This is a genomic window from Exiguobacterium sp. s5 (assembly GCF_018618075.1).
In the GTDB taxonomy this organism is placed as follows: Bacteria; Bacillota; Bacilli; order Exiguobacteriales; family Exiguobacteriaceae; genus Exiguobacterium; species Exiguobacterium mexicanum_A.
Map to the genome: position 1 here is coordinate 1 of NZ_JACSLK010000004.1, position 115,343 is coordinate 115,343.

The 115,343-nt window shown below is 52.1% G+C and carries 108 protein-coding genes (1 of these 108 running past the window's edge); 65 read left to right on the forward strand and 43 right to left on the reverse strand.

Going from position 1 to position 115,343, the window contains the following annotated elements:
* Positions 1 to 256: 256 nt before the first annotated feature.
* From KNP60_RS09100 to dnaA, 7 genes are all read right to left on the reverse strand, one after another.
* A complete protein-coding gene (locus KNP60_RS09100) occupies positions 257 to 1,246 on the reverse strand; it encodes an HD-GYP domain-containing protein (protein ID WP_034780291.1) in 990 nt (329 codons plus the stop codon).
* 62 nt (positions 1,247 to 1,308) lie between these two features.
* Positions 1,309 to 3,879, reverse strand: a complete 2,571-nt coding sequence (gene gyrA / locus KNP60_RS09105; RefSeq protein ID WP_034780292.1) for a DNA gyrase subunit A — start codon at positions 3,877 to 3,879, stop codon at positions 1,309 to 1,311.
* 22 nt (positions 3,880 to 3,901) lie between these two features.
* Positions 3,902 to 5,830, reverse strand: a complete 1,929-nt coding sequence (gene gyrB, locus KNP60_RS09110) for a DNA topoisomerase (ATP-hydrolyzing) subunit B (RefSeq protein ID WP_034780293.1) — start codon at positions 5,828 to 5,830, stop codon at positions 3,902 to 3,904.
* Positions 5,831 to 5,884: 54 nt separating this feature from the next.
* On the reverse strand, positions 5,885 to 7,003 hold the full coding sequence (gene recF, locus KNP60_RS09115) for a DNA replication/repair protein RecF (protein ID WP_034780294.1): 1,119 nt from the start codon (positions 7,001 to 7,003) through the stop codon (positions 5,885 to 5,887).
* A 1-nt stretch (position 7,004) separates the two neighbouring features.
* Positions 7,005 to 7,220: a S4 domain-containing protein YaaA gene (gene yaaA, locus KNP60_RS09120; RefSeq protein WP_034780295.1), complete on the reverse strand. Its 216-nt coding sequence runs from the start codon at positions 7,218 to 7,220 to the stop codon at positions 7,005 to 7,007.
* Positions 7,221 to 7,355: 135 nt separating this feature from the next.
* Positions 7,356 to 8,495, reverse strand: coding sequence for a DNA polymerase III subunit beta (gene dnaN, locus KNP60_RS09125; protein WP_034780296.1), 1,140 nt, complete (start codon positions 8,493 to 8,495; stop codon positions 7,356 to 7,358).
* Positions 8,496 to 8,692: 197 nt separating this feature from the next.
* Positions 8,693 to 10,066 (reverse strand): chromosomal replication initiator protein DnaA, encoded by a 1,374-nt coding sequence (dnaA, locus tag KNP60_RS09130; RefSeq protein WP_021067847.1) that lies wholly within the window; start codon positions 10,064 to 10,066, stop codon positions 8,693 to 8,695.
* Between the two features lie 771 nt (positions 10,067 to 10,837).
* On the opposite strand from dnaA, the gene rpmH reads away from it, so the two are divergent.
* The 4 genes from rpmH to KNP60_RS09150 all read left to right on the forward strand — a co-directional run bounded on the left by rpmH (position 10,838) and on the right by KNP60_RS09150 (position 13,120).
* Positions 10,838 to 10,972, forward strand: coding sequence for a 50S ribosomal protein L34 (rpmH, locus tag KNP60_RS09135; protein ID WP_015880216.1), 135 nt, complete (start codon positions 10,838 to 10,840; stop codon positions 10,970 to 10,972).
* A 167-nt stretch (positions 10,973 to 11,139) separates the two neighbouring features.
* Positions 11,140 to 11,493: a ribonuclease P protein component gene (rnpA, locus tag KNP60_RS09140; protein ID WP_034780297.1), complete on the forward strand. Its 354-nt coding sequence runs from the start codon at positions 11,140 to 11,142 to the stop codon at positions 11,491 to 11,493.
* 102 nt (positions 11,494 to 11,595) lie between these two features.
* The gene (yidC, locus tag KNP60_RS09145; RefSeq protein WP_034780298.1) at positions 11,596 to 12,456 is read left to right on the forward strand and encodes a membrane protein insertase YidC; all 861 of its coding nucleotides are present in this window, start codon (positions 11,596 to 11,598) and stop codon (positions 12,454 to 12,456) included.
* Between the two features lie 121 nt (positions 12,457 to 12,577).
* Positions 12,578 to 13,120: an HdeD family acid-resistance protein gene (locus KNP60_RS09150; protein ID WP_138860250.1), complete on the forward strand. Its 543-nt coding sequence runs from the start codon at positions 12,578 to 12,580 to the stop codon at positions 13,118 to 13,120.
* A 16-nt stretch (positions 13,121 to 13,136) separates the two neighbouring features.
* Here KNP60_RS09150 and KNP60_RS09155 read toward each other — a convergent pair whose 3' ends face one another.
* Entirely contained in the window at positions 13,137 to 13,889 is a 753-nt protein-coding gene (locus KNP60_RS09155; protein ID WP_214797327.1) for a nucleotidyltransferase domain-containing protein, read from the reverse strand.
* Between the two features lie 170 nt (positions 13,890 to 14,059).
* Here KNP60_RS09155 and mnmE point away from each other — a divergent pair, with 170 nt between their 5' ends.
* The 5 genes from mnmE to KNP60_RS09180 all read left to right on the forward strand — a co-directional run bounded on the left by mnmE (position 14,060) and on the right by KNP60_RS09180 (position 19,852).
* Positions 14,060 to 15,439 (forward strand): tRNA uridine-5-carboxymethylaminomethyl(34) synthesis GTPase MnmE, encoded by a 1,380-nt coding sequence (mnmE, locus tag KNP60_RS09160; protein WP_034780303.1) that lies wholly within the window; start codon positions 14,060 to 14,062, stop codon positions 15,437 to 15,439.
* Between the two features lie 15 nt (positions 15,440 to 15,454).
* Positions 15,455 to 17,341 carry a tRNA uridine-5-carboxymethylaminomethyl(34) synthesis enzyme MnmG gene (mnmG, locus tag KNP60_RS09165; protein WP_034780305.1) on the forward strand — a complete coding sequence of 629 codons (1,887 nt, stop codon included), beginning with the start codon at positions 15,455 to 15,457 and terminating at the stop codon, positions 17,339 to 17,341.
* Positions 17,342 to 17,345: 4 nt separating this feature from the next.
* A complete protein-coding gene (gene rsmG / locus KNP60_RS09170; RefSeq protein WP_034780307.1) occupies positions 17,346 to 18,062 on the forward strand; it encodes a 16S rRNA (guanine(527)-N(7))-methyltransferase RsmG in 717 nt (238 codons plus the stop codon).
* A gap of 79 nt (positions 18,063 to 18,141) precedes the next feature.
* Positions 18,142 to 19,020, forward strand: a complete 879-nt coding sequence (noc, locus tag KNP60_RS09175; protein ID WP_034780308.1) for a nucleoid occlusion protein — start codon at positions 18,142 to 18,144, stop codon at positions 19,018 to 19,020.
* A 49-nt stretch (positions 19,021 to 19,069) separates the two neighbouring features.
* A complete protein-coding gene (locus tag KNP60_RS09180; protein WP_034780310.1) occupies positions 19,070 to 19,852 on the forward strand; it encodes a ParB/RepB/Spo0J family partition protein in 783 nt (260 codons plus the stop codon).
* Here the strand turns inward: KNP60_RS09180 and yyaC are convergent.
* A complete protein-coding gene (gene yyaC, locus KNP60_RS09185) occupies positions 19,825 to 20,451 on the reverse strand; it encodes a spore protease YyaC (RefSeq protein WP_034780311.1) in 627 nt (208 codons plus the stop codon). The genes KNP60_RS09180 and yyaC overlap by 28 nt on opposite strands.
* 169 nt (positions 20,452 to 20,620) lie before the next feature.
* Between yyaC and KNP60_RS09190 the strand changes: the two genes are divergently transcribed.
* The 18 genes from KNP60_RS09190 to rlmH all read left to right on the forward strand — a co-directional run bounded on the left by KNP60_RS09190 (position 20,621) and on the right by rlmH (position 37,478).
* Positions 20,621 to 21,559: a mechanosensitive ion channel family protein gene (locus tag KNP60_RS09190; protein ID WP_138860244.1), complete on the forward strand. Its 939-nt coding sequence runs from the start codon at positions 20,621 to 20,623 to the stop codon at positions 21,557 to 21,559.
* On the forward strand, positions 21,549 to 21,752 hold the full coding sequence (locus KNP60_RS09195) for a DUF951 domain-containing protein (protein WP_034780313.1): 204 nt from the start codon (positions 21,549 to 21,551) through the stop codon (positions 21,750 to 21,752). The genes KNP60_RS09190 and KNP60_RS09195 overlap by 11 nt, the downstream gene beginning before the upstream one ends.
* A 152-nt stretch (positions 21,753 to 21,904) precedes the next feature.
* A complete protein-coding gene (gene ychF / locus KNP60_RS09200) occupies positions 21,905 to 23,005 on the forward strand; it encodes a redox-regulated ATPase YchF (RefSeq protein WP_214797328.1) in 1,101 nt (366 codons plus the stop codon).
* Positions 23,006 to 23,135: 130 nt separating this feature from the next.
* A complete protein-coding gene (gene rpsF, locus KNP60_RS09205; RefSeq protein ID WP_021067861.1) occupies positions 23,136 to 23,423 on the forward strand; it encodes a 30S ribosomal protein S6 in 288 nt (95 codons plus the stop codon).
* Between the two features lie 37 nt (positions 23,424 to 23,460).
* Complete coding sequence (gene ssb / locus KNP60_RS09210; protein WP_024371077.1) at positions 23,461 to 23,970, forward strand: single-stranded DNA-binding protein; 510 nt, start codon at positions 23,461 to 23,463, stop codon at positions 23,968 to 23,970.
* Positions 23,971 to 24,010: 40 nt separating this feature from the next.
* Positions 24,011 to 24,241: a 30S ribosomal protein S18 gene (gene rpsR, locus KNP60_RS09215; RefSeq protein WP_015880232.1), complete on the forward strand. Its 231-nt coding sequence runs from the start codon at positions 24,011 to 24,013 to the stop codon at positions 24,239 to 24,241.
* Positions 24,242 to 24,391: 150 nt separating this feature from the next.
* A complete protein-coding gene (locus tag KNP60_RS09220; protein WP_214755111.1) occupies positions 24,392 to 26,383 on the forward strand; it encodes a DHH family phosphoesterase in 1,992 nt (663 codons plus the stop codon).
* Positions 26,380 to 26,823, forward strand: coding sequence for a 50S ribosomal protein L9 (rplI, locus tag KNP60_RS09225; RefSeq protein WP_034780320.1), 444 nt, complete (start codon positions 26,380 to 26,382; stop codon positions 26,821 to 26,823). The genes KNP60_RS09220 and rplI overlap by 4 nt, the downstream gene beginning before the upstream one ends.
* Before the next feature lie 17 nt (positions 26,824 to 26,840).
* Complete coding sequence (gene dnaB, locus KNP60_RS09230) at positions 26,841 to 28,193, forward strand: replicative DNA helicase (protein WP_021067865.1); 1,353 nt, start codon at positions 26,841 to 26,843, stop codon at positions 28,191 to 28,193.
* 236 nt (positions 28,194 to 28,429) lie between these two features.
* Positions 28,430 to 29,719, forward strand: a complete 1,290-nt coding sequence (locus tag KNP60_RS09235) for an adenylosuccinate synthase (protein WP_214755109.1) — start codon at positions 28,430 to 28,432, stop codon at positions 29,717 to 29,719.
* Between the two features lie 120 nt (positions 29,720 to 29,839).
* Positions 29,840 to 30,550, forward strand: coding sequence for a response regulator YycF (yycF, locus tag KNP60_RS09240; protein WP_034780323.1), 711 nt, complete (start codon positions 29,840 to 29,842; stop codon positions 30,548 to 30,550).
* A gap of 3 nt (positions 30,551 to 30,553) precedes the next feature.
* The gene (walK, locus tag KNP60_RS09245; RefSeq protein ID WP_034780325.1) at positions 30,554 to 32,395 is read left to right on the forward strand and encodes a cell wall metabolism sensor histidine kinase WalK; all 1,842 of its coding nucleotides are present in this window, start codon (positions 30,554 to 30,556) and stop codon (positions 32,393 to 32,395) included.
* Entirely contained in the window at positions 32,395 to 33,780 is a 1,386-nt protein-coding gene (yycH, locus tag KNP60_RS09250) for a two-component system activity regulator YycH (RefSeq protein ID WP_034780327.1), read from the forward strand. Before walK ends, yycH begins: the two co-directional genes overlap by 1 nt.
* Positions 33,767 to 34,591, forward strand: coding sequence for a two-component system regulatory protein YycI (locus KNP60_RS09255; protein WP_034780329.1), 825 nt, complete (start codon positions 33,767 to 33,769; stop codon positions 34,589 to 34,591). The genes yycH and KNP60_RS09255 overlap by 14 nt, the downstream gene beginning before the upstream one ends.
* A 13-nt stretch (positions 34,592 to 34,604) precedes the next feature.
* Complete coding sequence (locus KNP60_RS09260) at positions 34,605 to 35,396, forward strand: MBL fold metallo-hydrolase (protein ID WP_214797329.1); 792 nt, start codon at positions 34,605 to 34,607, stop codon at positions 35,394 to 35,396.
* Between the two features lie 51 nt (positions 35,397 to 35,447).
* The gene (locus KNP60_RS09265; RefSeq protein ID WP_214797330.1) at positions 35,448 to 36,716 is read left to right on the forward strand and encodes a S1C family serine protease; all 1,269 of its coding nucleotides are present in this window, start codon (positions 35,448 to 35,450) and stop codon (positions 36,714 to 36,716) included.
* 37 nt (positions 36,717 to 36,753) lie between these two features.
* Complete coding sequence (locus KNP60_RS09270) at positions 36,754 to 36,915, forward strand: CxxH/CxxC protein (protein ID WP_214797331.1); 162 nt, start codon at positions 36,754 to 36,756, stop codon at positions 36,913 to 36,915.
* Positions 36,916 to 36,998: 83 nt separating this feature from the next.
* Positions 36,999 to 37,478, forward strand: a complete 480-nt coding sequence (rlmH, locus tag KNP60_RS09275) for a 23S rRNA (pseudouridine(1915)-N(3))-methyltransferase RlmH (protein ID WP_214797332.1) — start codon at positions 36,999 to 37,001, stop codon at positions 37,476 to 37,478.
* A 44-nt stretch (positions 37,479 to 37,522) separates the two neighbouring features.
* On the opposite strand, the gene KNP60_RS09280 is transcribed toward rlmH, so the two are convergent.
* Positions 37,523 to 37,837 (reverse strand): hypothetical protein, encoded by a 315-nt coding sequence (locus tag KNP60_RS09280; protein WP_214754516.1) that lies wholly within the window; start codon positions 37,835 to 37,837, stop codon positions 37,523 to 37,525.
* A gap of 267 nt (positions 37,838 to 38,104) precedes the next feature.
* Here KNP60_RS09280 and KNP60_RS09285 point away from each other — a divergent pair, with 267 nt between their 5' ends.
* Positions 38,105 to 38,767 carry a DUF4230 domain-containing protein gene (locus KNP60_RS09285; RefSeq protein WP_214797333.1) on the forward strand — a complete coding sequence of 221 codons (663 nt, stop codon included), beginning with the start codon at positions 38,105 to 38,107 and terminating at the stop codon, positions 38,765 to 38,767.
* Positions 38,768 to 38,825: 58 nt separating this feature from the next.
* Here KNP60_RS09285 and KNP60_RS09290 read toward each other — a convergent pair whose 3' ends face one another.
* Entirely contained in the window at positions 38,826 to 39,197 is a 372-nt protein-coding gene (locus KNP60_RS09290) for a VOC family protein (RefSeq protein ID WP_214797334.1), read from the reverse strand.
* Between the two features lie 66 nt (positions 39,198 to 39,263).
* Positions 39,264 to 39,527, reverse strand: coding sequence for a hypothetical protein (locus KNP60_RS09295; protein ID WP_214797335.1), 264 nt, complete (start codon positions 39,525 to 39,527; stop codon positions 39,264 to 39,266).
* An 84-nt stretch (positions 39,528 to 39,611) separates the two neighbouring features.
* Between KNP60_RS09295 and KNP60_RS09300 the strand changes: the two genes are divergently transcribed.
* Entirely contained in the window at positions 39,612 to 40,085 is a 474-nt protein-coding gene (locus tag KNP60_RS09300) for a peptide-methionine (S)-S-oxide reductase (protein ID WP_214797455.1), read from the forward strand.
* Between the two features lie 29 nt (positions 40,086 to 40,114).
* On the opposite strand, the gene KNP60_RS09305 is transcribed toward KNP60_RS09300, so the two are convergent.
* Positions 40,115 to 40,357 (reverse strand): hypothetical protein, encoded by a 243-nt coding sequence (locus tag KNP60_RS09305; protein WP_214754506.1) that lies wholly within the window; start codon positions 40,355 to 40,357, stop codon positions 40,115 to 40,117.
* A gap of 19 nt (positions 40,358 to 40,376) precedes the next feature.
* Positions 40,377 to 41,009 carry an HNH endonuclease family protein gene (locus tag KNP60_RS09310; protein WP_214754504.1) on the reverse strand — a complete coding sequence of 211 codons (633 nt, stop codon included), beginning with the start codon at positions 41,007 to 41,009 and terminating at the stop codon, positions 40,377 to 40,379.
* A 255-nt stretch (positions 41,010 to 41,264) separates the two neighbouring features.
* On the opposite strand from KNP60_RS09310, the gene KNP60_RS09315 reads away from it, so the two are divergent.
* Both KNP60_RS09315 and KNP60_RS09320 read left to right on the forward strand, forming a co-directional pair.
* Entirely contained in the window at positions 41,265 to 42,458 is a 1,194-nt protein-coding gene (locus KNP60_RS09315) for a DUF4317 domain-containing protein (protein WP_214797336.1), read from the forward strand.
* Between the two features lie 24 nt (positions 42,459 to 42,482).
* Positions 42,483 to 42,911, forward strand: coding sequence for a hypothetical protein (locus KNP60_RS09320; protein WP_034780350.1), 429 nt, complete (start codon positions 42,483 to 42,485; stop codon positions 42,909 to 42,911).
* Positions 42,912 to 43,118: 207 nt separating this feature from the next.
* Here the strand turns inward: KNP60_RS09320 and KNP60_RS09325 are convergent, their stop codons facing one another.
* Together KNP60_RS09325 and KNP60_RS09330 are read right to left on the reverse strand one after the other, a co-directional pair.
* Positions 43,119 to 44,564: a DEAD/DEAH box helicase gene (locus KNP60_RS09325; protein WP_214797337.1), complete on the reverse strand. Its 1,446-nt coding sequence runs from the start codon at positions 44,562 to 44,564 to the stop codon at positions 43,119 to 43,121.
* Between the two features lie 109 nt (positions 44,565 to 44,673).
* Entirely contained in the window at positions 44,674 to 45,036 is a 363-nt protein-coding gene (locus KNP60_RS09330) for a hypothetical protein (RefSeq protein WP_214797338.1), read from the reverse strand.
* Between the two features lie 114 nt (positions 45,037 to 45,150).
* Here KNP60_RS09330 and KNP60_RS09335 point away from each other — a divergent pair, with 114 nt between their 5' ends.
* From KNP60_RS09335 to KNP60_RS09355, 5 genes are all read left to right on the forward strand, one after another.
* A complete protein-coding gene (locus KNP60_RS09335; protein WP_214797339.1) occupies positions 45,151 to 46,221 on the forward strand; it encodes an alpha/beta hydrolase in 1,071 nt (356 codons plus the stop codon).
* Entirely contained in the window at positions 46,218 to 48,992 is a 2,775-nt protein-coding gene (locus KNP60_RS09340; RefSeq protein ID WP_214797340.1) for a glycoside hydrolase family 3 protein, read from the forward strand. The genes KNP60_RS09335 and KNP60_RS09340 overlap by 4 nt, the downstream gene beginning before the upstream one ends.
* 275 nt (positions 48,993 to 49,267) lie before the next feature.
* Positions 49,268 to 49,534, forward strand: coding sequence for a CD3324 family protein (locus tag KNP60_RS09345; protein WP_214797341.1), 267 nt, complete (start codon positions 49,268 to 49,270; stop codon positions 49,532 to 49,534).
* Between the two features lie 132 nt (positions 49,535 to 49,666).
* The gene (locus KNP60_RS09350) at positions 49,667 to 50,317 is read left to right on the forward strand and encodes a FusB/FusC family EF-G-binding protein (RefSeq protein WP_214797342.1); all 651 of its coding nucleotides are present in this window, start codon (positions 49,667 to 49,669) and stop codon (positions 50,315 to 50,317) included.
* 174 nt (positions 50,318 to 50,491) lie between these two features.
* The gene (locus KNP60_RS09355) at positions 50,492 to 51,859 is read left to right on the forward strand and encodes an alkaline phosphatase (RefSeq protein WP_214797343.1); all 1,368 of its coding nucleotides are present in this window, start codon (positions 50,492 to 50,494) and stop codon (positions 51,857 to 51,859) included.
* Between the two features lie 56 nt (positions 51,860 to 51,915).
* On the opposite strand, the gene KNP60_RS09360 is transcribed toward KNP60_RS09355, so the two are convergent.
* Positions 51,916 to 52,359 (reverse strand): hypothetical protein, encoded by a 444-nt coding sequence (locus KNP60_RS09360; protein WP_029596418.1) that lies wholly within the window; start codon positions 52,357 to 52,359, stop codon positions 51,916 to 51,918.
* 102 nt (positions 52,360 to 52,461) lie between these two features.
* Here KNP60_RS09360 and KNP60_RS09365 point away from each other — a divergent pair, with 102 nt between their 5' ends.
* From KNP60_RS09365 to KNP60_RS09385, 5 genes are all read left to right on the forward strand, one after another.
* Positions 52,462 to 52,956, forward strand: a complete 495-nt coding sequence (locus KNP60_RS09365) for an LURP-one-related/scramblase family protein (protein ID WP_214797344.1) — start codon at positions 52,462 to 52,464, stop codon at positions 52,954 to 52,956.
* 13 nt (positions 52,957 to 52,969) lie between these two features.
* Positions 52,970 to 53,512, forward strand: coding sequence for an NUDIX hydrolase (locus KNP60_RS09370; protein WP_214754478.1), 543 nt, complete (start codon positions 52,970 to 52,972; stop codon positions 53,510 to 53,512).
* Positions 53,484 to 54,056, forward strand: coding sequence for a DUF1349 domain-containing protein (locus KNP60_RS09375; RefSeq protein WP_214754476.1), 573 nt, complete (start codon positions 53,484 to 53,486; stop codon positions 54,054 to 54,056). The genes KNP60_RS09370 and KNP60_RS09375 overlap by 29 nt, the downstream gene beginning before the upstream one ends.
* A 138-nt stretch (positions 54,057 to 54,194) precedes the next feature.
* Entirely contained in the window at positions 54,195 to 55,367 is a 1,173-nt protein-coding gene (gene tnpB / locus KNP60_RS09380) for an IS200/IS605 family element RNA-guided endonuclease TnpB (protein ID WP_214797345.1), read from the forward strand.
* A 243-nt stretch (positions 55,368 to 55,610) separates the two neighbouring features.
* On the forward strand, positions 55,611 to 58,001 hold the full coding sequence (locus tag KNP60_RS09385) for a carbohydrate binding domain-containing protein (RefSeq protein WP_214797346.1): 2,391 nt from the start codon (positions 55,611 to 55,613) through the stop codon (positions 57,999 to 58,001).
* A 45-nt stretch (positions 58,002 to 58,046) separates the two neighbouring features.
* On the opposite strand, the gene KNP60_RS15505 is transcribed toward KNP60_RS09385, so the two are convergent.
* Both KNP60_RS15505 and KNP60_RS15510 read right to left on the reverse strand, forming a co-directional pair.
* A complete protein-coding gene (locus KNP60_RS15505) occupies positions 58,047 to 59,519 on the reverse strand; it encodes a phosphatidylglycerol lysyltransferase domain-containing protein (RefSeq protein WP_251131377.1) in 1,473 nt (490 codons plus the stop codon).
* Entirely contained in the window at positions 59,417 to 60,544 is a 1,128-nt protein-coding gene (locus KNP60_RS15510) for a lysylphosphatidylglycerol synthase domain-containing protein (RefSeq protein WP_251131378.1), read from the reverse strand. Before KNP60_RS15510 ends, KNP60_RS15505 begins: the two co-directional genes overlap by 103 nt.
* A 195-nt stretch (positions 60,545 to 60,739) precedes the next feature.
* Between KNP60_RS15510 and KNP60_RS09395 the strand changes: the two genes are divergently transcribed.
* From KNP60_RS09395 to KNP60_RS09410, 4 genes are all read left to right on the forward strand, one after another.
* Complete coding sequence (locus tag KNP60_RS09395) at positions 60,740 to 61,327, forward strand: bifunctional transcriptional activator/DNA repair enzyme AdaA (protein ID WP_214797347.1); 588 nt, start codon at positions 60,740 to 60,742, stop codon at positions 61,325 to 61,327.
* Positions 61,284 to 62,183, forward strand: coding sequence for a DNA-3-methyladenine glycosylase family protein (locus KNP60_RS09400; protein ID WP_214797348.1), 900 nt, complete (start codon positions 61,284 to 61,286; stop codon positions 62,181 to 62,183). The genes KNP60_RS09395 and KNP60_RS09400 overlap by 44 nt, the downstream gene beginning before the upstream one ends.
* Positions 62,170 to 62,682 (forward strand): methylated-DNA--[protein]-cysteine S-methyltransferase, encoded by a 513-nt coding sequence (locus KNP60_RS09405; RefSeq protein ID WP_214754464.1) that lies wholly within the window; start codon positions 62,170 to 62,172, stop codon positions 62,680 to 62,682. The genes KNP60_RS09400 and KNP60_RS09405 overlap by 14 nt, the downstream gene beginning before the upstream one ends.
* Before the next feature lie 89 nt (positions 62,683 to 62,771).
* On the forward strand, positions 62,772 to 63,635 hold the full coding sequence (locus tag KNP60_RS09410) for a DegV family protein (protein ID WP_214797349.1): 864 nt from the start codon (positions 62,772 to 62,774) through the stop codon (positions 63,633 to 63,635).
* A 70-nt stretch (positions 63,636 to 63,705) separates the two neighbouring features.
* Here KNP60_RS09410 and KNP60_RS09415 read toward each other — a convergent pair whose 3' ends face one another.
* Both KNP60_RS09415 and KNP60_RS09420 read right to left on the reverse strand, forming a co-directional pair.
* A complete protein-coding gene (locus KNP60_RS09415; protein WP_214797350.1) occupies positions 63,706 to 64,236 on the reverse strand; it encodes a histidine phosphatase family protein in 531 nt (176 codons plus the stop codon).
* A 32-nt stretch (positions 64,237 to 64,268) separates the two neighbouring features.
* Positions 64,269 to 64,739: a DUF2691 family protein gene (locus KNP60_RS09420; RefSeq protein WP_251131379.1), complete on the reverse strand. Its 471-nt coding sequence runs from the start codon at positions 64,737 to 64,739 to the stop codon at positions 64,269 to 64,271.
* Positions 64,740 to 64,901: 162 nt separating this feature from the next.
* Between KNP60_RS09420 and mqo the strand changes: the two genes are divergently transcribed.
* Positions 64,902 to 66,401, forward strand: a complete 1,500-nt coding sequence (gene mqo, locus KNP60_RS09425) for a malate dehydrogenase (quinone) (RefSeq protein ID WP_214797351.1) — start codon at positions 64,902 to 64,904, stop codon at positions 66,399 to 66,401.
* An 89-nt stretch (positions 66,402 to 66,490) separates the two neighbouring features.
* On the opposite strand, the gene KNP60_RS09430 is transcribed toward mqo, so the two are convergent.
* On the reverse strand, positions 66,491 to 67,015 hold the full coding sequence (locus tag KNP60_RS09430; RefSeq protein WP_131472030.1) for a CarD family transcriptional regulator: 525 nt from the start codon (positions 67,013 to 67,015) through the stop codon (positions 66,491 to 66,493).
* Positions 67,016 to 67,121: 106 nt separating this feature from the next.
* The gene (locus KNP60_RS09435) at positions 67,122 to 67,550 is read right to left on the reverse strand and encodes a MarR family winged helix-turn-helix transcriptional regulator (RefSeq protein WP_214797352.1); all 429 of its coding nucleotides are present in this window, start codon (positions 67,548 to 67,550) and stop codon (positions 67,122 to 67,124) included.
* 135 nt (positions 67,551 to 67,685) lie between these two features.
* Between KNP60_RS09435 and KNP60_RS09440 the strand changes: the two genes are divergently transcribed.
* The 4 genes from KNP60_RS09440 to KNP60_RS09455 all read left to right on the forward strand — a co-directional run bounded on the left by KNP60_RS09440 (position 67,686) and on the right by KNP60_RS09455 (position 70,793).
* Positions 67,686 to 68,432: a hypothetical protein gene (locus KNP60_RS09440; protein ID WP_214797353.1), complete on the forward strand. Its 747-nt coding sequence runs from the start codon at positions 67,686 to 67,688 to the stop codon at positions 68,430 to 68,432.
* 115 nt (positions 68,433 to 68,547) lie between these two features.
* Positions 68,548 to 69,294 carry a methionine ABC transporter ATP-binding protein gene (locus tag KNP60_RS09445; protein WP_214797354.1) on the forward strand — a complete coding sequence of 249 codons (747 nt, stop codon included), beginning with the start codon at positions 68,548 to 68,550 and terminating at the stop codon, positions 69,292 to 69,294.
* Positions 69,287 to 69,949, forward strand: a complete 663-nt coding sequence (locus KNP60_RS09450) for a methionine ABC transporter permease (RefSeq protein ID WP_214797355.1) — start codon at positions 69,287 to 69,289, stop codon at positions 69,947 to 69,949. The genes KNP60_RS09445 and KNP60_RS09450 overlap by 8 nt, the downstream gene beginning before the upstream one ends.
* 25 nt (positions 69,950 to 69,974) lie before the next feature.
* Complete coding sequence (locus KNP60_RS09455; RefSeq protein ID WP_138860202.1) at positions 69,975 to 70,793, forward strand: MetQ/NlpA family ABC transporter substrate-binding protein; 819 nt, start codon at positions 69,975 to 69,977, stop codon at positions 70,791 to 70,793.
* Positions 70,794 to 70,830: 37 nt separating this feature from the next.
* Here the strand turns inward: KNP60_RS09455 and KNP60_RS09460 are convergent, their stop codons facing one another.
* Positions 70,831 to 71,667 carry an aldo/keto reductase gene (locus tag KNP60_RS09460; protein ID WP_034780397.1) on the reverse strand — a complete coding sequence of 279 codons (837 nt, stop codon included), beginning with the start codon at positions 71,665 to 71,667 and terminating at the stop codon, positions 70,831 to 70,833.
* 142 nt (positions 71,668 to 71,809) lie between these two features.
* Between KNP60_RS09460 and KNP60_RS09465 the strand changes: the two genes are divergently transcribed.
* Positions 71,810 to 72,223 carry a hypothetical protein gene (locus KNP60_RS09465; protein ID WP_034780399.1) on the forward strand — a complete coding sequence of 138 codons (414 nt, stop codon included), beginning with the start codon at positions 71,810 to 71,812 and terminating at the stop codon, positions 72,221 to 72,223.
* Positions 72,224 to 72,237: 14 nt separating this feature from the next.
* Here KNP60_RS09465 and ahpF read toward each other — a convergent pair whose 3' ends face one another.
* Both ahpF and ahpC read right to left on the reverse strand, forming a co-directional pair.
* Positions 72,238 to 73,761, reverse strand: coding sequence for an alkyl hydroperoxide reductase subunit F (gene ahpF / locus KNP60_RS09470; protein WP_214797356.1), 1,524 nt, complete (start codon positions 73,759 to 73,761; stop codon positions 72,238 to 72,240).
* A 12-nt stretch (positions 73,762 to 73,773) separates the two neighbouring features.
* Positions 73,774 to 74,337, reverse strand: a complete 564-nt coding sequence (ahpC, locus tag KNP60_RS09475; protein WP_021067918.1) for an alkyl hydroperoxide reductase subunit C — start codon at positions 74,335 to 74,337, stop codon at positions 73,774 to 73,776.
* 322 nt (positions 74,338 to 74,659) lie between these two features.
* On the opposite strand from ahpC, the gene KNP60_RS09480 reads away from it, so the two are divergent.
* Positions 74,660 to 75,346 carry a BglII/BstYI family type II restriction endonuclease gene (locus KNP60_RS09480; protein ID WP_214718729.1) on the forward strand — a complete coding sequence of 229 codons (687 nt, stop codon included), beginning with the start codon at positions 74,660 to 74,662 and terminating at the stop codon, positions 75,344 to 75,346.
* 13 nt (positions 75,347 to 75,359) lie between these two features.
* Here KNP60_RS09480 and KNP60_RS09485 read toward each other — a convergent pair whose 3' ends face one another.
* Positions 75,360 to 75,806 carry a very short patch repair endonuclease gene (locus tag KNP60_RS09485; protein ID WP_214797357.1) on the reverse strand — a complete coding sequence of 149 codons (447 nt, stop codon included), beginning with the start codon at positions 75,804 to 75,806 and terminating at the stop codon, positions 75,360 to 75,362.
* Between the two features lie 54 nt (positions 75,807 to 75,860).
* Positions 75,861 to 77,231: a Sau3AI family type II restriction endonuclease gene (locus KNP60_RS09490; RefSeq protein ID WP_214797358.1), complete on the reverse strand. Its 1,371-nt coding sequence runs from the start codon at positions 77,229 to 77,231 to the stop codon at positions 75,861 to 75,863.
* Between the two features lie 142 nt (positions 77,232 to 77,373).
* On the opposite strand from KNP60_RS09490, the gene dcm reads away from it, so the two are divergent.
* A complete protein-coding gene (dcm, locus tag KNP60_RS09495; RefSeq protein ID WP_214797359.1) occupies positions 77,374 to 78,708 on the forward strand; it encodes a DNA (cytosine-5-)-methyltransferase in 1,335 nt (444 codons plus the stop codon).
* A gap of 97 nt (positions 78,709 to 78,805) precedes the next feature.
* Here the strand turns inward: dcm and htpG are convergent, their stop codons facing one another.
* Positions 78,806 to 80,674: a molecular chaperone HtpG gene (gene htpG / locus KNP60_RS09500; RefSeq protein ID WP_214797360.1), complete on the reverse strand. Its 1,869-nt coding sequence runs from the start codon at positions 80,672 to 80,674 to the stop codon at positions 78,806 to 78,808.
* A gap of 279 nt (positions 80,675 to 80,953) precedes the next feature.
* On the opposite strand from htpG, the gene gloA2 reads away from it, so the two are divergent.
* Positions 80,954 to 81,334, forward strand: a complete 381-nt coding sequence (gloA2, locus tag KNP60_RS09505; RefSeq protein WP_034780421.1) for an SMU1112c/YaeR family gloxylase I-like metalloprotein — start codon at positions 80,954 to 80,956, stop codon at positions 81,332 to 81,334.
* A gap of 26 nt (positions 81,335 to 81,360) precedes the next feature.
* Here the strand turns inward: gloA2 and KNP60_RS09510 are convergent, their stop codons facing one another.
* Entirely contained in the window at positions 81,361 to 81,987 is a 627-nt protein-coding gene (locus KNP60_RS09510) for a TetR/AcrR family transcriptional regulator (RefSeq protein WP_214797361.1), read from the reverse strand.
* A 122-nt stretch (positions 81,988 to 82,109) separates the two neighbouring features.
* Here KNP60_RS09510 and KNP60_RS09515 point away from each other — a divergent pair, with 122 nt between their 5' ends.
* Both KNP60_RS09515 and KNP60_RS09520 read left to right on the forward strand, forming a co-directional pair.
* The gene (locus KNP60_RS09515) at positions 82,110 to 82,859 is read left to right on the forward strand and encodes an SDR family NAD(P)-dependent oxidoreductase (RefSeq protein ID WP_034780427.1); all 750 of its coding nucleotides are present in this window, start codon (positions 82,110 to 82,112) and stop codon (positions 82,857 to 82,859) included.
* A gap of 221 nt (positions 82,860 to 83,080) precedes the next feature.
* Complete coding sequence (locus tag KNP60_RS09520) at positions 83,081 to 85,705, forward strand: S8 family peptidase (protein ID WP_214797362.1); 2,625 nt, start codon at positions 83,081 to 83,083, stop codon at positions 85,703 to 85,705.
* 49 nt (positions 85,706 to 85,754) lie between these two features.
* On the opposite strand, the gene KNP60_RS09525 is transcribed toward KNP60_RS09520, so the two are convergent.
* The gene (locus KNP60_RS09525) at positions 85,755 to 86,081 is read right to left on the reverse strand and encodes a hypothetical protein (RefSeq protein WP_034780432.1); all 327 of its coding nucleotides are present in this window, start codon (positions 86,079 to 86,081) and stop codon (positions 85,755 to 85,757) included.
* Positions 86,082 to 86,820: 739 nt separating this feature from the next.
* On the opposite strand from KNP60_RS09525, the gene KNP60_RS09530 reads away from it, so the two are divergent.
* The 3 genes from KNP60_RS09530 (at position 86,821) to KNP60_RS09540 (ending at position 93,155) form a co-directional block, all read left to right on the forward strand.
* Positions 86,821 to 89,058 carry an SNF2-related protein gene (locus tag KNP60_RS09530; protein ID WP_483299261.1) on the forward strand — a complete coding sequence of 746 codons (2,238 nt, stop codon included), beginning with the start codon at positions 86,821 to 86,823 and terminating at the stop codon, positions 89,056 to 89,058.
* A gap of 266 nt (positions 89,059 to 89,324) precedes the next feature.
* Positions 89,325 to 91,904, forward strand: coding sequence for a hypothetical protein (locus KNP60_RS09535; protein ID WP_034780436.1), 2,580 nt, complete (start codon positions 89,325 to 89,327; stop codon positions 91,902 to 91,904).
* 21 nt (positions 91,905 to 91,925) lie between these two features.
* Complete coding sequence (locus KNP60_RS09540) at positions 91,926 to 93,155, forward strand: hypothetical protein (protein WP_052090252.1); 1,230 nt, start codon at positions 91,926 to 91,928, stop codon at positions 93,153 to 93,155.
* 288 nt (positions 93,156 to 93,443) lie between these two features.
* Here KNP60_RS09540 and rluF read toward each other — a convergent pair whose 3' ends face one another.
* Entirely contained in the window at positions 93,444 to 94,154 is a 711-nt protein-coding gene (rluF, locus tag KNP60_RS09545; protein ID WP_034780438.1) for a 23S rRNA pseudouridine(2604) synthase RluF, read from the reverse strand.
* A gap of 95 nt (positions 94,155 to 94,249) precedes the next feature.
* Here rluF and KNP60_RS09550 point away from each other — a divergent pair, with 95 nt between their 5' ends.
* Positions 94,250 to 95,059, forward strand: coding sequence for a hypothetical protein (locus KNP60_RS09550; protein ID WP_034780440.1), 810 nt, complete (start codon positions 94,250 to 94,252; stop codon positions 95,057 to 95,059).
* On the opposite strand, the gene KNP60_RS09555 is transcribed toward KNP60_RS09550, so the two are convergent.
* Positions 95,047 to 95,706 carry a C39 family peptidase gene (locus KNP60_RS09555; protein ID WP_034780443.1) on the reverse strand — a complete coding sequence of 220 codons (660 nt, stop codon included), beginning with the start codon at positions 95,704 to 95,706 and terminating at the stop codon, positions 95,047 to 95,049. The two genes, KNP60_RS09550 and KNP60_RS09555, sit on opposite strands and share 13 nt — an antisense overlap.
* A gap of 73 nt (positions 95,707 to 95,779) precedes the next feature.
* A complete protein-coding gene (locus KNP60_RS09560) occupies positions 95,780 to 97,156 on the reverse strand; it encodes a YjiH family protein (RefSeq protein ID WP_214797364.1) in 1,377 nt (458 codons plus the stop codon).
* A 275-nt stretch (positions 97,157 to 97,431) separates the two neighbouring features.
* On the opposite strand from KNP60_RS09560, the gene KNP60_RS09565 reads away from it, so the two are divergent.
* On the forward strand, positions 97,432 to 98,424 hold the full coding sequence (locus tag KNP60_RS09565) for an LLM class flavin-dependent oxidoreductase (RefSeq protein ID WP_214754419.1): 993 nt from the start codon (positions 97,432 to 97,434) through the stop codon (positions 98,422 to 98,424).
* Positions 98,425 to 98,463: 39 nt separating this feature from the next.
* On the opposite strand, the gene KNP60_RS09570 is transcribed toward KNP60_RS09565, so the two are convergent.
* Positions 98,464 to 98,775 (reverse strand): hypothetical protein, encoded by a 312-nt coding sequence (locus KNP60_RS09570; RefSeq protein ID WP_214754417.1) that lies wholly within the window; start codon positions 98,773 to 98,775, stop codon positions 98,464 to 98,466.
* Positions 98,776 to 98,927: 152 nt separating this feature from the next.
* Here KNP60_RS09570 and KNP60_RS09575 point away from each other — a divergent pair, with 152 nt between their 5' ends.
* The 4 genes from KNP60_RS09575 to KNP60_RS09590 are packed head-to-tail and all read left to right on the forward strand — an operon-like array spanning position 98,928 to position 104,170.
* Complete coding sequence (locus KNP60_RS09575) at positions 98,928 to 102,110, forward strand: EAL domain-containing protein (protein WP_214797365.1); 3,183 nt, start codon at positions 98,928 to 98,930, stop codon at positions 102,108 to 102,110.
* Positions 102,111 to 102,124: 14 nt separating this feature from the next.
* Positions 102,125 to 102,886 (forward strand): P-loop NTPase family protein, encoded by a 762-nt coding sequence (locus KNP60_RS09580; protein ID WP_214797366.1) that lies wholly within the window; start codon positions 102,125 to 102,127, stop codon positions 102,884 to 102,886.
* A complete protein-coding gene (locus tag KNP60_RS09585) occupies positions 102,873 to 103,733 on the forward strand; it encodes an MBL fold metallo-hydrolase (RefSeq protein ID WP_214708295.1) in 861 nt (286 codons plus the stop codon). Before KNP60_RS09580 ends, KNP60_RS09585 begins: the two co-directional genes overlap by 14 nt.
* Positions 103,733 to 104,170: a GNAT family N-acetyltransferase gene (locus tag KNP60_RS09590; protein ID WP_214754409.1), complete on the forward strand. Its 438-nt coding sequence runs from the start codon at positions 103,733 to 103,735 to the stop codon at positions 104,168 to 104,170. The genes KNP60_RS09585 and KNP60_RS09590 overlap by 1 nt, the downstream gene beginning before the upstream one ends.
* A 28-nt stretch (positions 104,171 to 104,198) precedes the next feature.
* Here the strand turns inward: KNP60_RS09590 and guaC are convergent, their stop codons facing one another.
* The 8 genes from guaC to KNP60_RS09630 all read right to left on the reverse strand — a co-directional run.
* Positions 104,199 to 105,182, reverse strand: coding sequence for a GMP reductase (gene guaC / locus KNP60_RS09595; protein WP_214708298.1), 984 nt, complete (start codon positions 105,180 to 105,182; stop codon positions 104,199 to 104,201).
* Between the two features lie 199 nt (positions 105,183 to 105,381).
* Positions 105,382 to 107,439 carry a PAS domain S-box protein gene (locus KNP60_RS09600; protein ID WP_214797367.1) on the reverse strand — a complete coding sequence of 686 codons (2,058 nt, stop codon included), beginning with the start codon at positions 107,437 to 107,439 and terminating at the stop codon, positions 105,382 to 105,384.
* A 110-nt stretch (positions 107,440 to 107,549) separates the two neighbouring features.
* Entirely contained in the window at positions 107,550 to 108,734 is a 1,185-nt protein-coding gene (locus KNP60_RS09605; RefSeq protein ID WP_034780462.1) for an MFS transporter, read from the reverse strand.
* Between the two features lie 139 nt (positions 108,735 to 108,873).
* Entirely contained in the window at positions 108,874 to 110,130 is a 1,257-nt protein-coding gene (locus tag KNP60_RS09610) for an MFS transporter (RefSeq protein WP_214797368.1), read from the reverse strand.
* 120 nt (positions 110,131 to 110,250) lie between these two features.
* Positions 110,251 to 112,260: a catalase gene (locus KNP60_RS09615; RefSeq protein ID WP_214754403.1), complete on the reverse strand. Its 2,010-nt coding sequence runs from the start codon at positions 112,258 to 112,260 to the stop codon at positions 110,251 to 110,253.
* Positions 112,261 to 112,369: 109 nt separating this feature from the next.
* Positions 112,370 to 114,454 carry an alginate lyase family protein gene (locus KNP60_RS09620; protein ID WP_214797369.1) on the reverse strand — a complete coding sequence of 695 codons (2,085 nt, stop codon included), beginning with the start codon at positions 114,452 to 114,454 and terminating at the stop codon, positions 112,370 to 112,372.
* A 111-nt stretch (positions 114,455 to 114,565) separates the two neighbouring features.
* Positions 114,566 to 115,228, reverse strand: a complete 663-nt coding sequence (locus tag KNP60_RS09625) for a hypothetical protein (RefSeq protein WP_034780467.1) — start codon at positions 115,226 to 115,228, stop codon at positions 114,566 to 114,568.
* Between the two features lie 50 nt (positions 115,229 to 115,278).
* Positions 115,279 to 115,343: the 3' end of an NAD(P)/FAD-dependent oxidoreductase gene (locus KNP60_RS09630; RefSeq protein ID WP_034780469.1), read on the reverse strand. It continues 1,141 nt past the right edge of the window; only the last 65 of its 1,206 coding nucleotides appear in the window; the start codon falls outside the window, past its right edge — the gene reads right to left on this strand; its stop codon occupies positions 115,279 to 115,281.

The following is a 115,343-nucleotide window of genomic DNA, read 5'->3' on the forward strand; positions in this document are numbered from 1 at the left end:
TCGTCCTGAGCCAGGATCAAACTCTCCAAAGAATTTGATATAGCTCTTTAAAAATGACGAAGCTTGCGCTTCATTCAAAAATTGTAAAAAATTTTTGCCTCATCGTTCAGTTTTCAAAGTTCGTCTGCCGCTCTTAGCGACTCATTAATAATAGCACCTGCTCTACTATTCGTCAACTATAAAAATAAAATATTTTAAAAGAATAAAAACGTGGTGTGTTTTCGGTCGCCACTATATAGAAGAAACACACCACAGATCATTGGAATGCAATGATTCGAACTTCATCTAAACGAGTCAAATCGTACATTTCTTGCGTCGGTTCAGATATGACAATCGGTTGTTCGACGTTCGGTGTATAGTTACGGATTGTACCTCGAACCCCACTACTCAACAACACGGTTCGACCGACTTCATAAAATCCAAGCAATGTCGCCAAAAGGGTAAGTGCTTCCCCATCGTAAGCTTCATTTTGCCACATATAGAAATATGCCTCTTCCGGTGTCAAAGCGTCTCGAAACGTGCGTGGGGCTGTCAACTGACAAAATCGATCTGCCACAATGAACAGCGGCGAGGCCGGATGGAGCGACCGCTCCTCGAGACGATTCGGAAAGCCAGAACCATCAAGACGCTCATGGTGTTCCGCAACCAACTTACTGACGCGCTGGCGCAGCGTCTGATCTTGAGGCAACATCGCCATCGATACGAGTGGATGTTGATACAATAACTCTCGTTCCATTTTTGTGAAATAACGCATATGCGACCATTTTCGAATTTTTGCGTAGCTGGCGTCTGCAAAATACGAGGCGATGCCGTAGTCGAACTGGAGTCGATGTTCATCCCCCCGATACTTGGACAAGGTCCTTGCAACGAGTGCGCGATAAATCGCATGATGAATGACGTGATTTTTTCGAAGTGGTTGTTTCGTGAAAAATGTAACGATAGCTGATAATGGATAATCACGACGAAACAATTGATGGATAAACTCTAAGGCTTCATAGGGATTCGGAGCAATCCGTTCCTCCCATTGATTATAGTGACGTTCATATTGGAGGATCTTCTCACACAAATCGCGTTCTTCTTCTTGCGTGAAGCGACGACGTTCCACAGGAGCAACTTCAATCGTCTCCACTTTTAAAAACCGAAGCAAGCGTAAATGTTCATTCGTCAGTCTAATGCCAGCCTCTAATGAAGAGACCGATGTTTTTAGGACCATCCCTACGTGAACGTTTGAAATTGCGAGTCGCATGCTCATCCCTCCTGATCGTATGAAAACAGGTCGAACGGAAGCTCCGTTCGACCTGTTTCGCCTTATTCGGTCACTTCAGACGATAGGTCGGTTTCTGGTGCTTCACCATCAAATCCATTCTCCATCTCATCTGCTGATTCCTCTTCTAGCTCATCCTTTTTCAATTTTGCGATGGTCGCTAAGCGATCGCCGTCCTCGATGTTCATGACTTTCACACCGCGCGTACTGCGACCCATTTGTGAAATCGTCTGTGCGTCAATTCGAATGGCGACACCGAGCTCGGTCATGAGCATGATATCGTCGTCCTCATCCACGACTCGCATACCGACGACGGTACCGCGGTCGGTCTTGATTCCGATGATTCCAGAACCACCTCGACCTTGCGTACGGAATTGCTCCATTGCGGTACGTTTTCCGTAACCTTTTTCCGTGATGATCAATACGTCTTGTGTCGGTCGTACGATTTCCATCGAGACAACTTGATCATCGTCCTTTTTCAATCGGATGGCACGAACGCCGCGAGCTGTACGGCCCATCGAACGCACTTCCCCTTCAAGTGGGAAACGAATCGACATCCCTTCACGCGTCACAATCAACATTTCGTCGTCGCTCTTCGCGAGACGAACGGTGACGAGTTCATCGGTGTCATTCAAACTGATGGCACGAAGTCCATTTTTATTGATGCGGGCATACGCCGAGAGCGGTGAACGTTTAACGAGTCCTTGTTTCGTAATGAATACGAGCGACAATTGCTCATCCGCCACTTCCGCTTCCGAGTCTTCAGTGCCATCCTCGACGATGGCCTTGTCCGCCAAGTAACTCTGGAAATCGACCGGAATCATCGTTTCGACTTTCTCGCCTTTATCGACTTGGAGCAAGTTGATAATCGGCATCCCTTTCGCAGTCCGACTCATCTCAGGAATCTCATAGCCTTTCAAGCGGAAGACACGGCCGAAATTCGTAAAGAAGAGAATCGTATCATGCGTAGATGCAGACAAAAGACGTAACACGAAGTCTTCATCGTTCGTGCCCATTCCTTGTTTCCCTCGTCCACCACGGCGTTGCGTACGATATGAGTCACTCGGGATCGACTTGATGTATCCTTCACTCGTAAGTGTGATCATCATGTCACGGACCGGAATCAAATCTTCATCTTCGAGTTCGATGATGTCCGTACGGATTACCGTCCGACGTGGATCGCCGTAACGCTCTTTGATTTCTGTCAACTCGTTGCGGATGATTTGGAGCAAGAGCTCTTCGTCCCCTAAAATGGCACGAAGTTCTTCGATCAAGGCACGAATCTCACGATACTCGCCTTCGATTTTCTCACGCTCAAGTCCAGTCAAACGTTGAAGACGCATGTCGAGAATGGCTTGTGTCTGTTCAGTCGACAATCCAAAACGAGCGATCAACTTCTCGCGAGCCTCGTCACCGGTCCGTGTACTACGGATGATGGCGATGACTTCGTCCAAATGATCGAGTGCCACGCGCAATCCTTCAAGGATGTGAGCACGTGCCTCAGCCTTGTCGAGGTCGAATTGTGTCCGACGACGAACGACTTCTTTTTGGTGCTCGATATAGTAATAAATCGCCTGCTTCAAGTTGAGTGTCTTCGGTCGACCGCCGACGAGGGCGAGCATGTTGACCCCAAACGTCGTTTGCATCGGCGTCTGTTTGTACAAGTTGTTCAAAATGACGCTGGCATTCGCATCGCGGCGTACTTCGATGACGACACGCATCCCGTTACGGTCTGATTCGTCACGAAGGTCGGTGATGCCTTCGATTTTCTTGTCGCGTACCAAATCGGCAATCTTTTCGACGAGGCGCGCTTTGTTCACTTGATACGGGATTTCATGAACGAGAATGCGCTCACGGCCATTTTTCAACACTTCGATCTCAGCTTTGGCACGCATCGTGATCGATCCACGACCCGTCTCATAGGCGCGACGAATTCCGCTACGTCCTAAAATCTCACCAGCTGTCGGGAAATCAGGACCAGGAATATGCTGCATCAACTCAGAAATCGTGATATCCGGATTATGCGTCAATGCAAGCACCCCATCAATCACTTCGTTCAAGTTATGCGGCGGTACGTTCGTGGCCATCCCGACTGCAATCCCGCTCGTCCCGTTGACCAAGAAGTTCGGGAACCGGGCAGGCATGACGACCGGTTCTTTTTCTTCCCCGTCAAAGTTCGGTTGGTAATCGATTGTATTCTTCCCGATATCACGGACGAGTTCCATCGCGATTTTCGACATCCGCGCTTCTGTGTAACGCATCGCTGCCGCCGAGTCACCGTCGACAGAACCAAAGTTTCCGTGGCCATCTACGAGTTCGTAACGGTAACTAAAGTCTTGCGCCATCCGAACCATCGTCTCGTAAACGGCTGAGTCACCGTGTGGGTGATACTTACCGATAACGTCACCGACAACACGCGCCGATTTCTTATGGGGCTTGTCAGCACGAATTCCAAGTTCGTTCATCGCATAAAGAATGCGGCGGTGAACCGGCTTCAAACCGTCTCGTACATCTGGGAGGGCACGTGACACGATTACGCTCATCGCATAGTCCATGAACGAGGTGCGCATCTCTTGGCTAATATTTATATCCTTGATATTTTCTTGTTCTGCCATTCGTTATTGCCTACCCTTCTTTTTAAATATCGAGGTTTTTCACGTAATGCGCATGTGATTGGATGAAGTCACGTCGCGGCTCGACATTGTCACCCATGAGTGTTTCAAAGATCTCATCCGCCTCAATGGCGTCTTGAAGGTCGACACGAAGCATCGAGCGTGTCTCTGGATTCATCGTCGTGCTCCACAGTTGTTCAGGGTCCATCTCACCGAGACCTTTGTAACGCTGTACACTGTAACGAGCATTTTCTGGAAGCTGTTTAATCGCTTCTTGCAGTTCCCGTTCATTTTGGACGTAGGTGACGTCTTTTCCGTGCTTCAAGCCATAAAGTGGCGGTTGCGCGATATACACATAGCCGCTTTCAACGAGCGGACGCATGTAACGGTAGAAGAACGTCAAGAGCAGTGTCCGAATGTGGGCTCCATCGACGTCGGCATCGGTCATGATAATCAATTTATGGTACCGCGCCTTCGCGAGATCGAACTCTTCCGCGATCCCAGTCCCGAGCGCCGTAATAATTGTACGAACTTCTTGGTTGGCTAAAATCTTATCGAGTCTCGCTTTTTCGACGTTGATGATTTTACCTCGAATCGGCAAGATCGCTTGGAAGTGACGATCGCGACCTGATTTTGCAGAGCCACCGGCCGAGTCACCCTCAACGATGTACAATTCAGACTTCGATGCATCTTTCGATGAACAGTCTGCTAGTTTCCCGGGCAATGAACTGACTTCAAGGATTCCTTTTCGGCGAGTCATTTCACGAGCACGTTTCGCTGCAAGACGAGCACGTGCCGCCATTAAACCTTTGTCGACAATCAATCGCCCGACAGACGGGTTCTCAAGCAAGAACTGCTCAAACGTGTCTGTGAAGAGCGAGTCTGTCGCTGTACGAGCGTCAGCGTTGCCGAGCTTTGTCTTCGTTTGACCCTCGAACTGTGGCGATGGGTGTTTGACCGAGACAATCGCCGTCAATCCTTCACGTACGTCATCCCCTGACAAGCTACCATCGGCTTCTTTCATGAGACCGAAGCGTTTTGCATAGTCGTTGATCGAACGAGTGAGTGCCGTTTTGAACCCTGTCTCGTGCGTTCCGCCCTCGTGGGTCGGAATGTTGTTCGTGAATGAATAGATGTTGCTCGCAAATCCTTCGTTGTACTGAAGCGCGATCTCAACTTCAATCCCATCCTTCGTGCCATGTACATAGACAGGCTCATCGTGGATTGAGGCTTTTGAGCGGTTCAAGTGTTCAACGTATGACTTGATTCCGCCCTCGTAATGATAGTTGCGTTCAATCGTCTCATCACTGCGCTCGTCTTTTGCGACGATGCGAAGCCCTTTGTTCAGGAAGGCAAGTTCGCGCAGACGTGTGGCGAGTAAATCAAAGTCGTATTCGAGCGTCTCCTCAAAGATATCGCCGTCCGGGAAGAAACGGACAGTCGTACCCGTCGTATCAGTCGTACCAACGATTTCGAGTTCTCCTTGTGGAACACCGCGTTTGAATGATTGGTAGTAGACGTTGCCGTTACGGCGAACGAACACTTCAAGTTTCGTCGACAAGGCGTTAACGACCGAGGCTCCGACGCCGTGCAGACCGCCTGAGACTTTATATCCGCCACCACCGAATTTACCTCCGGCGTGAAGGACCGTGAAAATGACTTCAACGGCTGGACGTCCCGTTTTCTTTTGAACATCGACCGGGATGCCTCGCCCGTTGTCTTCAACGACGACTGAGTTACCCGGCTCGACCGTGACCGTAATCGTGTCACAGTGTCCCGCGAGTGCTTCGTCAATCGAGTTATCGACGATTTCCCATACTAAGTGATGGAGTCCTCGTGAGCTCGTCGAACCGATATACATCCCCGGGCGTTTGCGAACAGCTTCTAACCCTTCAAGTACTTGAATCTGATCGGCACCATAATCTTGCATTTGTTTTTCGTTTTCGTTACTCATCGGTTTCATTCACCTACTATACATGAATTGGTGTTCATATGGATTGGTCTTACTTCATACAGATTCTGTTTCAACTTCGCCCTGTTTCACGTGAAACACCTTTGCTTGTTGAATCGTTTCGTGAGCGATCCCATCAATATTGGTTGTCGTGATAATCGTTTGGACTTTTTGGCCCATCGTATCGAGCAGATGGGTTTGGCGATGGTCGTCTAATTCAGATAACACGTCATCTAACAAGAGCAGCGGATATTCCCCGACCTCTTCGTGAATCAGTTCAATCTCCGCTAGCTTTAAAGACAAAGCCGCTGTGCGCTGCTGACCTTGCGAACCGAACGTTTGGACATTGCGATTGTTGACGTACAACTCAAAATCATCTCGATGCGGACCAAATAACGTCACACCTCGTCTTCGTTCGTTCTCTCTTATTTTATCAAACTTTCGACGATACGTTTCAAACATCGCATCTTTTGGGTAACGTTCTTTTTGGAATGTATCCGATACGTACTGAATCGTCAGTGTCTCCAAGTTTCGCGTGATGCCGGCGTGAATCGGCCCGGCCCATTTTTCGAGTTGATCGATGAAATGATGGCGCCGTGAAACGATTTTCACCGCAAGTTCAATCATTTGATCGGTGAGTACCTCGAGCAGTGTCTCATCCCCGCCTTTGATTGAGAGCTGTTTCAACAGGGCGTTTCGTTGCTTTAGCGTCTTCAAGTACTGGTTTAATTCATGTAGATAAACAGGACTCACTTGCCCGATCTCCATATCTAAAAACCGACGTCGTCCTTGCGGGCTGCCTTTGACGATGGCGAGGTCTTCTGGTGCGAACAGCACGACGTTGAAGGCCCCGACGTAGTCGCTGAGACGACGTTGTTCGAGATGGTTCAATTTCGCTTTTTTCCCTTTCGGTGAAAACGTGAGCGATTGGACCGTCTCACCGGTCCGTTTATGAATCCGCCCTTCGACCATCGCAGCATCCGCTTCCCAGCCGATCAGTTCACGGTCTTGCGTCGTCCGATGTGACTTCGCGAGCGCAAGTACGTAAATCGATTCGAGTAGATTCGTTTTCCCTTGGGCATTTTCCCCGATGAGAACGTTCGTCTGTTCTGAAAAATCTAGCTCGAGGGTTTCGTAGTTGCGGTAGTTTTGCAATCGGATCGACTTTAAGTGCACGTTAGTTCCCCTCGATTTGGAAGTCTCCGAAGCCTTCGACTTCGATCGTATCCCCATCCCGTAGTTTCCGTCCGCGACGTTGATCGACCTCGCCGTTCACTTTGATCTGAACGTCCTCTAAAAAGAACTTCGCTTGGCCTCCGCTTGAAATAATATCAGCCAACTTCAAAAATTGTCCGAGTGTTACATACTCGGTTGTAATCGACACTTTTTGCATGTCGTCACTTCCTTTCTTTCATACTTAGTACAAAAAATCGCCATACTTATTAGTTTATCGAAAAACGTCGAATAAGGCAAAAACGGGGATGATAAGGTGAAACACCTCATCATCCCCGAATCCGCTCCGTCAGATTTAAGACGTACGGACTGGCAAGATCAACTGAAGGACGCTATCCTGTTCGACCGGACGCAAGATGAACGGTCGCATCGAACCCGTAAACTGGATTTCGATTTCTGAAGCATCAAGCGCACGGAGTGCATCCATCACAAATTTAGAGTTGAATGAAATTTTTAACTCTTCTCCTTCAAGCGACAGGATGCTGACGCGTTCTGACACTTTCCCGACTTCTGGAGAGTGGGACGAAACTTCAACCGTCGTCGCTTCTTCCGCGACAAATTTAATGACGTTGTTGCGATCGGCCCGGGCGAGCAGCGAGGCTCGGTCAATTGCCTGCAAGAAATCTTTAGCGTTCAAACGGACCGCTGTCCGGTATTCTTCCGGAATCAAACGTGATGTGTCCGGGTACGCCCCGTCTAAGAGACGTGAGAAGAACGAGATGTTTTTCATTCGGAATAAAATTTGTTGATCCGTCAAAACAATCTCGACTGGCAATTCTTCGCGGTCGAGCAATTTAGCGAGCTCGTTCAATGAGCGGCCCGGTACGACAACGTTTTGGAACGTCAAATCGTTGTCGGTCTCGAACCGTGCCCGACGGAGGGCTAAACGGTGGCTATCCGTGGCGACACAAGTCAAAAATCCTTTTTCAGCTGAGAAGTTAACCCCTGTAAGAACGGGACGTGTCTCTTGTGCTGATACAGCGAAGCTCGTCTGGCGGATGATTGTCTTCAACAAATCAGCCGGCAAGTAAAAACGACGCTCGCTTGAAAGCTCAGGAAGACGTGGATATTCATCTGGGTCGAGTCCGTTCAAGTGGAATTCGGCTTGTCCTGACTCAATCCGCGTCATAAAGTTTGGAGACACTTCAAGTGTCACTTCATTCGTCGGCAACTTTTTAACAATTTCGCCAAGGAAGCGTGCATTGAGCACGACGCTGCCTGCTCGTTGGATTTGAATGAGTTCGATTCCGCCTTCTTCAATCGGGATTAAGCGTTCGATTGAAATCTCGGTATCACTTCCTGTGAGTGTCAACCCATCGGCATGAGCCTCAAGCTTTAAACCTGTGAGGATTGGAATCGTCGTTCTAGAAGCAACGGCCTTCGATACGTCTTGTACGGCTTGCATGAATACATCTCGCTGAATCGTTAAGTGCATGTGGATAATTCCTCCTAAGTGAACTGAGTCATATAGTTTAATAATAATAGTATTATTTAAGTCATAATAGTAATAAGGGCTGTGGATACTGGGGATAAGTCACTTGAACCACTCGTACTAAGCCATTCTGCCTGTGAATAACATGTGGATAACTATGTGGGTTTATCCACAGGATATCCACAGCGAAACATAAGACGTTAGGACAAAGCCTTCTTTAGTGTCTGAATCGTCTCTTGCATCTCTGGATCATGCTTGAGTAACGTACTAATTTTCTCATGAGCGTGGATAACTGTCGTGTGATCACGTCCGCCGAACTCTTCTCCTATCTTAGGAAGCGAGCTTTCCGTCATCTCACGGGACAAGTACATCGCGATTTGACGAGGGAATGCGAGCGTCTTCGTCCGTTTCTTCGCTTTCAGCTCATCGACTTCAATATTAAAGTGACGACCGACGATCTCTTGAATGTCACGAATGACGATCTTCTTCGCTTCTTGGACCGGCATGATATTGTGCAACGCTTCGGCAGCGACATCCGGATCAATCGGACGACCGACGAGTTTGGCGTAGGCGACGACGCGCGTCAACGCCCCTTCGAGTTCACGAATGTTCGTGTCGATTTGATTGGCGATGTACAGCATGACGTCGTTCGCGATATCAAGCCCTTCTGCTGTCGCCTTCTTACGTAAGATGGCAATCCGCGTTTCGAGGTCAGGCGGTGTGATATCTGTGATAAGACCCCATTCGAACCGCGAACGAAGACGATCTTCGAGCGTCGGGATCTCTTTAGGCGGTCGGTCGCTAGAAATCACAATCTGTTTTTGGTCGTTATGAAGCGCATTGAACGTATGGAAGAACTCTTCCTGCGTCTGCTCTTTACCGGCCAAGAACTGAATGTCATCAATCAAGAGGACATCGATGTTCCGATAACGGTTACGGAACTCTTCGGTCTTATTGTCACGAATCGAGTTGATAAACTCATTTGTGAACTTTTCAGATGATACGTAAGCAATTCGTGCGCCAGGCTTTTGCCCTTTCACGTAATGCCCAATCGCATGCATCAAATGTGTCTTGCCGAGTCCGACTCCCCCATAAATGAAGAGCGGGTTATAGGCGCGGGCCGGAGCTTCTGCCACGGCGAGCGAGGCGGCATGGGCAAACCGGTTTCCGGAGCCGATGACAAATGTCTCGAAAATGTATTTGTCATTCAGTTGTCCGAGGTTCCCTTCCTCTTTTGGCAGTACTGGAAGCGGCTGTTCTTTCATTTCTGTGGCAGCAATCGTTTCTTTCGATCCATCCGCAGGTGCATACTTGTGTGCTTGCGACTCCTCGATAAAATGAATCTCAAGCTTGTTGTTTGTCACTTCTTCAATCGTATCTTGTAACAATGACAAGTACTGACGTTCAAGCCAAGTCACAATGAAACTGGCTGGCGCGGATACGACGAGCGTCGTCCCCATCAACGAAATTCCTTCTGTTGATTTCAACCACATATCAAAGCTGGCTTTTGGCGTTCGTTCCTCTTCTTCAATCAGAGATAAAACATTTCTCCAAATCTCGCGAGCATTCTTCAATGAAAGACCTCCTTTACTCACATGTTGGCGAAACTTATTCACATGATATACACATTCACTATTCTATAGTAGATACTAGGGTTATCCCCAGAGAACAAAAACTGTGGATAACGTTATCCACATGGTGTTGATGTTGGGGATAACAGTTATCCACAGCCTGTGTATATCTTGGAATTGCTAAAAGTTCATCCACAAGTTTGTGCACATTCAGTTTATCAAAATAAAATAGACGTGGCAACGGTTTTTGATATTTATCCACAGACGACCAAAAGAATCCACAGGCAGTTATCCACATGCTGTGTACAGTGTGGATAAACTGTGGATATGTTGTGGATAATTGTTAGTGAGCAAAGTTGTGGTCAGAAAAGTTATACACAAAAGAGGAAGAAGGAATGGAGAAGAATATTTTTTTAAGAGAAGAAAATGAAAAATTAAAAAACGGCATGCTTAATTTGTTGAAAAAGAAGGAGTTATTCACATATAAGTGTGGATAACTCTTGGGATATGTGGATAAAATGGCTTAAGACAGCTGTTTGTAAAAAAGTCACTGTAAGATTGTTAATTCTCGATGTTACTTAACGCTTCCGTTTCTTCTAAATCGTGCCATCCAGAGATCGTCTCCCCCTCCCCTGGCAATTGATTTCGCCCTAATGGAAAACCTAACGAAAATTCATTGACAATCTGGGGAACTGTTTATATAATCTTAAAGACTGCCTTAAATGAAACTATAACTTGCTAATAGAGCGTTAACCTTGAGGAGGTGCTTTAACCATGAAACCAACTTTCAATCCTAACAACCGTAAGCGTAAGAAAGTCCACGGATTCCGTGCTCGCATGGCGACTAAAAACGGCCGCAACATTCTTGCAGCTCGCCGTCGTAAAGGCCGCAAAGCCTTGACTGTCTAATAAAGATCATGAGATTGCCCGAGGATTTTTCCTTGGGCAATCTTTTTTTATATCGTCACAGAAGTCACACAAACGGACGGAAAAAGCTGATTCGCCCTCGTTGAAACGAATGGGATATGGTATGATGTTAGTTGACGATTTTTGAAGTGAAGGATGGAGTGAGAATTTTGAAAAAAGAATACCGCCTGCAAAAGAATGAAGAGTTCCAAGCGGTGTTTCGTGAAGGACGCTCCGTGGCCAATCGTCAGTTTGTCGTCTACACGCAAAAAGCGGATCAAGCGCACTTCCGGGTCGGACTTTCGGTCAGTAAAAAGCTTGGAAATGCCGTGGAACGAAACCGGATGAAACGATTGATGCGTGAATCACTTCGCTTGCTCGAACCAAACGTGGCTCCGCACAATTACGTCATCATTGCGCGCAAACCTGCGACGTCCCTTACACAAGATGAAGTGACGGAAAGCTTGAAACACGTCTTTAAACGGGCTAAAGTTTGGAAGCAGAGACAAGTCGATCGATCGTAACAATCCGAGCTCGTTCTTTCATATATAACGCGAACTAATTAGGATTGACCGATAGACGTGTGATGAAACAAAAGAATCGATAAAGAAAGCGTAGGAGGAACTATGAGCAAAAAGCTAAAATTAGGATTGTTGGCCGTCATGACCGGCGTCATCATGTTGATGGCTGGTTGTGTCGACCCATCGACGATCCAAGGAGAGCCGATCACGGCTGAGACGGAAGGCTTCTGGTCGAAATACTTTGTTTGGCCATTGGCATGGTTGTTGAAAGAAGCGGCTTACTTAATCGGTGGGACGTGGCAGTACGGATACTCGATCATCGTTGCGACGATTATCGTTCGTCTCTTGATTTTACCGCTTATGATCAAGCAGACGAAGAGCATGGGTGCGATGCAAGTGTTGCAACCGGAAATGCTCAAGCTTCGTGAGAAGTACAGCTCGAAAGACCAAGAGACGCAACGCAAGCTTCAAGAAGAAATGATGAAGATGTATCAAGAGTATCAAATCAACCCGCTCGCGGGCTGCTTGCCAATCTTGATTCAAATGCCGATCCTCTTCGCGTTCTACGATGCGATCCGTCGGACACCTGAAATCTTTGAAGCGCAGTTCCTTTGGTTCGACCTCGGGGCACCAGATCCGACGTTCATCTTGCCGATTCTCGCGGCAATCTTGACGTTTGCACAGCAAAAAATTTCAATGGCGGGCCAAGAACAAAACCCACAATTGAAAATGATGCTCTACATCTTCCCTGTGATGATCTTCGTCATGTCGATTACCCTTCCGGCTGCCCTCTCGATGTACTGGGTCGTCGGTTACATCATCTCGATCATCGTGACGATGGCAATCATGCTCCCGATGCGTGAGAAGATGAAAGTCCAAGCTGAAGCGAAGATTGCGGCGAAAGAAGCAGAACGTGCCGCGCTTGCTGAAGAAGAGAAGAAGACGAAAAAGAAAAAACGTAAATAAATCCTAAGGCTGTGGATAACCAATCCACAGCCTTTTTTTGTCGCTTCGGATGGATAAGGGCCGAATACGGGAATAAAGGAAGAAGTGGTCTACTTCGTTACATCAGAAAGGGGTCTTTCAAATGGAGACGCTTATCAAGCGGTTGGAACGGTCGACATTCATTCAGGCAGCACTTTATGTCATCATCGGCTTACTCATCATCTTGTATCCACGTTTCTTTTTTGATGCGATCGTCTATGTGGTCGCTGCTTATTTTGCCATCATCGGTCTAATCGCCATCGTTCAAGGGTTGCGCCACAAACGAAACGGCCTCCCACCCGGATTTTTTATGGGAATCATCTATCTATTGATCGCCTTGATCGTCTTTTTCTTCGCCGAGACGTTAGCGAGCCTGCTTCCAATCTTCATCGGTGCCCTCTTCTTGTTCGGAGGGATCATCCGGTTGATTCAAGCCGTCGGATTTCGCCGGACGATCGCCAATCGGTGGATGTACTTCATGCTGAGCAGTCTATTGTGGATTGGGATTGGCCTACTCATGTTGGCGAACCCGTTTGACAGCCTGCTCGTCTTGTTCCAATTGTTCGGTGGTTTTCTCATCGCCGTCGGGGTGATCGAATGGGTGCTCTATTTCACGCTCCGCTCGTCGAGACGTCAGCAAGCATAAACGAAAGCCGCTCACATCAGGAGCGGCTTTTTTCACGGGTGACGAGTTGGTCGAAAAACGGACGAATCACTTCGAACGCAACGGTCGTCTCGAAGAAGGGACGCTCGGCTTCGAGACGGGAGATATACCAGCGAGCGGCTGTCGCATGATGGTCGGGTGTCAACGCTTCATAAAAGGTCCGGATTTCAATCCGCTGCCGGGCGGCCACGTCTTTCAACCCGAGTGCGGCCCGTTCAGGTTCATAGTGAGCGGCGAGCACGTAGGCGAAATGACTCATGCCTTGCCGGAGCATCTCGACGGCCCAGACGTCGTTGCCGCGGTCACGGGCTTTCGTATATTGGAAAAAGAACCAAATCGCATCAAACACGTGTCCGCTCAAATCTTCAACCGATAAAGTGAGCGAACTCGAGTGATATTGCAATCGGTGTTCCGGATCGTACAGCACCGTGATTGTGTCTTGATGGTTCAAGGTGTCCGCCGTCACCGTGAAGAAGTCGAGATGCAAGAAATCATCATAGACGACAATCAGTTGCGGGGCCACGATATCGATTTCGTCCTCGAGCAGAATCGAGCGATATGTGGCTAGATGGTCGCGGCGGCGCGACAAGAACTCATTCAGGCTGTCAGGGGCGACCATGACGTACAAGTCGACATCGGAATGTTCGTCCGCTTCACCACGTCCGAACGATCCTTTCAAGAAAATGGCCTGCACATCCGTGTCGGAGATGAGGCTGTCGGTCAATGTGGCGATGGCATCTTGCTGTCGCATTTCATCACGTCCTCCATGGAAATATATTCCTTTATTGTACTAAAGTAATTCCTTGAAATGCAACCGTTGCTCGAGAGGTCGGACTCTTTCGTTCGAGACAAATATCGTGTATAGTAGGTGCGTTATGCATAAGATAGAGGAAGTAGTAAGAAGTATGGGAGGGAAAGATGATGCTAGAGTTTGACACGATTACGGCGATTTCGACGCCGATGGGTGAAGGGGCAATCGGAATCGTCCGCTTGTCCGGTGACCGCGCCGTCGAGACGGTGGGCCGTGTGTTTTCTGGAAAAGATTTGACGAAAGTGGAGTCACATACGATCCATTACGGAAAATTGAAACGTCCTGGCACGGACGAGGTCGTCGATGAAGTCATGGTGAGCATCATGCGCGCACCGAAGACGTTCACGCGAGAAGACGTCGTCGAAATCAATTGCCACGGAGGAATCGTCGCGGTCAATCGTGTCCTCGAACTGATTCTTGAACAACCGGACATCCGCTTGGCAGAACCGGGCGAGTTCACGAAACGCGCCTTTTTAAATGGACGCATCGATTTGTCGCAAGCCGAGGCCGTCATGGATTTGATTCGTGCCAAAACGGATCGGGCCATGAACGTCGCCATGTCACAAATGGAAGGACGTTTGTCACGGCTTGTCCGCGAGTTGCGTCAATTGTTGCTTGAGACGATTGCGGCGGTCGAGGTCAATATCGACTACCCGGAATACGACGCCGAAGAGATGACCCAGGCCATCGTCGAAGACAAGGCGGGCGAAGTGAAGCGTGTGCTCGAGCAACTGCTTGAGACGGCGCGACAAGGGAAAATCTTGCGGGAAGGTCTCGCGACAGCGATTATCGGTCGGCCGAACGTCGGCAAGTCATCGCTCATGAACACGCTCGTTCAAGAGACGAAAGCGATTGTCACGGAAATCGCCGGCACGACGCGCGATACGATTGAAGAGTATGTGAACGTCAAAGGCGTTCCGCTCAAATTGATTGATACGGCAGGGATTCGGGAGACGGAAGACATCGTCGAGCGGATCGGTGTCGAGAAATCGCGCAAGGCGCTCACGGGCGCGGACTTGATTTTACTCGTCTTGAACGGGCACGAAGGTCTGACTGTCGAGGATGAGGCCTTGTTTGAGGCGATTGCTGGTATGAATGCGATCATCATCATCAATAAGACGGACTTGCCACAAAGTATGGATTCTTCTAAGCTGGAGAAACTAGCGGCAGGTCGCCCGATCGTGGCGACGTCTCTCTTATTAGAAGAGGGAATCGACGCATTGGAGAAGGCGATCTCGAACTTGTTCTTCGCTAAAGGCGTCGAATCACAGGATATGACATATATCTCGAACGCACGACACATTCAACTCATCAAACGGACGATCGAACAAATCGATGAGGCGCTCGGAAGTGCCGTCATGAATTTGCCGATCGATATGGTCCAAATCGATTTACGACGGGCGTGGGACACGCTCGGCGAGATCAACGGGGACACCGTTCAAGAAAGTTTGATTGATCAACTCTTTTCACAGTTTTGTCTTGGGAAATAATAAGGAGGAACAACTATGGCTTACACGGCAGGCGAGTTTGATGTCATCGTCATCGGAGCCGGTCATGCAGGGATCGAGGCCGCACTGGCGTCGGCACGCATGGGCGCGAAAACGGCGATGCTCACGATGAATCCGGATATGGTCGGATTCATGTACTGCAACCCATCGATCGGTGGTCCCGCGAAAGGGATCGTCGTTCGCGAAATCGATGCCCTCGGCGGCGAGATGGCGAAGGCGATCGATGCGACATACATTCAAATGAAGATGCTCAACACATCAAAAGGTCCAGCAGTGCGCGCATTACGGGCGCAAGCGGACAAATTCCAATACCAAAATCATATGAAGAAAGTGCTTGAAGACGAACCGAACCTATTGCTTCGTCAAGCGCTCGTCGAACGACTTCTCATCGAAGACGGGAAAGTCGCCGGTGTCGTCACGAATACCGGTTCGGAGTACCGCTCGAAAGCGGTCATCGTCACGACGGGTACGTTCATGCGCGGTCAAATCATCATCGGCGAATTGTCGTATGAGAGCGGTCCGAACAACCAGATGCCTTCGGTCGAATTGTCGAAGCATTTAGAAGAGCTCGGGCTCGAACTCGTCCGTTTCAAAACGGGGACACCACCACGAATCGACGGCAAGACGATCGATTACTCGAAGACGGAGATTCAACCAGGGGACGACAATCCGTCGCTCTTCTCTTACACGTCGCAAGACCTCGACCCGATCGAGCAAATCCCGTGCTGGCTCACCTACACGAGCGAGCGGACACACCAATTGATCGACGAGAACTTGCACCGTTCGCCGATGTACTCGGGTGCCATTAAAGGGACGGGCCCGCGTTACTGCCCATCGATTGAAGATAAAGTCGTCCGGTTTAACGATAAACCGCGTCACCAAATCTTCCTCGAGCCAGAAGGTCGCGACACGGAAGAGATTTACGTTCAAGGCTTCTCGACGAGTATGCCGGAAGACGTTCAGCATCAAATGCTCCGGACGATTCCTGGACTTGAGAACTCAGAGATGATGCGCCCTGGATATGCGATTGAGTACGATGCGGTCGTGCCAACGCAACTTTGGCCGACACTCGAGACGAAGACGGTCGGCGGATTGTTCACGGCAGGTCAAATCAACGGGACGAGCGGCTATGAAGAAGCGGCCGGACAAGGAATCATGGCCGGAATCAACGCCGCATGCCAAGTGCTCGGCAAAGATCCGGTCATCTTGGACCGCTCACAGGCGTATATCGGCGTCTTGATTGACGACCTCGTGACGAAAGGGACGAACGAGCCGTATCGCTTGCTCACATCCCGTGCCGAGTATCGGTTGCTCCTGCGTCACGACAATGCGGACCTTCGCTTGAGCGACATCGGTCATGAAGTCGGTCTATTGTCACCAGAGCGTCATGCCCATCTTGAAGACAAACGAGTCGCGATTGCGGCAGAAGTAAAACGTCTCAACGGACTCGTCATCAAACCGTCGGCTGACGTGAACGCCGTGCTCGAAGAAGTTGGCGCGAACCCGCTCAAAGAAGCGACACATGCCAGTATTCTTTTGAAGCGGCCAGAAGTGACGTACGCGACGCTCATGCGCTTTGCACCGGCCCCGATCGAAGTGCCGTTTGAAGTGGCGGAGCAAGTCGAGATTCAAGTGAAATACGAAGGCTACATCTCGAAGCAGCTCGAGCAAGTCGAGAAGATGCGTCGGATGGAAGAAAAACGGATTCCGGAGAAACTCGATTACGATGCAATCGGTGGTCTTGCGACGGAAGCGAAACAAAAACTAAAACAAGTTCGTCCGCTCTCGATTGGACAAGCGTCACGTATTTCCGGGGTAAACCCGGCGGACGTTTCGATCCTTCTTGTCTATATCGAGCAAGGACAATACGCGACAGTGGAGTGAAACGATGAACCAATCCCAATTTATTGAGGCGCTGCAGGCAGAAGGGTTTGAATTGAGCGAGAAACAACTCGCTCAGTTCGAACTGTATTTCGAGATGCTCGTCGAGTGGAATGAGAAGATGAATTTGACGGCGATCACAGATAAGGAAGAAGTGTATTTGAAGCATTTCTATGACTCGCTCAGTGCGGCGTTCCATTTCGACTTCGCAAACGTGGATACCGTCTGTGATGTCGGTGCCGGGGCTGGATTCCCGAGTTTGCCGCTCAAAATTCTATTCCCGCACCTTCACGTGACGATTATCGACTCGCTTAACAAGCGGATCACGTTCTTAAACGAACTCGCGCTCGCGCTCGGGTTAGAAGGTGTGGCGTTCCATCATGGACGCGCCGAAGAGTTTGGAAAAAATAAAAAATTTCGTGAGCAATTTGATGTCGTAACCGCCCGTGCAGTTGCCCGGATGACGGTGCTCGCCGAGTACTGTTTACCGCTCGCAAAAGTCGGCGGAACGTTCGTAGCGCTCAAAGCAGCGAAGGTTTCTGACGAGCTTATCGATGCGAAAAACGCCTTGGCCGTGCTCGGTGGGAAAGTAAAAACGACACACCAGTTCCTATTGCCAGGAGAGATGAGTGAGCGTAATATCGTAATTGTAGATAAATTACGAAAAACGCCTGGGAAATATCCACGTAAAGCGGGTACCCCAGCGAAAGAGCCGCTAATCTGAGCAATAGTGTTTCACGTGAAACTAAAAGCAGATTCCGGTAGTGGAATCTGCTTATTTTTTACATAGAGGGGTGCCGACGTTGAAGAAAACATTTGCTAAACTGTTCGGAAGTCGTCCGGAAGTAGCCGTCGCGGAACTGGCAGAAGTCAAATCGAATGATGCTGTCCAAGAAATTGCCTTATCGTTGCTTTTACCGAACCGTTATCAACCGCGTAAAGTATTCGAGCCGGCTAAAATTGACGAATTGGCCGTCACGATTGACGAACATGGTCTTTTGCAGCCAATCGTCGTCCGAAAAGCAGAAGAGGGACGCTACGAGATTATCGCTGGGGAACGCCGCTTCCGCGCCGTTAAATCGCTCGGCTGGTCGGTCATTCCGGCCATCGTCCGGGAGATGGATGACGATACGACAGCTGCCTTGGCGCTGATTGAGAACTTGCAACGCGAACAGCTCAGTCCAATCGAGGAAGCGGAAGCATATGATCGTCTGCTCGCCATGAAAGGTCTGACACAAGACGCGCTCGCGAAGAGTCTCGGCAAGAGTCAGTCGACGATTGCCAATAAACTACGCCTGTTGAAATTGCCGAACGACGTCAAGCAATGTTTGCGCGACCGCCAAATCAATGAACGTCACGCTCGGGCGCTTTTGCCGCTCAAAGAGGAAGGACTCCAGCTCCAAGTGCTCATGGAGATTATAGAACAGGACTTTAACGTCAAAGAGACGGAAGAACGCGTCGCCTTCTTGACGACACCGATTGAAGAAGAGAAGCGGAAACCGAAAAAGCAACGCCGTCGGACGAAAAGTTTCGCACGTGACACGCGAATCGCCCTCAATACGATCCGGGACTCGGTCAGTTTGATCGGCAAAACCGGAATCGAAGTCCAAACCGAGGAAGTCGAAGAAGACGAATTTGTTGAAATTCGAATTCGAATCCCGAAAGCACGGCCACAAAAGTGAGCCCGTGCTTTTTTTATAGCTATCAGTCAGAAGGAATGGAGGAATCAGGATGGAACGGTTACCGATTAAACACATTCGTCCCAACCCGAACCAGCCCCGTAAGCAGTTCGAACCAGAAAAGCTAGACGAGCTCAGGCAATCGATTGAACGTTATGGTGTGTTGCAACCAATCGTCGTCCGTAAAGCGAGTGGGTTTTATGAAATCATCGCCGGCGAGCGCCGGTTTCAAGCTGCGAAGTTAGCCGGCAAGACGGATATCCCGGCATTGATTGTCACGGCCGACTCGGACCGCGTCATGGAACTCGCCTTGATTGAGAATATTCAACGTGCCGACTTGAACGCGATCGAAGAGGCGCTCGCCTACGAACAGTTGATGCAAACGCTCGGATTGACCCAGCAACAACTGGCCGAACGCGTCGGCAAGAGTCGGAGCCATGTGACGAACAGCCTCAGACTGCTTCGGTTACCGAGTGCGGTCCAGCATGCGGTCATGGTCGGTGAGTTGACGATGGGCCACGCCCGGGCCATCACCGGCATGAAATCGGTTCAGGCGATGGAACAGATTGCCCGTCGCGTCATCGCCGAGCAATGGACGGTCCGCCGACTCGAGCGCTATTTACAAAAAGAGCGCATTGAAAAAAAGACGCTCAAACGCTCGGACGCCGACGTGGAAGCCGTCGAGGCGGTGCTAGCGGAACGTCTTCAAATGGATGTATCGATTCGCCCGCGTCGAAAAGGGGGCGTCCTCGAGCTGAAGTATTTCTCGCAAGACGATTTGGAGCATTTGTTGACGCTTTTATCGCCTCAAGATTTCGATTCGTCGCGAGATTGACGAAGCCGGGTAATGGCTGCCTCTTCTTGATGGAGCCGTCCGATTCGTAAGTCGAATTCGGCAAAGCCATCGGTGATGAAACGGGCCAACTCGTAGACGAGATGTAAGCGTGTGTTCTGCAAAATCATCATCTCCATAAAGCCGCTCACGTTGACGACAGCTTTGATGTTGTATTCACCGACCGAAGGGAGCTCTTTTTGGACGCCGGCGCCAGGAGCGAGCGGCCCTTCCGAAAAGAAGATATACCCGACACTCGACAATCGGCCGAGACAGGCGTCGATTGCAATGATGAGGGGGCGGTGAAATCGTGTCTGAATCTCGTGGAGCGTCTCGACGAGGTTCAAGGCATGGACCGGTTTCGTCAGCGTTCCGTAAACATGGATATTGCGAACGGACCGTTCTTCGAGGAAGGTACCGACGAGCGGTCCGAGTGAATCCCCCGTGGAACGGTCGGAGCCGATACACACGAGGACGATGGGACGATGCGTCTCTTTCGCCAACTGGTCGTGCAGTTGATCGGCAAAGAGCTTGGATCCACTCCGTTCGGTATGTTCGATGAAGAAAGAGTATGGTTTATGAGGTTTTAGGCGAAACGGCATGAATCTCATCCTCTCTTCTAAGCTGCCTGCGTCTAGTTGCAATTGCGGAATGACACCGTATTATCCCATTCCCGGAACACCGAAACTTATAACGTCCGGATGTAGGGTTTGAGAAAAGTCGTCAATTATGGTTTGATGAGTTAGAATCTATAACTTTAGAGGTGACAACATGGCTTCACAAAATACAGATACAGATTTGAGCACAGTGGCCGATGAGACGATTGATAACGTCAATCGGTTCGTCGCTTATTTCCAAGACACGGAGATGTGGATTGGGCTCGGCATTAAATTGACAGGTGTCGCGCTCATCATCTTGGCGCTTTATGTGGCGTCACGCATTTTGACGTCGATGGTGCAGCGCGTGTTCGCCTTACGCAAAATCAAAGAAGATAATATCGTCGCTCAGCGCCAAAATGAGACGCTGTCAAAACTGGCTCAAAACACGATTCGGTACGTCCTTGGCTTGATTATGATCTTGACGGTGCTCGGCCAGTTCGGCGTCAACATCGCTGGTTTGATCGCATCGGCCGGGGTCGCCGGTCTCGCCATCTCGTTCGGGGCGCAGAACTTGGTGAAAGATGTCATCACGGGCGCCTTCATCATCTTTGAGAATCAATACAAGAACGGGGATTACGTCAATTTGAATCAACAAGTCGACGGGACCGTCATCGAAGTCGGGATTCGGACGACGAAGTTGAAAGGATTGAACGGGCAAGTGACGATCATCCCGAACGGACAGATCATGCAAGTGACGAACTACTCGCTCGAGAACAGCGTCGCGGTCGTCGATATCGGTGTCGCCTATGAAGAAGACATGGGCAAAGTCGAGAAGGCGTTGAAAGAGATCGCGAAGACGGTCGAAGAGAAGTATCACGACTTGTTCATCGAGCCGATCACGCTCGCCGGGGTCCAGTCGCTCGGACCGTCGGAAGTCGTCTATCGTCTCATGGCCGAAGTGCCACCGACGCAACATTTCGCGGCCGGACGGATTTTGCATAAAGAGTTGAAAACCGGACTTGATGAGCGCGGAATCGAGATCCCGTATCCGCGGACCGTCATGATGCCGCCAACCACATCGACCAAAGGAGCGCCCGAAAATGCAGGCTAAATCGTATGAGTTGAACGATTTTGTAGAAATGAAGAAACCACACGCCTGTCAGACGAACCGTTGGCAGGTGACTCGGGTCGGGATGGACATTCGTATCAAGTGTCAAGGCTGCGGGGCGAGTGTACTCATGCCGCGCCGAGACTTTGATAAGCGATTGAAAAAAGTGCTTCCACAAGAGAACGCCGCTGAATAAGTGGCGTTCTTCTCTATGTTACAACCGTGAGTTGCGGTTTAATCGAGGACTAACTATAATTGTGAAGGATGTGACGGTGTGGTGTACTGAACGTACCCACTCCACAGACGGATCAACATTTCCCGGGAAAGCCGGATGAGGAGGAAATACAAGTGGGATTAACAGCAGGAATCGTCGGATTACCGAACGTCGGGAAATCGACATTATTTAACGCCATCACGCAAGCAGGTGTAGAGGCAGCCAACTATCCGTTCGCCACGATCGACCCGAACGTTGGGGTCGTCGAAGTACCGGACGCGCGTCTTGACCGGTTGACGGAACTCGTCAAACCGAAGAAGACCGTACCGACCGCATTTGAGTTTACAGACATCGCCGGAATAGTAAAAGGTGCGTCAAAAGGGGAAGGGCTCGGAAACAAATTCCTGGCTAACATCCGTGAAGTCGACGCGATTTGCCAAGTCGTCCGTTGCTTTGAAGATGACAACATCACACACGTCGCGGGTAAAGTCTCACCGATTGATGACATCACGACCATCAACCTCGAATTGATTTTGGCCGACCTTGAATTGGTCGAGAAACGCATCACACGCGTTCAAAAAATGGTCAAGTCGAAAGACAAAGGCGCAGCTCAAGAGCTCGAAGCACTTGAAATCGTTCAAGCAGTCCTCGAATCGGAGCGCCCGGCTCGTGTTGCTGAATTGACAGAGGATCAACTCGCTATCGTCAAACATTTCCAGTTGCTCACGATGAAGCCGATGCTTTACGTCGCGAACGTGAGTGAGGACGAAGTGGCTGACGCGGACCAAAATCCTTACGTCCAAGCAGTTCGTGAACACGCCGCGACAGAAGAGGCGAAAGTAATCGTCATCTGTGCTCGCATCGAGGAAGAAATCTCAGAACTCGAGCCAGAAGAGCGCCTTGAGTTCTTGCAAGACCTCGGCATCGAAGAGTTGGGGCTCGATCAATTGATTCGTGCCGCCTACTCGACGCTCGGTCTCGCCACATACTTCACAGCTGGTGAGAAAGAAGTGCGCGCCTGGACGTTCAAGCAAGGCATGAAAGCTCCACAATGCGCGGGCGTCATCCACTCTGACTTTGAACGTGGGTTCATCCGTGCCGAAGTCGTATCGTATGAAGACTTGTCAGCTGCCGGCAACATGACGGCAGTTAAAGAACAAGGAAAACTTCGCTCAGAAGGAAAAGAGTACGTCTTCCAAGACGGCGATGTTGTCACGTTCCGCTTCAACGTTTAAGGCATTTTCCGCAAACGTATTGTAAAATGAACAGAAGTTTGATAGTATATTATGACGTGAGTAAAACAATTGTTTGCTCCTTGCTCCTACAACCGGTAGGAGCCGTTAGTCCAAGAGGAGGTGAAAGATAATGCGTAAATACGAACTTCTTTACATTATCCGTCCATCAGTTGATGAGGAAGCGAAGAAAGCTTTAATCGAACGCTTCAACAACGTCATCACTGAAAACGGTGGTACTGTTGATAAAACAACAGACATGGGTAAACGTCGTCTCGCTTACGAAATCAACAAGATGCGCGAAGGACACTACGTTCTTCTCAACATCACTGCTGAGCCTAAAGCGATTCAAGAAACAGAGCGTCTCATGAAGATCTCTGATGACGTTGTCCGTCAAATGACAACTAAAGACGAGCGTTAATTCTTAACGCTTCATATTGCGAAAGGGGAGCTTTGAGATGATTAACCGAGTTGTGTTAGTTGGTCGATTGACACGCGATCCAGAAATGCGTTATACGCAGAGCGGGATTGCCGTAACTCGCTTCACTCTCGCTTGCGATCGTCCATTCACTGGACAAGATGGGAAGCGCGAGGCGGACTTTATTGATTGTGTCGTTTGGCGCAAACAAGCAGAGAACGTAGCACAATATTTGAAAAAAGGCAGCATGGCCGGCGTAGACGGTCGCCTTCAAATCAGTAGTTACGAAGGTCAAGATGGCCAACGTCGTTACCGGGCAGAAGTCGTAGCCGATAGCGTACGCTTCCTTGAACCACGCGGTGCTTCAACGCAACGTGATACAGCACCGGCTGGAGATGTCTTCGGTGGTGGTGAGTCAAGTGGATCAGGATGGGGCGCAGCCGCTTCTTCGACTTCATCTCAGTCCTCGAACTCAAACAAAGGTTTTGAAGCTGACCCGTTCTCGGGTGGCGGAAAAATCGACTTATCGGATGACGATCTACCATTTTGATCGCGTCGATTCGAAACTAAACTAAAAAGGAGGTCTTCACATGGCACGTCGTCCAGGAGGTCGTCGTCGTCGTAAAGTATGTTTCTTTACGTCGAACAACATCACTCATATCGATTATAAAGACGTAGAATTGCTCAAACGCTTCGTTTCGGAGCGTGGTAAAATTCTTCCACGTCGTGTGACTGGTACTTCAGCGAAATACCAACGTCCACTTACTGTCGCTATCAAGCGCTCACGTCAAATGGCTTTGCTTCCATACGTTGCAGAGTAATTTTTGACACACGGCTTATCCCTCGGGATAGGTCGTTTTTTGTTTTCCGAGCCGATGTAGGAGTGTAAGTGAAACGGCCGGATATGGTATGATAGAGCAGAAACCATTTAGATATCATGGGTGGAACACCACTCATTTTAGGAGGCACACATGCACAGTGGTGAAGCAATAACATCAGTGAAGAACCAGTACGCGCGTCACGCCGTTCCATATGTGATTGGACTGCTTGTCGCGTTAGGATTGGCGTTCTACAGCATTGTGGCGGCAATCACCCTGTTCGTGGGCACGCTGATTTTTTTCATCTATCAGCAAGTGACGATTCGACGAGAACGCAAGGCTTGGGAACAATACGTCCACTCCTTGTCGCATCGAATCGAAGACGTCGGGAAAGAAGCGCTCACCGGCATGCCGATTGGGATTCTCGTCTTTGACGAAACTCGTCGCATCAGCTGGTTCAATGAACAGTCTCGACTCATCTTTGAGCTCGAGATGGAACTCGGGATCTCGATCGATTCGATTCACTCGGCGTTCACCGAGTTGATTGAGGAAGAAGAGGACGAGGCGACCATCGAAGTCGGAGACCGCGTTTATCGGGTCCTCTACAATAAGGAGTATCAGACCCTTTACTTGTTCGACATGACGGATGAGGCAGAGATTGAACAAAAATACTCGGAAACACAGACGGTGATCGGCGTCTTATACTTAGACAACTATGATGAGATGTCAACCGCTGTGGATGAACAGGTCCGGAGTGAAATCAATCGACGCGTGACCGTCCTCTTGAACCAATGGGCTCAAAAATACCACATCTATATGCGTCGAACGGCAGCCGATCGTTTCTTTCTCGTTATGAACGAACGGACGCTCTCCGAACTCGAGAACAATCGCTTCTCGATTCTCGATGAGGTCCGCGAGGCGACGAAAGAGCATAAAATTCCGCTCACACTCTCCATCGGGATTGGTTGTGGGGAGACGACGCTGACGGAACTGGGGAACTTGTCGCAATCGAGTCTTGATTTAGGTCTCGGACGCGGCGGGGACCAAGTCGTCGTCAAACGTCATAACGGGAAAGTCCGCTTTTTCGGTGGCAAGACGAACCCGACCGAAAAACGGACCCGGGTTCGAGCCCGCGTCATCTCGAACTCGATGCGTGATTTGATTCGCGAGTCGAGCCGTGTCCTGATCATGGGGCATAAAAACCCGGATATGGACTCGCTTGGAGCATCCATCGGCATCATGAAACTGGCTGAATTTGTCGGACGTGAGGCGTACGTCGTCATCCCGGCCGGCGAGACGAGCGTTGGGATTCAACGTCTCGTCAATGAAGTCGAAAACGACGAAGAGCTGTATAGCCGTTTTTTGACCGAGTTCGAGGCTCAACCCCTCATCGACGAACAGACGCTCCTCGTCGTCGTCGATACGCACCGGCCGTCGCTCGTCATCTCGCGGGATATTCTAGACCGTGCGGAACGGGTCGTCGTCATCGACCACCATCGTCGTGGTGAAGAGTTCATTGAAGATCCGGTCCTCGTCTATATGGAGCCGTACGCATCCTCGACGTGCGAACTCGTAACGGAGTTGATCGAGTATCAGGCCGGGACGCGCAAGCTATCGATTTTAGAAGCGACGTCGCTCCTCGCAGGTATGGTGGTCGACACGAAAGGATTCACCTTGCGGACCGGGTCGCGGACGTTCGATGCTGCTTCCTTCCTTCGGATTCAAGGGGCAGACACCGTGCTCGTCCAGCACTTCATGCGGCAAGACCTCGATTCGTATATCGAACAGTCTCATATTCTCGAAAACACGGACATCTATTCCGATGGCATGGCGATCGCCGTCGCCTCGGACGATGAAGTGCACCATCAAGTGTTGATCGCCCAATCCGCTGACCAGCTCCTTAATATGGAGGGCGTCAAAGCATCGTTCGTCATCGCCGTCTTACCCGACGGCCGAACCGGCATCAGTGCCCGTTCGCTCGGTGATGTCAACGTCCAAGTCATCATGGAGATGCTGGACGGGGGCGGTCATTTGACGAATGCGGCGACACAATTGAACGTGAGCCGGGAACAGGCGAAAACGTTATTACAAGAAGCGATTGATCATTATATGACAGATGAAACAGAGGGAGAGGATTCTGAATGAAAGTCATTTTAAAAGTAGATGTTAAAGGTCAAGGTAAAGCTGGTGACGTCAAAGACGTCGCGGACGCTTACGCGAAGAACGTACTCTTTAAAAAGAACTTGGCGGTCGAAGCGACACCGGGTAACTTGAAGGCGTTCGCCGCAAAAGAGCGACGCGCCGAAGAAGCGGCCGAAGCAGAATTGAAACAAGCCCAGCAGTTGAAGGACAAGCTTGAAAAAGAGACGATCGTCGTCAAGACGAAGTCAGGTGAGGGCGGTCGCGTCTTCGGATCGGTCACGAGCAAACAAATCGGTGAAGCGTTGAAAGGGATGGGCTACAAGATCGACAAGCGTAAAATCGAGCTCGAACATCCAATCAAAGCGCTCGGGTTCACGAAAGTGCCGGTGAAGTTGCATCATGACGTCACGGCTTCGTTAAACGTTCATGTTCAAGAAGCGTGAAGGTGAGGTAGACACGTATGAGTGATGCGATTCAAGTCAACACCCCGCCACATAGCGTCGAAGCGGAACAAGCTGTCCTCGGGGCCGTCATTCTCGATTCCGATCGGCTGATCACGGCCTCGGAACGGGTCGACCCGGACGACTTTTATCGTGTCAGCCATCAACGGATCTTTGAGGCGATGCTGAAGATCAATGACCGGGGCGAACTCGTCGATTTGGTCACGCTCAGTTCGGAGCTTCAAGCCCAAGGTATTCTCGATGAGATCGGTGGATTGAACTATTTGGCGGAAATCGCCGAGGCGGTTCCAGCCATCGGGAACATCGGGTATTATTTGAACGTCGTCGATCAAAAGGCGGCACTCCGCCGCTTGATTCGGACTGCGACGAATATCGTCTCGGACGGCTATGAACGCCAAGATGAGGTCGATGCCGTCCTATCAGACGCCGAGCGGAACATTTTAAAAGTCTCGCAACGTAAAGGGCAGTCAAGCTTCCATCCGATTGGCTCCGTCTTATCGGACGCCTACTCGACGATTGAAAAACTGCACCAATCGAGTGGCGAAATCACCGGTATCGCGACCGGGTTCAGCGATCTCGACAAGATGACGGCCGGTTTCCAACGCAACGACCTCATTATCGTCGCGGCCCGTCCTTCCGTCGGGAAGACGGCTTTCGCCCTCAACATCTCGCAAAACGTGGCCGTCCGTACCGGCGAGAACGTCGCCATCTTCAGTTTGGAGATGGGCGCCGAGCAGCTCGTCATGCGGATGCTCTGTGCGGAAGGCAATATCGACGCCCAGCGTCTGCGGACGGGTCGGCTCGAGGCCGAGGACTGGGGGCGACTCTCGCTCGCCATGTCGTCGCTGTCACAAGCCGGTATCTATATCGATGACACGCCGGGTCTTCGCGTCAACGAGATCCGGGCCAAGTGCCGCCGCTTGAAACAAGAGCACGGCCTCGGCATGATCATGATTGACTACTTGCAGCTCATCGTCGGGAACGGTAAGCCGGGCGAGAACCGGCAACAAGAAGTCTCGGAGATTTCACGTACGCTCAAAGCGATCGCGCGTGAGCTTCAAGTGCCGGTCATCGCCTTGTCACAGCTCTCACGTGGTGTTGAGAGCCGTCAAGACAAGCGGCCGATGATGTCGGATATCCGGGAATCCGGGGCGATTGAGCAAGATGCCGATATCGTCGCGTTCCTCTACCGGGACGACTATTACGATAAAGAGAGTGAAGACGCCAACACGATCGAGATCATCATCGCCAAACAGCGTAATGGTCCGACCGGCACGGTCAAGCTCTCGTTCCGAAAAGAATATAACAAGTTCGTCAACATGGAGACGCAAGCTTTTGCGCCACCGATGTAGGACGAGTCATTCCGCCAAAGGCGACGTCACGAGACGTCGCCTTTTTTGTCGGTCTTTGGACCTAAACGTATTCAATTTTTGAAGAATTCATTCGTTGGATGAGAAATGATGCGTCAATAACGAACGAAAGGTTACAACATAAAAATATCGTTCGGTATTAGGTTGACTTTCGCGAGAAGCAAGTGTACACTTACGGATGGTTTGAATAGAACGTTTATCTACAAGGAGGATTCATTATGTCATCAGTAGTCGTAGTGGGAACGCAGTGGGGCGATGAAGGTAAAGGGAAAATCACGGACTTCTTATCAAAGCAGGCCGAGGTCGTCGCGCGTTATCAAGGGGGAGACAACGCTGGTCATACGATCGTCTTCAACGATACGAAGTATAAACTTCACTTGATTCCATCGGGGATCTTCTACTCGGACAAAACATGTGTCATCGGGAACGGGATGGTCGTCAATCCGAAATCGCTCGTCACGGAGCTCGCGTATTTGCACGAGCGTGGCGTGAGTACGGATAACCTCCGCATCTCGAACCGGGCCCACGTCATCTTGCCGTACCACCAGTTGCAAGACAAGCTCGAAGAGGACGCGAAAGGCGACGCCAAAGTCGGGACGACGCTCAAAGGGATCGGTCCTTGCTACATGGACAAAGCGGCGCGTATCGGGATTCGCATCGCCGACCTTCTCGACAAAGAAGTGTTCGCCGAGAAGCTCAAGACCGTCCTCGCGATTAAAAACCGCATGTTCGTGAAGATGTATGAAGTCGATGCGATTGAATTCGATGACATCTTCGAAGAATACTACGCGTACGGCCAACAGTTCGCCAAGTACGTATGTGATACATCGGTCGTGTTGAACAACGCGCTCGACGAAGAACAGAAAGTGTTATTTGAAGGCGCACAAGGTGTCTTGCTCGACATCGACCATGGAACGTACCCGTTCGTCACATCATCGAACGCAGCTTCAGGCGGCGTATCGAGCGGTGCCGGAATCGGACCATCGAAGATCCATCACGTCGTCGGCGTCTGTAAGGCGTACACGTCACGTGTCGGAGACGGCCCGTTCCCGACCCAGCTTGACGATGAGATCGGTCACACGATCCGTGAAGTCGGAAAAGAGTACGGTACGACGACAGGACGTCCGCGTCGCGTCGGTTGGTTCGACTCGGTCGTCGTCCGTCACTCACGTCGCGTCAGTGGGATCACAGACCTTTGCCTCAACTCGATTGACGTGTTGACAGGTCTTGAGACGCTCAAGATCTGTACAGCCTACGAGTTCGAAGGCAAGCTCCTCGACGAGTACCCGCCGAACTTCCGCGTGCTCGAACAGTGCAAGCCGGTGTTTGAAGAGCTTCCAGGCTGGACAGAAGACATCACAGGCGTTCGCAAGTTCGAAGACTTGCCGGTGAACGCGCAGAACTATGTCAAGCGCATCGAAGCGTTGACAGGTATCGAATTGTTGACGTTCTCGGTCGGACCGGCACGTGAGCAAACGGTCATCTTGCGTGATATTTACAAAGCATAAGACAGAGAGCCCTCGTGGCTCTCTTTTCATTTCCACGGAAATGGACCACGCTTTCTAACCTATAGAAAAAGAGTTACAATGTAGACATGTACGTTTAACGATAAGAGGAGGACTCACTGAATGGATCGTACGATTTTAGTGGTAGATGACGAACAACCAATCGCAGATATATTGAAGTTTAAGCTTGAAAAAGAAGGTTACCAAGTCCACGTCGCCTATGACGGGGAAGAAGCGCTCGTGAAAGTCGAAGAAGTCAAACCAGATTTGATTTTGCTCGACATCATGTTGCCGCTCAAAGACGGTATGGAAGTATGCCGTGAAGTCCGGAAGAAGTACGATATGCCGATCATCATGTTGACGGCGAAAGACTCTGAGATCGATAAAGTGCTCGGACTCGAGCTCGGTGCTGACGATTACGTCACGAAGCCGTTCAGCTCGCGCGAGCTCTTGGCCCGCGTCAAGGCGAACATGCGCCGTCATGCAACGGCCCCGGCCCCAGAAACGAAAGGTGCCAACGCCAATGATATCGTCATCGGTGACTTGACGATTCATCCGGATTCATACATGGTCACGAAACGGGAAGAGAAAATCGAACTGACACACCGTGAGTTCGAGCTCATCCATTATCTTGCCCAAAACATCGGGCAAGTCATGACGCGCGAGCATTTGCTCCAGACGGTATGGGGCTATGACTACTTCGGCGATGTCCGCACGGTCGATGTGACGGTCCGACGTTTGCGCGAAAAAGTCGAAGACAACCCATCGACGCCGACGTATATCATCACGCGCCGTGGTGTCGGTTACTATTTAAAAGCAGGAGAAGAAGACTAAACGATGAAACGGACGAACTTCTTTAAATCTATCCAGTGGAAGCTCGTCGTCATCTATGCGCTGCTCATTCTTGTTGCGATGCAAGTCATTGGAGTGTACTTTGTGCGCTCCCTCGAACGACAATACATCAACAACTTCTCGCAGTCGCTCGTCGATCGCGCCAACCTTCTGAGCTATAACGTCAGTGAAGGGATCGCATCGAACGGCGGTGACTCGACCTCGGACCAGCAGTTGAACCAGGTACTGGATCAACTGCTGTCTGAGTTTACGGAGAGCACGACGCTAGCTGATGACATTCGCGAAGTCCAGATTATCGACACGAACAGTGTCGTCCGGGCGACGTCGAATCCGAATAACCAAAGTCTCGTCGGACAACGGACGGCGAACTCGTTTATTCAAAAATCGTTTGCGACGAGCGGAGCGCAAGAGACGCTCGTCTATGAAGACTCGAACGAACGCATGCGTGTCGTCGCCGTCCCGGTGAAATCCGAGGTCGATGGGACGACGACCGGTATGATCTATATCGAGGCCTCGATGCAGTCCATCTATAACCAAATGGAACAAGTGACGAGGATTCTCGCGACCGGGACACTCATCGCTCTCATCATCACATCGATCCTTGGGGTGTTGCTGTCACGGACGATTACGCGACCGATTGCGGATATGCGTCGTCAAGCCGTCGAGATGCGAAAAGGGAATTTCTCGCGGAAAGTTAAAGTCTATTCCGACGACGAGGTCGGCCAACTTGCTTACGCCTTCAACGAATTGACCGATGAACTGATGGAGGCGAACGCAACGACGGAAGCCGAACGGCGCCGCTTGACGAGCGTCCTCGAGAACATGTCGGACGGGGTCGTCGCGACGGATCGTTCCTTGCGCGTCATCTTGATGAACGACCAAGCCCGCGATATGATCGGACTCGCTGAAGAAGAAGCGATGGGGACGAACCTACAGAACTTACTCGAATTCGATGACGAGATCGTCATTCCGGAAGACGGGACGATGCCGCCAAAACTGATCGACCTCAGTACGGACGAAGAACTATTCCTCGTCCGCGCCTACTTCTCACCGATTCAAAAGCATAGCGGACCAATCACCGGTCTCATCGTCGTTCTGCACGATGTGACCGAGCAAGAACAAGTCGAGCAAGACCGCCGCGAGTTCGTCGCGAACGTCAGCCACGAGCTGCGGACGCCGCTCACGACGATGCGGAGTTACCTCGAAGTGCTCGCGGAAGGCGCATACAAGGACGATGAGCTCGCCCCGCGCTTCCTCGAGACGACCCAGAATGAGACGGAGCGGATGATTCGCCTCGTCAACGATCTGTTGCAGCTATCGAAGATGGACAGTAAAGAGTATACGATGCAAAAAGTGAAGTTCGACTTTATCCAGTTCTTCAACGACATCATCGACCGGCATGAGATGACGAAAGGCGAGACGATCCAGTTCCGCCGGAAGCTCATGAAACGCCGGGTGTACGTCCACGCCGATCAAGATAAGATGACGCAGGTCATCGACAACATCATCACGAACGCCATCAAGTTCTCGCCAGAAGGCGGGACAATCACGTTCCGGACGATGCTCCGTGCCAAGCGACTCGTCATCGGTATTAAAGATGAAGGAGTCGGCATTCCGAAATCGAATTTGAAGAAAATCTTTGAACGGTTCTACCGGGTCGATAAGGCTCGGGCCCGCAATATCGGCGGGACCGGACTTGGTTTGTCGATTGCCAAAGAAGTCGTTTCCGCCCATGGCGGCGACATTTGGGCCGAGAGTGAGTTCGGACGCGGGACGACGATTTACTTCACCATCCCATTCGATACGATCGTGGAGGTGAATGACTGATGGAACGACCACGCTTCTTGGCGAAGCCAGAACTAGTGAAATCGCTCGTCTTGCTCACCTTGATCGTCACGTCCATCGTCCAAACGGTCATCCTCTGGGACTACCATCCGAAGTATCAGTCGGTCCAGTCAGAGACGCAAGTCGCGACGGTGGATGAGTCGCTGCAGCGACAACCGCGCCAAGTCATCGTGCCGGCCCAGACGGTCGTCCACGAGAACAACGCCGTCTTCGCCACGAAAAACTCACCGAAACAGATTATGCGTGTCATCCGGGAGTCGTTCGAGGCGAGCGAATTTAAACCGCTCGCCGTCAAGAACGTCCCGAGTTTGTATGCGGGTGTCGATGAGGCCGTCGAATTGATTTTACCGGAGCCGTATTATGCGGATACGCTCAGCTACATGCTTCCGGGCTCATACAGCTTGTCGGGGAAAGTGCCACAGCGGGCCCTCATCTTCATGGAGGACGACACGTGGCGCATCCGCACGATCATGAGCGACCAATCACTTTGGGAAGGGCGTTTGTCGAAAGTCGGCCAAGGGGACGTCAACAGTCTGTTCTTGAAAGACTCAGACCGATCGATGCGTCGTGTCACGTACACGGATGAACGCGTCAACTACATTCCCGTCGTCGGACCGGAGATGAACGAGCTGTTCGCTTACGACGTGTCTCAGATTCAAATCTCGGCCCGTCTTGATTGGATGCGCGATACGTTCTTCCCGGGCGACCCGAATGTACAAGAAGTCGATCCGGCCAGCTCCGTGGGCGCACTCACGAACGGGATTAGCGTCGCCGAATATGATGCGAACCTGAACGCGAGCCGTTATCGAAACTTATCACGCAACAGTTCGGAACAGGAGTCGGTCATCGGACTCGACACGATCGTCGAGTTCGTCAACTTCCACGGAGGTTGGGTCGATGAGACGTCGGAGAGCCAAGGTTTGTCGCTTCGGTTTGATGCGATCACCCCGGCCAACAAAGGTTTTGAAACGACCGTGTTCCGGTTTCACGTGAAGGGTTTCCCGGTGTTCAGTCAACGGGAGGCGTTTATCAATAACGATGCCGTCGACTTATCGACGCTGCGTGTCGAGAACGACGGGACACAAGTCCGGTCGATCACTCGGCACCATCTCGAGATCGATCGCTTGATCTCGGTCGGGACGACACAGCTCGCGGACGGACAAGATGTGGTCGATACGCTCGTCAATGCCGGACGATTTGAAAACGTGACCGAGATTCGACTCGGTTATGAGATCGAATACAATGAAGACACGAGCCGTTACGTCACGTTCTCCCCGAACTGGTTCGTTCGGGAAGCCGGAAGATGGATCCCATTCGATCAACCGGATGACTGGACAGAAAGGATGATGTATCGTGGATTGGAGTAAAGCGAAAACGATTCTTCTCTTCGCCTTCCTCGCGCTGAACATCTACCTGTTGTTCCAGCTTTTGACGGAAACGTGGGCGACAGAGGTCGTGACGAACGACAATACGTCGATCGCGCAAATCTTGGACCAACGAAACGTCGATGCGTCGAAGTTGCCGCGGATGGGTCGGGATATCGGTTATTTGACGGGGTCGTCGGAACAGATGTCGGCCTCGATGATCACGAAGAACCGGGAAGCCCAGCTGGCGACGACGCTCGACAATATGCAACTCGAAGTCGAGCTCAAACAGCCGGTCCCGCTCGATCAAGACGATTTACGGACGACTGCGTCGACGTTCGTCTCGGAGTACGTCCCGTTCGGTTCCGAGTATGCGTATTGGCGCTATGACGCCGAGACGCGTCAAGTCGCCTTCGTGCAGACGTATGAGAACAATAAGATTTTCTCGAACCCCGAGATCGATGGGGAGACCGAGCAGTACATCGGTCCGTCGCTCCTGTTGCTTCAACTGAACGAAGCGTTCGAAGTGACCGACTATAAACAACGTCATTTGACGAACTTGTCCTCGAAGTCGCAAGACGATCTCGTCTTGACGGCGAGCGAGGCGATCTCGCAACTTGCGGCCCGGAAGTACTTCCAGCCGAACCAAGAGATGCGGGCCATCAATACGGGCTTCTATAGCCTGCCGCTCGACAGTTCCGGCAGCTTGATCATCATGCCGCCGCTCTGGTCGATCACGATTGACGAGGACGTTTACTTCGTCAATGCGATCGATGGGACGGTCGAACGGGTCGAATTTGATTCAGAAGAATGAAAGGAGTGATCGAGTGACTTTACGCTATAGTGTGCTTGCGAGCGGTTCGACCGGGAACGCCCTCTACATTGAGACGGAACGGGCGAAATTGCTCGTCGATGCCGGATTGACCGGGAAAGCGATGCAACAACGCATCACTGAGATTGGACGATCGTTTGATGGGATCGATGCACTGCTTGTCACGCATGAGCACTCCGACCATATTAAAGGTGTCGGGATTCTCGCTCGAAAATATAACTTACCGATTTATGCGAACGCGAAGACGTGGGACGCGATGGAATCGTTGATTGGAAAAGTCGACCCGGCCTTGAAGTTTCACTTCGAGGTAGGGGAGATTAAACAGTTCGGGGATATCGAAATCGAGTCGTTCAACGTCAGCCATGACGCGGCCGACCCGATGTTCTACCAGTTCGCGCATGACAGCAGACGCCTCGCCCACATCACCGATACGGGCTATGTGTCCGATCGGATGAAAGGCGTCATCCGCGGGGCCGATGATTTTATTTTCGAATCGAACCATGACGTCTCGATGCTTCAAATGGGACGGTACCCGTGGAGCGTCAAGCGACGGATTCTTGGGGACTACGGTCACGTCTCGAACGAAGACGCGGCCATCGCGATGAGCGAGGTCATCGGAGACCAGACGAAACGGATTTATTTGGCTCACCTCAGTAAAGACAACAATATGAAAGAACTCGCTCAAATGAGCGTGTCCCAAACACTCGGGATGCGCGATGTCGACCTCGGTCGCATCAAATTGTGCGATACCGACCCATCGACCCCCACTTCGCTCGTTTCTTTATAAGCGAACTTGGGAAAAGACAGATAACACACTGTCTTGAAGGGGGGACGCGTCGTGAATGAAGAGAGACACCATGAGTATGAACCTCAAGACGTCGAACCTTTAGAGCACGAAGCAGATACAATGAACGATGTAAAACCGACGTACCCATCTCGCAGCGAGTGGCGCCCGAAACAAGAAGAACATGTGCGCCATAAGCCGCGAATGAACTTAAAACCGTTGTTACTCGGAGGGGTTGGCGGATTCTTAGGAGCGGCTTTGTTCTTTTTGGCGATGATGCTCTGGGATTCCCCAACCTCTCGTTTTGTGACAAATGAACTGATTCGGACGGAACAAGCCGTCACTGTCACGGAATCTGACATCACGAGCGCTGTGACGGGCGCTAAGACGTCCGTCGTCAGCATCACGAACATCCAGCGGGCGTTCACCTCGGACTCGCAGTGGGAGGCCGGAGCGGGCTCTGGTGTCATCTATAAGGTCGACGGCGACACGGCGTATATCGTCACGAACTTCCACGTCATCGAAGAAGCGGACGAGATCAACGTAGCGTTTTCTGACGGACAAGTCGCTTCGGCGACGATTCTCGGCGAGGACCCGCTCAACGATTTAGCTGTCGCATCGGTCGAACTGCCGGCCAATATCGATGTCGCTCCGATCACGCTCGGTGACTCGACCGTGCTTCAAGCAGGCGAGACCGTCATGGCGATCGGCAATCCGCTCGGCGTCTTTTCAAACTCGGTCACCCGTGGTATCGTCAGTGGTGTCGAACGCACCGTGCCGGTCGATACGAACAGTGACGGACTCATGGATTATAACGCCGAGGTCATCCAGACCGACGCCGCCATCAACCCGGGGAACTCCGGCGGGGCACTCATCAACATCCGCGGCGAACTCGTCGGCATCAACTCGATGAAAATCGCCGAGGCGAGCGTCGAAGGGGTCGGCTTCTCGATTCCCGTCAACGTCGCGCTGCCGGTCATCGATATGCTCGAGCGTGATGGAAAAGTGACGCGGGCCCAGCTCGGCGTCACGATTCAAGAAGTCATCGCCGTACCGGGTAACGTCCGGGAAGAGTATGGGATTAGTTTTGATAACGAAGACGGGGTGTTCGTCGAGGCGATCACGCCCGGCAGTCCCGCCGAAGAGGCGGGCCTCCGCGTCGGTGACGTCATCGTCAAAATCGGCGACCGCGACATCAAACGTTACGTCGATTTGCGGGACGCGCTGTATCGTGATGCCACGGTTGGGGATAAGGTCACGATTGAATATACGCGACGCGGCAAGGCAGGCAAGACCGAGGCAACATTAACTGAAGCAACCTAAAGGAGCGGCGACGCTTCTTTTTTAAGGAGGAAACATTGTGGAAAAAAAAGTATGCAAGGAACATGTTGAAATCGCTTTAGATATCATTGTCGATGAGACGGGGGAATACCCGTTGCTCGAAGAACTATCCACAATTGGACAAGTGACATGTGAGTTCTGCGATGCCGACGCAACATATGTTGTGTCAAGCAAAAAATGATTATCAACATGTGGATTTGTGGATAACTCTGTGGATAACCCTATGGATAACTCCAAAAAAACTGTGGAAAAAGGAAGAATTGGATGAATATTTCAATTATCACGGTCGGCAAACTAAAAGAGAAGTATTTGAAACTAGGGATTGCCGAGTACACAAAACGCTTGTCGGCCTATGCGAAAGTGCAGGAAATCGAGGTCGCGGACGAGAAAGCGCCCGAGCATTTGAGTGAGGCGGACATGATTCTAGTAAAACAAAAAGAAGGCGAGCGGATTTTAGCGAAAATCAGTCCGGACACGCATGTGATTGCTTTGGCCATCGACGCCAAGCAACGGACGAGCGAAGAGTTCGCCCGTGAGCTCGACCACTTGGCGACATACGGCAAGAGCAAAATCGCGTTCGTCATCGGCGGCTCGCTCGGCTTGTCGGACGACGTCATGAAACGCTCGGATGATACAATCTCATTCTCGAAGATGACGTTCCCGCATCAGTTGATGAAGCTCGTCTTGTGTGAGCAGATTTATCGGGCATATCGGATCAACCGGAATGAGCCTTACCATAAATAAATGAGGTCTAATAAAAGGTTGATGAGCCAACGCTCATCAACCTTTTATTTTGCCTTGAAAAGACGAATATTTTTCAGTTGTTCAATCAAGTGTTCTTTCATTACTGCGCCATCGGACTGGAATTGTTGCGGATAATATTTAGGCATGAAGATCGGGGCCCCTTTTGCAATCCATGCTTGGCGATACATCGCGTGAGTCTCTTCTCGTTTCATAAACAAGCCATTTTCAAGTTCGACGTCATCGTCGTCTCCGAATTGAAATTGGCAACATAGACAAATCTCAAATGAAGGATCATGAAATTCGTTGTAAGCAGGTTCGTCTAATCCATCAAACCCGCATATGGGACAGATATATGTCATTGGCTATTCCTCTTTTGCTGATAAAATCAATCTTTGGTCAGTATTTAAAGTAAGAGAAGAAGAAAAATGTCAGATACTAAATTTTTCCTCCTTTTTTTATATTAAAAATAGTATGATTTATCCATAGATATTTAAATGTTTACATACAAAATCTAGTATCAAATTTTCAAATTACTGTATGACAAATCATTGATGATTTCAAAGAAGAAAAGTTGAATCCGTGAGTGGCCAAAACGAAAACCACTAATAGTGCAGGAGGAAAATCGAATGGACAAAAGAAGTGAAGAGTCATCACAATTTGCACGTACATCAAAACAACAAGAGCCTAATAAAAGAAAATGGTACGGAACAATTATAGGTAGTGCATTTCTTATCGTACTTCTCGCTTCAATGGCAACTTGGTTTTTCGTTGGAAATGCATCTAAGGATAAAAGCTCTGTGACAGTTAATCAAATTCGTGAAATCGCGACGCTTGCAACGGCTGAAGCGCATATCGAGACAACTATTGAAGAAGAGAATAATGAGTTGTTAGGCATAAAATTGCCATTTAATTTAGCCGGAACAAAACAAAAAATTTTACTCGTTGTTCCTGGTACAGTCATAGCAGGAGTTGATTTGAAAGAAATAACGTCTGAAGACATTGACGTTAATGAAGAGGAAAAGAAATTAGATATCGTCTTACCCAAGGCAAGTTTTCTTCAAGAACCGGCAATCGTAATGAATGACGTATCTTATGTTTCAGATGAAGGATTCCTTCGTGGAGAAGTTACATTTGACGAGGGGACCGATTTAATGAAAAAGGCACAAAAAAATATTAAAGATGAGGCTGTTGAGATTGGTTTATTAGTTACAGCGGAACAAAATGCCGAAAAATTTTTGACTGGCTTCTTCGATAATCTTGGTTATGAGGTAAGTGTAACCTTTGAATAATAAAGAAAAGGAGATCTAAACAGTGATGCTATAGATCTCCTTTTTGCTTGGTGTCAAATCACGAAACAATCTCACTCATCAACGCATGCGTGTTACCCTCAGAGTCCTTGAAAAAAGCCATCCACGTCTCGAGATTCTCCATTTTCGCGACGAGGTGCGGCTCGTCGATAAACTGAACATCTTTCGCCAAAAGCTGTTCATACGCCTCAGTGAGATGGTTCACTTGGAGATATAGCACAGAGCTCGCTTTCGCAAAATCTTCATTTTCGGGACGCGACAGCATGAGCCGCACACCGCTACATTCTAAAAAGGCGAGGTTGTCTGCCTGGAATAAGAGCGGAAGCTGAAGCGTGTCCCGATAAAAACGTACCGCGCGATCCAAGTCGTGCACCGGCACATAGATTTGTCTGATTTGCTGAATGAGATTCAAACGACATCCCTCCTGAATTAGGTTCTATCACGAGTGTAGCGAATTTATCCTGGATTCCCTTCCTGTTTAACGAGTTTGGCGGATCCGTTGAACTATGAATAGTCCGAGCGCCAAAATGACGGTTAGGACAATGAACGTGAATCCCAAATAGAAGGGTGAACCGGTCGTCCCAATGGCCACCTCGTTTTGAAACATGGTGACGTTATCCGCCTCGGCGATGATATCGGGTTCGTAGTTCAGCGTGCGGATGAAGCCAATCCCGAACGTGGCGATAATGTACATCACATGGAGTGCTGCGGATAGGAGAAGAGCGAGTCTGATTGTTTTCAAAATGGTACTCCTTTTTGGATATAATCATGTATAACGATAGTATAGCGAGGATTTCCTAAACCTGACAGACAAGGAGTGAGACTCATCGAAACCGTTTATTTAGCAGGGGGCTGCCTTTGGGGCGTCCAAGCGTTCATCAAGACGTTACCGGGCGTCGTCGAGACAGAAGCAGGGCGAGCGAATGGGACGACGGATTCACTCGATGGAAAATATGACGGCTACGCCGAATGCGTCAAAACGACGTTCGATTCGAGCATCGTCACGATGAAGGATTTAATGAAGTACTTGTTTGAAATCATCGACCCATACAGCGTCAATCGTCAAGGCGAAGATGTCGGCGAAAAGTATCGGGCCGGCGTCTATAGTACCGACCCGCGCCACTTGGAAGTCTCGCGCACGTTTATCAATAGTCGGAGCGATGCGAAGCAAATCGCGGTCGAGGTATTACCGCTCACGAACTACATCCGAAGCGCGGACGAGCATCAAGACAGGCTTGAGCGATGTCCGGACGATTACTGCCATATCCCGAAGACATTATTAGAGAAGTACAAACAATGAGCCGACACGATGCCGTGTCGGCTCATTTGTTATGCGCGCTCGAGGACGTTCACGAGCAAGCGATGCACGACCTCGTGGTCACGCACGTCATGCAGTTTGTAATCTTTCCCCGGTAACGTATACCACTCGGCCGCCCCGACGTACGTGATGGCGAGCTCGAGCGTGCCGTCTTCCTGACATGTCGTCCGTAATTCAAGTTCTCCACTGATGACGCCGACTTCCTCGGTCATGACGCCGTGGGAGGCTTTAAATACTGAAGAGTGCTGGTTCATAGCGAACTCCTTTCAAAACTCAATAGATGCAAGCATTGATGGCCGTTTGCAAGGCCGTCTTTTCTGTGGATTGGAGGCTGAGGCCCCAACGGCTCTTCGTCTCGACCCACATCTTCGCGTAGGCACAGCGCGCACCGGTACGTGGCGGCTGCCATGTCGACGGGTCTTGGTCCCCTTTCGAACGGTTCGAGCTGGCCGAGACGGCGATGAGCTGCGGCCCATTCAAATCATTGGCGAAGCTTTGACGCTTCGTCGTCGTCCAGCTGCTTGCGCCTGAGCGCCACGCTTCGGCCAAAGGTACGACATGATCGATGTCGATGTCAGACGCTGATGTGAATGTGATGCCGTCATAGTAACTGTACCACTTACCGGTGGTGACCGGACACTCATCGATGACCGAGTCGGCGTCGCGTTTCAAGACGATGTGCCGCGTGTTACACCCGTTCCCTTGGCTGCTCCAATGGGGGAACAAGTCACGACTATAGCCGGTCATCGACCCTTCATTTTTCACCGTCAAGGCGTTTAATTTAGATAACGCCATTGACTTAGATGGGATACCTGGTGGGAGCGCCGAAGCGGTTGGCGTCGTGAAGTGAAGCGTTGTGATGACCAAGATGATGGCGAATAACGAACTGATGCATTTTTTAAGCATGTTTGTGCCTCCTATTATGTATGACGACTGGACGAGGTGCATCGTAAACGCACGATGCACCTCGAATATACATGGCAAGGAAGTGAGAAATACGCAAATTTACGAAAAATGAATCTAACGATTATAAAACTTGAGGTCAGGGACATGATACATGACATCAGACGTCCCGGCTTTAGCACTACTGACATACGCGTAGGCACCAACTATTGGTATAATGAAGGCGGTTTGTAGTAAAGGACGAAGGAGTTGGGATGAATGAATCAAAAAGACATCGCGGCGATTCGCAAGCATTTCAAGTTGAATGCGGAAGCGGTCAAAATCGCTGACATTTATAATATTTATATTCGCCAAGACAGCAACGAGATTTTCCATGAGGAGTTGCGCTCGTTCCCGTTCGTCGAGCAGGAGCATCAAGAGCTGTTCCTCGCCAACTTCAAGAAAGTGCTCGGCGGCAAGATTGACGAGAAGTTGTTCGAAGTGAAGTTTCAGCATCCAGAAGCAGGTCAGACCGATCATACGCAAACGTTATTGTATGAGGCACTCCGGACAGACGACATCGAAGAATGGGCCGGCATGATGCAGCGGGTCGCACTCAAGATGGTGCAGGACGCACCGTTCGAGAAAGACATGGTCATCACGTTCATCCGCTTCAAATACAATAAGCCGACGCGTCGCCATTCGGAGGAGACGGAAATCGATATGCGTGACGAGGTATGGACATCGCGGTTCATTCTCGGCAGCATCAACCAGACCGAGCTCCCGAAACAGTCACTCGTGTTCGACTATATCGAGCGAGAGTTCAAATCGAACATCTTTATCAACCCGGTCATCAAGCTCGACGCCCCGGTCGGCGGCTTCTTGTTCCCGTGCTTCACGGACAATGCGGCCGACGTCAACCATATCCTGTATGCGGCGCAGAAGGCACACCAACCGGACTTCGGTTTCATCGAGAACGTGTTGAACGGGACCGAGATCGTGACGGCCGTCGAGGAAAAGGCGATGTTCGAGGAGGTCGTCAAAACTGTCATCGGCGAAGAAGTGAACGTCGGGACGCTCGCCACTGTCTATGATGAAATCAATCAGATGATTCTCGCCGAAGAGGAACGCGAGGACGAGGACGAGAGCGTGCCGATGATTGACGCCCGTACCGTCGAAATCGTGTTGAAGGCGAGCGGAGTCGAGGATGTGACGACGGAGAAGGTCGAGCAGGCGTTCCAACAAGTCGTCGACGACCGGCAATATGAGATGAAGGCGAGCAGCGTCGTCCCGAAATACACGTCGAAGTCGATTAAAATCAATACGAAAGTCGCCAATATCTCGATCAGTCCGCAAGACCTGAAGTACGTGAAGCAAGTGAACGTGAAAGGGAAACGATGCCTGTTGATCGAATTAGAAGAGGATACAGAAATCGAAGGGTTCAAATTGATTTCGGAAGAACTGTTGGACTGACTTTAAACGGACGGAGGCGAGCGGGTGCACCCTTTAGACATCTTTGAATGGATGACGGCAATCGGCATCCTCTTGTTGATTGTCGCCACTTCCTTTTTATTTCGTGGGAAATGGCGGCGTGCAATGCGAGTGCTCGCCGTTGCGTACGTTATCACCTATGGGGTGTTCTACCTCGTCCGCCCATATTGGATGAATCATCAGATTGATCGAGACGTCGTAGCGCTTGAGTCGTATCTTGAGTCGCGCTATCCGGACGAGACGGTCACGATTGAAAGCATCCCCTACGGAACGGACGGCTTTGAGAGCATGAACCCATACACGCTGTTCGTCACGTTCTCAACAGAACCGGACGCGGAATACACGTATGTTGTCGAGGATGGGACGCACATCCGTCAGACGAGTCATAGTTCAATCCAAGAAAATAAGTTTGATTTTCTTCATTTGGAAGACTAAGGTTCAGACATTCGTCTGAGCCTTTTTTTGTCAATCACGTGAGGATAGTTGAATTTCGGAACGGTTATCGGTATGATGCTCTTGAAAGCGTTCTCTCGGTAAGTCTTATTTTTTTAAAATTTATCGAAAGCGCTTTCGGTACGAGTGAGGACAACAAAAAACCTCAATCCTTCTCCATGTGGAGAGGCGTTGAGGTCTGATGGATGATTATTTTTTCGCCTTGCTCACTTTCAACTTCTTCCCTTTGATTGGCGTTGATTCCATCGCCTGAAGGACGAGTGAGCCTTTGCCGTTCAAAATGTCGACGTACGTCATTTGGTCGTTGATTGTGATGATACCGATATCGTCTGCCGTCACACCAGGAATTTTGGCGATTGTACCGACGAAGTCGATGGCGCGGAGTTTTTTCTTCTTCCCGCCGCTGAAGTGAAGCTTCATGATGTCTTGGTTGATGCGGGCCGTCTTGTTGTTGCGAACGACGCGTCGTCCGCTCAACTTCTCTTCGAAAGCGGCTTGGTTGCGCGCGACTTCTCTTTCAGTCGGTGCATCCATTTCCGGGATGTCGAACTTGATGAACGCTTCGATGGCGCGAACGAACTTGCCTTCATGCGGCGTCGCGAGCGTGATCGCTTTTCCGGCGTTGCCGGCACGGCCTGTGCGTCCGGTCCGGTGCACGTAGCTCTCTTTTTCCATCGGCACGTCATAGTTGATGACGAGGTTGACGTTATCGACATCGATTCCGCGCGCTGCGACGTCGGTCGCGACGAGATAACGGAAGTTACCCATCTTGAAGCCTTCCATGACGGCGAAGCGGTCTTCTTGCTCGAGGCCACCGTGGAGGCGTTCACACGAGTAACCGGCTTGATCGAGTTCGCTGTACACCGTGTCGACGTGTTCTTTCGTCCGGCAGAAGATGAGGCAGCTGTCTGGATTTTCGACGACCGTCAAATCTTTCAGTACGGCGAGCTTGTCTTCACGGCGCACTTCAATCAAGCCATGTTCGATCGTCGAAGCGGTGACACCGCTCGATTCGATAGCCACACGGATTGGTTCGTTCATGTGCTTTTGGCATAAACGCTCGATGTCGTTCGGGAACGTCGCTGAGAACACCATCGTCACGCGGTCGCGCGGCAATTCTTGAAGAATCGCCTCGACGTCAGCGAGGAAACCGCGGTTCAACATCTCGTCGGCCTCATCGATGATCAAGTAATCGATTTTATCGAGGACGAGCGTCTCCCGTTCGATGTGGTCCATGACGCGTCCCGGTGTCCCGACGACGACGTGCGTCTTCTGTTTCAATTCATCACGTTGCTTCGAGAACGGTTCTTTGCCGTAAACGGCAGTCGCCTTGATGCGTTTGAAACGACCGATGTTCGTCATATCCTCACGGACTTGGACGGCGAGTTCGCGCGTCGGTGTGAGAATCAGCACTTGCGGCTTGTTTTCTTCCCATTCGATGAGTTCCGTGACTGGAATCCCGAACGCCGCTGTCTTACCACTCCCGGTTTGGGCTTTGACGACCAAGTCTTGACGCTCGAGTGCGAGCGGGATGACTTTCTGTTGGACCTCGGTCGGTGATTCGTATTTCATGATGCCTAGTGCACGTTGGATATCTTCGCTTAGGCGATAGTCAGAAAATTGTTGTTTACTCATAATTAACCTCATTCTTTAGTGAAAACTTCTGCTTCAGAAAATTTCAATAGCATATTTGAATACAGTCCATTATAGACCGAATCCATGAAGGAAAGCGAATCGCAGTGGTTCAGCCAAAGTCTGGTTCCATCGGGTCAGGCTGGATGATATACAAAATGAGTTCATCATGCGAATCCCACAATCGCTCAATATCCACCTCATTTTGTTGGAGGAAAGCTGCCTTTAGCTCCGGACAGACATAGTGTACCAAGCCTTCGTCTTGGGCAAGCGAAAACGTTTCTTCATCATCATATTGTAGGACAAGAGGTTGTTGGCAGACCGTACAGTCACCAATCTCGTACCGGTGAAAACCGGATTTCACCTCATGGACGAAACATTCGGCACAATACGACTTCAGCGGATCACCAAAGTGACCAAATTCATCGGTTTGAACACATTCACGATTTTTTTGACAACGTACACATCGAGACATTATAGAACACGCTCCTTTACTCATCTACGTTAAAACGTAGCATGGGAAGAATGAGGGTGCAATCATCACCTTATAAGATTTATGTGTAGGTATAAGAAAGGGTGAAAACGAATCATGGCAAACAAACAAGACGGACTCTTTATAAGGTTGAGTCGAACAAGAGAGGTCGTCTTACAAGACGGCGTCGAAACAATCATCAAACCCGTCCCGGACGCTGATGTGACCGGTGACCTCGACCCGCGGGTATTGGCCGTCATCCAAGGGTATGACGCATCCGAGCCGGAAACGTCATTCGACTTGGCGTCGGCCCGTGCCAGCATGGGCTGGCCGAACCGTGACGTGACGACGATGGACATCACGACAGACCACGTTTTGATTCCGAGCGCTGACGGCGACATCCCGGCGCGCCTGTATCGGCCGCGCACGGAAGAGACGTTACCGGCCATCCTGTTCTTCCATGGCGGCGGTTTCTTCGGCGGGACGCTCGATACGGTCGAGAACCCGTGTAAACTGCTCGCCGAGAAAGCGAACGCCCTCGTCGTCTCGGTCGATTACCGGCTCGCGCCGGAGCATCCGTTTCCGGCAGGACTGAACGACTGTTACCGGGCGCTCGAATGGGTGCACGAGCGTGCCGATGACCTCAGGGTGTCACGCGACGACATCGCGGTCGCCGGTGACAGTGCCGGTGGGAACTTGGCGACGGCTTGTTGCTTACTCGACCGATCGAACGAGAGAAACATGATTCGTTTCCAGGCGCTCATTTATCCGGTCGTCAATTTAGGATCGATTCCAACAGACGACTACGAATGGACGCTGGACGACTATGAAATCAAGCATCATCACGACTTGATTCGTGGAGTCGTCCGGGCGCTCGCTGACAATGAAGGATTCTTCAACCAGCTTTATTTACAGGGCAAGGCCGAGCTGACCGACCCGCTCGTGTCGCCGTTGTTCGCGGATGATGTGAACGGCTTACCGCCCGCTTTGATCATTACGGCCGAATACGACTACCTTCGTCTCGAAGGTGAGGCGTACGCGCGTAAACTCGCACGCGACGGCGTACCGACGCGACTGATTCAATATCGCGGGATGGACCACGCCTTTATGGACAAGCTCGGCGACTTTCCGCAAGCCGAAGACTGCATGATCGAAATCGCAAATGGAATGAAGGAGATGACACGATGAAGACTTACACATTGAACTGGGATACATATAAACAACTGGCGCGGACAGCCGTCGCAGAAGGGGCCGTCCTCTTGAAGAACGAACACGCGACGCTTCCGATTCAAGCGGGGACGACCGTTTCCGTATTCGGGCGCAGCCAATTCAACTACTACAAGAGCGGCACAGGATCAGGCGGGATGGTCAACGTCTCGCATGTGACGAGTCCGCTCGAGGCGCTTCAGGCGACAGAAGGCATTCAATTGAACGCGTCGCTTCTTGAGATGTACGAGACGTGGGTCGAGGCGAATCCGTTCGACCAGGGTGTCGGTTGGGCCGGTGAGCCGTGGTCGCAGCCAGAGATGGAGGTGACGGACGAGCTCGTCACAAAAGCGGCCGCAGCTTCTGATTTGGCACTCATCTTCATCGGACGCACGGCCGGTGAGGACCGAGATAACACGGCCGACCCGGGCAGCTATTTGTTGACGGACATCGAGCAGGCGTTGATCGAGAAAGTGTCCAAACAATTCGCGAAAACGGCCGTCGTTTTGAACGTCGGCAATATCATCGACATGGACTGGGCGCACCAACCGAGCGCAATCCTTTATACGTGGCAGGGTGGAATGGAAGGTGGGACCGGGCTCGTCGACGTCTTGACGGGTGCTGTCACGCCATCTGGTAAGTTGACCGATACGATTGCCAAATCGATTGAGGACTACCCATCGACGAAAAACTTCGGACATGCGGACAAGGGCATCTATCAAGAAGACATCTACGTCGGGTACCGCTATTTCGAGACGTTCGCCAAAGATTCGGTGCTCTATCCGTTCGGCTTTGGCTTATCGTATACGACGTTCACGACCGACGTCGCGACGGCGAGCGAACAGGATGGCGTGATCACGGTGACCGTCGATGTGACGAACACAGGCGCCGTTGAAGGAAAAGAAGTTGTCCAGCTGTACGTCGAGAAGCCACAAGGCACGCTCGGCAACCCGGCTCGTTCACTCGTCGCCTTCGATAAGACGGACACACTCGCACCGGGGGAACGGACGACGCTCACACTCAGCGTCCCAGTCACGGACTTCGCGAGCTATGACGATAACGGCGCGACAGGGCACGTATCAAGCTTCGTTCTCGAGGCCGGGACATACGAGCTTCACCTCGGGACGGACGTCCGCACGGCGCGACCTGTATTTACGTATAATGTAGATTCGCTTCAAGTCATTGAAACGCTCAGTGAAAACATGGCCCCGGTCACTCCGTTCGACCGCATCAAGCCGGTCGTCGGTGAGAATGGCTATTTGGTCGAATACGTGCCGACGCCGCTCCGTGCGGTCGATGTCGATGCACGCTATCTCGCCGAACGTCCGCTCTCGCGCGACTACGTCGGTGACAACGGCTTAACACTGAAGGACGTTTACGCCGGCAAGGCCGAACTCGAGACGTTCCTCGATCAGTTGACGGATGAAGACCTCGCCTGCATCGTCCGTGGACAAGGGATGAACTCGCCGCGCGTGACACCGGGAACGGCCGCCGCGTTCGGTGGGGTATCGGACCGCTTGAACGACCTCGGCATCCCAGCAGCATGTTGCGCGGACGGCCCGTCCGGCATCCGGATGGACATCGGGACGAAGGCATTCGCCCTTCCGAACGGGACGCTCCTCGCTTCGACGTTCAACGTCGAATTGGTGGAAGACCTGTTCGAGATGACCGGACTCGAGATTCGGAAAAATCGTGTCGATACACTCCTCGGACCTGGGATGAACATCCACCGCAACCCGCTGAACGGCCGGAACTTCGAGTACTTCTCGGAAGACCCCCACGTAACCGGTAAGATGGCGATCGCTCAATTGAACGGGATGCATCGCGTCGGCGTGACGGGAACGCTCAAACACTTCAGCGCCAACAACCAAGAGGCGCACCGTCACGATATCGACTCGATCGTTTCGGAGCGGGCGCTGCGTGAGATTTACTTGAAAGGGTTCGAGATGGCTGTCAAAGAAGGCAAGGCGACATCAATCATGACGACGTATGGCGCCGTCAACGGCGTCTGGACGGCTGGACTCTATGACCAGAACACACGTATCCTCCGGGACGAGTGGGGCTTTGACGGCATCGTCATGACCGACTGGTGGGCGAAAGTGAACCACCATGAAGACGAGCCGGCGAACCGTCAGAACACGGCGGCGATGGTCCAGTCGCAGAACGACTTGTATATGGTCGTCGACCGTCCGGACACGAACTCGTTCGATGACAACACGGGCGCGGCTCTCGCGGCCGGGTCGCTCACGCGCGGTGAATTGCTCCGTAGTGCGGCGAACATCTGTCGTTTCGTCTTGCAGTCACCGGCGATGGAGCGCGAGCTCGGCATTCACGACGGGACGGTCGAGGTGATCGGGCTCGACGAGGAAGCCGGACAAGCCATCGACTTTGATGTGACGTATCGCCATCTCGAAAACGGGGAGAGCGTCAGTTTGAGTGACGCCGACACATCGACGGGGAACACGCATGTCTTTGCCGTCTCGGTCAATGAGACAGGGACGTACGACGTGACGATCACGGCGAAGTCGGACGCAGGCGAACTCGCCCAGATGCCGGTCACGTTGTTCGCCAACAACATCCCGGGCCCGACGTTCACGTTCAACGGCACGGACGGGGAATGGGTGACGCAGACGAAGCAAGTGTTCTTCTTGAACCAACACAACTATTTGCAGCTCTACTTCGCGCTCGGCGGTCTCGACGTGAAAGACATCACGTTCACGCTCGTCGACTCGTTCAGCATGAAAAACGGCTGATGAGCCCGATCGCTTCATCGTATACGTCTGGCCGCCTTTCACACATCACGAGCTATTCTGTATAATGAAGTCAACATCTTGTGATTGGAAAGGGGGGCGCATATACGTGGAAAATCGTTTGAGATTTTCTAAGTCTTCAATCACTCATGCAAAGCCAGTTGTCACAAAGGCGATCATTTGCATGGGGCAGAACGGTTAATTTGATCGCAATCTAGTCTTTTACAACAATGGCTTTGCTTCCTTATTGTCGGATTTTTTATAAGGAGCGAGCAGAGATGAAGTACGTAAATGCGCAACAGATTCTTCCAGAGAAGTTGCTTCAGGAAGTTCAACGATACGTCCAAGGGGAGACACTTTACGTTCCCCGGACCGGTCAAGACAAGAAGCGCTGGGGAACGGTCAGTGGTGGGAAACAGCTGCTTGAAAAACGGAATGAAGCGATTCGAACATCCTTTGCGAAGGGGACTCGGGTCGAGCAGTTGGCCGCTGACTATCATTTAGCGGTCACGACCATTCGGAAAATCGTCTACTCTTCACAGTAACTAGCGGTACAGCGCATTTTTTGCGACTGTACCGTTTTTGTATAGAACAGTTCTAATTCAAAGTCGGTACAATCGGGTCGTCCAAAATCCTTTACACTGAAAGGAGTCAGGATTGAGAAAGGATGACTGAATATGCAAGAGCGTTTTATTGAGAACCACCAATTTAATTTCATTCGAGAGCAAGTCGAGACGATTCGAGATAGTCGAAAGAAAAGTTTACCGTCTTCCGTGTTACAAGCCGTCATCGATTTGGCAAATGCCAAAATTGCTTTTCTGTTTCCTGAAGCGACACCAGCTCGGCTTGCCATGTTGGACGTATCAAAGTTACAAACTGACGAAGCCTATGATGGGTTTATAGATGAGTTAAGACCTCACGTCCGGTCGTTTCCGCAAGTGTCGGTACAGCAAGTGAAAAAAATGTTTCCCAAACAGAAAAAACTGAGACTTCCAGACCGAGATGATCTCAATGTGAATCGGATATCTTATATGAGCTGGAACGACCTGCGCTCCAATCGGAAATATATCGTTTGCGAGAAGGACCATCAGCTCATGGGAATCGAGCTTAAGGCAAGCTCGAATGCGAAGAAAAATATTTGCGCCTTCTGTAACCAGTTGGCAGAAGTCTCGTACTGTGTCACCATCACAAAAGCGAAACAAGCGAAAAATCCTGACTATTATAAAGCGATTGGGACGTATATTTGTACAGACAGTGCCTCATGCAACGAGAACATGACGAATCTTGACGCCTTGATGACGTTCGTCGAAACGGCGTTAAAAGAGTAAACGGAGAATCGACCATGCGTCGATTCTTTTTTGTGGAGCTTAAAACCAAGCGCATTTTGTTGTCTTTACAAAACCTATACAGGATTGACTCGGTGTTGAAAAAGCTTCTTAACAAATTTCCTTTAGTCTACAAAAGTCTAGAAACGCAGTACATATTCGGGAGGGACTAAGGAAATGAAGAAATCGATGAAAAAAGTGATTCCATTGGCGGTCGTGTCGACACTTGCACTTGGTGGGCTGATTGGGATGCAACAAAATGAGGCCGAAGTACAGGCGAAAGAAGGAAAGAACGGCAAGGCGAAAAACGTCATCTTTATGATTGGGGACGGGATGGGTGTGCCGTACACGACGGCGCTTCGTTATATGAACGATACAGAAGGGGTAGATATGCCGCAGACGGCATTCGACCCTCACTTGGTCGGATTACAGTCGACGTATCCTGAAGATGAAGAAGAGAACGTGACAGACTCTGCGGCAGCGGCCACGGCGATGAGCGCCGGTGTCAAAACGTATAACAATGCCATCGCGGTCGATAACGATAAGACGGATGTGAAAACCGTCCTCGAGCAGGCAAAAGAGAACGGCATGTCGACGGGGATCGTCGCCACGTCTGAAATCACGCATGCGACACCGGCCTCGTACGGTGCCCACGAAGAAGAGCGCAAGAGTGAGAACGCCATCGCTAACGATTATTATGATGATTTAATCAATGGGGAACATAAAATTGACGTCATGCTAGGCGGTGGGACCGAATTCTTCGAACGCTCGGACCGCAATATCGCGAAACAGTTTCAACAAGATGGATATAGCTATGTAAAATCGGCAGAAGAGATGAAGCAGGACAATAATGAACAAGTGCTCGGCTTGTTCGCCGAGGTCGGACTCGACAAGATGATCGACCGGGACGACAGCCAGCCGAGCCTGGCTGATATGACGACGTCGGCGCTCGATCGCTTAGAGGACAACGAAGATGGATTCTTCTTGATGGTCGAAGGCAGTCAAATCGACTGGGCCGGTCATGACAACGATGTCGTCGGCGCGATGAGTGAAATGAAAGACTTCGAGAACGCATTCACAGTCGTTGAAGACTTTGCGAAAGAAAACGGGGAGACGTTGGTCATCGTCACGGCCGACCATTCGACCGGAGGCTTCTCGATCGGATCGGACGGGAACTATAACTGGGACCCGGCTGCGATTCAAGCTGCAAAACGGACGCCGGACTTCATGGCGAAACAGATTGAAGCAGGAAAAGATGTGGAAACCGTCTTGAACGAATGGATCGACCTTGAGCTGACGGATGCTGAAATCAAATCGGTCCAGCAAGCTGCCGAAACGAAAGACGTGACGAAGATTGACAATGCGATTGAAAAAATCTTCGACGTCCGCTCAGGAACGGGTTGGACGACGGACGGTCACACTGGGGACGACGTACCGGTCTATGCGTACGGTCCTCAAAAAGAGCAGTTCACGGGCATGATCGATAACACGGATCAAGCCGCTCGCATTTTTGAGCTGTTAGAAAATCGTGGGAAAATCAAATAATAAAATTGGATTTATAGATGACGCGGACAGTTGCCGCGTCGTCTTTTTGTTTAGATTTAGCTTGTATGTAGCACTTTGATTGCGTGTCGCAACGTCTCGACGTCCTCGTTTCTCCAGCCGAGTCGATCCACGGCATTGATGAACTGACGTGTCGCTTTGATGAGGGCATCTTTCAATTCCTCAAGCGATACAGTCCCCATAGGCGTCTTAGCATGACCATCTTCTACAAAGGTGAGCTCAACTTCTGTGGCGGTCACCTTTTTAGTGGCTATCCGGATCGGGCCGTCCATGAATTGAAACGAGTATGTCTCATGCAATGGGGCGAATAAGAGGGCGCGGGCATTAGCAATCCACCAGTTCAAGACGACGGCGACGAAATCAGACCATCCTTGTCCCGGGAAATAAGCATAAGCATCGATGACGAAGGCAATATTGCCGATGATATGTGTCTCATAAATTAAAGAGTCGAGATCTACTTCGATTGAAACTTGACTGTTCATAAAAACTCCTCTCAACGATCAGCACAGAAAAATACAATGAACTGAACCATAGTTGGGTAAATACTCGTATACATGGTACCACACACAATCGGAGGGATGACGATGAACACGCTCTACATGAAACAAAAGGTTTTCAGCCTGCGCGGACGTTTCACCATCAAGGATGCGGATGAGAACGATTTGTATTTCGTCGAAGGAAGCTTCATGAAGCTTCCGAAGTCGTTTACCATCTCGGACAAAGACGGCCATGAGATTACCACAATCACGAAAAAGACGTTCAGTTTCTTGCCGAAGTTCTATGTCGACGTCGAAGGCCAAGAGACGGTCACGATTTCGAAAGAGTTTACGTTATTCAAACCGCGTTATACGATTGATGCGGCCGGAATCGATGTGCAAGGCAACTGGTGGGACATGGACTTCCAAGTGATGCAGAACGGCCAAGTCATCGGCAGCGTCCAAAAGAAATGGTTGTCATGGGGTGACAGTTACGAGATTCAAGTGATGGACGAGACGATGGAGCACATGCTCATCTCAATCGTCGTCGCCATCGATTGTGCGAAGTCAGACCAAGCCGCAGGTGCTAGCGCGGCGACATAAAGGGGATGGAACGATGGAGTTTTGGGATGTATATGATGTGGACCGTAAGAAGACGGGGCGGACGTGGCAACGAGGCAACCGTCTCGAGATAGGTGATTATCACCTCGTCATCCACGTCTGCATCTTCAACAAGGACGGACAGATGTTGATTCAGCAACGCCAGCCGTTCAAGGACGGTTGGGCGAACATGTGGGACATCACCGTCGGGGGCAGCGCCACGGTCGGCGATACGAGCCAACAGGCGGCGATGCGCGAGCTTGAAGAAGAGATTGGGCTAAGACTAGATTTATCGGAGACGCGACCGCATTTGACGGTCAATTTTGACGAAGGCTTCGACGACATCTATCTCGTCGAGGCTGAAGTCGATTTGGATAGCCTGACGCTTCAGGAATCAGAAGTGCAGGCCGTGCAGTGGGCGGATGAGAGGACCATCCTCGACATGATCCGTTCAGGTGAATTCATCCCATATCACGAGGGGATGATTCCATTATTGTTCGCGATGCGAGGACAGTGGGGAGGAATCAATCATGTGGCAGCCGTACACGTGGATCAATGAACCGGATGAAGTAAATGCAAGTGAGCGCCTGACGTTCCAGACGTTACCAGACACCGACTTTTGGCGGAACACCCATTACGGCTTCAACCGGATGACAGCGCACGCTTTCGTTACGGACGTTTCGGCCGAACGCTTCACGTGCCGAGCGACGATTCAGATGGGGCCGAGCCATACATTCGATCAGGCCGGCATCCTGTTGTACGTCAACGACGACCATTGGCTCAAGACGTCCGTCGAGTACATCCCGGACGGACCGTCACACCTCGGGGCCGTCGTCACGTCCTTTGGTTATTCGGATTGGTCAACGCGCGATTTCCCGAACAAGGACATACAAGGACGGTTGACGTTCGAACTCGTCTATACAGATGGGGATATCGAGGTGTTCTTCGAATACGAGGATGGTACGCGTGAGCAGTTGCGGATTGCCCATCTCCACGACGTGTCGACGTTACGCGTCGGACCGTACGCCTGTAGTCCGGATACGGAGGCGCCTGGATTCACGGTCACGATTTCAGATTGGATCGTTACGGAAGCAACGACTTGAGTCATCAGTCGATGCTTTTTATCAAAATTAGGCGAGAATACTCCCGCTTCTAAACGTCGCGGGCGAAGCCCTAGTGAAAGTGGGCTATGAATCGCCAACCTCTCTTTTGGGTATAAATACCTAGAGGAGGTGAACATCTTGTTGAAGCATAAAGCGTATAAATTCCGGATCTATCCGACAAGAGAGCAGGAGGTCCTGATCGCCAAGACGATCGGTTGTTCACGCTTCGTCTTCAACCACTTCTTGGCGAAGTGGGAAGAGACCTACGAGGCGACAGGAAAAGGCTTGTCCTACGGCTCCTGTTCGAAAAAAATCCCTGTACTCAAGCAAGAGTTCGACTGGCTGAGGGAGGTCGATAGCACCTCTGTCCAAGCGAGCGTCAAGCACCTGGCCGAGGCGTGCGACCGCTTCTTCAAGAGACAGAACGGACGGCCCCGGTTCAAGTCGAAACGGAACCCGGTCCAATCCTACAAAACCAACATCCAAGGCAAGTCTCAACTTCCTGAGGTGTCGATCGTCGGGAACAAGCTCAAGCTGCCGAAGCTGAAGTGGGTCCGGTTCGCCAACTCCAGGGTTGTCGAGGGCCGGATCATTAGCGCGACGATCCGCCGGAACGCGACGGGCAAACACTTCGTCTCCCTATGCGTCGAGCAGGTGATCGACGAGCTGCCGAAGACCGGCTCAACCGTCGGCGTCGACGTCGGACTCAAAAACTTCGCCGTCCTGTCCGACGGCACGGTGTACCAAAACGACCGACACTTCCGTTCGCTCGAGAAGAAGCTCGCCCGCGAGCAGCGCAAGCTGTCGCGGCGTCGGTTCATCGCCCTGAACAAGAACGTCAAGCTGTCCGAGGCGAAGAACTACCAGAAGCAGAAGCGCAAGGTCGCCCGCATCCACGAGAAGATCACCAACAGACGTACCGACTTCCTGCACAAGGTATCGACCGAGATCGTCAAAAACCACGACGTCATCGGCATCGAGACCCTGCTGGTGAAGGATATGCAACAAAATCGCCGGCTGAGCAAGTCCATCTCCGAGGTCAGTTGGTCGGCGTTTTTCCGCATGCTCGCATACAAGGCGGACTGGTACGGCAAGACCGTCGTGAAGGTCGGAAAAACGTTCGCCTCGAGCCAGCTCTGTTCGAGTTGTGGCCATCGACACAAGGACGTGAAGCATCTCGGTCTGCGCGAGTGGACATGCCCGGGTTGCGGGATTCATCACGACCGCGATGTGAACGCAGGACTGAACCTCAAACGCGAGGCCGAGCACATCCTGGCCTCTTCAACCGTCGGGACGACGGGGCTAGCCTGATCAGGTTCCGGTCGTCAGACCGGATGACCCAGGAATCCTCCACCTCCAAGCGAAGCGTAGGTGGGGGTAGTTCAAGTCATTTTCATTTCACTTTAAGAAAATGGTTGAATCGAGGCATGGAAAAATTTATAATGGCGTTAACGAAAGCGCTTTCGGAAAGCGGTTTCAATTTGTACGTCACTCAATAAAGGCAAGGTCGATTGTGTCGTCCCTGCCTTCATTCATGCCAAGGGAGGAAATGTAATGAAGAAATGGGTCGCACTTGCACTCGGGACCGGTCTTGTCTTATCAGCCGCACAAGGCGCTTCTGCCGAAAAACCGGAGAAAAAAGACAACACGAAATGGAAGCTCGTCTGGTCGGATGAGTTCAACAAATCAGAGATCGACCAAACGAAATGGAACTTTGACACGGGGAACTGGTTAAAAGACGCCGAAGGCACGCCGGTCACACCGGGGTGGGGAAACAATGAGAAACAATTTTACACGGACAAAAACGAAAACGCTTTCGTAGAAGACGGGAACCTCGTCATCCGTGCCAAAAAAGAACAAGTGACAGACGAACTCGGGTCATACGATTTCACATCAGCGAAGTTGACGACCAAAGGCAAGTTCAGTCAAACGTACGGCCGTTATGAGATGCGTGCGAAGCTCCCGACCGGCAAAGGGTTATGGCCAGCGTTCTGGATGTTGCCGGAACAGGACCGCTACGGCGCCTGGGCCGCGTCTGGTGAAATCGACATCATGGAAGCATGGGGCAGCCAGCCTGACAAGGTCGCCGGCACAATCCATTACGGCGAGAACTGGCCGAACAATAAATATACAGGCAAAGACTACCACTTTGAAGAAGGCGACGGCATCGACAAATGGCATACATATGCGGTCGAGTGGGAGCCAGGCGAGTTGCGTTGGTACGTTGACGGGAAATTGTATCAGACTCAAAACGATTGGTACTCGAAAGGGTTGAACCAAGCGACGAAATACAGCTATCCGGCACCGTTCGACCAAAACTTCTATTTGATTATGAACTTGGCCGTTGGCGGCTGGTTTGATGGGGACGTCGATGCGACGACACCGTTCCCGGCTGACATGAAAGTCGATTACGTTCGCGTCTTCGATTTGAAGAACCGCGACTATCGCGAAGCGGTCGAACCGGTGTATACGGATGAAACGATTGTACTTCCGGATGGAGCGAAACAACCATCTGAAGACGGAAACCTCGTCTATGACCAAGCCTATAATGAGCCGATCACGACCGTGACGAACGGTTCGCAGGCGCTCGATCCAGTGAATTGGAACTATGTGGCGCTACCGGACTTCGGTGGGGCCGGATCAATCGATGTGATTGAGCAGGCAGGTTCACGCTTCGCGGATATCTCGATCACGCAAGCAGGCAGCCAGCCGTACTCGCACCAATTGATTCAAAACGTATCCCTCGGTAAAGGCGGTCACTACAAAGTGACGTTCGACGCGAGTGCAGACTCGGCCCGCTCGATTGCTGTCAAAGTCGGCGGCGGACCAGACCGCGGCTACGCCAAATATTCGGATGAAGGTTCGTTCGATTTGACGACCGACGTCCAAACGTATTCGATGACGTTCGACATGACGGAAGACACGAATCTCGCGGCACGCCTCGAGTTCAACGTCGGCCTCAGCACGGCAGGCGTTCAAATCGGGAACGTCCGCGTCGAACAGACACCGCGTGAAGCGCTCGACCCGAATGCGACGAAACCAGCGCTCGGCGACGGCAACCACGTCTATAACGGCACGTTCGATCAAGGGGCGATGGACCGGTTGACGTACTGGCAGTTCGACCCAGGCGCAACGAAAGGCACGGGCACGGTTGATGAAGAAGCTCGTCATTTCGAGTTCGTGACGAACGCGAAGAAAGGGCAACCGGCAACGCTCGTCCAAAACGGCATTCAATTGACGGAAGGCCGTGAGTACGTGCTTCGCTTCAACGCGAAATCGGAACGCATCAAATCGCTTCAAGTCGGCTTGAACAGCTTGGATGGGGACGCGTATCTCCCGCTCCAAGACGTGGCGTTGACGCGCGATTTCCAATCAATTGAAATCCCGTTCACGATGGATCAAGAAACAGACTTGTTGAGCCAACTTCAATTCGTCCTTGGTTCGGCTAAAGGGACGATTACGCTCGATGACGTGCAGTTGTTGGATGTGACACCGGTCGAAGTGGACCCGTCGCCGCTCAAAAACGGTTCGTTCGCTGAAGGATTGACGCATTGGGGCTCATACGTCCACTTTGACGCCCAAGCGGCGGTCGAAGCGGTGAATGAGGCGGCTCAGTTGTCGATCACACAAGAAGGACAAGAGCCGTGGAGCGTGCTCATGGAACAGGGCGGTCTCGAGTTACATGCAGGTCAAACGTACGTCGTGCGCTTTGACGCCAAATCAACAGTGGCCCGTAACATGGAAGTGACGATTGAGAATGCGGCGTACACGCGTTACTTGAGCGAAATCGTCCAAGTCACTCCTGAGACGAAGTCGTACGAGTTCGAGCTCACGATGGGCCAGACGGACATGACAGCGATGAAATTCTTGCTCGGCCGCACGGACGGCTCGCCGCTCGGTGCGCACGATGTGACGATTGATAACGTTAGCGTGACAACGAAATAACGGAACAAAAGGAGCGCCTCGATGATGTCGAGACGCTCCTTTTTGTCATTGAACTTTTTTTCGGCTAATCAACCGCGCCGTCCGCAGCAAGGACGGGAGTAACTTCCGTCGCTTGCGGATGGCCAAATATCTGGCTTCCCACGTCGGTTTGAACTTGTGTTTGAACTGACGGAGTCCACTGAACGGATAGATGTAACTGATGTTCTCGAAGATGTCAGCCGCAATTCGCTCCGGCCAGTACGCGAACGGTTGCTCACCGACCGAGGCGAGCGGTGCCATGCCGAGACCGACATGGGCGTAGTCATTGGCCCGAGCCCACTCGATCACATGCAGAATCAGCACTTCGATCGATCCGGGCAGGGCGTCACCGTGAGAGCGCATCAAATCGATGGAGACAGTGTCACTACCGCGGAGCAACGTGATGAAGGCGACGACTTGTCCCGTCTCGTCACGAAGCAGGGCGACCGGATAGTGGGACAAGGCCTGCTCGTTGAAAAAGCCGAGCGAGAACCCTTTCTCACTTCGATTACCGAGCCAATCATCCGAGATGCCGCGCAATGACGCAATCAGCTCGGAAGACGGGTCCATGACGATGTCGGCCGTGTAGCCCCGCTTCGTGAATTGATTATGGAGCGAGCGCATGTTGGCGCGCTTTTTACCAGTGAGCGAAAACGTGGCGACGTCGACCGTCGCCTCTTCACCGAGTTTGAAGAACGTGAAACCGGCGTCGTGCAGGCGCGGCATCCAGTCCGGGGTGACTTGATAAAAGAGCGGGATATAGCCGAGCCGGTCCGTTTCTTCGATAAAGGCGAGCAATAGGTGTGACGCGGCGTCTCGCGCTCCTTGCACATCCCCGAGGACGATGGCGTGATTGCCAGATACGGCGAACAAGAGACACGCCTCGTCGTCCGGCCCATAATAGACGAGTTTGTCGTTCATATAGGCCAAGTCGAACGCGCTCGTCGTCGCATGCGTGGCTTGAAACGCCGCGAAGCGGGACGGTTCAAACGACGTGCCGAGCTTTGGACGTTTCAACCGGTTGAACAGCGTGAAGATGCCAATCAACAGCAGTCCGGACAAAACGACGGCGGCGATGCTCAACGCGGCGGCAGCTTCCGGATCGAAGAAAATCGTGTCGGTCTGACTGAACGACTGCAGCAGGAACGCATGCGTACCGACATAGAGGCCGACATAGGCGACGTTGCGGACGAAGCGGCTGACGGTCACGATGGAGCGATAGCGTTTGTGCTGGGTCCGGGTCAACCAGACAAACAAGGCGAACCCACCGACGACGAACGCTTCAAACAGATTGAAGCCGCGCGCGATGACACCGATACTGGCAATGAAAACTGCGACCCCGACGAGCCAGAGCACACGCTTCGTCCGAATGTACATCCCGAACGTGGTCAGTAGCGTCAACAGACCGGCCGTGAACAGCGCGAGCGTGCCAACCCACTGTAACCAGAGGGCGGTCGAATAGAGCGGTGACACGCTCGGTAACAGCGTCTGGAACCACAAGACGAGGCTCGCATCAATGCGATCAGGCTTCCGGCGAGCCGTCCGGTCTTGGCGAGTGTGCGCGACACGATGCGCCAGACGACGGTCCCGATTTCATAGGACGACCCGATGATCGGTTTATACTCGATCTGTTTGACGACCTGGTCCCCGAAGACGAGGGCCGCCAAGAATAGGCCGATCATGAACGGGACGATGAAGTAGACGAAGCGATAGACGATCAAAGAAGATAAGACGATCTCTTGGTCGATGCCGAGCTGGGTCATCCCGACGAGGTATAATAGATCAAACGAACCGACACCACCCGGGACGAGCGAGACGACCCCGACGATGGTCGCGACGATGAAGACGCCCATCATGGCCGCGAGCGGTGCTTCGCCTCCGAGCAAATGCAGGGCATACAAGGCGACGAGTCCGGCCGTCACCCATTCGGCGAGCGACGTCGCGATATAGCCGAGCAATGTCGACCAATCTAAGTTCGAACGCTTCCGCGTCACATAGATATAGAGCGGTAGGACGGCGAGTGTCGCGAGGAGCACGGGCCAAATCCATTGTTTCGTTTCGGTGAGCGCGCTAGCTGGGAAGAGCCCGAGCAGCACGCCTGCGGCAAGCAACGACAAGCCGCTGATGAGCGTCGGGGTCATCCAACCGATGGCCCGGAGCAAACGCAACGTGTCCGTATATGGACGATACAGCGACGTCCGGAGCGCGATGCCGATGACGCCGCCAAACCCGATCATGCCGTTCATCGCGTTAGTGATCCATGCCGCGCGAAGCAGCTTCGAGAGCGGGATATGGACGTCGAGCGAGCGCAGTAAAAAGTAGTCGTATCCGGTCATCGTCAAGACGGCGACGAGGCCGAGTCCGATCAAGGCGATTTGTTCAAAGCCCGTCAACGCCTCTAACGTTTGAAACGCCGCGGCGAGAGACAGGTTTTGGAGCTCCTGGCCGCTCTGATAAAGAATCAGTCCAATCAATAGGAATGGAAGCAACCATTTCAGTTGTTTCCAGGAAAATCGCTTTTGCATCGTATGTACTCCTTCTGACTTGATTAGCTAAAGTGTACTCAATCGAGTCGCGTAATCATAGTACGAGTCAAAGGGGGAGACGGATTCAAAATCAATGAGATTCGTGAATCGCGGGAATGTAGACTGTAAGGGCAAGAAACAGGACGAGTGAACGAAAATCAATCTGATACATTGGAACAAAGGGGGTGGACTGAGATGCTGACGTTTGAAGAGAAGTGGGAGAAAGTGCTCGCCTGTGACGCGGCGTATGACGGACAGTTTTATACCGCGGTCAAGACGACCGGGATTTACTGTCGGCCCTCGTGCCGCTCGCGGAAGCCGAAGCGGGAGAATGTCGATTTTTATGAGACGAAAGCGGAAGCGGAGTCGTCCGGCTTTCGGCCGTGCAAGCGATGTCAGCCCGAGGTCGACCGTAGTCCGGCGAGCGCGCTCGTCCATGACGTGACGGCGTTCGTGCTCACGCATTACAAACGACCGCTCAAGCTCGAGGAGATTGCCGAGCACGTCAACTTGAGCCCGTTCTATGTCGAGCGGACGTTCACCCAAGCGACGGGCGAGACGCCGCGCCGTCTGCTCGAAAAGGTTCGCATCGACAAGGCGGCCCATCTTTTGCGGACGACGGACATGAGCAATCTCGCCATCTGTTATGAGGTCGGCTTTCAAACCCCATCCAACTTTTATCGCGTCTTCCGACGGCTAAAGGGATGTTCACCGAGCGTGTATCGAAAGGGGGAAGCCGATGAGCCGCTCATCGTTCGAGATTCACGTCACCGCTCCGTTTGATTTTCAGCAATGTCTGCTATTTTTACGACGCTCAAACGATGAAGTGATGCATGTGGCCCGCGAAACGTCCGTCTCGAAGCTGTTCGATGTGGACGGACGATTGCTGCTAGGGGATATCATGGAGACGGCTCACGGCCTCGTCATCGCGTTCCCGGAAGACGACATCACGAGCTCGGAACAGAAACACGTGGAGCGCTACGTCCGCGACTGGTTCGACCTCGACCAAGACGTCGCGGCGTTCGTACGGATGGCCGAGACGGATGAACTGTTGCGTCCGCTCGTCCGAGAGTACGAGGGGCTGCGCCTGATCGGGTTCCCGGACTTGTTCGAGGCGCTCACGTGGGCCGTCATCGGCCAACAGATCACACTCTCGTTCGCCTATACGCTGAAACGACGGTTCGTCGAGCAATATGGACCATCCCGGGAAGTGGACGACGTGACGTACTGGGCTTTCCCGACCCCAGAGACGATCGCGCTGCTCGATCCGAGTGAACTGAGACCGCTCCAATTCAGCACCCGAAAAGCAGAATATATCATCGGCATCGCCCAGGAGATGACGGACGGACGATTGTCGAAACAGCAGTTACGCAGCGAGCCACCCGACGTGATGCATGAACGGTTGTTAAGCTTACGCGGTGTCGGGGAGTGGACGGCCGCGTATGTCCGGATGAAGTGTTTCCAAGATCCGACGGCGTTCCCGGTTGCGGACGCTGGTCTGCATCAGGCGTTGAAGCATCACCTCGGGCGAAACGACAAATTGACGGCAGACGAAGTGAGGCAGTACGGGGAACGCTTTGCCGGGTGGGAAGCGTACGCCACATTCTATTTATGGAGGTCATTGTATGGAGACGTATAGACTGGACTATGTGAGTCCAATTGGCATTCTAGAGATGGTCGGGACAGAGACGGCCATCCGCTCCATCCTGTTCGTCGAACGCGATGATGTCCGCTTTGAAGCGGAGGAGATGACGCCGGACGTGTTGACTACGTGCCACCGAGAAATCGAGGAGTATTTCAACGGACGTCGCCAATCGTTCACGTTCCCGTTTGAAGTCGAGGGGACGGTGTTTCAACAGGAAGTGTGGCAGGCGCTGGTCATGATTCCATACGCCGAGACGACCTCGTATCGCGAACTGGCCGTGACACTCGGCCGGGACCGCGCCGTGCGGGCCGTCGGCAGTGCCAACGGGCGCAACCGGTTGAGCATCGTCCTCCCGTGCCATCGCGTCATCGGATCGAACGGGACGTTGACTGGCTATGCGGGCGGCCTCTGGCGAAAGGAATGGCTGCTTCGACACGAGCAAGCCAACGCATATTCAGGCCTGGTAAAAAAACATCTACCCTTCCATATCTGATACAATGGAGAAGTCCTATCGTGACGTCTGAATCGACGTAGTGGTCTAGGACGATTCTCGTCACTCAGGAGCAATTTTTGGAGGGTACTATGATTAAATTACTAGCAGATTCAACTTGCGATTTATCCGATGAGATTTTAGCAAAATATGAGATTGGCGTCGCACCGCTCATCATCACGATTGACAATAAATCGTATGAGGACCGTGTCGACATCCAGCCCGATGAGTTTTACGGAATGTTGGAAGCGCTACCGGAATTCCCGACGACGGGGATGCCGAGCCCAGCAACATTTATGAAGCTGATGGAAGAGGCCGTCGAGAGCGGACATGACGAGATTCTTTGCATCTGTATGTCGAGCGGGACGAGCGGGTCGTATCAATCGGCCGTGCTCGGAAAAGAATATTTCGAAGAGGCACATCCTGATTCGACGGTGAAAATTCATATCGTCGACTCTCGTTCGATGAGCCACGGGAGCGGCTGGTTGTTAATGAAGAGCGCCCAGATGCGTGAAGCCGGGGCGACGTTCGAGGAGCTCGTCGACTTCAACGAGAAGTACAAGATGAAAGTGAAGCACTTCTTGTCGGTCGACGACTTGGATCACTTGATTAAAAGCGGTCGTATCTCGAATGCTAGCGCCATCATCGGCAAGCTGTTGATGGTCAAACCGATCATGAGCATGAAGAACGGCAAAGGGGCCATCGTCGCGAAAGAACGGGGAACGCGTAAAGTGCTCAAGCACTATACGGACGAGTTCATCAAACGCTGCGACAAGGACATCACCAATTTCGTCATCATCGGCTATACGTCGGATCAAAAGATTGCCGAGAACTTGAAGGCGAAGATTCAAGCCGAATCCGACTTCGAAGGTGAGATTTACCTTATGCAGATGGGCGTCTCGGTCGGGACGCACGTCGGCCTCGGAGCCATCTCGATGTTCTTTGTGGAAAAATAAAAAAACGAAAGCCGTCTCGTGAATGAGACGGCTTTTTCTGTGGATAACGTTATCCACAGGCAGGGACGGTCTAGACGCGTTCCACGGACCAAGAGTTATCCACAATGTCGAGGCGATAGACGTCGGGATTGCTAAGTGTACGCCACGTGTCGAAGTCGAAGCGGTTATCCACATGTTGGAGTAGCAGCGCGAGCAAATTGCCGTGCGTCACGAGAATCGTCGCGCCGGTTACGTCGTCGAGATGGTCGATGACGCTCAGAATCCGGTCAGTCGCATCTTGCCCTGACTCGGCGCCGGCCAGACGGAACGAGGCGTCGGAGAACGAATGACGGAGCAGCTCGAACCAATCATCGCGCGGTTCGAGCGAGAGGATGCGCTCGCGCAACTTCGGCTCTGTCTCAATGGTCAGCTGCTTGGATACGGCGAGCGGTGTAATCGAGGCGATGGCTCGCGTATAGTCGCTCGAGATGATGCGGTCGACAGGAACGTCTTGAAAGAAGTCAGCGAGGGCGAGTGCCTGCTGTTCGCCGGCCTCGGTGAGCGGGGCGTCCGGCTCTTGGCCAGTCGCCGAGCAATGACGGATGAGATAGAACGTAGACATAATGGATCCTCCTTCGTTGTAGGGTTGGGTGCTTACCAGACGGTCAAACTCGTCCTCGTATCGTTGGCGTCAGTCATGTAAAAGACGTACACATATCCGCACGCGAGAGCATGCTGATAAAGCGATTCAAGCAGAGGCTCGTCCTTGCAGTAAATATCGACGAACGTGGAGTCGACGATGAGCAGGGCGAGCTCACAATGGCTCTCACGAAACACCTCATACGTCTCAATGTCTTTCACCGGTCCTTTTGAAAAGGCCTTTAAATTTACGAAGATGAGATAGTGCTCATCCTGATGAATCAAATGAGAAAACGTTTCGCCGTCCATCTCGGTCTCTTCAGGAAACAACGGGTGATCAAGATCGCCGTCCTTCACACGATACGATTCCTCACCACCGACGAACCAGCTGTAAGAGGTGAAATCGATGGGACTCAACATGTCGGCCAGAAAGCGTCCGTATGTATTCGGGATTTTAAAACGGATGCCGCGCTTCACGGATTGCATTCCCCCCTTCAAAAGTTTCATGGATGAAATCCGTACTTAACCCTTATCAAACATCACAAAAGCGTTATAATCAATATAACAATTATAAACGGGGCGAGTCGGCGAATGGGGATTTACCGAATCGTCTCATACACAAATCCAGGGGAGAAGGATGGGGTTTTCATGAGCAGTGTTCAAAAGAGAACAGACGTCATTTTGATTGGTGCCGGTATCATGAGTGCGACGCTCGGGTCGCTTTTTAAAGAGCTCGTACCAGAGTGGGAAGTCAAAGTGTTTGAGAAGCTCGAAAGTGCAGGGGAAGAGAGTTCGAACGAATGGAACAACGCCGGGACGGGACATGCGGCTCTCTGTGAGTTGAACTATACGACTGAGAAGCCGGATGGCACGCTCGACATCTCGAAAGCGATCAACGTGAACGAGCAGTTCCAAATCTCGCGTCAGTTTTGGGCGCATCTCGTCAATAAAGGTTTGATTCAAAAGCCGGAAGCGTTCATCCGTTCGATTCCACATATGAGTATGGTCCAAGGCGAGAACGATGTCCGCTTTTTGAAAAAACGTTTGGAAGCGCTAACAAATAATCCGTTGTTTGAAGGGATGGTTTTATCGGATGACCCAGAACAACTCCGTGACTGGATGCCGATCGTCATGGAAGGACGTTCCGTCGATGAGCCGATCGCGGCGACGAAAATCGATTCAGGTACCGACGTCAACTTCGGTGCGCTCACACGGATGCTGTTTGACCATCTGACCGGCCAAGGTGTCGAAGTCAATTACAAGCATAGCGTCGAGGACGTGAAACGGTTGGCGAACGGGCTGTGGGAAGTGAAGGTAAAGGATATTCAGGCGAACACAATCGAGACGCACACGGCGCCATTCCTGTTTATCGGCGGCGGTGGCGGCAGCCTGCCGCTCCTTCAGAAGACAGGCATCCCGGAGTCGAAGCATATCGGCGGATTCCCGGTAAGTGGTCTGTTCCTCGTCTGTAAGAACCGTGACGTCATCGAACAGCACCATGCGAAAGTATATGGCAAAGCGAAAGTCGGCGCACCACCGATGTCGGTGCCGCATCTCGACACACGCTTTATCGAAGGGCGCAAAGAGTTGTTGTTCGGACCGTTCGCCGGCTTTACGCCAAAGTTCTTGAAGACGGGCTCGAACCTCGACCTCATCCAATCGGTCAAACCGTATAACGTCGTGACGATGCTCGCGGCTGGGGCGAAAGAGATGCCGCTCACGAAATATTTGATTGAACAGGTGCTCTTGTCGCATGACAAACGGATGGACGAGCTCCGCGAATTCATCCCGACCGCGAAGAACGAGGAGTGGGAAATCGTCGTCGCTGGACAACGGGTTCAAGTTATTAAAGACACGCCGGACGGCAAAGGGACGCTCCAGTTCGGAACGGAAGTCGTCAGCGCCGAAGACGGATCGGTCGCAGCGCTGCTCGGTGCGTCACCGGGTGCCTCAACGGCCGTGCACGTCATGTTAAAAGTGCTCGAGCAGTGTTTCCCGAACCGGATGCCGGAATGGGAACCGAAAATCAAAGAGATGGTGCCGTCTTATGGCGTCTCACTCTCCGATCACCCGGAATTGTTCAAGACGATTCACGAATCGACAGCAATGGCGCTCGGCTTGAAAGAAAAAGGCGTCGTCCACAATTAAGCGAGTACAGGCGAGGATATGTTCATATTCTCGCTTTTTCTTTTTGATTTTTGCATAAAAAAAAGACCTCTTCGCACGGAAGGGGCCAATCAAGTAGTGGCGACAGGTTCTTCGCTCAAATAAGCAGCAATTTGTTGATCGATAATTTCTTCCGACAATTCAAGCGCGAGCGAAAGTTCTTTCACGAGGATCGTTTTAGCGTTCTCTAGAATCTTACGGTCCTGTTCATATAACTTTTTGTTCAACAAGATAGCTTCGCTTTGGCGGCGAGCAAGCGTGTTGATGACTTGAGCGATGTCGTGACGGTTACCCGAGTGTACGACGTTCAAGAATTCGCGATTGCGGTTGTTCGGATGGGGATTCCATTCGACACCCGGCGAGCGGAACGATTCGAGGATCTCTTTTGCTTCTTTCGCTTCAAGGAGCGTCAACATCATCACTTTATCACTATCGACGGGGATACTGATTTGCAACTTCTGTGCGTTGTTGATGGGATGGAGCGTATAGTACGACTTCGTCTCACCCGCGACCGTCATGTCGGAAATGTCGTCAATGCGGCAAACTCCGTGGGTCGAATAGATGATTAAATCACCAGTTTTGAACAAATCGATCACCTCTTCCTTTCATCAAGTATAGTAGTTCATGACACGAAATGTCAACTCGGTTGACATTTGAGGTGAGATATGACACAAAAAAATCCCTCCCAATCGTTAGGAGAGATTACAAATTCCAGTCGGCTTTCAACAACATTTTCAGTTGTCGGAACGCGTCGTCACCGAGTGAATCGGCTATTTTTTGTTCGAGTTCGGCTTTCAGTGCCTCGTTCTGTTCGTAGCAACGGACCCCGAGCTCGGTCAGCTCGATACATTTATCTTTTCGGCTCGTCGGATGATCGGTCACCGTGACGAGTTCTTTCGCTTTCAAGTTCTTGATGAGCTTATGGATCGCTTGACGGGAGATGTGGACGTTGCGCGTCACTTCGGCAATGGTCGGCTTCGTCTTATAGATGCGGGCGAGCACGTACCATTCGGAGTTGGAGATGTAGATATCGTGTTGCTCGTTCCAAGCCCGTTCGCTGATGCGACGGATTTGGTCGTGACGCTCGCTTAGGAGATCGAGGAGTCGTGTCTTCGGTTCTGTTGGAGTCAAATTGGTCACTCCTATTCGTTTTTGTCGTTCCTAACTATACAAAAGCCGATGTGTCGCGTCAATGCGCAAACGAGATCGTCATCCTCCGATAAGATTTACTGATTTAGGGAACAGAAAAACAGAGGAGGGACTTTCATGCCGACACGTACTGACTTGTTTCAACGCTATAAACAACATATTCTCGAACTGCCCGACCTGGGGGAAGCGACACTGAAGAGTGAACCGTTCTTACTCGAGGAGGATCCGAACAAACAACTGACGATTTATTACGCTCCGTTCGAATACGTTAACCCGCAGGCCAAAGTCGTCATCGCCGGGATTACGCCGGGACTGTATCAAATGCGGCAATCGTTCGAGGCGATCCGTGATTTGGCGGACGCGCCCGACGAGGAGGCACTCCGAGCCGTCAAGCAACGGGGCAGTTTCTCGGGACCGATCCGCAAGAACTTGGTGACGATGCTCGACGACTTGGAGTTGCATCACCACCTCGGTCTCCCGACGACGCTCGACTTATTTGGCGAGGCGAACCATCTCGTGCAGAACACGGCGGTGCTACCGTATCCCGTCTTCTATAAAGGGAAGAACTACAACGGGTCGAGTCCAGATATGTTGAAGACGGACTTGTTCCGGTCTTATGTCGAAGGCAGCTTCGCCGACGAGATGGCCGTCCTCGAGGACGCCCTCATCTTGCCGATGGGGATTAACGTCCGTCGGGCCGTCGAGACGCTCGTCGACAAGGGCATTATCGCGCCAGAACGCGTCGTGAGCGGATTTCCCCATCCATCAGGGGGGAACGGCCATCGGCATCGAATCTTTGCCGAAAATCGTGAATCGATGCGCCGTCATATCGCTGACCATTTCAAACAGCATCCGCTGAAGTGAGCCGTCACCGTGCGGTTCTTTTTTTGTGAAGCACCTCACCTGACAAGTTTTCTTTAGTTCGCTAAAATGGGGTACGAGGTTGACCCAGTTTTCCCATGAGAGAAAGGAACCGTCTATGATCACGTTAACGAATGTCAGCAAACAGTTCGGCCGCGACTTAGCCGTCCGTGACGTCTCGCTTCAAATCGAGCGGGGTGAGGTATATGGCATCATCGGCGCGAGCGGGGCCGGTAAGTCGACGTTGCTCCGGTTGATGAACCTGCTCGAGACACCGGATACAGGGCAAGTCACGGTCGATGGGGACGAATTGACGGGCCTGTCGAATCGACAGCTACGCGAGAAGCGCCACGTCATCGGCATGATTTTCCAACAGTTCAATCTCGTCGCGAACAAGACCGTCTATGACAACGTGGCCGCCTCGCTGAAGCTGGCCGGCCGACCGCGCTCGACGCATGAGGCCCGGGTGCTCGAGTGCTTACGTTTCGTCGGGCTCGAGTCGTTCAAAGACAAGTATCCGGCGCAACTAAGCGGTGGTCAAAAGCAACGCGTCGCCATCGCCCGGGCACTCGCGAACGAACCGCACGTCTTGTTATGTGATGAGCCGACGTCGTCGCTCGACCCGAACACGACGGCCGAAGTGCTCGGCGTGTTGAAGTCGATTAACGAGCGGCTCGGCGTCACCATCGTCATCGTGACGCATGAGATGGACGTCATCAAACAAGTGTGCGACCGCGTGACCGTCATGACGGACGGTTCGGTGTATGAGACGATTGACGTCATTCCGAGCGGGGTTGCAGACATCGACGACAATCCGTCCTGGTTCGTCGATCAACTGAAGAAGGCAGGTGAACCACATGCCTGAGGTGCTCCTGCAATATCAGACTGAGATTTGGCAATCGATCGGGGAGACGTTCATCATGGTCGGCGTCTCGATTCTCGCGGCCGTCCTGCTCGGTCTGCCGCTCGGGACGTGGCTCTATTTGTCACGAAAAGGACAGCTGTTAGAGAATCGGGCCGTCTTCTCCGTGCTCAACTTGATCGTCAATATCGTCCGCTCGTTCCCGTTCCTATTACTCGTCGTGTTTTTGATTCCATTTACGCGGCTCATCATCGGAACGGCCATTGGGACGGCGGCGGCAACCGTGCCACTCGCCATCATTGCCATCGCCCATTACTCGCGACTCGTCGAGCAGTCACTCCTTGACGTACCGCGTGGCGTCGTCGAGGCGGCCGTGTCGATGGGGGCGTCCATCAAAGACGTCATCTTCAAGTTCTTGTACGTCGAGGCCCGTTCCGGTCTCGTCCTCGGGCTGACGACGTCAATCATTAGCTTCATCTCGTACTCCACCATCATGGGGGTGGTCGGGGGCGGTGGCATCGGCGACTTTGCCATCCGCTATGGCTATCAACAGTTCAAAACGGAGCTGATGATGTACATGATTTTGATCATGCTCATCTTCGTCCAGATGATTCAGTTCACCGGTACGACGGTGGCCCGGCTCATCGACAAACGCTAATTACCTACAGAAAGAAGGAGAACTTATGAAAAAATTAATGGCGCTTTTCGCCTCACTCACACTCGTCCTCGCGGCGTGTGGGAACGATTCAGAAACGAACACGACGGAAGCCCCGTCAAACGAGCCGCAGACGCTCAAAGTCGCATCGCTCATCCCACCGATGACGGATATGCTTGAAATCGCGAAAGAGCAACTCGCAGAAGACAACATCGAGCTCGAAATCGTCGTCCTCGGTGACAACGTCCAACCGAACACGGCGCTCGCAGCAAAAGAAGTCGACGCGAACTTCTTCCAACACGTCCCGTACATGGAAGAGTTCAACCGCAGCAATGACGCCAACCTCGTCCCAATCGAACCGATTTACTTCGCCAACTACGGTGTCTACTCGAAAGAGTATGACAACATGGACGATATCCCGGAAGGCGCGACGATTGCCATTGCGAACGACGTGTCGAACATCGACCGCTCGCTCTCGTTGCTTGCGCAACACGATGTGATCGAGCTCGGTGAGAAGAACGGTTCGTATTACACGCAAGCCGATATCACCGAAAACCCGAAGAACCTCAAGTTCGAGGAAGTCGATTTGCTCATGCTCGCGCGTGCGTATGATGACGTCGATGCGGTCCTCATGACGCCGGCTTACGCGGCTCCACTCGGCTTGACGCCGAAGAGCGATGCTCTCTTGACGGAAGGTGTCGAGAACGACTTCGCCATCACGCTTGTTGCTCGTGAAGACAACAAAGATGAAGAAGCGATCCAGAAACTCGGAGAAGCACTCACAAGTGACGAAGTCCGCGCGTTCTTGGAAGAGAATTACGAAGAAACGGCGATTCCGGCGTTTTAACGAGAAAAGATTGAGCCCAGACGGCTCAATCTTTTTTTTAGTATTCCTCGTATTCTCTCGGGTCTTGATTATCGATACGGCCGTCCGGCTTCGTCAGTGCGTTGAGCGTCTCCATCTCGTCCTCGGTCAATTCGAAGTTGAAGACGTCGAGGTTCTCTTTTTGGTGCAACTCGCTCGACGAACGGGGGAGCGGGATGACACCGAGTTGGACGTGCCAACGCAGAATGACTTGAGACACGGTCTTGCCTTTTTGTCTTGCTAGTTCCGCAATCGTCTCGTCATGCGTGACGGTCCGGGCTCGGCTCAACGGACTCCATGCCTCAGTGATGATGCCGCGCTCTTTGTCAGCTTGACGCTGTTCCACTTGGGAGAAGTATGGGTGGAGCTCGATTTGGTTGATGACCGGTGTCTCACCCGTCTCCTCAATCAAACGGTCGAGGTGCTCAGGCATAAAGTTCGAGACGCCGATTGAGCGGATCCACCCGTTCTCTTTCGCTTGGATGAGTGCGCGCCACGCCTCCACGTATTTGTCTTGTTTCGGGTTCGGCCAATGCAACAGGAACAAGTCCCAATAGTCGAGGTTCGCCCGATAAAGCGACTCACGAATCATCTCGAGCGCATCGTCGTAGTCGAAGTATTGGGCGCGAAGCTTCGACGTCAAGAACAGTTGCTCACGTGGAATACCCGATTGTCGGACGGCTTCCCCGACGGCACCTTCATTGTCATAGCGAATCGCCGAGTCGATGAGACGATAGCCGTTGCGAATGGCGCTTGTGATGGCGTCGACGCCCGGTTCACCTCGTAAATAGACGGTGCCGAGCCCGATGGCCGGAATCTCGTAGCCATCATGTAGTTTGATTGTTGGGATGTTCATAAAATGCCTCCTCATTCAAAATCCGTTCTCTTGTCCGATATTCCACTTTCCCGGGGAATCAAACGTTTGAATCGGTCGGAGTTAATTAAAATGGAGTTGCCTATTTTCCTGTTTTTGGGATAATTGACATGAGGTGATGGGGATGAAGTGGTGGTGGATGTTCGGGATATTGGCCATTGGAGGAATGATGTTCGTCAATGAGGCTTGGTATGGAAACTCGGCGGCGTTTGGAACGGCGACCAGTATGATTATCGTGGCGTTGATTGGCCTAAAGAGTTTAGAAAACCGATATCGGATAAGAATGGGAGTCATCTTTTCATTATTGATTGCTGGAGCGATTTACTTTGGGTTGCCGAGTTATTCAGTCACCGAGGCGGAACATACTTTGAAAAGAGAACACAAGAACGTGACATATGTGAATGATCTCGGTGTATCGGACAGGGGATGGAACCCATTTCGACCGAATCGCGTCTACTTGTTTGAAATCGATTCTGGAGACAAAATCTTGTTTCTACCAGACTCGGGAGACATTATAAAAACGCGTCCTCCAATGTGAGGACGCGTTTCCTATTAGTTGCGAATCATATAATCGAAAGCACCGAGTGCGGCAGTCGCACCAGATCCCATCGAGATGATGATTTGTTTGTAGGCGCTGTTCGTGCAGTCGCCTGCTGCGAACACACCTGGGACGTTCGTGGCGCCATGACGGTCGACGACGATCTCACCGAAGTTGTTGCGTTCGACCGAGTCGAGCCAGTCCGTGTTCGGGACGAGTCCGATTTGGACGAAGACGCCTTCGAGTTCGACGTGATGCGTCTCGTTCGTCTCACGCGACAAGTACGAGATGCCGTTCACTTTGTCCGTACCCGTGATTTCTGTCGTCTGTGCGTTCGTGACGACGGTCACGTTCGGGAGGCTGTGGAGACGGTCTTGAAGCACTTGGTCGGCTTTGAGTTCAGAAGCGAACTCGAGCACCGTTACGTGTTTGACGATTCCAGCGAGGTCAATCGCTGCTTCAATTCCAGAGTTGCCGCCACCGATGACTGCGACGCGCTTGCCTTCGAAGAGCGGGCCGTCACAGTGCGGGCAGTAGGCGACACCTTTGTTTTTGAACTCAGCTTCACCTGGGACGTTGACGTTGCGCCAGCGTGCACCAGTCGACAGGATAACGCTCTTACTCTTCAAGACGGCACCGTTCTCAAGTTCGACTTCGACGAGGTCTTTCTTCTCGAGGCGCTTCGCGCGCTGGAGGTTCATGACGTCGATGCCGTACTCTTTCACGTGCTCTTCCAAGCTCGCGACGAGTTTCGGGCCTTCCGTGTAAGATGTGCCGATGAAGTTCTCTATCCCCATCGTGTCCATCACTTGACCACCAAAGCGTTCCGCGACGATACCGGTCCGGATACCTTTACGAGCCGCGTAAACCGCTGCGCTCGCACCAGCTGGGCCGCCACCGATGACAAGAACGTCATACGGGTCTTTGTTTTCAAATGCCGAAGCGTCAGGACCAGTTCCGAGTTTCGCCAAAATCTCTTCAAGTGACATGCGTCCGTTGCCAAACGCCTCACCGTTCAAGAAGACGGTCGGGACAGCCATGATCTCTTTCGCTTCCACTTCTGCCTTGAACGCGCCACCGTCGATCATCGTGTGTGAGATGTTCGGGTTGAGGACGCTCATGACGTTGAGTGCCTGGACGACGTCCGGGCAGTTGTGGCAGCTGAGGCTGATATACGATTCGAAGTGGTACGTGCCTTGAATGTTTTGAATCTGTTTGATCGCATCCGCGTCAACTTTCGGTGCCCGGCCGCTCACTTGGAGCAACGCGAGGACGAGTGACGTGAATTCGTGACCGAGCGGGATCCCTGCGAAGACGATCCCTGTCTCTTCAGACGGACGGTTCACGCTAAAGCTTGGTGTGCGTTCGAGCGTGACGTTCTCGACCGAGATGCGTGACGACATACTCGCGAGTTCGTTCACGAGGTCGAGCATCTCTTTTGAGACCGCGTCGTCTCCAGCGCTGACACGGAGGACGACATCGCCCTCCATGAGCTGGAGATATTGGTCCAACTGTTGTTTAATATCTGCTTCTAACATGAAATCCGCTCCTTACAACTTGCCGACGAGGTCGAGGCTCGGGCGAAGTGTTGCAGATCCTTCTTCCCATTTAGCCGGGCAAACTTCGCCTGGGTTGTTGCGGACGTATTGTGCCGCTTTGACTTTGTTAACGAGTGTGCTCGCGTCACGGCCGATGCCGCCTGCGTTGATTTCAACTGTTTGGATGACGCCGTCTGGGTCGATGATGAACGTACCGCGGTCAGCAAGGCCATCTTCTTCGTTCAAGACGTCGAAGTTACGTGAGATTGTGTGTGATGGGTCACCAATCATGATGTACTCGATTTTACCGATTTTCTCTGATGTTTCGTGCCATGCTTTGTGCGTGAAGTGTGTGTCAGTCGATACTGAGTAGACTTCGACGCCGAGGTTTTTAAGTGTCGCGTATTCGTTTTGAAGGTCTTCAAGTTCCGTCGGGCAGACGAATGTGAAGTCAGCTGGGTAGAAGCAAACGACGCTCCATTGACCTTTGAAGTCGTTGTCTGATACTTCGAGGAATTCACCTGTTTGGAATGCTTGTGCTTTGAAAGGTAAGATTTCTTTGCCGATTAATGACATGGGATATGTCCTCCTTGGTTTTTTACTCTAGTGGACTTTCGTCTCTACTAGAATAATTATAATGTAATACTAACTTCATATAACCCGCCAAAAATGTCAAGGCGTTTGCATGTCTGGTAAAATGTTGATACATCAAAGTTGAATGGATAAATCGCTTGATGAAAGTAAAGAAAACGATTACAAAATAAATGTGCTTTTGTTTTCAATCCTGTATCCTGATAAAGTGATTAGGAGTAGCGAGAGTTTGAATCGAGTGAAGGAAAGTCGATTATTCTCGTCACGAAGTACATCATTATCAATTACATATAAAAGGGTGAGACAGTTGAACTATCGAATTCATTCACACCGCTTCGGGGAGACAATACTTAAAAATGATGAGGAGTTCACAGAGATTTGGAGAGAAATTCATGACATCATATATTCCATAAGTGATGATGACATCATTCAAAAATTCGAAGAGAAGTATGCGGACAAGAATAAAAGTCTGTCCTCAACCTTGAATGATTTATTCAAATCAGAGTTTTCAAAGAGAGGATGGGCCAGCGAAAGTCCGATCTTCCAAGACCGTGACTATTCAGAGAATGTGTGGCGTCTCGATTTTGCCAAAGAGAATATCTCGCTGGAAGTAGGTTTCAACCATTCGGGAACGATTGCATGGAATCTATTGAAACCGGTCATTGCGAGCGAGTTGAATCATGTCGAGAAGGCAATTCAAACGCGAATTGGTGTGATTATTTGTGCAACCCAAAGACTTCAGCGTGCCGGAAATTTCGACAACGCCATCGGTACATATGAGAAATATGTCCACCATTTGAAACCGTTGAACACTCAGTTGACCGTACCAATCGTCATCATCGGGCTTGAAGCACCCGACACGTTCAGGATTGTCGAGCATTTTAATGAAAAGGGCAAAAAAAGAGGCCGTGTAGAAGGATTCTACACGAACCAGATTGTCGATGATGCAACAGAAACTTATGATGAGCCATTGTTTGATGAGGACTTAGATTAACATGTGATTTCTATTACCCACTTCGTATATGTCGATTGGTTTTGGCCATGTCTACGAAATGGGTGATGGTATAAATCACATGATCAAAGTCTTCATTGACCTGATGCTCCCAGAACCGGAGGATGACCCATCCTTCTTCGACGTAGTGTCTTGTAACGTCAGCATCCCGTTCGATGTTGCGACCGATTTTCTGACGCCAGAACTCGACGTTCGTCTTCGGAAGTTTGAAGTGAAGGGGGCAGCCATGCCAATAGCAGGAGTCCAAAAAGACGACGACACGGAGTCCCGGGAACGAGATGTCTGGTGTCCCATACAGCTTCCGATTGTTCTTCCGATATCGATATCCGGCAGCCCAAAGTGCTTTTCGGACCTTTACTTCCATCTTCGTGTCCTTGCCGCGATTGCCGCTCATCGTCTTGAAGACGGCTGGACTCGATGCTTTCGGTACATTTCTGGCCATACCTTCACCTCCCTCTAATAGGAAGATTCCACGTGAGGGAGATAAGTACTCATTTTACGCGTCTAGAATCTGCTGGATGTAGTTTCTGTCCAACCAAAACGATTGTTTTGTGATCCACTGACCGTCTGGGAGTTTCACTTTGTCCTGACCGTCGGCTCCTTTTGAGCGCACATGGGCGACCTGATTGAACTTCGGGCCGGGAAGGTTGTTTTTCACTCGTTTCCCCGAAGGTGTCAGTTTTACTCCAGTATGGACAATGTGTTTAGCCTCGAGCCACATCGACTTCAACTCGCCATCGACCGTTTCAAGCGGCATGTTCCATAGACGTATCCCTTCGAAACGAGGGATACGTTTTTGTTTGGGCACGTACTCTTCGTCATATCGGAAGACGAGGAAGAGGTATTTCTGTTCGGCGAACGTGTCATACAAGTCGGATTCTTCCCATTCGTCTCGAGACAAGTCGTCGAAATCGACTTTTCCGAACGACATGTGCTCCCGGATTTTGCCGTCAGGCTCTCGGGCAATCGTCTTGAACTTGATGTTCGCTTTCGCAAACTCTTCGATGCTCGACAAATCAGTCTTTCTGACTCCTAAAAGTTTTGCCATGACTCGTGGAATCATCGCTTTATTGCCTGGGTTATATGGGATGCTTGTCTCTTCGCATAGTTCGAGTACCGTCTTCCCGTAATGAGGAGCGAGTTTTGCCTCGAGGAGCTCTTCAATCGACATTTCTTTCAATTCACCGTGGTTGGCGATTGACTCCATCAACTCTGGGGTCAAGTACTGACGGACGAGTCCCGACATATAAGAAGCTTTGAGTGAGAAGGCCCGAGGTTTTGCTGGTTGCTCTGAGAACGGTTGGCTGCGGACGACAGAGCCGTTCGCCCCTTTCGTACAGGCTGACAAGTACATCGTATCGGCCTCGGAGATTAAATGGGCCTCTCCACGTTTGATTTTTGCGACGATTGTCTCCCAGTCTTGCCGCATCACGTCCAAATCCTCTTCTGAGAACTCATTCAAGAACGCTTTATAGATACGGTAGTCGTCGATAGGGATGTTTGGCTCATATTGATAGAGCATGATGAGCATGCTCGTGGCTTTGGATAAGAAGCTCGACGTCTCGAACGAATACTCGTGCTCGTTATGATAATCAATCATGTTCAAGACGAGCCGCTCCTTCGATGAATATGTACCGTTTTTGTTTTTCTTGAAAGGGGTGACCTTCAACTCGATGCCGAGTTCCTCGAAATCAGGCCGTGCGTCCGAGTTGATTTGGTAGCCGAAATGGCTCTCCTCGATGATGTGCCCGAGGGAACCTTTCGAGCGGACATTTTTGATACGCCCGGTCGTGTCGATCTCTCCGAACGTCTTCCCTTCGGCTTCTCTTGCCTTGTCCATCAATTCTTGAATCATTTCATACCGCAAAGTGAATCCTCCTATATTTTACATTTATAACCATTATAGCGTACCGCTTGATCGAATTCATCGTTCGTGATACACTATTTCCATTGAGTCGAAATTAAAAATAGAGTAAATTTAAGATAGAAAATACGAAAGGGTGTTCCCATTGATTAAAGTAGTTGAGTTATTTGCTGGTGTAGGAGGTTTCCGCATCGCACTTGAAGGAATTAAAGACGTGAATGCCGAGCCTACATCGGACAAATTCGATGTGGTTTGGGGCAATCAATGGGAACCGGCGACGAAGAGTCAACCGGCCTTCGATTGCTACGCCGAACGGTTCAAGGGCCGCGGCAAACATTTGAACGAAGATATCGCCCTGTCATGGATGGAAGCGGGTCCGCACCACCTTTTGGTCGGGGGGTTCCCGTGTCAAGACTATAGCGTGTCGCGCAGCCTCAAGAACGAACAAGGGATCCAAGGGAAGAAGGGCGTCTTGTTCTGGGAAATCATGAACATCATCGAACAAGAGAAACCACCATATGTGTTGCTCGAGAACGTCGATCGCCTCATGAAGTCGCCGGCCAAGCAACGGGGACGTGACTTTAGCGTCATGCTTCGTGCGTTCGCCGACCAAGGCTATACGGTCGAGTGGCGCGTCATCAATGCGGCCGACTATGGGTTCGCGCAACGCCGTCGTCGCATCTTCATCTTCGCGACCCGCACCGACCTGAATCATTCGGCACGTGCTCAACAGGCAAACCCTGAGGAATGGTTGCTCGAGTCAGGATTCTTCGCCCCGGCATTCCCGGTCCATGAACTGACGAGCGAGAAACATCCGGGCTCGCAGTTCGAACTGCCGAAAGATATCGTCGAAATCTCTGACACGTTCTCGGCCACGTACCGGAACGCAGGAATCATGTCGGGCAATCAGGTGACGACGCTCGAGACGTTACCTAAACGCGAAGTGCCGAAGACACTCGGCGAAGTGGTCCAAGAAGTCTATGAGCAGTTCGGTCCTGCACCGGAGCAGTATTATTTGGACACCGAGACGATTAAAAAGTCGGGTCGGAACGAGCAGGAAGAGTTGGCTTACTTGAAAGGACCGAAGAAAATCGAGCGGACTTCGGCGAGCGGTCACGTGTATGTGTACGCGGAAGGCGGCATGTCGTATCCGGACTCGCTCGACCTTCCTGGACGCACGATGTTGACGAGCGAAGGCACATGCAACCGCTCGAGCCATGTCATCGAAGATCCACAGACGAAAAAGCTTCGTTACTTGCGCCCTGAGGAGTGCGAGGGACTGAACGGATTCCCTTATGGATGGACGGATACTATGACGGACCGCAAACGTTACTTCACGATGGGAAACGCCCTCGTCGTCGGATTGATTGAGCGGATGAGCCATCGAATCGCAGAGGTCCATGAGCAAGAGGATGACCAAAACATCTTGCAGGAAGCGATTCAGATGCAGCTGTTAGGAACATATAATAACTTTAAATGATGAAAAATCTCTAGTCACGATGGGGAAAATCGTGACTAGAGATTTTTTCATATCAACTTCAAAGTTAAAAAGACAGAGGTCGCCCTCTGTCTTTCCATTATTCTGCCATCAACGCACACACCGCATTCGAATAGGCGACCGGGTCTTCAATCGGTAGTCCTTCGATAAGGAGCGCCTGCTGATAGAGCAAATCGGTATACTGTTTCGCTTTCGCTTCATCTTCCTTATAGATGCGCTGTAACGTCTGGAAGATGGCGTGATCGGCGTTCACTTCAAGCACTTTTTCGGCTTTCATGCCGCCGCCGTTCGGCATCGTATTCAAAATCTTCTCCATCTCGATCGAGACGTCACCGGCGACCGTCAAGCAGACCGGATGTGACTTGAGGCGTGTCGACGCGCGCACTTCTTTAACACGGTCGCCCAGTTCTTGTTTCATGAAGGCGAACAAGTCCTTGTTGTCCTCGTTGAGGGAATGGGCCGCCTCGTCATCGAGCCCGAGGTCACCGCTCGCGATCGACTTGAACTCTTTGTCGTCATACGACTGGAGCATCTTGATGGCGAACTCGTCGATTTCTTCGGTGAAGTAGAGAATCTCGAACCCTTCCTCTTTCAAGCGTTCCGCCTGTGGCAACAGGTCGATCCGATGAATCGATTCACCCGTCGCGTAATAGATGTACTTCTGGTCTTCTTTCATGCGCTCGACGTATTCTTTGAGCGTGACGAGCTTGTTCTCGTTCGACGAGTGGAACAGGAGCAAGTCTTTCAACTCGTCCTTGGCAGCGCCGAACTGGTCGTAGACGCCGAACTTGATTTGACGGCCGAACGACTCGAAGAACGTCTCGTAATCCTCGCGCTCGTTTTGGAGCATCTTCTCGAGCATGCCTTTGATTTTCGACTTCACGTTTTTGGCGATGACGCGGAGTTGGCGGTCCTGTTGCAGCATCTCCCGGGAAATGTTGAGCGAGAGGTCTTCCGAGTCGACCATCCCTTTGACGAAACCGAAATAGTCCGGGAGCAGGTCAGGCGATTTCTCCATGATCAAGACGCCGTTCGAATATAGCTCGAGCCCTTTCTCAAACTCTTTCGTGTAATAGTCGAACGGGACCGTCGATGGGATGTAGAGAATCGACTGATACCGGATGGAACCGTCGACGTTCAAGTGAAGGTGTTTGAGCGGCTCGTCGAAGCCGTAGCGTTTCTCGTGATAGAACGTCTTGTAGTCCTCGTCCGAGAGCTCGCTCTTCCGTTTGCGCCAAATCGGCACCATGCTGTTGACCGTCTCTTCTTCGATATAGTCCTCGTACTCTTCTGAGTCGTCTTTTTGACGGTGCTTCGTCACGTCGAGCTTGATCGGATAGCGGATGAAGTCCGAGTGCTTCTTGATGAGCGACCGAATCTCGTATTCTTCGAGGAACGTCGAATACGTCTCGTCGTCTGTGTCGGTTTTCACGTGCAACGTGATCTCGGTCCCGACGTCTGTCTTGTCGATTGGCTCGATCGTATAGCCGTCTGTGCCTTCCGATTCCCACAAGTAGCCTTGTTCGCTGTCGACCGAGCGGGTGCGGACGATCACACGGTCGGCCACCATGAACGCCGAGTAGAAGCCGACGCCGAATTGACCGATGAGGCTGTGATCTTCTTCCATCTTCGTCGCCTGCTTCATCGCGAGCGAACCGCTCTTGGCGATGATTCCAAGGTTCGACTCGAGCTCGTCGGCCGTCATCCCGATTCCGGTGTCGCGGATGGTGATCGTGCGGGCGTCTTTATCGAGCTCGATTTTAATGAAGTAGTCGTCCTTATTGAAGTCGATCGCCTCATCCGATAAGGCCCGGTAATACATCTTGTCGATGGCGTCACTCGCGTTCGAGATGAGCTCACGGAGGAAGATGTCCTTATGCGTATAGATTGAGTGGACCATCAACTCTAAAATTCGTTTCGATTCGGCTTGAAACTGTTTCTTTGTCATGATCGTTCTCCTTTTTATTTGTTCGATTTTGGCACTCTGTCAATAAGAGTGCTAACACTATTGATTATCCTAATTTTTAGGAAGATGTCAACCCGATTCAAACAAAAGATTGACGCGGGGGCCGGATTCGCCTATAGTTGAGTACATGCGATGAGCTGGTCTATGTAAGACGGCGGACATTCCTTCGGGAGCACGTTGTGGAGCGTGGTTCGACGCGGTAGACTTTTCGAGAGCACCTCTAGTGAGAGGTGCTCATTTTTTTGTATATGGGGGATTTTTATGGAGTTACATACAATCCATCACGTGGCGATTATCGCCTCGAACTATGACGAGGCGAAGCGGTTCTACATCGATATCCTTGGTTTCGACGTCATCCGCGAGCATCATCGTCCGGACAAAGGCGATCACAAGATCGACCTGCGGCTCGGCGCGTACGAGCTTGAGCTGTTCATCAAACCGGATAGCCCGAAACGGCCGAGCTTCCCGGAGGCGTGCGGGCTCCGTCATCTCGCCTTTAAAGTCGACGACATCGAGTCGGTCGTCGTTGAACTGAATACGCACGGTGTCACGACGGAACCGATTCGGTATGACACGTTCACGGGCGAGAAGATGACGTTCTTCTTCGACCCAGACGGTCTGCCACTCGAGCTACATGAATAAAGCCCCTTCACGCGAAGGGGCTTTCGTTATGGGCGCACATACGACAAGAGCATCTCTCGCAACACCCGTTGTTGGATGTGCGGTTCGATATCGTCCTCTAAATAACTGATGTGAGACTTCAAAATGATATTGTTGCCGAACGTCCCGAACGCATTGATGACGGTGACGACGGTCGTTTTCACGTCGATGTCGCTTCGAAGCGAGCCGTCCGTCTTCCCGTGCTCAATGAGCGGTTCGAGCGTCTCCATGATCTCGCGCTGTAGTCCGATGTAGTTATCGATTCCGGGAAGGGGACTTACGACGAACGAGGCATAACTCTCGAACGCCTCACGGAAGCGAGAGTGACTCGTCCGTTTCATTTGTTGGTCGAGCAAGTAGTCAATGATCGCCTCGAGTCGCGAGTACGCATCTCCCGTCCGGCTCGTCAATTCCTTGAACGCGTCGAGCGTCGGTGCCAAGTTACGGACAGCCGCTGCGACAATCAACTGATCTTTTTTCGGGAAATAGCGAAACAGTGTCGCGACCCCGATTTCGGCGGCGTCAGCAATATCCTGCATTTGGACGCGCTCGAATCCGTCTTTCAGAAACAGGATTTCAGCCTGACTGATGATGCGATTTAACCGTTCTTCTTTGTTTTGTTGACGTTTACTCATATCATCACCTCTTTGTTCTCTTGTCATTATAACGCTTTGAAGCAGTTTCGTTGAGAATCGAATGTGCATCGACTACTATTATGATAGTTAGACTATCATAATTTAAGATTGGAGCTGGAACAATGCGGTTAACGGGGAAAGTAGCGGTCATTACGGGGGCAGGCAGCGGTATGGGTGAAGAGACGGCCAAACTGTTCGCACGCGAAGGAGCGACGGTTGTTGCGACAGACATCAATGTAGACGCGGTGACACGTGTCGTCGAAACGATCCGGGCGAACGGAGGAGAGGCGCTCGCACTTCAGCACGACGTCACTTCGCGCAGTGATTGGGAAAGAATTTATGATGAAGTGCAATCGGTGTGCGGGAAGCTTGATATTCTCGTCAACAATGCGGGCATCGCGCTTGCAAAACCGTTCTTGGAACAGACCGAGGACGACTGGTCACGGACGTATCGAATCAATATCGATGGCGTCATGCTCGGGACGCAGTATGCCATCCCGCTCATGGAGCAAAATGGCGGCGGTTCAATCGTCAACATCTCATCAATCTCGGCGCTCACCGGTATGGCCGGGGCAGGTGCCTATACGGCTTCAAAAGGGGCCGTTCGCTCACTTACGAAGGCTGCGGCCGTCGATTACGGGAAGCACAATATTCGCGTCAACTCGGTCCATCCGGGCTATATCGTGACGCCGATGAGCGCGCCGCACATGGAGCACCCGGACTATAAACAGCATTTCCTGAATCAAATCGCTTTGCCGAATCTCGGTCAGGCGGGGGAAGTGGCTGCGGCCGTCTTGTTCCTTGCATCGGACGAGGCGAACCACATCACCGGAATCGAACTACCCGTCGACGGGGGTGTCACGGCCAAATAAAAAAAATCATTTGTCCAGGTCAGAGGAAATTCCTCTGACCTTTTTCATATTATTTTTCGAAAAAACCATATTAGAGATAGACAAATTGAGCGTTTCCTAAAATAATGAAATGAAGTGATTTTTTGGAGTTAATTGTTGGAACCTTCAAGCCATTATCTCGTATACATGAATTGACGGATCCGTCGGTCGTAGCTATGGACATGTAGAAATGAGGAAAACAGATGAAAGCAACATGGAAACAAGTATTATCATTCGTCACGGTGCTCATGCTCGTCTTGGCCTTGATCCCGCCCCACGTGAGCGCGGATGCAGGAGCGGGCATGCAAGATGCGAAGACGCTCAGCCCGGGAGTGGAGGTCGCGTTTGAGACCGGGACGGACGCAACGAATACATATTGGTTCAAGATGGAGCGGGGTGCCCCGTCATCGATGACACATATGGAAATCCAGTTCGAGTCAACAAAACTCGCGAACATCTCGGTCTATCCGAGCGCCGACATGGCAGCGAAAGATGAGACGTTCGAACAATATCGTTCGAGCGCGACACAAGAGGAAGAACAACAGACGGCGACGCTTCGTCTCCCGTATGCATGGGAAGGCCCGTACTACATCAAAGTGGAGTACCTTCCAATGACGGAAGACGCGGAGGAGGCCGCTGCGTCTGATATCAAGCTCGTCTACAACCCGGTCAAATTGCCGGTCAAATATGAGAACATCGAGACTGAGGCCGGCATGTGCGCCGTCGAGTCGATTTTGAATCCGACGCCGGAGCGCGACTCGATGTTGAAGCTCATCCGTCGCATTCAGACGGAAGTGTTGTCGCAATCTGAGGCCGGGAACGATTTGGCCGCCTTGTACTATCGCACGTCTCCGTACTTGATTAAAGCGATTGTGAAAGACGGAGCCAAACGTCAACAAGCGTACAATGATTTGAAGGCGCTACAGCCACTCATGAACGCGCTCGTCGACCGCAAGGCGTACACGCTCACGAAAGCGGATGAGGCTGCCATCAAGAGCTTGCAGGCCTTCGTGACGACAAACGTCCCGACCGCGTTACAGGCAGAAGTAAACAAAGTAGCAGCCACACTCGGCACAGGTACACTTGCCGGGACACCGCTTCAAGATGTGATGGTCAAATTCGGAGTATCGATTGAAATTGATGATGCCCCGCGTTATATCGTCAAATACAAGTCGTCACCGAGCAAGTCGCTCGGGAAGATGAACGCATTGTCGAACGTCTCGGCAGAGCAGATCGATATCGGTCGCCCAGGTGACCACTTCGCGGTCGTCGATGTCGAGTCGGCGAGCACGAAAACGCAGGCGACGGCCAAGACGACGCTCGAGCGTGACACGAACGTCGAATTCATCGAGCCGGTCCAGACGTATCAAGCGTTCATGGCCGACACGAGTTACGACTATCAATGGTCACTCAACTCGAAATCGGTGTTGCAGCCATTCCAGGAAGCTGGAATCGGAATCGATGCGTATGAGGCTCTCAAATTGCCGGTCCGTTCCGTGAAAGTCGCCGTCCTTGATACGGGTGTCGATTATCGCCTCCTTGATTTCAAAGGACGTGTCGACATCGCCAACGAGAAGAACTTTGTCGACCCGAACGGGGAAGGCAGCGCGCTTGACGATCACGGACACGGGACACACGTGGCCGGCGTCATCGGTGCGATTCAAAACAACGGGACATCGATGCGCGGGATGATGCCTGCTGTCTCGATTCTCCCAGTCAAAGTGCTCGACGCGAGCGGTTCTGGGGATACGGAACAAATCGCGCTCGGAATCAAATATGCTGTCGATGCTGGTGCGAAAGTCATCAACATGAGCCTTGGCGGCAGCGAGAGCCGGACGATCGGCTACATGTTGAAGTACGCCTATGACCGCGGTGTCGTCGTCGTGGCGGCAACGGGGAATGATGGCGATTCAAGCCTGTCGTACCCAGCTTCATCGAAGTATACGATCTCGGTCGGTGCGACGAACACGTTCGGCATCGTCTCGGATTACTCGAACTACGGGTATGGTGTCGATGTCGTGGCGCCGGGCACGAAAGTCGCGAGCCTCGTCCCGAACGGTAACGTCGTCTATATGGACGGCACGAGTATGGCGACGCCACACGTCTCGGCTGTCGTTGGATTACTGCTGTCGACACGTCCGGCACTCAAAGTCGAAGAGATTCGTCAGTTGCTCCATCGTACGGCAGAGCCGCTTGCTTTCTCTGGCGGGGATGCGACAGGTGGAATGAGCTATGAAGACGGCCTTGATTATTTCATGGAAGACTCGGAAGAAGAACTTCCGTTCAACTATGACTACATCAGCGGCTATGGCAAGGTTAACGTGCACCATGCAGCTTCGATGCTACGTCTCTACGCCAAGCCAGGCGTCGTCCGTGACAATTCGACGGTGTTTGCTGCTAGCGTGCAGAGCGGGACGACAGTGACGGTCTATAACGGCGAGAAACGTCTCGCGACCGGAACATCGAAACAAGCTCGTGTCGCATTGAACATCGGAGCTCAAAAAGCAGGCACGGTTCTCCGGGTCGTCTATAGCAACGGGAAGCTCGTCTCGAGCGAACGCCTTCTCGTTGTGAAAGGTGCCCGTGCGAAACAACCGACCGTCTCGACACCACGTGCGAACGCGAAGCAAGTATCGGGTCGCGCGGATGCGGGAATGACGGTCATCGTCCGAGACGCGAAGCGCCGCGTCATCGGGAAAGGGACGACCGGCCTCACGGGAACGTTCGTCACGAAGACACGCACCCTTAAAAAAGGGGAGCGCCTCTCGATCCACATCGAGGACGCGAAAGGTCGCGCGAGTCAGATGAAACACGTCGTCGTCAAATAAGTACACATGAAACAAGGAGTTCGCCGCAGCGAACTCCTTGTTTTGCCTTCTACTCGAGGATACCGAGGAGCTCCATGACCAATAAAACGAACAGTCCGGAGCCGAGAACGGCCGCGAAGAAGACGAGCACGGCGTACTCTTTTTGTTTCAAGATGGCCCACCATCCGGTCACGAACGCTCCGAGCCCAAGGACGAAGAATGTGGTCATGTAGCTGAGCCGTAGCATGTTCGCGGCGTTGTCGCTCCAAAGCGTCGAGTGGAAGGTCGTATCGAAGTTATCGAGCAGGAGGAACGGCACGTACATGGCGAGGAACAAGCCGATGAGGATAATCGACCACTTGCCGACCGAGGTGCGTGGGAACAAGGCGCCATTCATGACGATTCACCTCTTTTCATTACAAAATCATCTGTATAGGACTATTCCCGTTTTGACGAAAAGTTGACGGCTTTCGTTGAAACGACATGATATAGTCGAAACTAGAAGGTGTTCGATTGTAGTGATGTAATAGTTGAAAGGTGACGTTTGAAGTACGAGCAATGAATTTTAGGAAAGAGAGTTTAGAATTCAGAGAAAATCGAAAAAATAACAAAGAGGTAAAGTGGACACGTTTAGAGGAGCCATACAGGGTGAATCGATTACCAAATAGATGCTCATTACACGCTTACAAGGAGGCGTCATGGATAGAATTCTTCCCACCTTAATCAGTTTCAGACAGCTATAAATTAGATAGACCAAAAAAATCTATCGTCTGTCTATACCAAGCGGAAGGAGGTTTTGATGAACTATGAAAAATGATTCTGACTTTCGTCTCCTTAATCTAAATCCCTCGTATTACACGAGCCAGACGGACATAGCGCGTGATTTCTATAATCCCATCCTCTCGGTGGCCGTCTCTTACGACCGTGTGAGCGGATACTTCAGCGGGAAGGCGCTCGCACGCTATGCGAGGGGCATTCAGGGACTGGTCGAGAACGGTGGACGCATGCGTCTCATCATCTCCGAGGAGATATCAGAGGACGATTTCTACGACATCAGCGAGGGATATCAGCTGAGGAAGTCACTGGAGCAGGACCTGCTGGGTCGGGTTGAGGAACGACTGTCGCTCCAGGAGGAAATGGACTTCGCGAACCTGGCCCATCTCATCGCGAACGGGTACGCGGATATACGGGTCGGGTTCATCAAATCCGGACTGTTCCATTCTAAGTTTGGGCTCGCCGAGGACGCCGCAGGGAACATCGTCTATTTCACGGGTTCAAACAACGAGACCAGGGCGGCCATCGAACATAACTATGAGTCGTTCGACGTCACCGCTTCCTGGCTCTGCTCGGACTTCGACAGACAAAAGATTGACAAGGCGATCGATGAGTTCGACGCATTATGGGAGGACAAATCGGGCGCTTATGGCGTCAGGGTCAAGTCGTTCGAGGAACTGGTACTGAAAAAAATCTTGAGACGCGACAGGGGGAGAATCATCTTGGACAAGGAGATGCTATTAGATGACGTGCTCGTATTAACAATCGACAAGGGGGTGCTCGTCATCCATGACCGCGTCGCACCTGGAAAGATACGGCCGAACGAGCGCACGTTCACGAGCAAACTCGTGCCGTTCTGCAAAAACGAGGGGTATCCACACTTCCGTGACGACCTGACCTACGTCGAAATCAAGACGGTCATTCGTCATCTCGAGCGGCTCGGTGGTCGCCGGGACTTCGAGCTCGTTGTGACCGAACAGTTGCGCCAACATCTCGGGGACCAGGAGTACATGATTGAGGAGCGGGCAGAGTATGCCCGACTGCTCAAATCTCTGGACGAGAAGGTGAGCATGAGGTTCGAGGCGTTCGCTGAAGTGGTGGACCGTGAGCTCGTCCGAAGCCTGCGGGAGATGCAGATGCGTTCCGCCTTCTATATGGTAGAGATGAAGAAGGCCGCCAACTTTTCTGTCCCTGGGGCAGGGAAGACCTCGATGGTCTATGGGGCATACGCCTTCCTCTCGTCAGAGGAACAGAAGAAGGTGGAGCGGCTGGTTGTCATCGGACCGAAGAACACCTTTATCTCGTGGAAGGACGAGTTCAATGCCAACTTCGGGGAGAAACGGGACCTGCGGGTGCTCGACATCCATGACTCGGTGGCCCCGTTGCTCTCCTTGAAGACCGACGCGCACCTCTACGACCTGATTTTGATTAACTATGAGTCACTCGGCAAGTACGAGCGGGTCCTCATGGATGTGATAGACTCGAAGACCATGCTCGTTTACGACGAGGTGCACAAGGTCAAGGGCTTGACCAGTGTGCGTGCGAAGGCCGCCAAGTCGATTGCGCCATATGCCGGATACAAGTTCGTTCTGACTGGGACACCGATACCCAACTCATACGCGGACATCTACAACTTCTTGAACATCCTCTATGGCGAGGAATATAAATCATTCTTCAACTTCAAGCCACATGAGCTGAAGGCACCGAACGAGACAAAGATACAGGAAGTGAACAGGAAGCTCGCACCGTTCTTCTGGCGGACGAACAAAAGGGAGCTCGGGGTCCCCGATGCGGATGCCGACCTCGTGTATAAGATTGTCGCCGATGATACGGAGCAAAGAATCATCGACCTCCTCTATCAAAAATATCGCGGCAATCCTTTCAGTCTGTATATCCGACTGATCCAGGCGGCTTCGAGCCCCGAGCTCGTCCTCCGTAACATCGACCTCGTCGAGATGTTCGGCGAAGACGATGACTCCATCCCAATCCTTGACGGAGGGGCGCCCTCCCAGGTCACGTTAGACCTCGAAGACGTGAGATTGCTCATGTCCGTCCGCGAGACGCGGAAGTTCCGACGTGCCATCGAGACCGTCACCTCGCTACGCGAGGAAGGTAAGACCGCAGTGGTCTGGTGCATGTTCGTCCATACGATAGACAGGGTCCATGAGGAGCTCATGTCGCGAGGGATAAAGTCGGCCGTCATATATGGAGGCACCCCGCAGGAAGAGCGAGAGCGGCTCATTAAGGCGTTCCAGAACCGCAAGTTCGACGTCATCGTCACGAACCCGCACACCCTGGCCGAGTCCGTTTCCCTCCACCATGTCTGCCATGACGCGGTCTATCTCGAATATTCGTTTAACCTGACCCATATGCTCCAGTCGAGGGACCGCATACATCGCCTAGGTCTACCGGACGGGCAATATACCCGCTATCATTACATGATGCTCGAGGGCCAACCCGACCGACAGAACACGGTGGATGAAAAGATATATATCCGATTGAAAGAGAAGGAGCAACGGATGATGGAGGCCATCGAGAACGGCGACCTCCGCCCCGACCCGAACGTGGACTACGATGAGATTGTGGCTCTGTTCGATTGAGACCCCATCAAGCGGAGAAGGCCCTGCCATGACGGCGGGGCCTTTTGCCCGTACTTGAAAAAAGAAATTACGAACATCATATTTTTTGACGGACCATGCCGGAAAAAGGACAGGGCAGGGCTGTCAATCGTGCGAAAACAATAGTAAAATATAGGGAAATAAGGTGTCGTGTTCTAAGTTTAAGTACCTGTTCTCAGATTCTTGGACATAAGATAAGAATCCGTGAAGACAATCCTCACACGACCCTTGATGGAGGAGGGGGACATATGGTGGACCACAAGAAAACAGGAGTGGTCGAATCGGACACGTTCGACCCTGGACAAGGCATATTCGGCATCCTCGACCTTTTGGAGAGGTTTGATGTGGAGGTCGCCCCTGCCGATGCCGTGTCCCTTCTGAAAAAAGGTATATTCATCGACGACCTTCTGTCGAAGAAAGGGAAGTCGCTACCGGGCGTCCCGGCGACTGTGAGACGCGCGTTGATTGTCCTTCAGTCTGTGATGGGCGATAAGGAGATCAAAGACATGTGCAAGACGAGGACGCTTTATCATCTTCTCTTGCCAGAGACAGGGCTACTGGTCTCTGACATCGAGCTCATGAGGGACGCGGGACTGACATATAAAGATCTCGAGGGACTCGACCTCGAATCATTTCAGGCTGCCATAGGTGGCGGACGGAGACCAGATGCGTATGAGCGAGTCATGAGGGCGTACGACACCTTCGAGGGACGGAAGCCCGCCCCGATTTCCGTATCCGAGAACGTGTTAGATGATGCTAGGACAGAAGATAAGATAGATGATAAGACACGAGCCACGACGATCATAGCACGAAAGATAGACAGGAAAGGACTTGTCCATACCTTTTATCAGACCATATACGACAGACTCGATGACGTCTTCTCGACCGAAGACGTGATGAGCGAAATCGATAGGAGCGGTCCTGAGGTCTCGGTACTTCTTGAGGAGATGTCACGCTCTGCCATTCTGTCCCCGATGCAGGACGGCTTTTTTAAGAAGAGGACGAGGATGCTCAAGTCGATTCTTTCATCGGAACTACCGCACATGGACCTGTTGAGGGAAAGGTTGGAGCAGGGACTCACACCCCATGAAATTGCGCGTCTACGTGGACTGAAGCCGAGGTTCGTCATGAGGCAGTTGAGGGAAATCCTCGACACGATTCCCGTTACATCTGTGAAGGAGGGAAAAAGATATCTCAAACGATTCGTGCGTTTCGACATACCAGAGGACATATTCGTGGAGGTATTCGCCGAACCCCCCATGGTACACCGCTTCCTCTCGTCGAAGGTTCGTATGGGAACCGATGACGTCATGGGCCTTTATAACAGGTTGGACGATGCCCAACGTCACAGGTTCAGGTCATATCTCTCCGTCATCGTCGGACGTGACGGCAGCATCTCGCCCGCCACGAAGACGAGCGTGTTCGAGCATGTCTTATGGCTACACGCCGACGACACGGCGAGACCTATCGAAGAGTGGAAAGATATCTATGATCGGTACATTCTCGAAGAATTCGATGTAAGAACCGTCGACAGGCTACGGGCAGACGTCAGGTCACTCTCCGCCATCGGGTCACGCTCGGACGTCATCATACCGTCCGCTGGCAGACGTCTCCGATTCCATGACAGCTCGGTGCTGACGCAGAGACGCCTGCAGAGGTTGCGCGGCCTGATTCGGCTCGAGCCGGGATTCTATAGCACGGAACATATCTTCGGCCTCTCGCCTGATCTGATGGACGAGCTCGACTGCAGGGATCACGAGGAGCTGCACTATATCATCCGTAAGCATGTCGAGATGACAAACGTCACCCCTGGGCGTCAACCAGAAATCGCAATCGGGACGATGGGGAAGGCGGAATGGCTGAAGAAGCTGATCAGACAGAACGCTCCTATCGATATAGAAGCGTTCCTCACACTCATCCAGCACCGCTTCGGCCTCTCGCCCAAATCCGTGAGACAAGTGCTCCGCCGTGAACTCCCGGACTATCTCTCGCCCGACGGGACGATAGGTCACAGCATGTCCTTGCTCACGAAGAGGGAGGCGGCGTGGTTTTCAAGGCGTCTCACCAAAGAAATCTATACCTATGAAGAGTTGGAGCAGGCGTTCAGTCATATCGAGAACTTCACTTCCCGTTACCTGAACAGCGGAGCCCTCGAAAAGGTCGGATTTGTGAATCGCGGGGGGCTTGTCCTCCGAGCGGGGCACCCCAGCGCGGAAGCTTATTTCCAGAAGCTCCTGACCCGTGAGGACTTCTTCAGCGTCCCTGATTCTCCTGCCTTCAAGACGGCCCCGTTCAAACGTGTCATCAAGAGGCTGGAGGACGGCCACGATATCTTCCGATTCGACGACAACACCTATATCCACATCGCACGACTGCGTAAGGCCGGTATCAACAAGGGGATGGTCAGGGGATTCATCAGACAGATGGTCGACGCCGCCAAAGAGATAGGGACGGGCTACTTCACCATCGCATCCATCCGTGTGCTTCTGGATTCCCCAATTCTCGAGCTCGGACTAGAGGACATCTTCTTCGAGGGACTGCTTCACACGCAAACGAGGCTCGGCGCCATCAGGACGGGCAAGGGGGACATCTTCTACATGGGTCGAGACAAGAGGACGCTCGGCCGATTCCTGCTCGACCTGCTGCCTGAGACTGACGGGCTGGATGCGGACACGATACGCGAGGAAATCTTGCAGACATATCATCTAGAGTTCGACAGGAACGCCATCATCTCGAACGTCCGTGGGAGAGGCGGGTACTTCTCCCCGGACACAGGCAAACTTTACAGAGACAAGGAGCTGTTCCTAGACAGTATATTCAAATCTTGAGAAACAGTGGAGGGATACGACATGACGGTAGAACCAGGTACAGACAAGGTCAATTTGAGGGGGCGAATCGGGAAGGACATCTCGAAGACGGAACAGAAGCGGAAACTCACGCTCAAAGGGGAGACTCGGGTATTCGACGTTTATCAGATTCCGCTCGAACATCTCGTCTACAACAAGCGCAACGGCCGCATCATCAGCTGGATGAACCGGCTCGAATCAGACGGGAAGGACATCGGCCTCCTCACCAAGGAGGAGTACAATGAACAGGTCGAGGACATGATTGTCCAATCGAACACGGCCGCGCTCGAGAAGACGAAGAACAACATCAAGAACTTCGGGCAACGAGTGGCTGGAGTCGTCCTGAACAACGGTACGATCGTGGACGGTAACCGTCGCTTCACCTGTCTGCGCCACCTGAAGAGGGACCATGGGATGGACGTCTTTTTCGAGGCCATTATCCTGGACCCGGCTGAAGGACTCTCCGACATCGACATCAAACGGCTCGAGCTCAACCTTCAGCATGGCGAGGAGCGCCCGGTCGACTACAACCCAATCGACAACCTCGTGGACGTCTACAATGACATCGTCGTCAACAAGTATTTCACCGTCCAAGAGTATGCCCTGAACACGAACAAGAAACCGGCAGAGGTCAGAAAGATGGTTGATAAGGCAGAACTTATGGTCGAGTACCTCGAGTTCATCAACGCCAGCGGGAAGTTCTACCTTGCTCGGGAGATGGACCTGGACGGCCCGCTCCAAGAGATGGTCGGCATCCTCAAGAAAGAAGAGGACGATGAGGAAGAGCACATGCGTGTGAAGGATGCCCTCTTCGCGGCACTCAGTGTCTCGAAGGACAAGGACCTGACCCGATACATCCGGAGAATCGGGAGTGATATCTTGAAGGGTGGAAATCGCGAGGATTTCTTGGAGGAGTTCGAGGATATCGTGGATGACGTCCATGACACCTTCCAAGAAAAAGATGGTATCGACCTAGACTCCTATCGTCAAGTAATCAAAGAACTCGAGGACACGAGGGGAGAGGCCGCCTCTATCGTCAGCCGCCGGGCCGAGGAGACGGCCATCTCCCGTGCCAAGATGAAGCCGCTCGATGCGTTGAACACCTCCTTTAAGGCGCTTGAGACGATTGACATGGACCATGTCGGGAGATTCGATGAGAAAACAAAAGAGGAGTTCGTCCGACTCATGGGGCAAATGAGAGGAAAGTTGGACGCTTATGAGGAACGGCTCTGAAACGATATAGGGGTTTGTATCGCCACCGACACAAAATAAAAGAGCAAGAGACGTCGGTCCACCAACGGATTGACGTCTCTTGCTCTTTTCATCTTTAAAGACTTGGCATCGAAGTGCGATCACGCTCGTCACATGTTTTCGATGATATCGAACGTGTCCCGATATCGTATCGGCAACTTTGGATGTTTGAACCTTGGCATAGGTTTGTAGCCTTTTCTTTTGATATACCAATTAGGTGATGTTATATAACCCTTATTCGAATAAAAAAAATAAACTGTTCCCTGCTGGTTAATACCATTCTTTCGGTTCGTAATTCAATTCGCGGAACAACTGCTCGCGCTCTTTCTTCGACAGGTCGCGCCATTGTCCGGGCGGGAGCTTGCCGAGCGTGATGTTCATGACACGTACGCGTTGAAGACGGTATACCTCGTAGCCGAGCACTTCACACATGCGACGGATTTGGCGGTTGAGTCCTTGCGTCAGCGTGATGTTGAAATCGAACTTCGACAGTTGGTGGACTTTACACGGCAACGTCTTCTGGCCGAGAATTTTGACGCCGGCTTCCATCTGTTCGACGAACTCCGGGGTAATCGGCTTATCGACCGAGACGATGTATTCTTTCTCGTGCTCACCCTCTGCGCGAAGGATCTCGTTGACGATATCACCGTCGTTCGTCATCAAGATGAGTCCTTCCGAGTCTTTATCGAGACGGCCGATATTGAAGATGCGGAGCGGGTGGTTGACGAGGTCGACCAAGTTGCCTTTGACCTTTTTCTCGGTCGTGCTCGTGATGCCGACCGGTTTATGGACGGCGATATAGACGTTGTTTCGTGCGACGCGGGCGGCCGAACCGTTGACGAGCACTTCGTCTCCTGGGTTCACTTGGTCGCCGATTTTCGCTTTCTTCCCGTTGATGGTGACCCGTCCTTCTTCGATGAGGCGGTCGGCTTGGCGGCGGGACGCCTTGCCGGATTCACTGATGAATTTGTTGATACGCATAGATCCACGTCCTTTTTTGGCTTCGTCCTCTCACTATAACGTATTTTACATGTGCCTGAAAGCGGGAAACGACCGAGTAGAGAGGATGTGGCACGATGGAGCAGGCACGTTTGCTATTGCAAGACGCGATACGATTTCAACAAGCGCTCATGACGTCGTCGTTTCAGGCAGAGCTGATTGATGGGGCGTCCCCGGTTCTATGGTACGGGAGACCGACGGAGGAACAATGGCTCACCATCGGGACGAACCCGTCGCGCGGAGAGTTTTTCGAACGGGACGGTAGCGTCAGAAGTGGGGAGTCGCAAAAATTTTATTGGCGTGACCAATCACTCGATGCCTATCTTCAAGACGAAAGGGCGCACGAAGCGACGCTTGAACACGCCGCGGCCTATTTTGAGGCCGGACGAGCGACGACGAGTTGGTTCGGCAAGCGGGGTGGGGCGAAACTGGAAGCGTTGCTGGAGGGCATGGGACGCTCGTTCTACGACGGGTCCGCGCTCCATGTCGACTTCTTCAAATATGCGACGTGGCGTCAGATGGGCCGGTTGCGGACGGGACGACAATGGATGGATCACCCGACGTCACTCGATTTGCTGCAACGGACGATCCGTTATGTGAACCCGTCTCGTCTGATTGTCCTTGGGCGGGACAACTGCGCGTCGTTTGAAGGATTCACTTACAGTGAGCGAATCGAGGCGTATCCGAGTGCCCGGTTCGAGCTTGGTTATCATACGACGCTCGGTGTCCCGATGGTCGGACTGCATTTCAAACCATCCGAAGTGTTCGTCGGTCTCGGGAACGGTCGAGACGTATTCGGACTCCATCACGGTTCGTACGCGAAGCGAGACCATCTGATTCGAATCGGGGCAGCCATCGAGACGAGCGCTCGTCGTTATTTTGCCTGAACGTCAAGCTTTGGCGGATGGACGCGCGTGATGCTGCCCCAAAAGTTGAACTCGTTGAAATCGATATAACGGACGTCACGTACCCGATTATCGAGCACCTCGAGCAAGATGACGTCGGGAAAGCCGGGTTTGCGGAAGATGATGTACCCGATTCCGGTCACAGAGTGATTTTTATAGAACCCGTTCGCCATATTCAAGATGAAGGGACGGTCGGCCGCGAGTTCGCGCTCGAACGTCGACCATTTCCATAGATAACGTGAGCTGCTATGCCCTTTGTAGCCGTAGTGGGCCCACAGTTTCGTGACGATTGTCGCGATGCGGGTCGGGGGTGTGCCTTTCTCGTCTTTGAACTGATGGGCGAGTGCGATCGCGCGAGCATCTTGTTGAATCTCGAACACGTCCTCTGGGATTTGGTCATAGCCTTGGTCACGGTAATAACGAAAGACGGCCGTCATCGAAGTGAGCGTACAATTGTTTTTGCCGCCGTTGAACGCTTTTTGCAGGAGCGCCGGAACTCCTTCAATCCGCTTTTCGGTTTTGATCGTCCAATGGCCGTGATAGCGGTCGTTCACATAAGCCACAGGGTCGACGATCCCGGCATAGCCTTTTTTTGCGACCTCGAGCTGACCTGCGTAATGATGCTCCATGACGCACCTCCTTTTTCTTTAGTATACAAACAACGCCTCTTCTCAGGAAACTACGAGAAGAGGCGTTGTGTCGTCAAAAGACTAAGTGAGCGATCCCGACGATGATAGGTAACGTGATAAACGTCCGGAGTAAGAAAATGAGGACGAGGTCAAAGAATGAAATCGGCAGTTTCGATCCGAGCAGCAGTCCCCCGACTTCCGACATGAAGATGAGCTGCGTGACCGATACAGTGGCGATGACGAACCGCGTCAGCTCACTCTCGATCCCGCTCCCGAGGACAGCCGGTAAGAACATATCGGCGAACCCGACGACCATCGTCTGAGCAGCCGCTTCGGCTTCAGGAACTTGGAGCAACATCAAAATCGGTTCGAACGGTTTACCGAGAATCGTGAAGAGCGGCGTATATTCTGCAATGACGAGCGCAATCGTCCCGACGGCCATGACGACCGGCAATATGCCGAGCCACATGTCGAGCACGTTTTGGAAACCGTCCTTGAACGTGGCGACGGCACCTTTGCTAGATTTCGACTTCAACAGCGCTTGGCGCAACGCCCACGTCCGCATCTTCACGTTGGCCGGCACCGGTTCTTCCGGTTTTAGTTCAGTTTCTTCGTACGGTGTATCAGCCTTTTTCGACAACGGATAAATCCGAGGCATAATCAGCGCTGCGACAATCCCTGATAAGACAATCGCTCCGTAGTATTGCAGGAAGTAAGCGTCGAGCTCCATATACGACAAGATGACGATGGTGAACGTGATCGAGACGACGGAGAACGTCGTGGCGATGACGGCAGCTTCTCGTTTCGTGTAATAGCCGTTCTCATACTGTTTTGTCGTCAAAAGAATCCCAATCGTCGCGTCCCCGACCCAAGATGCGAGCGAGTCGAGCGAGGCCCGGCCCGGAAGTTTGAAGAGCGGGCGCATCACTTTGATGAGCATCGTCCCGACAAACTCGAGCAGACCGAAGTTCAAGAGGAGCGGGAGCAACATCCCAGCAAATAAAAACGTCGCGAATAAAATCGGAATTAAATCATACAGCAAGAGTCCGCCAGTGAATTCGGATGTGATCATCTCCGGTCCGATCACGAGAAGCGTCATCACCCCGGCAATAAAACCGACGACTCGCATCCCGAACCAGAACGGTGTGACGTTGAACAGGGAATTGAAGTGTGGCCGTTCTAGGATGAACGCCGGTTTAGCCAAATACGTCCATAATGATCCAAGCACTGAGATGCCCATCATGATGACGGCAAGCGTCGGAACGATCCCGCCGATGAGGTCGATCAACTGATTCGACAAGAGTGCGACCGGAATCGTAAATCCGTCCTCGGTCGGAACGGGCACGATGAAGAACATGAGGCCGATCAAAGAAGGAATTAAGAATTTCAGAAAGTCGTTGGACGTGAATGACGTCCCGCCTTGGTCAGGCTTGTTCGGTGTCTGATTCATGTGTTTTACCCCTTTTCCCCGAAAAAGTAGTTGGCGCGCCTCACTCGCATGTCCCCATCATGCGTGAGCGAATCGCTATGAAAGAATAGTTTCTTCTCGTTCATTATAGAGAAGGGGATACGTAGCAGGCAACAACTCGTTGCAATTTTCTGAAAAAAAGAAAACGGTCACACGAGCGAACTGCTCGTATTCTCGGGCTCACTTTAGTATGATGACGGCGAGTCTTACAAATTCGAGATATTCACCATATATACTTTAGGAACGGAGCGATACAGATGAGATTAAGTGTACTCGATCAAGCGCCGGTGACATCCGGCCATACGTCAGAACACGCGTTGCAAAGCGCGGTCGAACTCGCCCAAGTGGCAGAAGAACTAGGATATTACCGGATGTGGATGGCCGAACACCACGGAGGCATGTCGTTCGCGAGCTCGGCCCCGGAAGTCGTCGCAGCGTATATCGCCGCGAAGACGGAACGGATTCGTCTTGGGTCGGGTGGCATCATGATGATGCACTATTCGCCGCTCAAGATGGCCGAAGTGTTCAAGACACTCAGCGCGCTCGCACCGGGCCGTATCGACTTCGGGGTCGGCCGGGCACCGGGGGGAGACCCTAACGCCATCTACGCGATGTCACAAGGTCAAAAACCGATGATGGACGGTTTGTATGAAAAACTTGGAACGACGTTGCAACTGATTAACGACGAGACCCCGGAAGAGCGATGGTATAAGAACACGCCGGCCGCTCCGACCGGGGTGACGCTTCCTGAGGCGTGGCTCCTTGGATCGAGCGGAAACAGCGCCGTTCAAGCAGGGCGGATGGGGCTCGGCTATTCGTTCGCCCAGTTTTTCAACGGTGAACTGAGCGTCGATGCGCTCGACGCATATCGCCATCACTTCACCCCATCCGCGTTCATGGAGAAGCCCGACATTAGCGTCACGTATCTCGTCACGACGGCCGAGACAGAAGAGGAAGCCGAGTATTTGGCCCGTCCGTCGGATTTGTCGCGCTTGTTCTTGATGAAAGGCCAGCTCCGTCAACTGCTTAGTCCGGAAGCGGCGCACGATTACCCCCTCACCGAAGTCGATAAGATTCAAATCGCCAACAACCGCAAGATTCATCTTGTCGGGACACCGAAGCAAATCGCGACGCAGCTACAAGAAGAGTCGGCCCATTATGGATTTGATGAGGCGATGATTTGCAGCATCCAACATACGCAAGAGAGTCGTCTGAACGTCTACCGCCTCCTCGCCAAAGAGCTTCTCTGACCAAAACGCACCTGTCCTAACGGATAGGTGCGTTTTCGATTAGAGAAACAGTTGCATGATGACGAACAGGGCGACCAGTCCACCGAGTGAGACGGTAAAGAAGACGGCGACCGAGCGCTCATGGTTGCGGAAAATCGTGTAAAGTCCAATGACAAACGCACCGAACGCGGCGACGACGGCCGATATCGACACGACGGCAGCCCACGTGTTGTCGAATAGGGTGTCGAAATTGAATGGTTGACCCGACTGGACAATGAGGGCAGAGATGATTAAGAGAAAGAACACAGCGAGCAACAAGAGGACCGACCATTTCCCTGGACGTGTCTGTGGGTAGACGTTTCGACTGAGCATGATGGTTCACCTCGCTTTTTCAACTTTTACCTATCTATACCCGATTTTAAGTACATCTCAAAAAATGCTTCCCCTTTTTTTGAACGGTTTCGTGAACAACATCGTCTAAAACAACTAAACTAGAGGAAACGGAGATTGCCTGGAGGTACAGTATGCAGCAGATGAAGATCGACCCGTATTATTTGTTTGATGTTTTCGTTCATTTATACCGGATGGTGTTTTTGATGGAAGTGACGCCTGACGGTTACCGTTATGTGCGCGTCAGTGAGCAGGGGAAACTGGCGTCCTCACTTCCGGAAGACGTAGGCGGACGTTATCTGCATGACATGTACGCGGCCGAGGTCGCCAACGAGCTGATTGTGCATTACGACGCAGTCGTCACCTCGCATGAACCCGTCTATTTCATGTCGAAGATGAACATCGACGCCAACACGGCCCGATTCGCCTCATCCGTCCTCATGCCACTCGAGAACGAGGCGGGAGAGGTGCGTTACGTCCTCGGCTTGACGACGGACTTATCGGAAGAGGCGGAAATGAAATTGTTGAGTAGCATCGAGAATATCGACTACTTGACCGGGATGCCGAACTTGATGAAAGTGAAGCTCGAACTCGAGAAATTGTTCCTGAAACAAGAATCGGAAGCGACGAGCGTCATGCGCCTGCACATCAATCGATTCAAAATCATTCTGTCCCTCCAAGGCGTGGAGCGGTCACATCGCCTGATTAAAGAGATGACTCGGCACTTGTCGAACCTATTACCGAAAGGCTCAATCATCGGTCGCGTCGACGGGGAGGATTTTATCGCCGTCTTACCATACACGTCGGTCGAAACGGCGACGATGCATGGGGAGCGCCTGCTCGCGGCGATTGCCGACTACACGTACCAAGTTGCCGAGACGGAATTCGCCTTGTCCGGCTGCCTCGGAATCAGTGCGGGAACCGAGGATGCAGACCGGGTCATCATGAACGCGTCAACAGCACTCCTGGAGGCCAGACAGGCTGGGAAACAAATCATCAAAGTGTACGAGAAAGATGACTACGTGCAGCACTACATCGATGAGATGACGATTGAGATGGAACTCGTCAAAGGGTTGAAGGCGGATGAATTGAGCGTCGTCTACCAGCCGAAAGTCGGCTGTCAGGACGGAACGGTTCATTTCGAGGCGCTCGTGCGTTGGCAAAGCGCGGCACTCGGGAACGTCTCGCCGGAAACGTTTATTAAGATTGCCGAAAAGTCACTTTTGATCGAGGATATTACCGAGTTCGTCTTTGATCGGGTCTGCCGTGACATGATTGACCAGCCGGACTTGTTTGAAGGCCGACGTGTCGCGATCAACGTCTCGCCGGTATTGTTCCGCCAAGACTATATTCAGCAGTTGTTACCGATTCTCTCGGCGTATGGCCTGCTGCCGGAACAGTTCGAGTTTGAAATCACAGAGCATACGCTCATGCAAGAACCGCTCCTCGGCATTCAAACAGTCGATTATTTGAAAGCGAAGGGGTTCCGGATTTTGATTGACGATTTTGGGGTCAGCTATTCGTCGCTCAACTATTTAAAAATGTTTGATATCGATGGCATCAAGATCGACCGTTCGTTCATCAATCAATTGGACAAAGACAACGGGCTGAAAGAGTACGAAATCGTCAAACTGATCGTCTCGCTCGCCAAGAAATTGAATTTAGAGGTCACGGCTGAAGGTGTTGAGACTGAAGTACAGTATCGTGCGATTGATCAGCTCGGATGTGACGAGGTTCAAGGATACTTCTTCAGTCGGCCCCTTCCACCCTCTGACCTCAAGCAGGCGCTTGAAGCGCTCGTCTCACAACATGCGGCGTTGCGTCAGGGCGAGTCAGATAAAGCCATGGCGATGACGTCACTCGATGAGACGGAGGCCGAACGACTGAAGACAATCCTTCGGCTTGAAATTTTGAACACCCCGCGAGAAGAGCGGTATGATCGGATCTCACGGCTTGTCGCCCGGACGTTGGATATGCCGGTCGCACTGATCTCGATTTTGACGACGGATCAACAATGGATCAAATCGTGCCAAGGGGTCGCGCTTGAAAATTCGAGCGTGGAGCGGAAGTGGACGTTGTGCGACCGTGTCGTGACAGGAAAATCCGCGCTCGTCATCGAGGATGTACGGACGGCCGAGGCGATGTCGGACAATCCGTTACTCGAAGGAATCGGTTTTTATGCCGGTGTGCCGCTCTTGACGCGAAGCGGCCACGTCATCGGTACGCTATGCGTGACCGACGAACGGTCGCGTCGCTTCGATACCGAGGCGCTGCAAACGCTCGAAGATTTCGCCCGATGGGTCATGGCGGAAATCGAATTGACCGAGCAAGCGCGAGCGCAAGCCCGACGGCAACAGACGCTCGAGTCGCTCTATGAAGTGACGGCCATTCACGAACCGTTCAGTGATAAATTGAAACGGATTCAGACGGTGCTCCGTGACTGGATTGGATATTCCCACGCACTCGTTTTCTCGACGGAATCCACCTATCGCGTCTTATCAGAGGATGGGGAAAGCAAACTCGATTGGACGAGAGACGAGTTGCAGCAACTACACGCGTTGACGACGATCGGTCATCAAAAGCTGGGTCGAAACGAATTCGTCATCGATGGAATCGAGTTTGCCTCGATGATCAGCCTGCCACTAGCGAATGAAGGGAAGACGTTCGGATGGGTCGTCTTTTTGGCTGAACAAGGCAGCTTGGACGATGTCGTCGACACGGTGACGATCAACGAGATGACCGATACGATCCTGCTCGTGACCCGCTGGATGGAGAACGAGATTCGACGTGAACGCAAGCATCAAGAAGTGATTGAGCTCATCACCCAAGATGGGCTGACGAAGCTGGCGAACCGGCATTCGCTCATGACCGATTTGAGACAGAAAATGAATCGGAAGCAAACGGTCGCTCTGCTGTTTATCGATTTAGATGACTTTAAACAAGTAAACGATTCCTACGGTCATTTGATCGGGGACGAGGTGCTCATCGAGACGGCGAAACGAATTCGCACGTTCAGCCAAACGGTTTCAGGGAAAGCGTACCGATTTGCGGGCGACGAGTTTTTAATCGTCATCGAAGCGGAGCCGGAAGCGCTCGATCCAACCGTGTTTGGCGAGTTGAATCATGTCATTTCCCAGGAAATGACGGTCGGGAACGGCTTGAGACTTAGATTATCAGCCAGTGTCGGTGTCGCCTACTCTAGGATGGACCAAGCATCCCTTGATGCGATCATCCATCACTCGGACGCGGCCATGTACGTCGCGAAAAACTGTGGCGGGGACGGATACTACGTGTACGACTCATATCAAGAACACTGAAAAGGAGACGGACGATGGGGAAGTTGTGGCTGATTGAAGGATTGCCTGGGAGCGGAAAGACGACATTCGCCGAAACGTTTGTGACGAGAGGGAATTCCTACAAATTCTATTCGGAAATCGATGCGTCCCACCCGGTCGATTTGCATGACGTCCATTGGGTCGAAGGGGACATACGGTTCGAGGGAGAGGTCATCGATCAAGATAGAGACGGTCGATTGGTCCGCTATCGGGCTGAAGAGGCCATCTACGGCACGGACGTCTATGAGTTACCGTTCGAGAAACATGTCGACCTCATGATCGGCCGTTGGCATCGGTTCGTGGAACGTGCACAAAGGGATGAGGTAGACTATGTGTTTGAGTGTGCCATTCTTCAAAATCCGTTCACGATCGGCATGGTGTCGCAACACGTTCCGAACGAACAGATTGAGCGTTATATTGAGACCGTGGCGGGCCTGATCACTACGCTTGATCCGACGGTTGTGTACTTGGAGACGAACGATGTCCCGGCTGTGTTTCGTAATGTGTATGCGGAACGTCCGCCCGAGTGGCAACAAGGTTTCGTCGACTACTATACGACTCGTGCGTATGGCCGGGCGAACGGATTGGTTGGAATCGAAGGAACGATTCGACTTCTGGAAGAACGGCAACAACGTGAATTGAAGGTGTTGAGTCATTTGCCGCTACGAACGATTCGGATCGTCAATGACGAACGGAGAGCGCTCGAAGCGTTCGACAAATTATGGAATAAGGAAGGAGCCGGTCATGCAGACGCTTAAACAATATTCCGACCGCTTTTGGTACATGACCCCTGTCGCCGAGACCGATCGTCCGATTTTAGGAGCTGTTGTCGGTGACACGCATACACTCATGATTGATGCAGGGAACTCCGAGGCGCATACGAACTTATTTTTAGACGCCTTGACCGTACAAGGAATCAAGCGCCCAACGCTCGTGGCGTTGACGCATTGGCACTGGGACCATGTTTTTGGATTGTCGGCATTGACCGATACTGTCTCGATTGCAAGCACGGCGACAAAAGCCGGAATCGAGCGACTGCTTCCCTACACGTGGGACGATGAGGCGTTGGCCGAACGGGTCGAGGACGGACGTGAAATCGCGTTTTGCGCGGAGGCGATCCAACTCGAATACGGTGAAGACAGGTCGATGCGTGTCGTCTTACCGACCGTGACGTTCGATGATACAATCACGCTCGACCTTGGCGGGGTCCACGTCCTCTTAAAGCATGTCGGTGGAGATCATGCTGCCGATGCGGTCGTGGCTTACGTACCAGAGGAAAAGGTACTGTTTTTAGGGGATGCCCTCTATGCGAACTTGTACGCGCCGTCTTGGCGGATGACGCCGGCCCAGACGCTTCGCCTTTTAGAGGTGCTCGACCAGTTCGAGGCCGAGGCGTACGTCTGGTCGCACGGTCAAGTCGTGACCCGTCTCGAGTACGAGAAAGACCGAGACATATTACGGAGTTTGGCCCAAATCACTATTGATTTCCCAGGAAATAAGGAAAAGATAACCGCACAGTACGAACGTTTGACGGGGCGCTCGGTCGACGAGGAAGAACAAGAGCTGATTTCGTTCTTCGTGAACGGCTCGAGTGGGGAAGCGTGATGGAAATCAAACGGATTCACGACGAAGACGAAACGTTTCAACAGTTTTTGACGAGTCGGTTGCGAACGTTCAATGACGCTCACTCGATGCACCATCGCGAGATCCGCAATGCTGACGTCCCGGTCGTTCAGCTGAAAGTGGAACACGACGGGGAAATGATCGCAGGGTTGTTTGGGAGCGTCTATTGGGGCTGGTTCGACTTGGACCGGTTATGGGTCGCGTCAGAACATGCGGGAACAGGCCTGGGAAGCCGTCTGCTCGAGGAAGGGGAGCGGTTGGCCCGCGAACTCGGGGCGACGCGCGTCAAGTTGACGACGTTCTCGTTTCAGGCGAAGACGTTTTATGAGCGCTTCGGTTATGAGGTAGCGGGCGTCCTATACGACTATCCGCCTGGCTCTGATTACTATATGATGACGAAACGATTGATTGATGCATAAAAAAAGCGGCTCACGCGAGCCGCTTTTTTTAGTACACTTTATCCCCGTTGAAGATTGAGTTTTTCACCATGACGTAATCGACGGTGCGCAATGCATCGAGATTGTCCCCACCCGAGTAAGAGATGGCCGATTGGAGGTCTTGCTCCATCTCGGTCAACGTGTCTTGGAGCGCCCCTTTATGCTCGACGAACACTTTCTTGCCTTCGACGTTTTTCCGTTCCCCTTTTTGGAATTCAGAAGCCGACCCGAAGTATTCTTTGAGCAACTTCCCGTCCTGTTCGAACGTCTCGCCCGGTGACTCGTCGTGGCCGGCGAACAACGAACCAATCATGACCATCGATGCCCCAAAGCGAATCGATTTGGCGATGTCCCCATGTGTCCGGATGCCCCCATCCGCGATAATCGGTTTCGTCGCCGCCTTGGCACACCAACGGAGCGCGGCGAGTTGCCAACCGCCCGTGCCGAAGCCTGTCTTGATTTTCGTGATACAGACTTTGCCCGGTCCGATACCGACCTTCGTCGCATCCGCCCCGGCATGCTCGAGTTCCCGGACTGCTTCCGGGGTCCCGACGTTGCCGGCGATGACGAACGAGCCTGGAAGGTGGTGTTTGATGTGTTGAATCATGCGGATGACCGCGTTCGAATGACCGTGCGCGATATCGATCGTGATGAACTCCGGCGTATGCCCGGATTCGGCCAGCATCTCGACGAACCGATACTCATCTTCTTTCACACCGACACTGATCGATGCATACAACCCGCGTCCATGCATGTCTTCGATGAACTTGAGCCGCGTCTCTGGATGGAAGCGATGCATGATGTAGAAGTAACCGTTCTCGGCCAGCGATAAGGCGACTTTCTCATCGATGATCGTCTGCATATTGGCAGGCACGACCGGAAGTCGGAACGTAAAGCCCCCAAGCGTCACGCTCGCATCACATTCAGACCTGCTGTCGACGATACATTTTGCGGGAATCAATTGAATATCTTCATAATCAAATACTTTATCCATGTTGTCACACCCCTATTTACGAACAATTAGATTCGTTGAATGATAAATACTTCGCCCATTCGGTAATGTAACGTAAATTAGAGCATATGTCAAAGGGATATAGCGATAAAAGATAAAAATTCTTGATGATCGCTGGTTAATCATCTTTAATGTTCGTGTTTAGGTACTGTCTTCTGTGTTTCACGTGAAATAAGACCGCTCAGGAGCGGTCTTTAAAAACGACATATTGATTTCGTCCATTGGCCTTGGCTTCATATAGTGCCAAATCCGCGTGTTTGAGCAATTGTTTCGTCGACATTCCTGGTCGGTAAGGGGCGACCCCGACGCTCGAGGTTGTAACGAACGTATGTCCTTCGATTAACCACGGAAGTTGGAGCGCGGTGACAAGCTTTTCGGCCACTCGTCTCGGGGCATCGGATTCCGTGTAGCGGATGAGCACCGAAAACTCATCACCGCCAAACCTTGCAATCACGTCTTGGTTTCGCAAGACATCGGTCAGGCGAGCAGAGAATTGGCGTAGCAGTTCGTCGCCGATGTCATGTCCGAGTGTGTCGTTAATCTGTTTGAAACAGTCGATATCGAGCGAGAGGACGGCGAGAGACTCGTCCTCTTCATCCAATCGCACCAATGTCTCTTCCAAGTAGGCGAGGAAGTAGCGCCGATTCGGCAAGTCGGTCAACGTGTCATGGTAAGCCAGGTGCTTGAGCTGTTTCTCTAACACTTTGCGTTTCATGATCTCCCGCGTGACCGTCAAATAATGGAGCAGCTGGCCGACGTCGTCGTAAATCGCTTGAATCTTCGTCTCGAGCCAAATCCAACGTCCATCCTGGTGCAGGTGACGAAATTCGAGGGTGAGCGGTTCGCTCGACGCTGTCATCGTGTCGAGTTGTCGTCTCGCGGACTCGACGTCATTCGGATGGATGAAGTCGAGCGTATTTTTACCCTCGTAAAGCTCGGGCGCATATCCAAGCACGGTCTTGTGGGACGGCGAAGCGTAGCGCACTTGACCGTCACGCTCGAGGATACAGACGAGGTCGCTCATGTTCTCCGTAATGAGGCGATATTGCGTCTCACTTTGGTGCAGGGCGCGCTCCATCTCACGCTTCTCGGTGACGTCGCGCAACAAAGTCATGACGGCAGTCGTACCTTCGTAATCGATGAGCAGGCTGCCGATGTCCATATGTAGTCTTCGTCCTCTCGGCGTGAGGAGCACGATTTCCGTGTCTTGAACGGGATCACCTTGCCGTAAGGCTTGGAGGCGCGCCTTTGTCGTCTCATGAAATTCCGAGGCGACAAATTTAAAGATTGATTCGCGCTCGATATTCGTCTCTCCGATCGTTTCTAGCGCTAGGGCGTTGGCGTATAGAATGACGCCGTCTTTATGAACGATAATCCCTTCCGGAATCGTCTCGATCAGTTGGCGATAGCGACGCTCGCTCTCTTGGGTCGCACGCTCGGCATTTTTCTCCGGAGTATGGTCAATAATGATGGCGAACAGACCCGTGATTCGGCCTCCGACTTCAATCGGAATATTCAAGATGGCCAAGTCGAGGAAATCCCCGGTCTTTTGAAGCGCCGTGATCCCGTATTTGTGCGGGGTGCCGGACAAGGCAAAGCGGAGACCGTCGTCGACGAGCATTCGTTCTGACTCTGGCAACCATGCTAAAAATGACTCGCCTAACAAATCATCTTCTCCGTAACCCGTGATTTGCGTGGCAGCGGGGTTGATCGATTGGACGCGAAACGCGTCATCGAGGACGAAGATGCCATGCGGCGAGTAGCGCCGGAGCGACTCGTGCTGGTCTTTCAGAATCGATAGTTCGAGTTCACGACGCTTCCGCTCCGTCACTTCCCGGACGACCGAGATGACGTGTGTGCAGACGCCTGCCTCGTCGAAGACCGGGGTCACCTCGGATTCGTAGTAATGAACCGGTAGTTGAATCTCATGTGAGACGGGTTGGACCGAGTAAGAAGGTTCGGCCAGGCGGTAGTCTTCGAAGACGATACTCTTTCGCTCCCGAACAGCCTCCTCGTAATGTCGTGTGACGAGAGCGGCTGTCTCGGGCGGGACCATGTCCTCGACACGTTTCCCGATATCGGCATCTGTCCAGCCGATCGCCTGCTTCCCCGGCTCGTTTACAAATATATAGCGATAAGTTGAACCGTCCACTTCCATGAAGAAGACAAAATCAGAGATTTTGTCGAACGTTCGGAGGAGGACGGAGGAATAGTGTTGGATTGTCTGGTCGGCGTGCATCATGTCCCTCATTTCAATCAAAAACTTTTCGGCGCGTCATTCTCATATTACCGTAAGTGACGATGAAATGTGTGAACATTCTAAAAAAGACAGGACTGTAAAAAGTCCTGTCAGGCAGCTTGTTTCATTTCGGATCGCTCGTGGCGACCGTTCATCAAGTAATAGAGGAACAACGTAAAGGAGACGACGCCGGCAAGCAACAGATAGAGCGTTGAAAAACCGGTCAACGGAATGAGCAAGCCAATAAAATAAGGCCCGAATCCTAGACCCGCGTCCAAGGCGATGAAGAAGGTCGACGTGGCCATGCCCATCCGGTGAGGGGACGCCGCTTTGACGGCGATCGCTTGTGTGCCGGATTGGATATTCCCGAATCCTAATCCGATTAGCGCCCCGGCGAGTAACAGCATGACTGCGTTGTTTGCTTGGCTCAAGACGAGCATGCCGATCGCAAAGAAGGCGATGGCCGGGTACATGACGATGTTGGCCCCTCGCGCGTCCATCAGGCGCCCGGTGATCGGCCGCGAAATCAGGACCGCAATAGAATAGACAAGGAAGAAAATACTCGCCGCTTCCACGAGATCGAGTTCACTCGCATAGAAATTGATATAAGACAACACGCTCGAGTAACTGAGGGCCGCGACGCCAATGATGAGTGCAATTGGCAACGCCTTTGGTTCGACGAAGGCACTCAGTGACAAGCCCCGAACAACTTCTGGATTGTCGGCCTCAGGGACGTTCACGAACAAGGCACTTCCTAGACTGATGAGTCCGACGACGAGACAAGTTAGGAAGATGACCGAGAAGCTCGTGTACTGACTCATCATCAGGCCGACGAACGGGCCGATGGCGGTGGCGAGTGTCGAGCTCATGCTGTAATAGCCGATGCCTTCGCCTTTTCGAGAGCCGGGGATGACCTGGGCGACGATCGTTCCGGTCGCCGTACTCGACAGTCCCATTCCGAGACCGTGAACGAAGCGGGTGAACAGCAAAAAGCCAACGCCGAGGTCGATAAAATAGAGCAAAATCGTCGCCGTGAAGAAGGTGAGACCGATGAGAAGCGTCTTGCGCCGTCCGATCGAATCGATCAAGCGTCCGATGAAGAGTCTCCCGACGAGCGTCCCGATAATAAAAATGCCGGTGACAAGCCCGGCCTCGCTCGTCGAAGCCCCATATGTGGAAACGGCATGAACGCCGATGGTTACCATTAGCAAGAAGAAGATGAGCGTCAAGAAGAAGTTGACGAGGGAGATGATGAGAAAATCTTTCGTCCATAGTTTTTGTGCGGTCAGTTGCATCGTCGGCCCGCCTCCTTATCCATTTGATTCTAAATAGTTAACAAACATAACTAAAGGAGTATAACAAAAGGATGGAGGTTTGTCCGAACAGACGCTTGTCACTAGAAAAACCGATGCGTGTTCACGCATCGGTCGGTCGTCAGGCTAGATGACGGCGATACCAGAGGACAAGCGGGACGAGCACGAGGGAGATGACGCCGCCGAGCAGTGACAAGGTCAGATAACTCGACTGGGCGGCGATGACGCCCGAGAGCATCCCTCCTGATGCGCCGGCTAAGGCAATCCAAACATCAACTGAGCCTTGTGTCTTCGCGCGCGTCTCCGTCGACGTCGCATCGACGAGGATGGCGGTCCCGCTGATGAGACCAAAGTTCCACCCGACACCGAGCAGGACGAGCCCGACAATCAACAAGAAGAGAGAGTCGGCTGGGGCAAAAGCGGCGACGACCCCGGCGAAGAACAAGGTCACCCCCGAGGCAATCGCCATGATTTCACGGCCGATCCGGTCGACGAGAACGCCTGTCACGAGGGACGGCAAGTACATCGCCCCGATATGGAACCCGATGACGAGCCCGACGGCACCGAGCTCGTGTCCGTGGTGGCGCATATGAACGGGCGTCATCGTCATGATGGCGACCATCACAATCTGGCTGAGGATCATGACGAACGCACCGACATAGACACCCCGGCGGTCATGCGTCGATTCAACCGGATGGACTGATGTGTCGATGGTTTCTTGCCGTTTCGCCTCGATGGCACGGGCGACGAGAAGCGGGTCAGGGTTCAAGAATACGAGCAAAATGAGGCCGGCGAAGAGATAGGCTACCCCCGCAAGCAAAAATGGTCCTGATAGTGTCGGCAATCCGAGCCCGTCGGCGACACGTCCCATCGGCTCGACCAAGTTCGGTCCGGCGACAGCCCCGAACGTCGTCGAGACCATCGCGATACTGACCGCGGTCGCTCGCTCCGTCGCATTCGCCAAATCTGTCCCGGCGTAACGGGCTTGGAGGTTTGTCGCTGTCCCCGCCCCGTAGATAAGGAGTGAGATGAACAAGAGCGGTACGCTCTCGAGCGTCGCGGCAATGATGACCCCGACCGCTCCGAGAGCACCGGTCAAGAACCCGGTCGCCAGTCCGAAGCGGCGTCCGACCCGCTGTGACATCAACCCGATCAAAAAGGCGGCGGCGGCGGAACCGAGCGTGAACAGTGCCGTCGGAACGCCCGCGTATGCGTCGGTCCCGAGTAAATCACGGGCCAGCAAGGCGCCGACCGTGATCCCGGCGGCGAGGCCGGCCCCTCCAAATATTTGTGAGAGCACGACAGTGACTAACGTTCGTTTGTATAATTGTCGTTGCAGTTCAAGGTTTTCCACATATGTAGCAAACTCTTTTCGCATCCAGTCTTTCCTCCTTTACGCTATATACCCCACCTAGTATATCGCTAGAGCGGAGGGGAAGGGAAGCACGTCAAAAGGATTCGACCCACCGTTTTGGGTCGAATCCTTGAACTGTTCACATTAGGCGCGGTCCCAGAACCGTCCTTGCGCGATGCCGTCGATAAACGTATCGAAACCATCGAGACTATGTTGTTTGAACGTGTAGACACCTGGTTGATCTGTCTTCACCCGGCAGCGGTCGAGCACTTCATCGTGGTGCAAATGTAGCGCGAGTGGCTTGAAGTGCTTATACGTGTTCTCGATGAATTCGAGCACGTCGTCCTCGACCGAGGTCGCGGTGCTGACGAGGAAAGCGGCATCGAACAGGCTCGAATCGACCGTATCATACGTCTCTTTCACTTTAAGGTCGCCGAGCGTATACGACTTCTTCCCGACGAGGCTGTAATTGACCTTGTTGTCAGCGAACACCTGGACCCACGCCTTCACTTGCGCGGCATCGACGTCTCCGGCGAGCAGGACGGCGACGCTCTTCGTGTCCGGTTTCGCGATTGTATTGGCCATGCTGAGCGCCGGTGAGGTCTTGTCCGAGACGACTTCATTGTTCTCGTCCGGAAGCTCGACGCCTAAGTTGTCAGCGACGACAGAGGCGAGGTGACGGTCGATGCGATTCAACAAATCGACGGCGTTCTCTTTGACCATGTCCGACTCACATTTGCCGAGCTCGAAGCTGTAAGCGTCTTGAATGTGCTGCTTTTCGACGTCGGTCATGCTGTTATAGAAGAGCTTCGCTTGCGAATAGAAGTCGAGGAAGCTGTCGCTTCGACCACGAATCTTGTGCCCGTCGATTTTCTCTTGATAGTGCTCGAACCCACCTTGCTCGGCTGGAACAGGCTCGGGTTGATTGTTGTTGAGCGCATTTTTGTGGTAGCTTGTCTGTCCTTTATGAACGGCCATCTGATGCATCCCGTCGCGCTGGTTGTTATGGAACGGGCAGACCGGTTTGTTGATCGGGAGTTGATGGAAGTTCGGTCCTCCAAGACGTGATAACTGGGTATCGGTGTACGAGAACAGGCGTCCTTGCAGGAGCGGATCGTTTGAGAAGTCGATCCCAGGCACGAGATGGCCAGGGTGGAACGCGACTTGCTCGGTCTCGGCGAAGAAGTTATCGACGTTGCGGTTGAGCATCATCTTGCCGACAAGTTTGACGGGCACGTCTTCTTCCGGCCAAAGTTTCGTCGGATCAAGAATATCGAAGTCGAACTTGAACTCATCTTCTTCCGCGATGATTTGAAGCCCGAGTTCCCATTCCGGGTAATCGCCTTTATCGATTGCTTCATACAAGTCGACACGGTGGAAGTCGGCGTTCTTCCCGAGCGCCTTCTGTGCTTCGTCCCACACTTGCGAATGGACGCCAAGTTTTGGTTTCCAATGGAATTTGACGAAATGTGCCTTGCCTTCCTTGTTGACGAGTCGGAACGTGTGCACGCCGAACCCTTCCATCATGCGTAGGCTGCGCGGGATGCCGCGGTCGCTCATCGCCCACATCACGTGGTGAGCCGCCTCATGGTTTTGACCGACGAAGTCCCAGAACGTGTCGTGGGCACTTCCGCCTTGCGGCACTTCCGTGTGCGGTTCCGGTTTCACGGCATGGACGAGGTCCGGGAATTTGATGGCGTCTTGGATGAAGAAGACGGGCATGTTGTTCCCGACAAGGTCATAGTTCCCTTCATCCGTGTAGAACTTCGTCGCGAAGCCTCGGACGTCGCGGACGGTGTCCCCAGAACCGCGCGAGCCTTGCACCGTCGAGAAGCGGACGAACACAGGCGTCACTTTCGACGGGTCGTTCAAGAAGTCGGCTTTCGTATAGTCAGCGAGCGACTCGTACACTTGGAACTCCCCGTGGGCCCCGACGCCACGCGCATGCACGATGCGTTCAGGAATCCGTTCGTGGTCGAAGTGCGTCATCTTCTCACGGAAATGGAAGTCCTCGATGAGCGTCGGTCCGCGTCGCCCGGCTTTGAGCGAAAACTCATCCTCCGCCATCTTTAGACCTTGGTTCGTCGTGAGCCCGGCTTGCTGCTCGTTATCGATCATATGTTGTTTTAATTGCTCTTCTTTCTTGTTCCCCATGTTATTGCCTCCCCTTTAAGTATGCACACGCGCTGTAAGCCACGTTTTGGCCTACTTAACGAGTTTTCCCTAACCGACCGAGAAAAAACCCCCATTTTTAAAATGGAGGTTAGCGTAACATGGATAGGGTTTTCGTCTTGCCGTCCGACAGTTTGTAGCGCACGACGTAGTGGCGCGCCGTCGTCTGGACCGTGGCGGATGTGATTTTCGTCGTCTTTTCACCGATATGAATCAGCGTCAAATACTTGACTTGCTTGCCGCGCTTTGTCGTCACGACTTGATTGCGGCGTTGCCAGTCATAATCTCGGTATGACACGTAACTCGCACCGACGGCGACTTTCGGGGTCGTGCCGACCTCGAGTTGCAACAAGTGGATGGAGCGGTTCTGGTTGTCTTTAAACATGGCATGACGGCTTCCGCTCGAGACCCGGTTCAAACCGGTCCCAAGATGGAACCGCTGGACGAACGAGGTCGTGGTCGGACTCGTGATGTCATCGTACACGAGCACCGTCCCGTCGCGGTCGTAGGCGAGGCGACGGGTGTGCGTCATCCCCTGGCCGAGCAGTCCGCTCGTCCCGGCTGCCGTCCACTGTGTCGATGAAGCGCCGACCGAAGTGATTTGACTGCGTCGCAAGTTGCTCGGCGTCAATTTGAAGTTCTGTCCGGCAACATGAACGGTATTATGGGCCGCTGCCTGCATGACGACCTTTCGTTCGGGTCGATTCGTATAGGCGTAACGACCGCTCTCGACGATAAAGTCGCGTCCGTAACCATAAAGGTCGATCGATAAATCGTCGGCATGTTTATGGATGTTGCTGTGGTAGCCGGCCGTCATCATCACTTGGACCGCGTCGTGGAACGGACCAGAAGCCCCGCCCCAATGCTGACGGAAGAAGGCGTACTGGTTCGACAACTTGCCGACCCGTGTCGACGGTTGCGCCCCAGATTTCCCTTGTGTCATCGCATAATACAAGTGTGGATAACGCTCGACATAGGGAATCGCGTCCGGACGGTGAACGATGGACGGGGTGTCGCCGAACATCGGGAGTGTCCCGTTCGGCTTCAACATATACGTCAACGCACCAGGCATGTCTTTGACGTCTCCCATCCGGCTCGACAAGGCGAACCGGTTAGCGGCGGCCCAGTCGTTGAAACGGGCGAGCGTGTCATATAAATAAATCTGATAGAACGGTGAGTGCTCAAGGTGGACCCCGTCCGTGCTCAAGCTATGGTTCAACTGCTGTGTGAGCCGGTTCGTCGCCAGCGAACGCCATGACGACGAACGATAGAAACTTCGGTGCGTCTCCGCGACAGCGGTCAACGCCATGTCTTGGAACATGCCATGGTTATTGTTCGGCTTATAAAAGCTCGGTGTCGCGAGGAGCGTCGCGTGCTCATAGAGCGTCTTGGCGAACAGTTGCGAGAACGCTGGGTCGGTGTTGATGGCGGACGAGCGGAACTCGTTCCAGAAGTTGAGCAGATGGAACGTCCGGATCGCCGTGCCGTGGTCGTGATACGGCCACGGATAGCGTTTGTAGTTCCCAGCCGGATATTGCTTGGTCCAACTCGTCACGATCCGCTTTCCGTAACGGAGATACTCAGTGTTTCCGGTCGCGGCATACGCTTGCGTCAACTGGTTCAACGTCGTGAAGTAATGGATTTGGAACTTGAACGACTTCGAGTCGACCTCCGGGACGCTGACGTCGAAGCGGTATGTATCGATGTTCGGGACGCGCAGCTGATAGGGCGGGGAGGGGATATACCAGTTCCCTTTCATCGCTGCGTCAGCCCGGATGACGGCGGTCTTGGCTGTCAACTCATCATAGTAGTACGGCGTCTGGCCGCGGGTAAGCGAGCGCATATATTCGTGGGTCAGACGTGCATACGTCGAACCAGAAAACGTCGTCAAGGACAGGTTTGTCGCCACTAGTTTGACGGCCTTCTTTTTCACGTAATAGATGGTTCTTCCGTCCTGGACTTTATAGTAATAACCGGACGTGCTGAGCGCCTTGAACCGCTTTGCTGTTCGCAACGTCGCTTTCGGCTTGAGTGTCTTGCCGACAAATTGATAAAGCGTTGTGCCGGAAGGGACGCTCACCTCATAAGGGGATGTCGTCGCGGCCACGGCGGACTGTGGCGTCATAGTAGAACCCATCACGAACAACAGCACCCACAAAATCATCAATCGTTTCATAACGTCTTCCTTTCTTTGGCCGTTCAACCAGTTACGTGTATACAATTAGTATACAATTATATATTTAGCCAAAGAAAGGAAAATTCGATGTATTTTTCTGGAGGATTCAGGTTATAAAGCGGCCCAAACATTCTGCTTTAATACAATTTGTTGGACAGTTTCCGGATTCAAGTCGTATTTCGTGGAAATGGTGCGGGTCACCTTCGCTTTCAAGTCAGGATCGTCCGACTGTTCCGCTTCATAGACACGATTCCATGCTTGCCAGACACGTGCTTCCTTGTCCGAAAGTTGCGTGCCCCATTCTTTTTCTTTCAACTGCCACCCGAACGTCATGTCTTCATAAGAACCGGCTTTTACCGTATCAGCAAGGCTCCAATCTCCACCAGGCGCAAATACGGCCTCGCCGAGCGGGGATTCTGTACCGATATAGGCTTCGTGGTCATAAAAACGGATGAGGGCGGCTTGGAACGTGTCTTGTACGGCCACCTCGTCGATCACATCCTGGCTGATCGATTGGAGTGTCTCGACGTCGGGTTGGCCGTGGACGATAACGTCATATGCATAGCGGACGGCCTCGTCTTCCTTCACGGCCTGCCTCGCCTCGATCGTATAGCGTCCCTCCTCATGTGTCGCTTCTGTTCGGGTGATCGCGCCATCGCGTTCATCCTCGATAGACTCATGCGGCCAGACATAGGCGGTCAAGATCATGGCGGGGATAAAGAGAAGACTGCGCCTTAGACGATACACCCATTTCGGTTTACGTTTCGTTGTCATTTAAATCACTCCAATTCTTATGTATCAAAAAATCCCCTGATGTCAGGGGATTAACGTGTGCGGTCGAGCCGTACGATTCGAGAATCGGGACTGTCGATCCCACGAACGAGCTCAC

Excerpts from the sequence above, each read along its gene's own strand:
- ahpF (WP_214797356.1), bottom strand. The coding sequence starts at position 73,761 with ATGTTAGAAGCAGATATTAAACAACAGTTGGACCAATATCTCCAGCTC.
- KNP60_RS09355 (WP_214797343.1), top strand. The coding sequence starts at position 50,492 with ATGAAGAAATCGATGAAAAAAGTGATTCCATTGGCGGTCGTGTCGACA.
- KNP60_RS09360 (WP_029596418.1), bottom strand. The coding sequence starts at position 52,359 with ATGAACAGTCAAGTTTCAATCGAAGTAGATCTCGACTCTTTAATTTAT.
- KNP60_RS09280 (WP_214754516.1), bottom strand. The coding sequence starts at position 37,837 with ATGACATATATCTGTCCCATATGCGGGTTTGATGGATTAGACGAACCT.
- KNP60_RS09605 (WP_034780462.1), bottom strand. The coding sequence starts at position 108,734 with ATGCAACTGACCGCACAAAAACTATGGACGAAAGATTTTCTCATCATC.
- KNP60_RS09520 (WP_214797362.1), top strand. The coding sequence starts at position 83,081 with ATGAAAGCAACATGGAAACAAGTATTATCATTCGTCACGGTGCTCATG.
- rpsF (WP_021067861.1), top strand. The coding sequence starts at position 23,136 with ATGCGTAAATACGAACTTCTTTACATTATCCGTCCATCAGTTGATGAG.
- KNP60_RS09195 (WP_034780313.1), top strand. The coding sequence starts at position 21,549 with ATGCAGGCTAAATCGTATGAGTTGAACGATTTTGTAGAAATGAAGAAA.
- KNP60_RS09325 (WP_214797337.1), bottom strand. The coding sequence starts at position 44,564 with ATGAGTAAACAACAATTTTCTGACTATCGCCTAAGCGAAGATATCCAA.
- KNP60_RS09465 (WP_034780399.1), top strand. The coding sequence starts at position 71,810 with ATGAAGTGGTGGTGGATGTTCGGGATATTGGCCATTGGAGGAATGATG.
- KNP60_RS09575 (WP_214797365.1), top strand. The coding sequence starts at position 98,928 with ATGCAGCAGATGAAGATCGACCCGTATTATTTGTTTGATGTTTTCGTT.
- KNP60_RS09400 (WP_214797348.1), top strand. The coding sequence starts at position 61,284 with ATGAGCCGCTCATCGTTCGAGATTCACGTCACCGCTCCGTTTGATTTT.
- ssb (WP_024371077.1), top strand. The coding sequence starts at position 23,461 with ATGATTAACCGAGTTGTGTTAGTTGGTCGATTGACACGCGATCCAGAA.
- KNP60_RS09340 (WP_214797340.1), top strand. The coding sequence starts at position 46,218 with ATGAAGACTTACACATTGAACTGGGATACATATAAACAACTGGCGCGG.
- KNP60_RS09555 (WP_034780443.1), bottom strand. The coding sequence starts at position 95,706 with ATGGAGCATCATTACGCAGGTCAGCTCGAGGTCGCAAAAAAAGGCTAT.
- KNP60_RS09530 (WP_483299261.1), top strand. The coding sequence starts at position 86,821 with ATGGACTTCGCGAACCTGGCCCATCTCATCGCGAACGGGTACGCGGAT.
- rsmG (WP_034780307.1), top strand. The coding sequence starts at position 17,346 with ATGAACCAATCCCAATTTATTGAGGCGCTGCAGGCAGAAGGGTTTGAA.
- yaaA (WP_034780295.1), bottom strand. The coding sequence starts at position 7,220 with ATGCAAAAAGTGTCGATTACAACCGAGTATGTAACACTCGGACAATTT.
- mnmG (WP_034780305.1), top strand. The coding sequence starts at position 15,455 with ATGGCTTACACGGCAGGCGAGTTTGATGTCATCGTCATCGGAGCCGGT.
- KNP60_RS09330 (WP_214797338.1), bottom strand. The coding sequence starts at position 45,036 with ATGTCTCGATGTGTACGTTGTCAAAAAAATCGTGAATGTGTTCAAACC.
- KNP60_RS09455 (WP_138860202.1), top strand. The coding sequence starts at position 69,975 with ATGAAAAAATTAATGGCGCTTTTCGCCTCACTCACACTCGTCCTCGCG.
- KNP60_RS09445 (WP_214797354.1), top strand. The coding sequence starts at position 68,548 with ATGATCACGTTAACGAATGTCAGCAAACAGTTCGGCCGCGACTTAGCC.
- rlmH (WP_214797332.1), top strand. The coding sequence starts at position 36,999 with ATGAATATTTCAATTATCACGGTCGGCAAACTAAAAGAGAAGTATTTG.
- KNP60_RS09540 (WP_052090252.1), top strand. The coding sequence starts at position 91,926 with ATGACGGTAGAACCAGGTACAGACAAGGTCAATTTGAGGGGGCGAATC.
- KNP60_RS09150 (WP_138860250.1), top strand. The coding sequence starts at position 12,578 with ATGGAGACGCTTATCAAGCGGTTGGAACGGTCGACATTCATTCAGGCA.
- KNP60_RS09460 (WP_034780397.1), bottom strand. The coding sequence starts at position 71,667 with ATGAACATCCCAACAATCAAACTACATGATGGCTACGAGATTCCGGCC.
- KNP60_RS09580 (WP_214797366.1), top strand. The coding sequence starts at position 102,125 with ATGGGGAAGTTGTGGCTGATTGAAGGATTGCCTGGGAGCGGAAAGACG.
- KNP60_RS09100 (WP_034780291.1), bottom strand. The coding sequence starts at position 1,246 with ATGCGACTCGCAATTTCAAACGTTCACGTAGGGATGGTCCTAAAAACA.
- KNP60_RS09405 (WP_214754464.1), top strand. The coding sequence starts at position 62,170 with ATGGAGACGTATAGACTGGACTATGTGAGTCCAATTGGCATTCTAGAG.
- KNP60_RS09620 (WP_214797369.1), bottom strand. The coding sequence starts at position 114,454 with ATGAAACGATTGATGATTTTGTGGGTGCTGTTGTTCGTGATGGGTTCT.
- gyrA (WP_034780292.1), bottom strand. The coding sequence starts at position 3,879 with ATGGCAGAACAAGAAAATATCAAGGATATAAATATTAGCCAAGAGATG.
- gyrB (WP_034780293.1), bottom strand. The coding sequence starts at position 5,830 with ATGAGTAACGAAAACGAAAAACAAATGCAAGATTATGGTGCCGATCAG.
- KNP60_RS09415 (WP_214797350.1), bottom strand. The coding sequence starts at position 64,236 with ATGTCTACGTTCTATCTCATCCGTCATTGCTCGGCGACTGGCCAAGAG.
- mnmE (WP_034780303.1), top strand. The coding sequence starts at position 14,060 with ATGCTAGAGTTTGACACGATTACGGCGATTTCGACGCCGATGGGTGAA.
- KNP60_RS15510 (WP_251131378.1), bottom strand. The coding sequence starts at position 60,544 with ATGCAAAAGCGATTTTCCTGGAAACAACTGAAATGGTTGCTTCCATTC.
- dnaN (WP_034780296.1), bottom strand. The coding sequence starts at position 8,495 with ATGCACTTAACGATTCAGCGAGATGTATTCATGCAAGCCGTACAAGAC.
- KNP60_RS09305 (WP_214754506.1), bottom strand. The coding sequence starts at position 40,357 with ATGAACCAGCACTCTTCAGTATTTAAAGCCTCCCACGGCGTCATGACC.
- yycF (WP_034780323.1), top strand. The coding sequence starts at position 29,840 with ATGGATCGTACGATTTTAGTGGTAGATGACGAACAACCAATCGCAGAT.
- KNP60_RS09515 (WP_034780427.1), top strand. The coding sequence starts at position 82,110 with ATGCGGTTAACGGGGAAAGTAGCGGTCATTACGGGGGCAGGCAGCGGT.
- walK (WP_034780325.1), top strand. The coding sequence starts at position 30,554 with ATGAAACGGACGAACTTCTTTAAATCTATCCAGTGGAAGCTCGTCGTC.
- KNP60_RS09525 (WP_034780432.1), bottom strand. The coding sequence starts at position 86,081 with ATGAATGGCGCCTTGTTCCCACGCACCTCGGTCGGCAAGTGGTCGATT.
- KNP60_RS09485 (WP_214797357.1), bottom strand. The coding sequence starts at position 75,806 with ATGGCCAGAAATGTACCGAAAGCATCGAGTCCAGCCGTCTTCAAGACG.
- KNP60_RS09155 (WP_214797327.1), bottom strand. The coding sequence starts at position 13,889 with ATGCGACAGCAAGATGCCATCGCCACATTGACCGACAGCCTCATCTCC.
- yidC (WP_034780298.1), top strand. The coding sequence starts at position 11,596 with ATGAGCAAAAAGCTAAAATTAGGATTGTTGGCCGTCATGACCGGCGTC.
- KNP60_RS09510 (WP_214797361.1), bottom strand. The coding sequence starts at position 81,987 with ATGAGTAAACGTCAACAAAACAAAGAAGAACGGTTAAATCGCATCATC.
- dnaB (WP_021067865.1), top strand. The coding sequence starts at position 26,841 with ATGAGTGATGCGATTCAAGTCAACACCCCGCCACATAGCGTCGAAGCG.
- KNP60_RS09570 (WP_214754417.1), bottom strand. The coding sequence starts at position 98,775 with ATGCTCAGTCGAAACGTCTACCCACAGACACGTCCAGGGAAATGGTCG.
- KNP60_RS09370 (WP_214754478.1), top strand. The coding sequence starts at position 52,970 with ATGGAGTTTTGGGATGTATATGATGTGGACCGTAAGAAGACGGGGCGG.
- KNP60_RS09535 (WP_034780436.1), top strand. The coding sequence starts at position 89,325 with ATGGTGGACCACAAGAAAACAGGAGTGGTCGAATCGGACACGTTCGAC.
- KNP60_RS09625 (WP_034780467.1), bottom strand. The coding sequence starts at position 115,228 with ATGACAACGAAACGTAAACCGAAATGGGTGTATCGTCTAAGGCGCAGT.
- KNP60_RS09410 (WP_214797349.1), top strand. The coding sequence starts at position 62,772 with ATGATTAAATTACTAGCAGATTCAACTTGCGATTTATCCGATGAGATT.
- KNP60_RS09610 (WP_214797368.1), bottom strand. The coding sequence starts at position 110,130 with ATGCGAAAAGAGTTTGCTACATATGTGGAAAACCTTGAACTGCAACGA.
- yyaC (WP_034780311.1), bottom strand. The coding sequence starts at position 20,451 with ATGCCGTTTCGCCTAAAACCTCATAAACCATACTCTTTCTTCATCGAA.
- KNP60_RS09615 (WP_214754403.1), bottom strand. The coding sequence starts at position 112,260 with ATGGGGAACAAGAAAGAAGAGCAATTAAAACAACATATGATCGATAAC.
- KNP60_RS09565 (WP_214754419.1), top strand. The coding sequence starts at position 97,432 with ATGAGATTAAGTGTACTCGATCAAGCGCCGGTGACATCCGGCCATACG.
- rpmH (WP_015880216.1), top strand. The coding sequence starts at position 10,838 with ATGAAACCAACTTTCAATCCTAACAACCGTAAGCGTAAGAAAGTCCAC.
- mqo (WP_214797351.1), top strand. The coding sequence starts at position 64,902 with ATGAGCAGTGTTCAAAAGAGAACAGACGTCATTTTGATTGGTGCCGGT.
- KNP60_RS09365 (WP_214797344.1), top strand. The coding sequence starts at position 52,462 with ATGAACACGCTCTACATGAAACAAAAGGTTTTCAGCCTGCGCGGACGT.
- guaC (WP_214708298.1), bottom strand. The coding sequence starts at position 105,182 with ATGGATAAAGTATTTGATTATGAAGATATTCAATTGATTCCCGCAAAA.
- KNP60_RS09450 (WP_214797355.1), top strand. The coding sequence starts at position 69,287 with ATGCCTGAGGTGCTCCTGCAATATCAGACTGAGATTTGGCAATCGATC.
- KNP60_RS09395 (WP_214797347.1), top strand. The coding sequence starts at position 60,740 with ATGCTGACGTTTGAAGAGAAGTGGGAGAAAGTGCTCGCCTGTGACGCG.
- KNP60_RS09440 (WP_214797353.1), top strand. The coding sequence starts at position 67,686 with ATGCCGACACGTACTGACTTGTTTCAACGCTATAAACAACATATTCTC.
- KNP60_RS09285 (WP_214797333.1), top strand. The coding sequence starts at position 38,105 with ATGGACAAAAGAAGTGAAGAGTCATCACAATTTGCACGTACATCAAAA.
- KNP60_RS09590 (WP_214754409.1), top strand. The coding sequence starts at position 103,733 with ATGGAAATCAAACGGATTCACGACGAAGACGAAACGTTTCAACAGTTT.
- KNP60_RS09345 (WP_214797341.1), top strand. The coding sequence starts at position 49,268 with ATGAAGTACGTAAATGCGCAACAGATTCTTCCAGAGAAGTTGCTTCAG.
- KNP60_RS09220 (WP_214755111.1), top strand. The coding sequence starts at position 24,392 with ATGCACAGTGGTGAAGCAATAACATCAGTGAAGAACCAGTACGCGCGT.
- KNP60_RS09375 (WP_214754476.1), top strand. The coding sequence starts at position 53,484 with ATGTGGCAGCCGTACACGTGGATCAATGAACCGGATGAAGTAAATGCA.
- KNP60_RS09600 (WP_214797367.1), bottom strand. The coding sequence starts at position 107,439 with ATGCACGCCGACCAGACAATCCAACACTATTCCTCCGTCCTCCTCCGA.
- rpsR (WP_015880232.1), top strand. The coding sequence starts at position 24,011 with ATGGCACGTCGTCCAGGAGGTCGTCGTCGTCGTAAAGTATGTTTCTTT.
- KNP60_RS09550 (WP_034780440.1), top strand. The coding sequence starts at position 94,250 with ATGGAGCAGGCACGTTTGCTATTGCAAGACGCGATACGATTTCAACAA.
- KNP60_RS09235 (WP_214755109.1), top strand. The coding sequence starts at position 28,430 with ATGTCATCAGTAGTCGTAGTGGGAACGCAGTGGGGCGATGAAGGTAAA.
- htpG (WP_214797360.1), bottom strand. The coding sequence starts at position 80,674 with ATGACAAAGAAACAGTTTCAAGCCGAATCGAAACGAATTTTAGAGTTG.
- KNP60_RS09190 (WP_138860244.1), top strand. The coding sequence starts at position 20,621 with ATGGCTTCACAAAATACAGATACAGATTTGAGCACAGTGGCCGATGAG.
- KNP60_RS09335 (WP_214797339.1), top strand. The coding sequence starts at position 45,151 with ATGGCAAACAAACAAGACGGACTCTTTATAAGGTTGAGTCGAACAAGA.
- KNP60_RS09310 (WP_214754504.1), bottom strand. The coding sequence starts at position 41,009 with ATGCTTAAAAAATGCATCAGTTCGTTATTCGCCATCATCTTGGTCATC.
- rluF (WP_034780438.1), bottom strand. The coding sequence starts at position 94,154 with ATGCGTATCAACAAATTCATCAGTGAATCCGGCAAGGCGTCCCGCCGC.
- yycH (WP_034780327.1), top strand. The coding sequence starts at position 32,395 with ATGGAACGACCACGCTTCTTGGCGAAGCCAGAACTAGTGAAATCGCTC.
- KNP60_RS09560 (WP_214797364.1), bottom strand. The coding sequence starts at position 97,156 with ATGAATCAGACACCGAACAAGCCTGACCAAGGCGGGACGTCATTCACG.
- gloA2 (WP_034780421.1), top strand. The coding sequence starts at position 80,954 with ATGGAGTTACATACAATCCATCACGTGGCGATTATCGCCTCGAACTAT.
- ahpC (WP_021067918.1), bottom strand. The coding sequence starts at position 74,337 with ATGTCATTAATCGGCAAAGAAATCTTACCTTTCAAAGCACAAGCATTC.
- KNP60_RS09180 (WP_034780310.1), top strand. The coding sequence starts at position 19,070 with ATGGAACGGTTACCGATTAAACACATTCGTCCCAACCCGAACCAGCCC.
- KNP60_RS09420 (WP_251131379.1), bottom strand. The coding sequence starts at position 64,739 with ATGCAATCCGTGAAGCGCGGCATCCGTTTTAAAATCCCGAATACATAC.
- KNP60_RS09585 (WP_214708295.1), top strand. The coding sequence starts at position 102,873 with ATGCAGACGCTTAAACAATATTCCGACCGCTTTTGGTACATGACCCCT.
- KNP60_RS09315 (WP_214797336.1), top strand. The coding sequence starts at position 41,265 with ATGAATCAAAAAGACATCGCGGCGATTCGCAAGCATTTCAAGTTGAAT.
- KNP60_RS09350 (WP_214797342.1), top strand. The coding sequence starts at position 49,667 with ATGCAAGAGCGTTTTATTGAGAACCACCAATTTAATTTCATTCGAGAG.
- rplI (WP_034780320.1), top strand. The coding sequence starts at position 26,380 with ATGAAAGTCATTTTAAAAGTAGATGTTAAAGGTCAAGGTAAAGCTGGT.
- KNP60_RS09385 (WP_214797346.1), top strand. The coding sequence starts at position 55,611 with ATGAAGAAATGGGTCGCACTTGCACTCGGGACCGGTCTTGTCTTATCA.